Source organism: Chromobacterium alkanivorans (genome assembly GCF_016937655.1).
Classification (GTDB): domain Bacteria; phylum Pseudomonadota; class Gammaproteobacteria; order Burkholderiales; family Chromobacteriaceae; genus Chromobacterium; species Chromobacterium alkanivorans.
On the sequence record NZ_JAFHKL010000012.1, the window covers coordinates 1 to 113,734 of the forward strand.

Genomic DNA, 113,734 nt, shown 5'->3' on the forward strand with positions numbered 1-113,734 from the left:
GAGGCGAACTATACGTCACGACCCCACACCCGTCAACACCTTTTGCGACAAAAACCTCAACAAAAGCGGGCCAGGCCGGGCAAGCCATTGATGCGGCAGAGGATATCCGGACGGGGTATTTGCCCGCACCCGCTACCCGCCCCGCGAAACCATGAAAAACGGGCCGGCGAAACGCCGGCCCGCAGCGGGATGCGCGCAAATCTTCTAGTTTTTCACGCTCTCCGCCGGCTTTAGATAAGGCAGGAAGGCGTTGACCACTTCCGGATCGTCCGGCTTGGTGCGCGTGCCTATGCTGACGACCTTGCTCGCCCCCGGCAGGATCAGATACTTGTGGAAGTTCCATACCGGCGCGTCGTCGGTGGCCTTGATCAAGGCCTTGAAGAACGGTTGTGCGTCAGCGCCGCGCACATGCCCTTTTCCCGCCATAGGGAAAGTCACCCCGTAATTGGCCTCGCAGAACGCGCCGATCTCTTTATCGCTGTCCAGTTCCTGAAAGAAGTCGTTGCTGGGGAAGCCGACCACCATCAGACCGCGTTGTCCGTAAGTCTGGTACAACGATTGCAGTTGCTTGAACTGCGGCGTGAAGCCGCAATGGCTGGCGGTGTTGACCACCAGCAGCGGTCGATCCGCGTATTGACATAGATTGATCTGACCGCCCATCAAGCCCGGCACGGTGTAGTTCAACAAAGCCGGGCAGGCCGCCATCGCCGCCTGGCCGCAAAAAATCAGCATTGCGCCCCATCGTTTCATTCGCCTCTCCTCCGCTGCGCCGTCTATTGATGCCAGACAAAATGATAAGGCAACGCTCAAAGCATTGCCTTATCTATTGTCTCGACCGCCATGCGTCGGCGTCTGCTGTCATTCCTGCTGGCTGGCGATGTCGGCGCGCACCTTGTCCATGTCCAGTTCACGCAGGCCCTGGATCAGTTGCTCGAACTGAGCCGCCATCATCGCGCCGGCCTGGTTGAACACCATGATGCCGTCCTTGATGGCGATCAAGGTGGGAATGGAACGGATATTGAAGTGGGCGGCCAGGTCGCGCTCGTCTTCGGTGTTGATCTTGCCGAACACGATGTCGGCGTGCTTTTCCGACGCGGCTTCGAACGTGGGGCCGAACATCTTGCACGGGCCGCACCACGGTGCCCAGAAATCGAGGATGACCAAGCCTTCCTCTTTCATATGGGTGTTGAAGTTGTCGGCGTTGAGGTTGAGGTAAGCCATGTGGATGTCTTTCGCTGTCTGAAGCGCCCGCCAACGGCGGGCTGTTGCAGCAAAGATAGGTACGCGGCCACGGCATTGCAAGACTGTCGCCTGGTTGAATTTATCAATCCAGGCGATAGCCGCCGTCGCCGCGAGGCTTAGCCGATGAAGGGCAGCGCGAGGTAGAGCTTGATCACAATGGCGTTGACGATGTCGATGAAGAAGGCGCCGACCATGGGCACGACCAGGAAGGCCAGATGCGAGGGGCCGAAGCGTTCGGTCACCGCCTGCATATTGGCGATGGCGGTGGGCGTGGCGCCCAGGCCGAAGCCGCAGTGGCCGGCGGCCAGCACCGCCGCGTCGTAATTGCGCCCCATCACCCGGAAGGTGATGAAGATCGCGTACATCGCCATCGCCGCGGTCTGGGCCAGCAGCAGCACGAAGATGGGCAGCGCCAGCGCGGCCAGGTCCCACAAGCGCAAGGACATCAAAGCCAGCGCCAGGAACAGCGACAGGCTGACGTTGCCCAGCACCGACACTTCGCGCTCGAAGATTTGATACCAGCCCAAGGCCGCCAAACCGTTGCTGATCAGCACGCCGACGAACAGCACGCAGACGAAGGTGGGCAGCTCCAGCGGCGTGCCTTTGAGCAGGCCGCCGAGGAAGGTGCCGCCCAGCAGGCAGACGGCGATCAGCGCCAGCGTCTCGATGAAGGAGTGCGGCGTGATCAGACGCTGGGCGTCCGGCTGTTCAAAGGCCAGCGGCGGATCGTCGGCGTTGTGCTCGGCGCCGGGAGTCTTGACTTTCTTGACCAGGAAGCGCGCCACCGGGCCGCCGATCAGGCCGCCCAGCACCAGGCCGAAGGTGGCGCAAGCCAGCGCCAGTTCCGACGCCGAGGCCAGGCCGTATTTGGAGGCGAAGGTGCCGCCCCAGGCGGCGCCGGTGCCGTGGCCGCCGGACAAGGTGATGGAGCCCGCCAGCAGGCCCATCAGCGGATCCAGGCCCAGCAGGCTGGCCAGGGCGATGCCCAAGGTGTTCTGCACCAGCAGCAGGCCGACTACCACCGCCAGGAAGACGCCGACGGTCTTGCCGCCCTGGCGCAGGCTTTTCAAATTGGCGTTGAGGCCGATGGAGGCGAAGAAGGCCAGCATCAGCGGGGTTTGCAGCGAGGCGTCGAAGCGGACTTCGCTGCCGGTGATTTGGCGGAACAGCAGCAGCAAGGCGGCGATCAGCAGGCCGCCGACCACCGGCTCGGGGATGTTGTAGGTGCGCAGCGCGCCGACATGCGCCACCAGTTTGCGCCCGAGCAGCAAAACCAGCGACGCGGCCACCAGGGTGCCGTAGAAATCGAGTTGGATCATCGAGTCTCCTATTGTTTGATGAGCGAAGGCGCGCTTGATTCAGACTAGCAGCTGTCGGAATGTTGTCGCGCCATGCAATACGATAGGAAACCCGGCGATAAAGTTCGGCCTCTAATTAACCGAAGCCTTATATAGAAGACGCAGACCGCTAGCCGCGGCGGATCTGCCAACACTGATGGATGGCGCGGTTGCGGAAGTCTTCCGGCACCGATTGCGCGCTGATGTCGCGGATCTGGTAATCGTCGGCCAGTCTCTCGTCCAGCGTGAAGCTGCGCAGATTATTGGAGAAGTACAGGGTGCCGCCCGGCGCCAGCAACGCCATCGCGTAGTCGATCAGCCAGACGTGGTCGCGCTGCACGTCCAGGATGTCGCGCATCTTCTTGGAGTTGGAGAAGGTGGGCGGGTCCATCACGATCAGGTCGAACTGCTTGCCCGCGTCCACCGCCTCTTCCAGATACTGGAACACGTCGGCGCGCACCAGCTGGTGCTTGCCGAGATCCAGACCGTTCAGCTCGAAATTGCGGCGCGACCAGTCCTGATAGGTATTGGACATGTCCACGGTCTCGGAGCTGATCGCGCCGCCGCAGGCGGCGTAGACGGTGAAGCTGCCGGTGTAGGCGAACAGATTGAGGAAGCGCTTGCCGGCCGCCTCCTCCCGCACCCGCTTGCGGGTGTTGCGGTGATCGAGGAACAGGCCGGTGTCCAGATAGGCGTCCAGATTGACGATGAAGCGCTGGCCGAACTCGTTGATGACGAAGTCGTCGCCCGACTGCCCCGCTTTCTCGTACTGGCTGACGCCCTTCTGCCGGCGACGGTTCTTCAGCGTCACCGCGGCGGGGGCGACGCCGGTCACAGCGCACAGGCTGTCCACCACCGCGTTGATCCAGTCGCGGTAGGCGTCGTCCTCCATCTCCCAACCGGTGTCGTACTCCTGCAGATGGACGCGCTCGCCGTACATGTCCACCGCGAACGGGAACTGCGGCACGTCCTTGTCGTAAACGCGCCAGGCGTCCAGGCCTTGGCGACGCGCCCATTTGGCTTGGTGCTTGAAATTCTTGGCCAGGCGATTGGCGAATGGGCTGACGTCCAGCATGAGTCCTCGATATTGGCGATAGGCAAAACACAAAACAAACGCGCCGCTGACTGCAGGCGGCGCGCGAACGGATGTCCAATTCTATTACAGCCGCGGCTATTCGGACGAATACATCTCGATCAGCTTGCGGTAGACCGGCTCCGGCAGGTATTGGCGGATCACGCTTTCCCAGCCGCGCGGCCCCACCAGGCCCTTGACCATCGTCGACGACACTTCGGCGTATTCGCGCGGCGGCAGCAGGAAGATAGTGGTGATGTCCGGATGCAGATCGGAATTGATGTAGCGCATGGTGCGCTCGTATTCGTAATCGCTGGCGGTGCGGATGCCGCGGATGATGTAGTTGGCGCCTATGCTTTGCGCGTAGTTGACCAGAAACTGGTTCTCGAACACATCCACCCGCAGCTTGCTGAAGCCGCCGGTGACGTCGCGCAGCAAAGCCACTCGTTCTTCGACACTGAAGGTACAGTGTTTTTCCGGGTTCACTCCGACCGCTACGATCAATTCGTCAAACAGTTCCACCGCTTCGCGAATCATCCATAGGTGACCGTTGGTCACCGGGTCGAAGCTGCCCGCGTACACGGCTCGCTTCAATTCTCGTTTTCCTTTGACTGTGTGTGCCATGGCGAATGTATCGTGGTCGTTGGGGGCGGGTAAAGCAATTTTTGTGCATTGCGCAAAATGTTTCGCTTCCACCTGGACTATCCGCGGCAGAATCTGTCCATTTCACTCATTATCGGCAATGCGCCGCCAAAAAAAAGCGGGCCGCGCATGGCGGCCCCGCTGACGATAGAACAATACGCGCTCAGACGTTGATGTCTTCGGCGCGATGGCAGGCGATCATGCGCTGGTCCAGCTCGCGCAACTCAGGCACCTCCTCCGCGCACCGCTGGTTCGCGTGCGGGCAGCGCTTGTGGAAGGCGCAGCCGGACGGCGGCTTCAAGGGGCTGGGCAATTCGCCCTCGATCTTGATCTTGATGCGGCGCTGCTCCGGATGGATGGACGGCGTCGCCGACAACAAGGCCTGGGTGTAAGGGTGCAGCGGCCGCTCGTAGACGCGGTTCTTTTCCCCCACTTCCACCGCCCGCCCCAGATACATCACCATCAGATCGTCGGCCACATGCTCGACCACCGACAGATTATGGGAGATGAACACATAGGCGGTCTTGAACTCGTCCTGCAAATCCATGAACAGATTGAGCACCTGCGCCTGAATCGACACGTCCAGCGCCGAGGTGGGCTCGTCCGCCACCACGATCTTGGGGTTCAGCATCATTGCGCGGGCGATGGCGATGCGCTGACGCTGTCCGCCGGAGAACATGTGCGGATAGCGGAAGAAGTGTTCCGGCCGCAGGCCGACCCGCTGCATCATGCCGCGCACCTTGTCTTCGCGCTCCTTGGAGCTCAGCGAGGTATTGATCTGCAGGGGCTCGGCCAGCTGGCTGCCGATTTTCTGACGCGGGTTCAGCGAGGCATAGGGGTTCTGGAACACCATCTGCACCTTGGTGCGCATCGCTTTCAATTCGGCCTTGCCGGCCTGGGCCGCGTCCTGGCCGTCCAGCAGCAGCGAGCCGGAGGTCGGCGCTTCGATCAGCGTCAGCTGCCGCGCCAGCGTGCTCTTGCCGCAGCCGGACTCGCCCACCACCGCCAGCGTCTTGCCGGCCTGCAGTTCGAAAGAGACGCCGTTGAGCGCCTTGACCTGCGCCGAGGGCTTGAGGAAGCCCTGCGACACGTCGTAGTAGCGGGTCAGATCCCGCGCTTGCAATACGGTGCTCATTTCGCCTCCTTGTCCAGCAACGGGTAGTGGCAGCGCACGGCGCCGCCCTCCACCGGGGTCAGGCCCGGACGCTGGGTCCGGCAGTTGTCCTTGACATAGGGACAACGCGGCGACAACAGGCAGCCGCTGGGGCGGTCGTACTGCCCCGGCACGATGCCGGGCAAGGTGTTCAGGCGATGCGCGCCTTTGCTGTGTTCCGGAATCGACGACAACAGCGCTTCGGTGTACGGATGGGTCGGATGGTTGAACACTCCGGGCACCGCGCCCATTTCCGCCACCTGGCCGGCGTACATCACCGCCAGCCGGTGCGCCACCTCGGCCACCACCGCCAGATCGTGGGTGATCATGATCAGCGCCATGTTCTGGCTTTTCTGCAGGCTGACCAGCAGTTCCATGATCTGGGCCTGTATGGTCACGTCCAGAGCCGTGGTCGGCTCGTCGGCGATCAGGAGCTTGGGGCTACAGGCGATGGCCATCGCGATCACCACGCGCTGGCTCATGCCGCCGGACAGCTGGTGCGGGTAGGCGTTCAGTCTCGAGGCCGGCGCCGGGATCTCCACCAGTTCCATCAATTCCAGCGCGCGCCGCTTCAGCGCCGCTCCGCGCAGGCCCTGATGCAGCTTCAGCACTTCCATGATCTGGTAGCCGACGGTGTAGCTGGGGTTCAGCGAGGTCATCGGGTCCTGGAAGATCATCGCGATGTCCTTGCCGACGATCTTGCGGCGTTCGCGCGCGGAGATGGTCAGCAGGTTCTTGCCGTCGAAGCTCAGTTCGTCGGCCACGATGCGGCCCTGGCCTTCCAGCAGCCCCATCATCGCCATCATGGTCACCGACTTGCCGGAACCGGATTCGCCGACGATGCCGACGATCTCGCCCTGATTCACCGTCAGGTCCAGCCCTTCCACCGCGCGGAAGGGATTCTTTTCCGAACCGAACTCCACCGAGAGGTTCTTGATTTGCAGCAAACTCATTTCCATCCCCTCACGCCGCGCGCTTCAGTTTCGGGTCCAGCGCGTCGCGCAGGCCGTCGCCCATCAAATTGATGGCGAGCACCGACAACAAAATGGTCAGGCCGGGCAGCGTCACCACCCACCAGGCGCTTTCAATGTAATCGCGGGCCGAGGCCAGCATGGTGCCCCACTCCGGGGTCGGCGGCTGCACGCCCAGGCCGAGAAAGCCCAGCGCGGCGATTTCCAGGATGGCCGAGGAGAAGCTCATCGTCGCGTGCACGATCAGCGGCGCCATGCAGTTGGGCAGCACGGTGACGAACATCAGCCGCGGCAGGCCGGCGCCGGCCACGCGCGAGGCGGTGACGTAGTCGCGGTTCAGTTCGGTCATCGCCGACGCGCGGGTCAGCCGCACGTAGGCGGGCAAGGACACGGTGGCGATGGCGATCATCGCGTTGACCAGGCCGGGCCCGAGGATGGCCATGATGGCCACCGCCAACAGCAGCGAGGGCAAGGCCATCATGATGTCCATCAGCCGCATGATCGCGCCGCCGAGCGCCTTGGGAAAGAAGGCGGCCAACAGGCCGAGCACCACGCCCGGCAGCAAGGCCATCAGCACCGAGCACAGGCCGATGAACAAGGACAGCCGCGCGCCGTGGATCAAGCGAGACAGGATGTCGCGGCCCAGTTCGTCGGTGCCGAACAGGAACTGCATCGAACCGCCGTCCACCCAGGCCGGCGGGGTCAGCAGATGGTCGCGGTATTGCTCGATCGGGCTATAGGGCGCCACCAGCGGCGCCAGCAGCGCACAGGAGGTGACGATCAGCATGAAGATCAGGCCGGCCACCGCGCCCTTGTTGTGGGAAAAGCCCTGCCAGAATTCCTTCAGCGGCGAGGGATAGGTCAGCGCCAGGTCCGGGCCGGCGTTGACTTGCGTAGTCTGAGTCATAAGTCCACCTACTGGCTGTTACTTGGCGTGACGGATGCGCGGATTGGCGATGCCGTACAGGATGTCGACGATGAAGTTGGTGACGATCACCAGCGTCGCCACCATCAGGATGCCGTTCTGCACCACCGGATAGTCGCGGCGGCTGATGGCGTCGATCAGCCATTTGCCTATGCCCGGCCAGGAGAAGATGGTTTCGGTCAGCACCGCGCCGCCCATCAGCGTGCCCACTTGCAGGCCGATCACGGTCAGCACCGGGATCAGCGCGTTGCGCAGGGTGTGGATGAAGATCACCCGCACCGGCGACAAGCCCTTGGCGCGCGCGGTGCGCACATAGTCCTCGCGCAGCACTTCCAGCATCGACGAGCGCGTCATCCGCGCGATCACCGCCAGCGGAATGGTGCCCAGCACGATGGCCGGCAGGATCAGATGCATCAGCGCGTTCTTGAAGGCGCCGGCGTTCACTTCCGGATCGGCGGCTTCCGCCATCCAGGAATCGATCAGCATGAAGCCGGTGTGCGGCGCGATGTCGAAGGTCAGATCGACGCGGCCGGACACCGGGGTCCAGCCCAGCTTGACCGAGAAGAACATGATCAGGATCAGGCCCCACCAGAAGATGGGCATGGAGAAACCGGTCAGCGAAATGCCCATCACGCCGTGATCGAACAGCGAGCCGCGCTTGATGGCGGCGATGACGCCGGCCAGCAGGCCCAGCACGGTGGCGAAGATCAAGGCGGAAACCGCCAGCTCCAGCGTGGCGGGGAACAGGGTCTTGAACTCGGTCCAGACCCCGGTCTTGGTAACCAGGGACTCGCCCAGGTCGCCGTGGAGCAGATTGAGCACGTAGTCGAAGTACTGAGCGTACAACGGCTTGTCCAGACCCAGGCGATGCAAGGCTTCGGCGTGCATTTGCGGATCAAGCGCGCGCTCGCCCACCATCACTTCCACCGGGTCGCCCGGAATCATGCGGATCAGGCCGAAGGTCAGCAGCGTGATGCCGAAGAAGGTTGGCACCAATAAGCCCAACCTTCGCAGAATAAAGGAAAACATGAGAACTTCTCCCTTGCGCCGGCCCCGCTGGGCGACTGGGCGCAATACTCAACTAGAGACCCAGAGCGACGACGCCTTGCATGGCAAACGGCGAGCGACGGCTCTAATGCGTTTTGGGGAGACGTTACCGGAATAGAACGGAGAAGAAGCTAGGAAAACAGCAAGAAGAGCGCCGGAGCGATGGCATGCAACTGAACCACCCACCCACATCAGCTGCGCCACCGCTACGGCAAGTGCAAGATAGCACCCCTCGCCGCAGACAAGCTTGACCCAGGTCAAGCCGGACGCACAGCCTCTCCACGCTGTGACTGACTACCCTCTGAAAACCACCCAGTAGACGTTCCGCCGCCATTGGGCCCGCCGCCTCTGCGTGCGGCTGGAAACCCAAGGCTTAGAGTAGCCGACAAAACCCCGCGCCGCGTCCTGGGCGAGTCCGCGCCGGCGGCGATCGCGCGGCGAGGAAACCCGTCCGTACCCGGGATTTCGTCAGCTCTTTTTAGTCAAAGCCCCGGGAGCCAGACCCCCGGTGCCGATTTGTTTTTATTGGATTCAGGCTTACTTGACGCTGACGCCGTAGAAGGAGTTCAGGCCGAAGGGGCTGACCTTGAAGCCCTGCACCGATTTCAGCATCGGCTGATTGACGGTGGAGTGGGCGATGGTGGTCATCGGCACTTGCTGTTTGACGATCTCCTGAGCCTTCATATAGAGCTTGGTGCGCTCGGCCACGTTGGCGGTGCGCTTGCCCTTCTGGATCAGGTCTTCGAACGGCTTGTAGCACCACTTGGAGAAGTTGTTGCCGTTCATCGCGTCGCAACCGAACAGCACGCCCAGCCAGTTGTCCGGGTCGCCGTTGTCGCCGGTCCAGCCGATCAGCATGGAGTCATGCTCGCCGGCCTTGGCGCGCTTGATGTACTCGCCCCACTCGTAGGAGGTGATCTTGGCCTTGACGCCGATCTTGGCCCAGTCGGACTGCACCATTTCCGCCATCAGTTTGGCGTTGGGGTTGTACGGACGCTGCACCGGCATCGCCCACAGGCTCAGTTCGAAGCCGTTGGGATAGCCGGCCTTGGCCAGCAAGGCCTTGGCCTTGGCCGCGTCGTAAGGCGCGTCTTTCAGGCTCTTGTTGTACGACCACTGGGTCGGCGGCATCGGGTTGGTGGCCGGCTGGCCGGCGCCCTGGTACACCGCGTCGATGATGGCTTTCTTGTTGATCGCCATGTCCAGCGCCTGACGCACTTCCAACTTCTCCAGCGGCTTGTGCTTGACGTTGTAGGCCAGGTAGCCCAGGTTGAAGCCCGGCTGCGCGGTCACCGACAGCTTGGGATCGGCCTTCATCGCGGCCAGGTCGGTCGGACGCGGGTTGACGGTGATCTGGCACTCGCCGGCCTTCAGCTTCTGATAGCGCACCGAGGCGTCGGTGGTGATGGCGAACACCAGGTTGTCCACTTTCGGGCCGTCGGCCTTGTTCCAGTATTCCTTGTTGGCGGCGAAGCGGATCTGCGCGTCTTTCTGATAGCGCTTGAAGATGAACGGGCCGGTGCCCACCGGCTGCTGATTGATCAGCTGCGGCTTGCCGGCCTTGAGCAGCTTGTCCGCGTACTCGGCAGACTGCACCGAGGCGAAGCTCATCGCCAGGTTCTGCAAGAAGGCCGCGTCCAGGCTCTTCAAGGTGAACTTGACGGTGTTGGCGTCGATCTTCTCCACCTTGACGATATTGGTGTCCAGGCCCATGTCGGTGAAGTACGGGAACTCGGTCGGATACGCCTTGCGGAACGGGTGGTTCTTGTCGACCATGCGGCTGAAGGTGAACACCACGTCGTCGGCGTTGAATTCGCGGGTCGGCTTGAAGTAGTCGGTGGTCTGGAACTTCACGCCCTTGCGCAGGTGGAAGGTGTAGCTCAGGCCGTCGGCGGCCACGTCCCACTTCTCAGCCAACGCCGGCACCACCTTGGTGCCGCCGCGCTGGAATTGCACCAGGCGGTTGAATACGGTTTCGGCGGAAGCGTCGAAATCGGTGCCGGTGGTGTATTGGCCGGGGTCGAAGCCGGCCGGGCTGCCTTCAGAGCAGTACACCAGGGTGCCGGCGGCCTGGGCGGCCATCGCGGTCCCGGCGATCAGGCCGGCTGCCAGCAGCGCTTTCTTGACAGTTTGCATCTTATTTCCTTTCCCTTGTACAGACTCATCGGTCTTTCTTGTCAGCGGGATCCAAGCCCGCCATGGGGGGATACATTATGCAGAGAGGACGCTTTTGACAAGCGTCCTCTGCTTTTTTCTGCCAAGGGCCCTTCGCGCTAGGACTATTTTTTCCGGCTTATCAGATTTTCCTCAGCACAACGCTGCCCACCGAATAGCCCGCGCCGAAAGATGAAATGACGCCAACATCCCCGCTACGCAAGTCATCGGAATGCAGATGGAATGCAATCACGGACCCGGCGGAACTGGTGTTGGCGTAACGGTCCAGAATCACCGGCGCCTCCTGGTCGCCGGCCTCGCGGCCCAACACGCGCCGGGAGATCAGCTGGTTCATCGCCAGATTGGCCTGGTGCAGCCAGAAGCGCGCCACTTCGGCCGGCGCGATGCCCAGGCTCTCCAGATGCGCGGCGATGTGATCGCCCACCATCGGGCAGACTTCCTTGAACACCTTGCGGCCCTGCTGCACGAAGAGCTTGTCCGCCTGGCCGATTCCCGCCTCGTCGCAACGATTGAGAAAACCGAAGTTGTTGCGGATATTGTTGGAGAACACCGTGGCCAGCTTGCTGCCCAGCACCTCGTAGCGCTGCGCCGAGCTCGCCGCCTCGGCCCGCTCCAGCACCACCGCGGTGCAGGCGTCGCCAAAGATGAAGTGGCTGTCGCGGTCGCGGAAATTCAGGTGGGCGGAACAGATTTCCGGGTTCACCATCAGCACCGCGCGCGCCTGGCCGCAGGCGACGGCGTTGACCGCGGTCTGAATGCCGAAGGTGGCGGACGAGCAAGCCACGTTCATGTCGAAGGCGTAGCCCTGGATGCCCAAGGCCTGCTGCACCTCGATGGACACCGCCGGATACGGGCGCTGCATATTGGAGCAGGCGACGATGACCATATCGATGTCCGCCGCGCTGCGGCCGGCGCGTTCCAGCGCCTGGCGCGCGGCGGACACCGCCATTTCGGCCTGAATCGACAGCTCGTCGTTGCCGCGTTCCGGCAAGCGCGGCGCCATCCTGGCCGGATCCAGCACTCCGCTCTTGTCCATCAGGAAACGCTGCTTGATGCCGGAAGCCTTTTCGATGAACTCGGAACTGGACTCGGCCAGCGGCTCCATCTCTCCGGCGGCGATCCGGTCCGCGTGCTGCTGATTGTGAGCGTGTACAAAGGCATTGAAAGCCGCGACCAGTTCCTGGTTGCTGACCGCGTGCGGCGGCGTGAACAAGCCGGTTCCGCTAATGACGACCTTGTGCATGAATTGTCCTTTTAGCCCCCCGTGACCCGGGTAAGTGTAGATTTTTGTTGCGGCGACGACAGTCCTCGCTGCGCCGCCAGGGCGGAAATGCCCGCCCCGTCTCGGCCCGTCCGCGGACGATCCTTATCCGTCGCCGGATTCTACACCAAGCCCTTCATCTGAAAGTAATAAAACCGCAAACGCCGCCCTGGCGCGGCCCGCGGCCCTCCCCGCCCCCGACGCCGCGCGCGCGGACGCTCTTGCCGCGGGGCCGGCGCCGTCGGCAAAACTACCCCTACGCTTAAAAACCGAGTAAAATGATCGGCTTTGCGCAGCCGCATCCTCTTGCCTCCGCCGATAATAGTTGACTAAAACAGTCGGATATTAGGTATAATCGTCTGCATCAGGAATTCATCCTCCTCCAAATACCCACTCTTGGAGACCAGAGACATGCGTTTAACCACCAAAGGCCGTTTTGCCGTCACCGCGATGCTGGATCTGGCGTTGCGCGAGAGCGGCGGCCCGGTCACGCTGGCCGGCATCAGCGAGCGCCAAGGCATCTCGCTCTCCTACCTGGAACAACTCTTCGGCAAGCTGCGGCGCGCCGAACTGGTGGACAGCGTGCGCGGCCCCGGCGGCGGCTACACCCTGGCCAAGGCCCCGATAGACATTTCCGTGGCGGACATCATCACCGCCGTGGACGAACCGGTGGACGCCACCCAGTGCGGCGGCCGCGAGAACTGTCGCGGCAATCAGCGCTGCATGACCCACGATTTGTGGACCAATCTGAACGTCACCATTTTCGACTACCTGTCCAAGGTCAGCCTCGCCAGTCTGGTTGAGCAGCAAAAGACCAAGGAAAACACTGTATTGCAGGATAAGCGCGAATGCAGCGTGGTTCACGCTTCTGCCGCCTCCGGCGCCCTGTGAGGCGCGGACCCATCTTCTGTGGAGAATATAAATGAGCCAGCTCAAGCTTCCGATCTACCTCGACTACTCGGCCACCACGCCGGTAGACCCGCGCGTTGCCGACAAGATGATTCCCTATCTTTACGAAAAGTTCGGCAACCCGGCTTCGCGCAGCCACAGCTTCGGCTGGGACGCGGAGGAAGCGGTGGAGAACGCGCGCGCTGAAGTGGCCAAGCTGATCAACGCCGACTCCAAGGAAATCGTCTGGACCTCCGGCGCCACCGAGTCCGACAACCTGGCGATCAAGGGCGCCGCCCACTTCTACAAGAGCAAGGGCAAGCACCTGATCACGGTCAAGACCGAACACAAGGCGGTGCTGGACACCATGCGCGAGCTGGAGCGCCAGGGCTTCGAAGTGACCTATCTGGGCGTGAAGGACGATGGCCTGCTGGACATCGAAGAATTCAAGGCCGCCATTCGTCCGGACACCATCGTCGCCTCGGTGATGTTCGTCAACAACGAAATCGGCGTGATTCAGGACATCGAGCAGCTGGGCGAGATCTGCCGCGCCAACGGCGTGATCTTCCACGTCGACGCCACCCAGGCCCCGGGCAAAGTGGTCATCGACATGGAAAAGCAGAAAGTGGACCTGCTCAGCCTGTCCGCTCACAAGGTGTACGGCCCCAAGGGCATCGGCGCGCTGTACGTGCGTCGCAAGCCGCGCGTGCGCCTGGAAGCGCAGATGCACGGCGGCGGCCATGAGCGCGGCTTCCGCTCCGGCACCCTGGCCACCCACCAGATCGTCGGCATGGGCGAAGCCTTCCGCATCGCCCGCGAAGAGATGGACAGCGAGCGCGAGCGCATCCGCATGCTGCGCGACCGGCTGTGGAACGGCATCAAGAACATGGAAGAGGTCTACATCAACGGCGACATCGACCAACGCGTGCCGCACAACCTCAACGTCAGCTTCAACTTCGTCGAAGGCGAAAGCCTGATCATGGCGATCAAGGAGCTGGCCGTGTCCAGCGGCTCGGCTTGTACCTCGGCCTCGCTGGAACCGTCCTACGTGCTGCGCGCGCTGGGCCGCAACGACGAAATGGCCCACAGCTCGATCCGCTTCACGCTGGGCCGCTTCACCACCGAGGAGGAAATCGACTTCGCGGTGAATCTGCTAAACCAAAAGATCGGCAAGCTGCGCGAACTGTCTCCGTTGTGGGAAATGTTCAAGGACGGCGTGGATCTGAATTCGGTTCAATGGGCCGCCCACTAAGGGCGACAGCAATATCCAGCGCCGAGCCGGCCCGACCGGCGCGGCGCTGAAGGAGACAATCATGGCATACAGCGACAAGGTAATGGATCACTACGAAAACCCGCGCAACGTGGGCTCTTTCGAAAAAGGCGACGACAGCGTGGGCACCGGCATGGTGGGCGCGCCGGCCTGTGGCGATGTGATGAAGCTGCAAATCAAGGTGGGCGAGGACGGCGTGATTCAGGACGCCAAGTTCAAGACTTACGGCTGCGGCTCCGCCATCGCCTCCTCCTCCCTGGTGACCGAATGGGTCAAGGGCAAATCGCTGGACGAAGCGCTGGAAATCAAGAACACCGCCATCGCCGAAGAACTGGCCTTGCCGCCGGTGAAAATCCACTGCTCCATCCTGGCCGAAGACGCGATCAAGGCCGCGGTCAACGACTACAAGCAAAAGCACGGCAAATAATCAGCGGGGACATATCATGGCTATCACCCTTTCCGAACGCGCCGCGGCTCACGTCAGCGCCTTCATCGCCAAGCGCGGCAAGGGCTTGGGCATTCGTCTGGGCGTCAGAACCTCCGGCTGCTCCGGCATGGCCTACAAGCTGGAGTTCGTCGACGTGGCCAGCGACGAGGACGTGACCTTTGAAAGCCATGGCGTCACCGTGTTCACCGATGCCAAAAGCCTGGCCTACATCGACGGCACCGAACTGGATTACGCCAAGGAAGGCTTGAACGAGGGGTTTCAGTTCAACAACCCCAACGTCAAGAACGAGTGCGGCTGCGGCGAAAGCTTCAACGTCTGACCCCGGCAGGCGGGCGCGCCCCGGCGCCGCCCGCCCGTCGTCCAACTGTACGCTAGGTTTTCCGGCCCCGTCCCTATGAGCACCGATTTCAGCCAAGACTTCTTCTCCCTGTTCAATCTGCCGCGCCGCTTCGCCATCGACGGCCAAGCGCTGGAGCACGCCTGGCGCACCGCCGCGGCCCAGGTCCATCCCGACCGCTACGCCAGCAGCTCCGACGCCGAAAAACGCAGCGCGCTGATGCAGGCCACCCGGGTCAACGAAGCCTATCAAACGCTGAAGTCGCCGCTGAACCGCGCCCGCTACCTGCTGACGCTCGCCGGCGTCGACACCCAGGAAGACACCAACACCCAGATGCCGGCCGCCTTCCTGATGGCGCAGATGGAATGGCGCGAGAGCATAGAAGACGCCCGCGCCGACCGCGAACTCGACCGCCTGGAGGCGCTGTCGCGCCAGCTGCGGGACGAGAGCCGCGCGCATCAAGCGGAGTTGGAACAGGCGCTGGATCAGCGCGCCGACTTGGACGCCGCCGCGCTTCTGGTGCGAAAATTGCGGTTTTTGGAAAAACTGGACCAGGAAATCGGCGATGCCATCGAGGCTTTGCTCGACTGAGCCCTCGGCCGCCGGCCCTTCCCCGTCGTGGGGACCGCGCCCCGGCCCCGCCCTCCGTGTCCGCTTCCGCCGCAGCAGGCGGCTTACCTCGAACTGATTTGAACTGAATATGGCCTTACTGCAAATCGCCGAACCCGGCCTTTCCGCCGCCCCTCACCAACACCGCTTGGCGATCGGCATCGATCTAGGCACCACCAACTCGCTGGTGGCCTCGGTGCGCAGCGGCTCCGCCGCCGTGCTCAAGGACGAGCACGGCCGCAGCCTGCTGCCCTCGGTGGTGCGCTACGCCGACGAAGGCGACGTCAGCGTCGGCTACGAAGCCCAGAAAGAGCAGAACAAGGACCCGCACAACACCATCGTCTCGGTGAAGCGCTTCATGGGCCGCGGTCTGGCGGATCTGCCTGACGTACGCAATCTGCCTTACCGCTTCGTCGACGCGCCCGGCATGCTGCAGCTGGTGACCCGCGGCGGCATCAAGAGCCCGGTGGAAATCTCCGCCGACATTCTGCGCACCCTGAAGCTGCGCGCCGAAACCAGCCTGGGCGGAGAACTGACCGGCGCGGTGATCACGGTGCCGGCCTATTTCGACGACGCCCAGCGCCAGGCCACCAAGGACGCCGCGCGCCTGGCCGGCCTGAACGTGCTGCGCCTGCTGAACGAACCCACCGCCGCCGCCATCGCCTATGGCCTGGACAACGGCAGCGAAGGCATATACGTCGTATACGACCTGGGCGGCGGCACCTTCGACGTTTCCATTCTCAAACTCAGCCGCGGCGTGTTCGAAGTGCTGGCCACCAGCGGCGACTCCGCGCTGGGCGGCGACGACTTCGACCACCGCGTCTACTGCTGGATGCTGGAGCAGGCCGGCCTGTCAGGGCTTGGCGCCCAGGACACCCGGCTGCTGCTGACCCGCGCCCGCGAAGCCAAGGAAGCGCTGACCGAGCACGCGGAGACCCAGATCACCACGCTGCTGTCCGACGGCCAGGCCCTGAATTTGACGCTGGATCAGGACACCTTCCGCGGCATCACCAAGAACCTGGTGGACAAGACCCTGCTGCCGGTGCGCAAGGCGCTGCGCGACGCCGGCATCTCGGCGGACGAGGTCAAGGGCGTGGTGATGGTGGGCGGCGCCACCCGCATGCCGCAGGTGCAAAAAGCTGTCGGCGACTTCTTCCGCCAGGAGCCGCTGACCAATCTGGACCCGGACAAGGTCGTCGCCTTGGGCGCGGCCATCCAGGCCAATGTGCTGGCCGGCAACAAGGGCGACGACGAGTGGCTGCTGCTGGACGTGATCCCGCTGTCGCTGGGCATCGAAACCATGGGCGGCCTGACCGAGAAGATCATTCCGCGCAACAGCACCATCCCGGTGGCGCGCGCCCAGGACTTCACCACCTTCAAGGACGGCCAGACCGCAATGTCCATCCACGTGCTGCAGGGCGAGCGCGAACTGGTGGCCGATTGCCGCTCGCTGGCCAAGTTCACCTTGAGCGGCATTCCGCCCATGGTGGCCGGCGCGGCGCGCATCCGCATCACCTTTCAGGTGGACGCCGACGGCCTGCTGGAAGTCTCCGCCCGCGAACAGACCAGCGGCGTGGAGGCGCGCATCGAGGTCAAGCCCTCCTACGGCCTCAGCGACGAGGAAATCAGCCGCATGCTGACCGAGTCGATGACCCACGTGCATGAAGACATCGAGGCGCGCAAGCTGCGCGAAGCCGTCGTCGACGCCACCAGCCTCAGCGAAGCCTGTCGCGTCGCGCTCGCCAGCGACGGCGACCTGCTGGACGCCGACGAGCGCGCCGCGGTGGACGAGGCGCTGGCCGCCGTGGACGCGGCCATCGCCGCGGCCCAGGTGGCCCGCGAGGTCAACGAGGCCACCGGCCGCCTCAACCGCGCCACCGAAGAATTCGCCTCGCGCCGCATGGACCGCAATATCCGGCGCGCGCTCAAAGGCCACAACATTTCCGATTTGTAAGGATCCGCCAATGCCGCGAATCATCGTACTGCCCCACGCCGACCTCTGCCCGGAAGGCGTGGTCATCGACAACGCCGAACCGGGCCAGAACATCTGCCAGGTGTTGCTGGATCACGACATCGAGATCGAGCACGCCTGCGAGATGTCCTGTGCCTGCACAACCTGCCATTGCATCGTCCGCGAAGGCGGCGACTCCCTGAACGAGGCCGACGAGCTGGAGGAAGACCTGCTGGACAAGGCCTGGGGGCTGGAAGCCCAGTCCCGGCTGTCCTGCCAGGCGATTGTCGCCGATGAGGATTTGGTGATAGACATCCCTCGGTACACGATCAACCACGCCCGCGAACACCACTGAGTTTCTCTTAATCAAGCGCGCCGCCTTTGTCGCCGTCGCCTTGCCGTGCTATAGCACTGTCTGCGGCTAGGCTTCGCGGCGCCGCCGCTCGATAAGAGAAATCAAGCTCAAAGAAACAACAAATCAGGCTCAGGGAGAAACACAAGATGAAATGGACCGACGTGCTGGACATCGCCATCGAACTGGCGGAAACCCACCCGGAAATCGACCCCAAGACCGTGCGCTTCGTTGATCTGCACAACTGGGTGGTCGAGCTGCCGGGTTTCGACGACGACCACAGCCGCGGCGGCGAACGCGTGCTGGAGGCGATCCAGCAAGCCTGGATCGACGAGCTGGAGTAAGCCTCCCGCTCCCCTGTTTCGGCAAGGCCGCGTCCCCTGACGCGGCCTTTTTGCCGCCCGACACCAAAAACCCGCGGCCGCCGCATAGGAAAAACCGGGACGATGGCGGTATCATCGGACAAAGGCTGCGACAGCCCGCCGGCAGCCTCCTCTTTCGAAACGGAGCTCCCTGATGTTTACCCTCATCATCGGCAATAAAAACTACTCCTCCTGGTCCCTGCGCCCTTGGCTGGTGCTGAAAATGCTGGACGAGCCGTTTGAAGAGCAGCAGATCGATCTCTACCTGTCCGACACCAAGGCCCGCATCCTGGCCGCCAACCCGGCCGGCAAGGTGCCGGTGCTGATAGACCGCAAGCTGCGGATCTGGGATTCGCTGGCGATCTGCGAATACCTGGCCGAGTGCTTCCCCGCCGCCAAGCTGTGGCCGGACGACGCCGGACTGCGCGCCGTCGCCCGCTCCATCGTCGCCGAGATCCACTCCGGCTTCTCCGCGCTGCGCGAACACCTGGCGATGAATCTGACGCTGCGCCACATCAATTACCAGAGCACGCCGGCGGTGGAGTTCGACATCGCCCGCATCATCTCGCTGTGGGAAGAGCATTTGCCGCGCCACCAGGCGGACGGCGAGTTCATCTTCGGCGGCTTCAGCATCGCCGACGCCTTCTTCGCGCCCATCGCCACCCGCTTCCACACTTACAACGTCAAATTGCCGGAACAGTCGCAGGCTTACGTCGACCGTCTGCTGGCTTTGCCGGCGATGCGGGAGTGGTACGGCGCCGCCCAGGCGGAAGGTCAGCGCGTCTAATAGCGTCCGATGTCGCAATTAGAGTGGAAGGACGCGCCATAACTCATTAGAATGGCGCGTTTTTTTATCATTTTTACGCGTAGAAGGATAGTTTCATGACCACCCCGTTCATCATCGGCGTTGCAGGCGGCAGCGGCAGCGGTAAAACCACGGTGACCAATCAAGTGCTGGAAACCATTGGCTCCGAGATGGCGGCAGTGATCATTCAAGACTATTACTACCGCGATCAGAGCCATCTGACCTTCGAACAACGGCTGGCCACCAACTACGACCACCCGCAAGCCTTCGACTGGCCGCTGCTGATCGAACACATCGACGATCTGCGCAACGGCCGCGCCATCGAAATGCCGGTCTACGACTTCGCCAACCACACCCGCGCCGAGGAAACCATCACCGTGCAGCCGGCGCCGGTCATCGTCATCGAAGGCCTGTTCCCGCTGTACGACGCCGCGCTGCGCGACATGATGTCCTTGAAGATCTTCGTCGACACCGATTCCGACGTGCGCTTCATCCGCCGCCTCAAGCGCGACATCACCGAGCGCGGCCGCACCACCGACAGCGTGATCGAGCAATACCTGACCACGGTACGGCCGATGCACAACCAGTTCATCGAGCCGACCAAGCGCTTCGCCGACGTGATCCTGCCGCACGGCGCCAATGATCCGGCGGTGGACATCATCACCACCAAGGTGGCCAGCCTGATGGTGCACAACTGATTTACCCGGCGGCGTCCGCGCCGCCGTTTTCCGCCCGCTGTCGGCAGCGGGCTTCACGCACAGGAGCATTCCATGCACACGATCAAACCGCGCAATCCGCACGCTTGCGCGCCCATCATGAAAAAGGGCGGGGCCCACGGACGAAGCCGCTCCGGACAGCGCCAGGCCGGACGCCAGGCCATGCTGGCCGAACTGGATCTGGATTGGGATCTGGATTGGAACGAAGCGGACGCCTATCCGCCGCGGCCGCAAGCCGCTGCCGACGACGAGCCGGCGGTTTTTGGCGACGTTAACAACAAAGAGCCGCGCAATGCGCGGCTCTTTGTTGTTAACGGGGCCCTGCCGGCGGCTAGGCGCCGGATTTCAGCTGCAGCAAATCCCAACGGTTGCCGTACAAATCCTCGAACACCACCACGCTGCCGTATTCCTCCTCGCGCGGCTGCTCGCTGAAGCTGACCCCCGCCGCCGCCATGCGGCGGTAATCGCGCCAGAAATCGTCGGTATGCAGGAAGAAGCCGACGCGGCCGCCGGTTTGCGCGCCCACCGCCGCCTGCTGCCGCGCATTGCTCGCCTTGGCCAGCAGCAACGCGCACTCGCTCGCCCCCGGCGGCGCCACGCGCACCCAGCGCTTGCCCTCGCCCTGATGCTCATCCTCCAGCAGGACAAAGCCCAGCTTGTCCACATACCAGGCGATGGCCTCGTCGTAATCCGCCACCACCAGAGCGACCGAACCCAAAAACTGCTTCATATCACGCTCCAAACCAAAACGGCGTCCCAAAGGACGCCGTGATGCGCTTAACCGCTAAAACCCTCTGGCGGCGCTTATTTGCCGAGATGCGGCGCCAGCGTGTGCAACAGCTGCGCCAGCACTTTCGGATTGGCGGCGACGATGTCGCCGGACTCCAGCCAGCCCTGCTCGCCGGACAGATCGGTGACGATGCCGCCCGCTTCCTGCACGATCAGGCTGCCCGCGGCGATGTCCCAGGGCTTGAGGTTCAGCTCCCAGAAGCCTTCCACGCGGCCGCAGGCCACATTGCACAGGTCCAGCGAGGCCGCGCCTTCGCGGCGCACGCCGGCGGTCTTGGCCAGCACGTCCTTGAGCATGCCCAGGTATTGGTCGATATAGCTTTGGTCGGACACCGGGAAGCCGGTGGCAATTACGCACTCATTCATCATGAAGCGTTTGGACACGCGGATGCGGCGATCGTTGAGGAAGGCGCCGACGCCGCGCGAGGCGGTGAACAGATCGTTGCGGTTGGGGTCGAAGACCACGGCTTGCTGCACCTGGCCCTTGTGCGCCAGCGCGATGGAGATCGCGTACTGCGGGTGGCCGTGCAGGAAGTTGGTAGTGCCGTCGATGGGATCGATGATCCACTCGTATTCCGACGAACCGATGCCTTTCGCGCCGGACTCTTCTGCTAGAATCGCGTGCTTGGGATAAGCTTCCAGAATGGAAGCGATGATGGACTCTTCCGCGGCGCGGTCCACTTCGGTCACGAAGTCATTGTGTTTCTTGCGCTCTACGCGCACCGCGTCGAGATTCAGCGACGCGCGCTGGATGACACTGCCGGCGCGGCGAGCGGCTTTCACCGCGACATTGAGCATCGGATGCATTGACGGCCTCTACACTTTCAACCATGACAGACGTCCGCCACATGACGCGACGCCTGCTAGTAACAATCTGGGTTAAGGAACAAGAAAAACCCGGCGCAATCGGGCAAGGCGGCATGCCTGCCCATCCGGCAAGCGCTGGCCTTGCGCGCAAAACGGCGCGCGGGCTTTTCGATAAGCCGGCTATTTTAATGTGAAACTGCTGATGAATAAACCCCAAGTACCTGATTTTCTGAAAAACATTCGCGTGGTGTTGGCTCGCCCCAACCATCCGGGCAATATCGGCTCCGCCGCCAGGGCGATGAAGACCATGGGCCTGAGCCGCTTGTATCTGGTTGAACCCAAAGTGTTTCCCAGCGACGAAGCCAATACGCTGGCCTCCGGCGCGGTGGATCTCCTGGAGCAGGCCACCGTGGTGTCCAGCCTGGCCGAGGCGCTGCAAGACGTCACCATCGCCTGCGCGCTGACCAGCCGCCGCCGCGAACTGACCACCCCCTTGTCCACCCCGCGCCAGACCACGCCGGAACTGGTCGCCCGCGCCCAGGCCGGCGAACAGGTGGCCCTGGTGTTCGGCAACGAGACCTTCGGCCTGTCCATCGAAGAAGTCGAGCAGTGCAACCGCCTGGTCACCATCCCCGGCAACCCGGACTACTTCTCGCTGAACCTGGCGATGGCGGTGCAGGTGATGACCTACGAGCTGTTCAGCCACACCGGTGTGGACGTCGACTACCTGCGCGCCGACAGCGACGCGGCGGCGCTGGGCGAGGTGGAGGGCTTCTGCGGCCACCTGGAACAGACCATGGACAAGATAGGCTACTTCCGCCGCCGCAACAGCGAGCGCATGATGCGCCGGATGCGCACCCTGTTCAACCGCGCCGGCCTGCTGCGCGAGGAGATCGACATTCTGCGCGGCTTCCTCAAACAGGTGCAGCGCGCCGCCGACGGCGAAGTCCGCCGCGACGCGCCCGAGCGGGATGGCGAATAAGCCGCCGTTCCCCCTGCCCTACGCGCACCCGGCGGTGCGCGATCTGGCTTTTCTGCTCTCCGCGCCCTCCCCTTGGCTCAGCGGCGCCGACATCCCGCCGCAACGGTTGCTGGGGGCCGACGGCCCGGCGCTGCTGCAAGCGCTGGACGCCGATCCCGCCGAGCTGCAGCACTGGCTGGCGCGCCAGCCCACCCGCCGCCTGGGTCATTACGCCGAGCGACTGCTGTCGTTCTGGTTCCGCCTGGCGCCGCACATCGAACTGGTCGCCAGCAATCTGCCGGTGCGCGACGCGGACGGCCGCACCGTGGGCGAGTTCGACTTCCTGCTGCGCCTGGACGGCCAGCCGCTGCATCTGGAAGCCGCCAGCAAGTTCTACCTGCAACTGGGCCGCAGCGCCGACACCCTGACCGGCCCCAGCCTGCGCGACGCCTGGGCGCTGAAAGCCCGCAAGCTGCAGACCCAGCTGCGCCTGTCCCGCCACCCGGCGGCGCAAGCGATGCTGCCGGCGGGCTTCGACGGCTGCGCGGTCGGCGCCCGACTCAGCGGCTGGCTGTTCCACGCCCGGGACACCTCGCCGCAAGCGCCGCCCGGCGCCCGGCCGCTGTACGGGCAATACTGGCCGCTGCGCGGCGACTGGCCGGCGCTGAACGCGGACTCGCGCTGGGCCTGGCTGCCCCGGCTCAGCTGGCTGGCGCCGGCGCGGCTTGGCTTCGAACAGACCCACACCGCGGCGGCATTGCGCGCGCAGCTGGAACAGGCCGCGGCGCCGCAATTGCTGGCCGAACTGCAAGCCGGCGCCGACGGCTGCTGGCATGAAGTGGCGCGCGGCTTCGCCGTGCCGCCCGGCTGGCCGCAGGAAGCGCCCCTGTCGCGGCTATTGCAGCAAATCGCCGGCAGCCCGAGCCCATGAAAAAAGGCAGGCCCATGGCCTGCCTTTAGCAATACGGCGCTGCGCGCTCAATGCCCGTTGGCGTGGGCGCAGCCGGAAATCAGCGCCTTCAACTCGTCCACCATCACCAGCTGGATGTGCTTGTGATCGACGGTGATCCAGCCTTGCTGCTGGAACTTGGACAGCGTGCGGCTGACGGTTTCCAGTTTCAGGCCCAGGAAGCTGCCGATTTCCTCGCGGCTCATGCGCAGGATGAAATCGTTGGCGGCGAAGCCGCGAGTGGACAGACGCTGCGACAGATTCAGCAGGAAGGCGGCCAGCCGTTCTTCCGCCTTCATGTTGCCCAATAGCAACATTACATTCTGATCGCGAACGATCTCGCGGCTCATCAACCGGTAAAAATGGTGCTGCAGGGTGGGAATTTCGCGGCCGAGGCTCTCCATGCGGCTGAACGGCAGTTCGCACACCTCGCTGTCCTCCAGCGCGATGGCGTCGCAACCGTGCACATTGGCGGAAATGCCGTCCAGGCCCATCAGTTCGCCGGACATGTGGAAGCCGGTGACCTGCTCGCGGCCGTCCTGGCTGGCGACGCTGGTCTTGAAGAAGCCGGTGCGCACCGCGAACAGCGAGCGGAAGCCCTCGCCGCTGCGGAACAGATACTCGCCGCGCTTCAGACGGCGGCTTTGGCGGATCACCGCGTCGAGCTGGGTCAGCTCCTCGCGGTTGAGCCCCACAGGCAGACAGAGTTCCTTCAGGCTGCAGTTGGAGCAGGAGACCTTCAGGTTATGCAAAGAGATATGGTTCTGATCGGACATGGCATGTTTAGTACAAGCTTGCGACGAAGCTTGACCCTTATCAAAGCGAAATTCGCAGGATTTCCGCAAATTTACCAGTCCACCAGAGGTTTTGCCATCCAAATACGACATGAAGACCACCCACCCATTTTCTCCTGCCCATTTTGAATTCGACCGCGCTCTGATCGAGCGCCTCGACGGGACAGGTCCTAGATATACGTCATACCCGACAGCGGATCGCTTTACGCCGGGTTTTGCCGAAAGAGACTACATCCACTGGCTACGGCAGCGCAGCATCGGCGCCAACCGGAAACCTTTATCATTGTACGCTCATATACCATTTTGCAACACTATCTGCTACTACTGCGGTTGCAACAAAATCATCACCAAGGACAGCGGCAAAGCCGATTTGTACCTGGACTACCTGGAAAAGGAAGTCCGGATGGTCGCCTCCTGTCTAGGCCGCCGCGAGCAAGTGATACAGCTGCATTTCGGCGGCGGCACGCCGACTTTCCTGTCCGACGCGCAACTGGAACGATTGATGACCTTGCTCAAGACTCATTTCGAGTTCTTGAAGGAGGGGGAGTATTCCATAGAAATAGACCCGCGCAAAGTCAGCGCGGAGACAATCTTCAAACTGGCCGCGCTCGGCTTCAACCGCATCAGCGTCGGCATCCAGGATTTCGAACCGGAGGTGCAGCGGGCGGTGAATCGGGTGCAGTCCGAGGAGGAAACGCTGGAGGTGATCCAGGCCGCGCGCGACGCCGGCTTCAAGTCCGTCAGCGTCGATCTGATCTACGGCCTGCCCTTGCAGACTCGCGAATCGGTGCGCCGCACGCTGGACAAGGTGATCGCCATCGGACCGGACCGGCTGGCCTTGTACAACTACGCCCATCTGCCCACCGTGTTCATGCCGCAACGCCGCATCAACGAGGCGGAGCTGCCGTCGCCGGAAACCAAGCTGGACATCCTGCAGGACTCGGTGCAGCGCCTGGCCGACGCCGGCTACGTGTTCATCGGCATGGACCACTTCGCCAAGCCTGACGACGAACTGGCCGCCGCCTTGCGCCAGGGCAGGCTGCAACGCAACTTCCAGGGCTACTCCACCCATGCCGACTGCGACATGATAGGCCTGGGCGTGTCCTCCATCGGCAAGGTCGGCCCCTGTTACAGCCAAAGCGCCAAGGACCTGGACGGCTACTACGCGGCGCTGGACAGCGGCCACCTGCCGGTGCTGCGCGGGCTGACGCTGGACAACGACGACATCCTGCGCCGCAGCATCATCCAGGGCCTGATGTGCCGCTTCTCGCTGTCGGTGGAAGCGCTGGAAGAGATTCACGGCATCAACTTCGCCGAATATTTCGCCGAGGAGCTGCCGCAGATTCGCGAGTTCCAGCAACTGGGCCTGCTGTCCTTCGACGGCGACTTCATCATGGTGGAGCCGAGAGGACGCTTCCTGATCCGCAATATCGCGATGATCTTCGATAAGCACCTGCGCGAGCGCCGCACCCAGGCGCGCTACTCCAAGACCATTTGAGCCCGCCCCGCAGCAAAACAGCCCGCGTCTGGACGCGGGCTGTTTGTTGTCGGTGCCGGACCTCGGCTTACCAGATGTCTTTTTCCACCTTGGCCGCCAGTTCCGGGTAATCCGCCACCTTGAACACCGGCGTGGACTCGCCCCGCTTCAGCTGACGCTCGTAGTCTTTCAGCACGATGAAGAAGTAACGCGACAGCAGCACGATGGCCACCAGATTGATCAAGGCCATCAGGCCCATGGCGAAGTCGGCCATGTCCCACACCAGCGGCAGGCTGGCCACCGCGCCGAACATCACCATCGCCAGCACGATCAGGCGGAAGGCCAGCAAGATTCCCTTGTTGCTGCGGATGAATTCGACGTTGCCCTCGGCGTAAGCGTAATTGCCGATGATGGTGGAAAAGGCGAACAAGAACATCGCCACCGCCAGGAAGGACGCGCCGATCGGGCCGAACTGCGATTCGATCGCCTTCTGCGTCAGCGCCACGCCGCTCAAGCCTTGGTCGTACACGCCGGACAACAGAATGATGGCGGCGGTGGCGGTGCAGATCACCATGGTGTCGATGAAGACGCCGAACATCTGGATCGCGCCCTGGCTCGCCGGGTGGCGCGAAGTCGCCGTCGCCGCCGCGTTGGGGGCGGAACCCATGCCGGCCTCGTTGGAGAACAGGCCGCGCTTGATGCCCAGCATCATCGCCTGGCTCACCGCGTAGCCGGCGAAGCCGCCCGCCGCCTGCTCCAGGCCGAAGGCGCTCTTGACGATCAGCACGATCAGACCCGGCAGCTCGGCCGCATGCGCCGCCAACACGTAGAAGGTCATCAGCAGATAGATGGCAGCCATCACCGGCACCAGCCACTCGGCCACCCGCGCCACCGAGCGCACGCCGCCGAAAATGATGGGCGCGGTCATCGCCACCAGGGCGATGCCCACCATATAGCGGTTCCAGCCCCAGGCGCCCTCGGTGGCCGCCACGATGGAGTTGGCCTGCACCGCGTTGAACACCAGGCCGAAGGCCAGGATCAGGCACAGTGCGAAGATCACGCCCAGCCAGCGTTGCCCCAGGCCCTTCTGGATGTAATAGGCCGGACCGCCGCGGAAGGTGTCGTCATGGTGATTGGTCTTGAACAGCTGCGCCAGCGTCGATTCGGCGAAGGCGCTGGCCATGCCCAGCATCGCGGTCAGCCACATCCAGAACACCGCGCCGGGACCGCCGGCGGCGATGGCGATGGCCACGCCGGCGATATTGCCGGTGCCCACCCGGCTGGCCAGGCCGGTGGCGAAGGCCTGGAACGGCGAGATGTCGTCCTTGCTGCGATGGCCGCCGCGGCCGCCCATCATTTCGCGCCAGCCGCGCGCGAACAGCCGCAGTTGCAGCAGGCCGGAACGCAGCGAGAAATACAAGCCGACGGCCAACAACAGGCCGATCAGCACCTTGCCCCAAATCACATCATTGGCGGCATTGATAAACGAATGAAGCAAGTCCATGGATCCTCTATAAAGCTCTGAGCGTGGCAATCTGGAAATGGGCGACGCGCGCCGGAAGGATTTCAGACTGGGAGGTTGACTTCGCCGCGGTCTTGGCGCCGGGCTTCTAGCTTGCGGCCTTGGCGAAACAGCACCCCGCGGCCGTCTGGCCGCCTGATTCAGGACACTGCTTCGTCAGACTGTTTCGATGCAAAACCCGGCGAATTTAGCAAAATAGAGTGATTGCTGGCAATGCCGAAAGGTTTTGGGCCAAGCCGCGCCCGCCGGCTTTTCGCCGCCCCGGCCAACGCCTTTGTCATTGATTCAAGCCGTAGCTTCGCCTATTTATCCAAGCACAAAACAATCAAAAGTCATTTTTGATGACCCAAGCATTATTGCCGGTTGCCCAGCTTAGCCAGACAAGGCAAAGCTCATACTCTCGCCCGCGAGGAACTGATACGCGACCCCGATGACAAGTCATCGCATTTCATGCGGCAATCGCAGCCCGTGAAAATTGCCTATTCTGGAACTGGCGACGCGGACGTCCACATTGCGGGCGTCGCCGCCACAGTCAGGAGCGAGATCATGACAACACCCGTGGTAAGGCTGATGCAGCGCTTGAGCTACCCCAGCCGCTTTGCGCTGATCGGCACGGTCTTTGCCGTCGCCTTACTGTATATGGTGTACGGTCTGTATCGAACCAATCAGGACAATATCGATTTTTCGCAAAAAGAAAGAGTCGGGGTGTCCTATATCCAGCCGCTGCACCATTTGCTGGGCGCGCTGGAGCAGGCGCAGGACCTGGCCGTGCGCGCGGCTCAGGGCGAGGCCGCCGCCAAGGCGGCGCTGCCCGCCGCCCAGGCGCAGCTGGAACAAGGCTGGAACCGGCTGCAAAGCGCGCACGAACAATACGGCGCCGTCCTGCAGACCGACGAAGCCTGGAAAACCGCCAGCGCCGCGCGAGGCACGCTGTCGCGGATCGGCGCGGCCCCGCCGCCGCAAGTGATCGCCAGCTTCGACAGCACGGCGGACAAGCTCAACGCCCTGCTCGGTGCCGCCAGCGACAACTCCAACCTGACGCTGGACCCGGACATCGACAGCTATTACCTGATGGACGCCGCCACCGCCAAACTGCCCTCGCTCAGCAACTACATCGGCGAGGCGCTGGCCTGGGCCGCCAAATCGGAAGCCGGCCAGGCGCTGACGCCGGCGGAGCGCGACCGCCTGGTGGAATTGCGCCCGCTGATCAACGGCGCGCTGGACGGTTTGAACAGCGATCTGGCCAAAGCGCTGGCCTACAACCCGGCCTTGAAAAACGAGCTGAACGCCGAAACCCAGGCGCTGGCCGCCTTTCATCAAAGCCAGGCCGCGTCCATCGACAAGGCCATCGCCGGGCAAACCGGCGCCGCCGTGGCCCTGGGTGGGATGGCGGCGAAAAACGCCGAAATCGGCGCCCGCTTCAGCGATGTGACGCTGAAAAACCTGGAGGCGCTGTTGCAGGCCCGCATCGAACGGATGCAGGCCCAGCGCAATTTCTACATCGGCATCGGTCTGGCCGCGATGCTGTTGGCCAGCTTCCTGTTCCACCAGCTCTATCTGTCCATCACGCTGCAATTGGGCGGCGAGCCCTTCTACGTGCAAAGCGTGGTCGAGCAACTGGCCGCCGGCCAGCTGGGCACCCGTATCCAGCTGCGCGAACAGGACAACAGCAGCCTGCTGGCCTCCATCGGCCAGATGCGCGACCAATTGCGCGACACCGTGACCCAGTTGCTGGACACCTCGCGCGAAGTCAACGCGGCCGCGGACCAGATGGCGCAAAGCGCCCAGAACGTGTCCCACAGCAGCACCCGGCAAACTCAGGCGGCGGCCAGCATGGCGGCGGCGATCGAAGAGCTGAGCACCAGCCTGATGGTCAGCGCCGAGCAATCTGAACAAGCCAATCAACTGTCGCGCGCCGCGGTCAGCCAGTCCAGCGAGGGCAACGCCATCATCCACGACGCCAGCGCCAGCATGGACAGCATCGTGCGCGACGTGTCCTCGGCCTCGGAAACCATAGGCGCGCTGGGCCAGCAATCGGAGTCCATCGCCAGCATCGTCGACGTGATCCGCGATGTCGCCGATCAAACCAATCTGCTGGCGCTGAACGCCGCCATCGAGGCCGCGCGCGCCGGCGAACAGGGCCGAGGTTTCGCCGTGGTGGCCGACGAAGTGCGCAAGCTGGCGGAGCGCACCGCGCAATCCACCACCGAGATCAGCACCATCGTCTCCGACATCCAACGCACCTCGCAGCAGGCCATCGCCAATATGCAGACCGGCATGAGCGCCATCATGCAAGGCCAGGAAAACACCCGCAACGCCGGCGCCAGCATCGCCTCCATCCGCCAATGCGTGGACCAGGTGCTGGACAGCATCCATCAAATCACCCAGGGGCTGAAGGAGCAGAGCAGCGCCAGCCAGTCGCTGGCGCAGAACGTGGAGAGCGTGGCGCGGATGTCGGAAACCAACGCCAGCGCCGTAGAAGCCAGCGCCCAGACCGCCGGCGAACTGCAGTCGGTGTCGCAGCGGCTGGGCCAGCTCGCCGGCCGCTTCAGCGTCTAGACCGTCATGCCGCGCCTGCCGGCAAAGCTGATCGCGGCGCTGGTCTCGGCGCCCGCCGCGGCAAGCGGGCTGACGATTCTGGTCAGCCCTCAGCCGCCCATCATCGAAGTCTCCGCCGATCAACAACACGTCTCCGGCGCGGCCATCGACCTGATGCGTGCGCTGTCCCAGCGCGCCGGCCTGCCGTTCAAGTTCGCGCCCTACCCCTCCGCCCGCGCCGTGCTGCTGGTCCAGCAGACTCCGGACACCTGCTTGACCGCAGCCCGCTTTCCGGAACGCGAGGCGCTGTTCCGCTGGAGCGAGCCGGTCATCCGCCTGCGGCTGGTGCTGTTGGCGCGCCAAGACGAAGCCCGCGACTTCGGCGGCGTGGAACAGGCCCGGCAATTCCACATCGGCGCCGTGCGCGGCACCGCCGTGGCCAGCCGGCTGAAGCAGCAAGGCTGGACGCTGGACGAAAGCGCGGACGCGGAGACCAATCTGCGCAAGCTGCAACTGGGCCGCATCGACTTGCTGGCCACACTGGACGTGGGCATACAGAGCCTGGCCGACAAAATGAAAATGGCGACGCCGCGCGTCGCCCTGGTGGTGAATGAGACCGACATCTATTTCGCCTGCCACCCGCAGTTGAGCGACGACGCGATGCGGCGGCTGAACCGCGCCATCCTGGCGATGAAGGCGGACGGCAGCCTAAAGGCCTTCAATCTGAAATAGGCCGCAGCAGGTCCAGGCGGTCGGTGCAAACGCTGTCCACGCCCCAGGCCAGCAGCCGCTCGGCGTCGGCCGGCCGGTTCACCGTGTAGCACAGCAATTGAAAGCCCGCCCGCTTGACGCTGGCTGCCAAGGCCGCGTCCAGGCTCTGGTAGTCGCAATGCAGCGCGGCGCAGTCCAAGTCGCGCAAGCTCGCCAGCCAGTCCGCCGGCACCCGCTCCACCAGCCAGGCGCGCGGCAGCTGCGGCGCGGCCTCGCGCGCGGCGCGCAGCGCCTCGGCGGAAAAGGAGGACAGCAAGGGCTGCAACGCGGCGCCGGCCCACAGCCGCGCGGCTTCCGCCGCCACCGCCGCGCCGGTTTCCGCCTCTCGTCCCGGGCAGGGCTTGATCTCGATGTTCAAGGCGATGCCGTGCGCGAGACAGCAGGCGGCGACATTGTCCAGCGTCGGCATCGGCTCGCCGGCAAAAGCCGCGCCTTTCCAGCCGCCGGCGTCCAGCCGCGCCAATTGCGCCATGCTCATCGCCGCCGCCGCACCGCGGCCGTTGCTGGTGCGCTCCACGGTGTCGTCGTGCAATAGAAAACAGACATTGTCCGCCGACAGCTTCACATCGCATTCGGCGCCGCGATAGCCGTAGCGCAGGCCTTCGCGAAAGCCGGCCAAGGTATTTTCCGGCGCCAGGGCGCCGCCGCCGCGATGGGCGATGAAGCGGGGATAAGGCCAGGCCGGAGCGGAACCGGAGTCGGACATAGGGCTTCCTTGAACTTGCCGCATGGACAAAAGGCGCTATTGTCGCCGCGGCGGATTGCAGGCGGATGACGCGCTCCCAGTATGGCAAAAGCCGCCTCTGCACAGCAAAGGCGGCTTCATTCAAACGCAAGGCCCGATACAGGCTTATTGGTAAGTCAGCGCATTGGCCTTGCCGTGGAACACCCGGTAGACAAAGGCGGTGTACAGCAGAATCACCGGCAACACCACCGCCGCGCCCCAGAAGATCACCCACAGGGCCGCTGTGTCGCTGGCCGCCTGCCAAATGTTCAGCCGGCCGATCACCACCTCCGGGAACACGCTATAAGTCAGGCCCCAGAACGACAGCAGCACGATGCCGACGGTGCAGGCGAACGGCGCCCAGCACCAATTATCGTTGCCGGCGGCCTGGCGCACCGCCAGCCGCGGCAGGATCACCCACAAGGTGGCGAACAGCACGATGCAGCCCAGCGGCAGCGGCAGCAGCAACAAGAACTCCGGCAAGGCGAACCACTTGGCGGCGATATGGCTGCTGGCCAGCGGCGTGGCCGCCGACACCAGCAGCACCGACAGGCCGGCGCCGGCCAGGCTGCGCCGCGCCCAGGCCACCGCCTTGGCTTGCAAGGCGCCGCTGGTCTTCATGATCAGCCAGCCGGCGCCCAGCAGCGTGTAGGCCGCCGCCAGACCGATGCCGGCCAGCAGGGCGAAGCCCCAGGCCAGCCAGCCTTCGGCGAAGCCGGTCAGATAGCGGCCCAGCATCACGCCCTGAGTCAGCGCCGCCAGCAAGGAGCCACAGGCGAAGGCGACATTCCACCACGGTTTGTGCGGCTCGCGCGCCTTGACGCGGAAGTCGAAGGCCACGCCGCGCACGATCAGGCCGGCCAGCATCAGCGCCACCGGCAGGTAAAGCTCGCCCAGGATGATGCCGTGCGCCAGCGGGAAACCCACCAGCAACAGGCCCACGCCCAGCACCAGCCAGGTTTCGTTGGCGTCCCAGAACGGGCCGATGGACGCGATCATCATGTCCTTCTCGTCGTCCTCGGCGAAGGGCAGCAGCAAGCCCACGCCCAGATCGTAGCCGTCCAGCACCACGTAAATCAGCATGGCCAGGGCCATCAGGCCGGCGAACACCACCGGCAACCAGTACACAGCGCCACTCATGCCAGTTTCTCCTCAAGATGCGCGGCCTCGCCGCCGGACTGGCCGGCCGCCTTGCCGGCCATGTAGAACAAGACCGACACATAGGCAGTCAGCAACACCAGGTACAGGCCCAGGTACATCGCCAGCGTGGACGCCACCATGCCCCCGGTCGCCGGGCCCGCCGCCTGCGCCGTGGTCAGCACGCCCTCCACCAGCCACGGCTGGCGGCCGATCTCGGTCACGTACCAGCCGGCCAGCGTCGCCACCCAACCGGCGAAGGTCATGCCCACCAGCGCCCGCAACATCAGCGGCGCCAGCTGGCCGCGGCGACGCAGTTGCCAACAGGCCAGCCAGGACACCAGCAGCATCAGCGCGCCGACGCCGGCCATCACGCGGAAGCTCCAGAACACCTTGCCCACCGGCGGATGCTGGGCGAACTCGTTGAGGCCGCGAATCTCGCCGTTCGGATCATGGGTGATGATCAGGCTGGCCAGTTTGGGAATGCCCACCGCCATATCGTTCTGGCGGGTTTCCGCGTTGGGCAGCGCGAACAACAGCAGCGGCGCGCCCTTCTCGGTATGCCAGACGCCCTCGATCGCCGCCAGCTTGGCCGGCTGATGCTTGAAGGTGTTCAAGCCGTGCATGTCGCCCACCAGGATCTGCAGCGGAATCAGCAGCGCCGCGGTGATCACGCCGGTTTTCAAGGCCATCTTGGCGCCGTCGCTGCGGTCGCCCTTCAGCCGGCGGTAAGCCGACAGGCCGGCCACCAGAAAGGCCGTGGTCAGGCCGGAGGCGATCAGCATATGGGTCAGCCGGTACGGCAGCGAAGGGTTGAAAATCACCTCCAGCCAGCTGGTCACCACCGCCTTGCCGTCCACCATCTTGAAGCCGGCCGGGGTCTGCATCCAGGAATTAAGGGCCAGGATCCAGAACGCCGACACCGTGTTGCCGAAGGCGACCAGGAAGGTGGCCCAGGTATGCACCCGCTCCGACACCCTGGAACGGCCGAACAGCATCACGCCGAGGAAGGTGGCCTCCAGGAAGAAGGCGGTCAGGATCTCATAGGCCAGCAAGGGGCCGGCGATATTGCCCACCGTCTGCATATAACCGGGCCAGTTGGTGCCGAACTGGAAGCTCATGGTCACGCCGCTGACCACGCCCAGGGCGAAGGACAGCGCGAAAATCTTCACCCAGAAGCCATAGGCGTCCATCCAGCCCTGCTGGCCGGTCTTGAGATAGCGCAGCTTGAAGAACAGCAGCACCCAGCCCATCGCGATATTGATGGTGGGAAACAAGATGTGAAAGGAAATATTGGCGCCGAACTGAATGCGCGCCAATACCAGCGGGTCAAAGTCCATAGCTACTCCCTGTCGCCGTCGCGACTGGTCAGTTTCGAAAGCGAGTGGGTGAACTGCAGGATCTTCTGCACCTGCGAGCCCAATTTCATCAAGCGCTGCAAGGTCTCCACATCCATGTGCTGGATGTCGGAGAACCAGGTGGTCACCAGTTCGATCAACTGGTGCATCTCTTTCATCCGCTGCTGCGCGTGGCGTTCGGCGTCGCTGGCCGGGGTCTCCATGATGGCGCCGCGCAACATGGTCAGCGTCGGCTCCACCTCGCGCTTTTTGCGCTCTTCGGCCAGCGTTTTAAAGATGGCCCAGACATCGTCGGGCGTGGAGAAATATTCGCGGCGGTCGCCGGGAAAGTGCTGCAGCCTGACCAGGCGCCAGGACTCAAGCTCCTTCAGGCCCATGCTGACGTTGGAGCGCGAAAAGCTCAGGCTCTCGGCGATTTCATCCGCGTTCAGCGGCTTCTCCGAGACATAGAGCAGCGCGTAGATCTGCCCAACGGTGCGATTGATGCCCCAGCGGCTGCCCATTTCACCGAAATGCAGCACGAAGGACTGGACGAGTGGCGATAAATTCATGACGTTCTCAATTTTCAGGAATTTCTGAAACTTTGATATAAATCATAAATTCGCAATGAAACCAAGTCAATCACAACCATCGTTGAGCGGCCCGCTTGACAAAGCAGCCAGCCATGCGAATCGCATTTTCACAAGCTGAGCCGGCGCGGCTGACGCCGCTGGCGGGCTGCGCTAAAATAGCGCCGACTCTCCAAAGCCCCGCCGCGCGCGGGGCCGAAACATTAATCAGGGATGCCCTGGCGCCCGCGCGGCCTTGATGCGCGGGCGGCGGCCACGGCATCCTGTTGTCCATTAGAAAACATAAGAGCCCATAGCCGATGAGCACGCCACAGCACACCCCGATGATGCAGCAATACCTAGCCATCAAACGCGAACACGCCGACAAGCTGGTGTTCTATCGCATGGGGGACTTCTACGAACTGTTCTATGAGGACGCGGAGAAGGCTGCGCGCTTGCTCGACATCACCCTGACCACCCGCGGCGCCAGCGGCGGCAACCCGATCAAGATGGCCGGCGTGCCCTATCACGCCGCCGAAGGCTATCTGGCGCGACTGGTCAAGATGGGCGAATCCGTCGCCATCGCCGAGCAGATCGGCGACCCGGCCTTGTCCAAAGGCCCGGTGGAACGCAAGGTGGTGCGCATCGTCACCCCCGGCACCCTGACCGACGCCGCGTTGCTGGACGACAAGCGCGACAATCTGGTGATGGCGGTCAATATGGTCAAGGGCGTGCTGGGCCTGGCCTGGCTGTCGCTCGCCAGCGGCGAATTCAAAGTGCTGCAGACCCGGGTCGATGACCTGCACAGCGAACTGGAACGCTTGAAGCCGGCCGAACTGGTGATTCCGGACGACACCGGCCTCAATGTGTTCGAAACCGTGGCCACGCCCAAGAAAAAGCTGCCGCCGTGGCAGTTCGACATCGAGTCGGCGCAGATGACGCTGACCCGGCACTTCGGCACCCGCGACCTGGCCGGCTTCGGCGCCGACACCCTGCCGGTGGCGGTGGGCGCCGCCGGCGCGCTGCTGGAATACGTCAAGACCACCCAGAGCGTGAACCCGGCCCACATCGCCAACCTGGCGGTGGAGGACGCCGGCGAGCTGATCCGCATGGACGGCGCCACCCGCCGCAACCTGGAACTGACCGAAACCATACGCGGCGAGCCGTCGCCGACGCTGGCCTCGCTGCTGGACGGCTGCGCCACCAGCATGGGCAGCCGCCTGCTGCGCCATTGGCTGCACCACCCCATCCGCAGCCACGGCAAGCTGGCGCGCCGGCTGGAGGCGGTGCGCGCCCTGCTGCCGGCCTACGACGACGCCCACGCCCAGCTGCGCGAAGTGGCGGACATCGAACGCATCACCGCCCGCATCGCGCTGCGCAGCGCCCGCCCGCGCGACCTGGCCGCGCTGCGCGATTCGCTGAAGGCGCTGACCGGGGTCAAGCGGCTGGCCGCCGGCCTGGACGCGGAGCTGCTGGGCGAACTGGCGCGTCTGCTGCCGGACGATTCCCCGGTGGAAACCATGCTCAGCCAGGCCATCCTGCCCGAGCCCTCCACCTTCCTGCGCGACGGCGGCGTGATCAACCACGGCCTCAACGCCACGCTGGACGAGCTGCGCGCGATCCAGACCGACTGCGGCGCCTTCCTGCTGGCGCTGGAAGCCCGCGAGAAGGAGCGCACCGGCATCCCCACGCTGAAAGTGGAGTTCAACCGCGTGCACGGCTTCTACATCGAAGTCACCAAGGCCCAGGGCGACAAGGTGCCGGACGACTACCGCCGCCGCCAGACGCTGAAGAACGCCGAGCGCTACATCACGCCGGAACTGAAGGAATTCGAAGACAAGGCGCTGTCGGCGCAGGACCGCGCGCTGGCGCTGGAGAAGCAGCTGTACGAAGACCTGCTGGACCAACTGGCCCCGCACATTCCCGACCTGAAGCTGATCGCCCAGGCGGTGGCCGGGCTGGACGTGCTGTCCGCCTTCGCCGAGCGCGCCGGCGTCAACAACTACGTGGAGCCGGAATTCGTCGCGGAACCACGACTGGAAATCATCGAAGGCCGCCACCCGGTGGTGGAGGCGGAAGTGGAACGCTTCATCGCCAATGACACCAAGCTGTCCGACACCCGCAAACTGCTGCTGATCACCGGCCCGAACATGGGCGGTAAATCCACCTATATGCGTCAGAACGCCTTGATCACGCTGATGGCTCACGTAGGCAGCTTCGTGCCGGCCCAGCGCGCGGTGATCGGTCCGATAGACCGCATTTTCACCCGCATCGGCGCCTCCGACGACCTGGCCGGCGGCCGCTCCACCTTCATGGTGGAAATGACCGAGACCGCCAACATCCTCAACAACGCCAGCGAACACTCGCTGGTGCTGATGGACGAAGTGGGCCGCGGCACCTCCACCTTCGACGGCCTGGCGCTGGCCTGGGCCATCGCCAAGGCGCTGATAGAGAAAAGCCGCGCCTACACGCTGTTCGCCACCCATTATTTCGAGCTGACCAGCCTGGAAAGCGAGTACCCCAGCGTCGCCAACGTGCATCTGTCCGCGGTGGAGCACAAGGACCGCATCGTGTTCCTGCACCATGTGGAGGAAGGCCCGGCCAGCCAGAGCTACGGCTTGGCGGTGGCCCAGCTGGCCGGCGTGCCCGGCAAAGTGATCCGCGAGGCGCGCCGCTATCTGACCGAGCTGGAGAACCACTCAGCCAGCCGCGTGCAGCCAGACCTATTTATCAGTTTACCCGCGATGGCAACCGTGGAACCGGAGCCGAATCCGGCGGTCGAACGCCTTCTGGAGGTCGATCTAGACGATCTCTCGCCACGGGAAGCCCAGGCTCTGCTCTATGAATTAAAGAAACTGGCCAAATGACCAGGCCAGACCCGGGGACGTTTCCTATATTACTAGAAGGTAACATCCGAGACAGGAGCAACAACAATGTCGCTTGAAAACACTGCCACCGCCCCGGGCCTGGTCACGCTGTTCAGTCAGGTCACGGACGATGGAAGCATTGCCCTTTCCTCCATCCGCGAGCGGGCCAACCTCGAATTGTCCAGCTTCGCCGAACTGGCGAGCCAACAATTGCAACAACTGGACATCAGCATGCCGCCTGCGATCAGCCTGATCAGCACGCCGGCCTGCCAGCTGGACTTGGAAAACAACCACCCGCATGCCGAGGAAATCCGGGCCTGGTTGCAGGGCAATGACAACATCACCCGAAAATTCAAGGAAGTGGAAGTGCTGTACGAGATCGTGCGCGCCGCGGAAAGCATAGGCGAGACCTTCCCGGAAAGCTCGACCTTCCACATCGGCTTAACCAGCGCCGGGCCCATCGCCTACTTCGAGGACAGCCACCGCGCCTAAACACCGGCCCGGCCAACCGGGCCGCGTTCGACACCCAGGACGGGGAAGCCAAGGCTTCCCCGTTTTTCTTGCCTTACTCCCCCCGCGGCAAGACCGCCAGCTCCCGCCGGTAAAAGCGCGGATAGCCGTTGATGAAGCGCATCTCCTCCGGATAGGGATAGAAATCCTCGAGATGGCCGGCTCGGATGCGACGCTGGCGCAGCTGCCAGAACTCGGGGCTCAGCAAATCGCGGTGATGGCGCAGGAACACCTGCCTGATCTCGGCGTCGCCCAGCAGAAAAGTGCCGAACTCCTCGGGAAACACATCGTTGCGCGCCACCGGATACCAGACCTCGCCCGACATCTCCATTTCCGGATTCGGCGCTTCCGGTATCCGGCGGAACTGGCAGTCGCTCAGATACTCGATTTCGTCGTAGTCGTAGAAAATCACCCGGCCGTAGCGCGTCACGCCGAAGTTCTTGAACAGCATGTCGCCGGGGAAGATGTTCGCCGCCGCCAGCTCCTTGATCGCCAGCCCGTAATCGCGGACCACCCGCGCCTTCTCCGCCGGATCGCAGCTCGTCAAGTAAAGGTTGAGCGGCTTCAAGCGCCGCTCGATGTACAGGTGCTTGATCACCACCTGCTGCTCGCCCTCCTCCATCATCGACGGCGCCTGCGCGCGCAGCTCCCGCAGCAACTCCTCGGTGAAGCGCGCCTTGGGAAAGGCCACATTGGAGAACTCCAACGTATCCGCCAGCCGCCCCACCCGGTCGTGGCGCTTCACCAGCTGATACTTGGCCTTCACCGTGGCCCGGTCCACCTCCTTGGGCCCGCCGAACACGTCCTTGATCAGCTTGAACACATAGGGATAGGACGGCAGCGTGAACACCAGCATCACCAGGCCGCGGATGCCGGGCGCGATGACGAAGCTGTCGTTGGAATGCTTGAGATGCTGGATGAAGTCGCGGTAAAAGGTGTTCTTGCCCTGCTTCTGCAGCCCCAGCATGGTGTAGAGCTCGGCCTTGGTCTTGCCCGGCAGCATGCCGCGCAGGAACTGCACATAGCCGGACGGCACTTCCATGTCCACCAGGAAGTAAGCGCGGCTGAAGGAGAACAGCACGCCGATGCGCCAGGGCTCCAGCAGCAAGGTGTCCAGATAGAGCCCGCCCAGCTCGTCGTGCAGCACCGGCACGGCGAAGGGATAATGCGCGCCCCCGTTGATCACCCTGCCGAACACATAAGCGGTCTTGTTGCGGTAAAACGGCGACGACAACACCTGGATCTGGCAATTGGCCTCCGGCTGCGGCCAGCGCCCTTCCAGAAAGGCTTCCGCCTGGCGCAGCAGCAGGACCACGTCCCGGCGCAGCCGGGTGAACGGCCGCCGCCAGCCGAAGTCCTCGACGATGCGCAGCAGCGCCTGCCGCAGACCGTCGCGCGCCGGGTAGTAGCTGCGGTAGGACGGCGGGTCGGACTCGATGTACTCGGTGGAGATCGCCGGGCGGATGAAGATGAAGTCGTTGTTGAAGTAGTCGCGGTGCAGGATGCGGGTGAACACCGAGTTGAAGAAGGTCTCCGCGCACTCCGGCTGCTTGTGGTTGGCCAGCAGGCCGATGAAGTAAAGCTTGGCCTGCTGCCAGATTTCGTCGTCCAGCAGATCGGCGTGGAACTCGCCGTGCAGCCGCGCCACCGTCTCCGCCACCCGCTCGTCGTAGAACTGGATGCGATCGCGCACCGCCTTTTGCACTCCCTGCCAGTCACCGGACTCGAACAAGTCCTTGGCGCCGCGATTGCACTCGCGGAACAGGCGGTAATGCTTGTCGAAGCCGTCCACCAGCGCCTGCGCGATATCGCGCGCCACCGGGTTGTAGTACTCGGGAATCTGCATGCGCTCGCCCTCTGGAGTCGCCAACGGCCGCGCCCGGACGCCGGCTCAGGGTTTGCGCGGGCCTCCGCGCCGGAAACCGCCGGCGCCGCGCGGCTGCGCGCCGGGCTTGGCGATGCGCTGAGCATGCGGCACCCGCGGCAAATCCGCAAGGTCCACCTCCAGCTCGCGCATCTCCCCCGGCTGCAGGCCGTCCAGCGTCCACGGCCCTATCGCCGCCCGCACCAGGCGCAGCGTCGGCAGGCCCACCTTGGCGGTCATCCGCCGCACCTGGCGGTTCTTGCCTTCGCTGATGACGATCTCCAGCCAGCCGTCCGGCACCGTCTTGCGGAAACGCACCGGCGGCGTGCGCTCCCACAGCGCCGGCGCGTCGATGCGCCTCGCCTGCGCCGGCTGGGTGGTGAAATCGCCCAGATCGACGCCGCGGCGCAGTTGCTCCAGCTGCTCCTCGCGGATCTGGCCCTCCACCTGCACCCAATAGGTCTTGGGCAACTTCCAGCGCGGATTGGCGATGCGGTGCTGCAATTCGCCGTCTCCGGTCAAGAGCAGCAGGCCTTCGCTGTCGGTGTCCAGCCGGCCCGCCGGGTACACGCCCGGCAAGGGCACGCAGGACTTGAGCGTCGGATGCTTGGGATGCTCGGAAAACTGGCAGATGACGCCATAGGGCTTGTTGAGCAGGATGAGTCGGGACATGGCGTGAAAACGGCGAGGTAAAGAATGAAGCGAATGATACAAGAGCCGGCCGCCGCGCGCCGCAAGTTTGCCGACGAAGACGCTCCGAACGCGGCCTATAATTCGCATTCGAACCGCCGCCGCGCAGTTATCAAGCATAAAAGTTCAAATGCGCAGCGAGCCAAGCGCGCGCGGAGAGGTATAATTCGCTTTTGAAAATTGCCCGAGAGTCTCCGGATCGCGTTCAGGCCGCGTCGCCTGAGCCGCCATCCGCCTTTCCAAGGTCTTTCCATGCGCCGGCAGCGCCCTGCGCAACCGTTCTGTCGTCACAAGATAAAAGGAGATAGAGTAATGCCTTCGGAACAGCCCAAAATCATATACACCCTGACCGATGAAGCGCCGGCGCTGGCCACCAGCGCCTTCCTGCCGGTCGTGCAAGCCTTCGCCGGCTCCGCCGGCATTGAAATCGCCACCGCCGACATTTCGCTGGCGGCGCGCGTACTGGCCGAATTCCCCGACTATCTGGCCGACGAACAGAAAGTGCCGAACACCCTGGCCGAGCTGGGCAAGCTGACCCAGCACCCCGACACCAACATCATCAAGCTGCCCAATATCAGCGCCTCCGTGGCCCAGCTGATCGCCTGCGTCAAGGAATTGCAGGCCAAGGGCTATTCGCTGCCGGACTATCCGGAAAACCCGGCCTCCGACGCCGACAAGGCGATCAAGGACCGCTACGCCAAGTGTCTGGGCTCGGCGGTGAACCCGGTGCTGCGCGAAGGCAACTCCGACCGCCGCGCGCCGCTGGCTGTGAAGAACTACGCCAAGAAGCACCCGCACTCGATGGGCGAATGGAAGCAATGGTCGCAGACCCACGTCTCCCACATGCACCACGGCGACTTCTACCACGGCGAAAAGTCGATGACGCTGGACAAGGCGCGCGACGTAAAAATGGAGCTGACCACCAAGAGCGGCCAGACCATCGTGCTCAAGCCCAAGGTCGCGCTGCAGGCCGGCGAGATCATCGACTCCATGTTCATGAGCAAGAAGGCGCTGTGCGAGTTCTACGAACGTGAAATGGAAGACTGCCGCGAATCCGGCATTCTGTTCTCCCTGCACGTCAAAGCCACCATGATGAAGGTGTCCCACCCCATCGTGTTCGGCCACTGCGTCAAGATCTACTACAAGGAAGCCTTCGAGAAGCACGGCAAGCTGTTCGAGGAACTGGGCGTCAACGTCAACAACGGCATGGCCACCCTGTACGAGAAGATCGAAACCCTGCCGGCCTCCAAGCGCGAAGAAATCATCCGCGACCTGCACGCCTGCCAGGAGCACCGTCCGCGCCTGGCGATGGTGGATTCGGCCAAGGGCATCACCAACTTCCACTCGCCCAACGACGTGATCGTCGACGCCTCGATGCCGGCGATGATCCGCGCCGGCGGCAAGATGTGGGGCGCCGACGGCAAGCCTTACGACGCCAAGGCGGTGATGCCGGAATCCACCTTCGCCCGCATTTACCAGGAGATGATCAACTTCTGCAAATGGCACGGCAACTTCGATCCCAAGACCATGGGCACCGTGCCCAACGTCGGCCTGATGGCGCAGAAGGCGGAAGAGTACGGCTCCCACGACAAGACTTATGAAATCCAGGAAGACGGCGTCGCCAACATCGTCGACCTCGCCAGCGGCGAAGTGCTGCTGTCGCAGAACGTCGAGCAAGGCGACATCTGGCGCATGTGTCAGGTGAAGGACGCGCCTATCCGCGACTGGGTCAAGCTGGCCGTCACCCGCGCCCGCAACTCCGGCATGCCGGCGGTGTTCTGGCTGGACCCGTACCGCCCGCACGAAAACGAGCTGATCAAGAAGGTGCACGCCTACCTGAAGGATTACGACACCAGCGGCCTGGAAATCCACATCATGTCCCAGGTGCGCGCGATGCGTTACACCCTGGAACGCGTGGCCCGCGGCCTGGACACCATCTCGGTGACCGGCAACATCCTGCGCGACTATCTGACCGACCTGTTCCCCATCATGGAGCTGGGCACCTCGGCCAAGATGCTGTCCATCGTGCCGCTGATGGCCGGCGGCGGCATGTACGAGACCGGCGCCGGCGGCTCCGCGCCCAAGCACGTGCAACAGCTGCTGGAAGAAAACCATCTGCGTTGGGACAGCCTGGGCGAGTTCCTGGCGCTGGCGGTGTCCTTGGAAGAGCTGGGCATCAAGACCGGCAACGCCAAGGCCAAGATTCTGGCCAAGACGCTGGACCTGGCCACCGGCAAGCTGCTGGACGAGGACAAGTCCCCGTCGCGCCGCACCGGTGAACTGGACAACCGCGGCAGCCAGTTCTACCTGTCCATGTACTGGGCTCAGGCGCTGGCCGCCCAGTCCGACGACAAGGAGCTGCAGGCCCGCTTCGCGCCTATCGCCCAGAACCTGGCCGGCAACGAGCAGAAGATTCTGGCCGAGCTGAAAGCGGTGCAGGGCAAGGCGGCCGACATCGGCGGCTACTACCATCCGGACGCCGCCAAGTGCGGCGCGGTGATGCGCCCGAGCGCCAGCTTCAACGCCGCGCTGGCGGCAGTGCTCGGCTAAGTCTCTCCCCCGGCGGGAACTTCCCGCCCGACAAAACGCCAAGACAGATGTCTTGGCGTTTTTTTTGCGCTGTGCCGGCTGCGCCGGCGGCAAGCTTTTCATGACCGTTTCATTGATAATCGAAACACAGGCTTGTCCGGCCGCGCGCCGCGCGCGCCACCCTCAGGAGAGAAAGCATGAGCGTCACCCATATCAAGGTTCCGGCAGACGGCGAGAAGATCATCCCCGGCCGGCCGACGCCCGATCATCCTATCATCCCCTTCATCGAAGGCGACGGCATAGGCGTGGACATCACCCCGGTGATGATCAAGGTGATAGACGCCGCGGTGGCCAAGGCCTACGGCGGCCGGAAGAAGATTCACTGGATGGAAGTGTACGCCGGCGAAAAATCCACCCGGCTCTACGGCCCGGACGAATGGCTGCCCAAGGAAACCTTCGACGCGCTGAAAACCTATTCGGTATCGATCAAGGGCCCGATGACCACCCCGGTGGGCGGCGGCATCCGTTCGCTGAACGTGGCGCTGCGCCAGGAACTGGACCTGTACCAATGCGTGCGGCCGGTGCGCTACTTCAAGGGCGTGCCCTCGCCGCTGAAGCAGCCGGAGCTGACCGATATGGTGATCTTCCGCGAGAACACCGAGGACATCTACGCCGGCATCGAGTGGCAGGCGGGCAGCGAGGCCGCCAAGAAGGTGATCGCCTTCCTGCAGGACGAAATGGGCGTGAAGAAGATCCGCTTCCCCGAGTCTTCCGGCATCGGCGTCAAGCCGGTGTCCAAGGACGGCACCGAACGCCTGGTGCGCGCCGCCATCCGCTACGCGATAGACAACGACCGCAAGAGCGTGACCATCGTGCACAAGGGCAACATCATGAAGTACACCGAGGGCGGCTTCCGCGACTGGGCCTACGCGCTGGCCAAGGACGAGTTCGGCGCGACGCCTGTCGACGGCGGCCCGTGGTGCGCGTTCAAGAACCCGAAGACCGGCCGCGACATCGTGGTCAAGGACGCCATCGCCGACGCCTTCCTGCAGCAGATCCTGCTGCGCCCGGCCGAATACGACGTGGTGGCCACGCTGAACCTGAACGGCGACTACATCTCCGACGCGCTGGCCGCGCAGGTGGGCGGCATCGGCATCGCGCCCGGCGCCAACATCTCGGACCAATACGCGGTGTTCGAAGCCACCCACGGCACCGCGCCCAAGTACGCCGGCCAGGACAAGGTCAATCCCGGTTCGCTGATCCTGTCCGCCGAGATGATGCTGCGCCACCTGGGCTGGAAGGAGGCCGCCGATCTGGTGATCAAGGCGATGGAAGCAGCGATCGCCGACAAGCAGGTGACCTACGACTTCGCCCGCCTGATGGACGGCGCCGTCGAAGTCGGCTGCTCCGCCTTCGGCGACGCGATGATCGCGCGCATGTAAAAGAGCGTGCAGATAATCAAAAAGCCCGCGTTGCCGCGGGCTTTTTGATTGGGGGAAGCACGTCTCAGCGCCGCAGATAATCGACGAAGGCGTAAGCCAGGCCTTCCGCGCTGACGTGGGCCTCGCGGCTGTCCTCGCGCCAGAGTTCGGCGGACACCTCGGGGAAATGGGCATCGCCCGGATACGCGCCGGCGATCTCGGTCAGGCGCAGGCAGTCGGCGCTGGCGATCGCCTGGCGGTACAGCTCGGCGCCGCCGATCAGACACACTTCCTCCACCGCGCCGGCCAGGGCCAGCGCCTGCTCCAGCGAATGCGCGGCCTCCGCGCCGTCGGCGCTCCAGTCCGCCTGGCGCGTCACCACGATGTTGCGGCGGCCCGGCAAGGGCCGGCCGATGGAGTCCCAGGTCTTGCGGCCCATGATCACCGGCTTGCCCAGAGTCACCGCCTTGAAGTGCTTGAGGTCCTCCGGCAAATGCCAGGGCAGGCGGTTGTCTATGCCTATCACCCGCTCGGCCGCCATCGCCGCCACCAGGGTCAAGCGCGGCTTCCCGGCCGCCGTCATACCGCCACCGCCGCTTTGATGTGCGGGTGCGGGTCGTAGCCATCCAGCTCGAAATCCTCGAACTTGAAGCCGAAGATGTCCTTGACCTGCGGATTGATCTTCAGCGTCGGCAGGGCGCGCGGCTCGCGCGACAGCTGCAGCGCGGTCTGTTCCAGATGATTGCTGTACAGATGGGCGTCGCCCAGGGTGTGCACGAACTCGCCCGCCTGCAAGCCGCACACCTGCGCCATCATCATGGTCAGCAAGGCGTAGCTGGCGATATTGAAGGGCACGCCCAAGAAGATGTCGGCGGAACGCTGGTACAGCTGGCAGGACAGCTTGCCGTCGGCCACGTAGAACTGGAACAGGCTGTGGCAGGGAGGCAGCGCCATCTCGTCCACCAGCGCCGGGTTCCAGGCCGACACGATCAGGCGGCGCGAATCCGGATTGTTCTTGATCATCGCCACCACATTGGCGATCTGGTCGATATGGCGGCCGTCCGGCGCCGGCCAGCTGCGCCACTGATAGCCGTAGACCGGGCCCAGATCGCCGTTTTCGTCGGCCCACTCGTCCCAGATCGACACGCCGTTTTCCTTCAGATAACGGATATTGGTGTCGCCGGACAGGAACCACAGCAATTCATGGATGATGGAACGCAGATGGCACTTCTTGGTGGTGATCAGCGGAAAGCCCTGTTGCAGGTCGAAACGCATCTGGTGGCCGAATACCGAACGGGTGCCGGTGCCGGTGCGGTCGGACTTGTCGTGGCCATGTTCCAGCACATGGCGCATCAGGTCGAGATACTGTCGCATTGTGTTCATTCCATCGTTGACGCCGGCCATTGTACCCGACTTGAAGCCCGCCTCGGACTCGACTTGAAGCCGCCTCGGAAAAGCTGGCCCGGCCTCGCCGCTTCGGCTACCATTCTCTTTAAAATCAAGACAGAAGCATGAAACACCGGACATGGCTGAAGATTCCGACCTAGAACGCACCGAACCCGCCACCGCGAAACGGCTGGGCCTCGCCCGAGAAGACGGCAATATCCCGCGCTCGCGCGAGCTGACCACCTTCGCCATCACCATGGCCGGCGTGGCGCTGCTGATGGCCCAGGGCGGCCACATCGCCACCAATCTGGCGCAGACCATGCGCGTACTGCTGACCTTCGACCAGACCACGGTGCACAGTGTGGAGCCGGCGCTGAACCGCTTCAAGGAAACCATTTTCAACGCGCTGTGGAGCCTGGCGCCGCTCCTGGCCGGACTGGCGCTGGTGGCGCTGTTCGTGCCCATGCTGGTGGGCGGCTGGAACCTCACCTTCAAGGCGGTCGAGCCCAAATTCAGCAAGCTCAACCCGCTGCCCGGCGTCAAGCGCATGTTCTCGGTCAACGCCGCCACCGAAGCGCTGAAGGCCATTCTCAAGAGCGTGCTGATCGGCGGCATCGCCACCTGGTTCATCTGGCGCGAGCGCGCCGAGATCATCGGCCTGATCGCCATGCCCCTGCCCGCCGGCATCGCCAAGATGACCGACATGATCATCACCACCTTCTTCGTGGTGACCTCGGCGATGATTCTGCTGGTGGCGATAGACGTGCCCTTCCAGCTGTGGAGCTACCACAAGAAGCTGCGCATGACCAAGGAAGAGGTCAAGCAGGAATACAAGGAGGCCGAGGGCTCGCCCGAGGTCAAAGGCCGCATCCGCCAGATGCAGCGCGAAGCCGCGCGCAAGCGCATGATGCAGGAGATTCCCAGCGCCAACGTCATCGTCACCAACCCTACCCACTACGCGGTGGCGATCAAGTACGACGACGGCATGCGCGCGCCGCAAGTGGTGGCCAAGGGCTCGCTGAAGCTGGCGGAAAAAATCATAGACACCGGCAAGGAGCACCGCGTCATCGTGATGCGCTCTCCCAGCTTCGCCCGCGCGCTGTACTTCCACGCCGAGATGGGAGAGGACATTCCGGCCAAGCTCTACGCCGCCGCCGCCCAGGTGCTGGCCTATGTGTTCCAGCTCAAGAGCTATCAGGACAACGGCGGCCTGGCGCCGGTGTTCCCGGATCAACTGGAGGTGCCCGCCGAGCTTGACCCGCAAAGCAAACGCCAGCAAGATGCGACGCCACCATAATGACAAGGTCGACGAAACGATTCGACCGGCTTGAGCCATAAATCCAGCATGGACTCCATACTAGACATACTGAAGCGCTTCAAAGTCACCCAGCTGGCCGGCCCCGTGCTCATCATCCTGATCCTGGCGATGATGGTGCTGCCGCTGCCGCCGGTGCTGCTGGACATCTTCTTCACCTTCAACATCGCCGTCTCGGTGATCGTGTTGCTGGTGGGGATCAATGTGCGCAAGCCGCTGGACTTCTCCGCCTTCCCCACCGTGCTGCTGGTCACCACCCTGCTGCGGCTGTCGCTGAACGTCGCCTCCAGCCGGGTGATTCTGCTGGAGGGCCACTCCGGCCCGGACGCCGCCGGCAAGGTAATCGAATCCTTCGCCCACTTCCTGATCGGCGACAACGTCGCCATCGGCATCGTGGTGTTCATAATCATCACCATCATCAACTTCGTGGTGATCACCAAGGGCGCCGGCCGCATCGCCGAAGTGAGCGCCCGCTTCACCCTGGACGCGATGCCCGGCAAGCAGATGGCGATCGACGCCGACCTCAACGCCGGCCTGATCGGCGAGGACGAGGCCAGGCTGCGCCGCGTCACCATCGCCGAGGAAGCCAACTTCTTCGGCGCGATGGACGGTGCCTCCAAGTTCGTGCGCGGCGACGCCATGGCCGGCATCCTGATCATCGTCATCAACATCGTCGGCGGCCTGATCGTCGGCATGGTCCAGCACGATCTGGACGCCGGCGTCGCCGCCAAGACCTATACCCTGCTGACAATCGGCGACGGCCTGGTGGCGCAGATCCCGGCGCTGATCATCTCCACCGCAGCCGGCATCGTGGTGTCGCGCGTGGGCACCGACAAGGACATGTCCGAGCAACTCATCGGCCAGATGTTCACCAAGCCGCAGGTGCTGTACATCACCGCCGCGGTGATCGGCATGGTCGGTCTGATCCCCAATATGCCTCACTTCTCCTTCCTGCTGATCGCCGGCAGCCTGGGCCTGCTGGGCCGGATGATGGAGAAGCGCCAGAAGGCCGAGGCGCAGCAGGCCGAGCAGCAGCAACAGGCGGCGCCGCCGCCGGAGCACACCACGGCCGAAGTCAGCTGGAACGACGTGCAGCACGTGGACCAACTGGGCATGGAAGTGGGCTATCGGCTGATTCCGCTGGTGGACCGCAGCCAGGACGGCGAACTGTTGCGCCGCATCCGCGGCATCCGCAAAAAGATCGCGCAGGAGCTGGGCTTCCTGGTGCCGCCGGTCCACATCCGCGACAACCTGGAAATCAAGCCCAACGCCTACCGCATCCTGCTCAAGGGCGTGGAACTGGGCACCGGCGAAGCCTTCATCGGCCAATATCTGGCCATCAACCCGGGCCGGGTCAACGGCGAGCTGGCCGGCACCCCCACCACCGACCCGGCCTTCGGCCTGCCGGCGATCTGGATAGACGCCGGCAAGCGCGAAGAGGCGCAGAGCCTGGGCTACACCGTGGTAGACGCCAGCACCGTGGTGGCCACCCACATCTCCAATCTGCTGCAGACCCACGCGGCGGAACTGCTGGGCCGCGAGGAAGTGCAGGCCTTGATCGATCACCAGGCCAAGGAATCGCCCAAGCTGATCGAAGACCTGGTGCCCAAGGTGGTGCCGATAGGCACGCTGCAAAAAGTGCTGCAGCAATTGCTGACCGAAGGCATCCACATCCGCGATTTCCGCACCATACTGGAAACGCTGGCCGATCACGTGGCCACCACCCAGGACATCGACGAGCTGACCAATATCGTGCGCACCGCGCTGTCCCGCGTCATCGTTCAGCAATTATTCCCAGGCGAGCAAGAATTACCCTTGATGACCCTGGAGCCGACATTGGAAAATGTGCTGATGCAGGCGGTGCAGTCCAAGACCGGCGGCGGCCTGGAACCGGGCCTGGCGGAAAATCTGCTGGCCAGCGCCGCCCAGGAAACCGAACAAGTGGAAATTCAAGGGTACAATCCGGTACTCTTGACCGCGCCGGGGCTGCGGCCCTTGCTGGCGCGCTTCCTGCGCCGCGCGTTGCCGCAGCTGCGTGTTATTTCTCATAATGAGATACCGGACAATAAATCAATTCGTATAATTGCTGTAATTGGGGGAAGCAAGGGCTAATCGAACATGGTGGTGAAAAAGTTTTTCGGCAAAACCACGCGTGACGCGCTCAGACAAGTTCGAGAAGAACTGGGCGCGGACGCCCTGATTTTGTCCAACCGCCCCACCATGGGCGGAGGGGTGGAAATCATGGCGGTGGCCGACGCCGACGTCGCCAACCTCGCCACCAATCTGGCCACCTCCTCCAGCAAGCACCCGCCACGCAACGCGCCGCCGGTGGTCAACCGCGCGCCGTCGCCGCTGCCCACGCCGGCCGGAGCGGCGGTCAACCGCGCCATCGCCCGCACTTACGCGATGCCGGTGGAGCCGCTGGACAGCCCGCCTCCGCCGCGCATCGAAGCCCCGCAGCCGCGCCAGCGCATCGAGCCGGCCTTCGCGCCGGAGCCGCAGGCCGCGCCGCGGCCGGTCCAGCCGTCCTATCCGCCGCCGCAATACGCGCAAGCCGCGCCCCAGCCCGCCGCCGCGCCGCGCGCGCAAGCGCCGGCGCCAAGCGCCCCGCCGCCGCGCCCCGCCGCGCCTCCGGTCGTGAACAACGGCGAAGAGCCCGAGGTGATGGCGCAGGAGCTGAAGCAGATCGGCGACGAGATCAAGCTGCTGCGCAGCCTGCTGCAAAGCCAGCTGGCCAGCTTCGCCTGGTCCGACATGGAGGGCAAGGCGCCCAATCGCCTCGAACTGTTCAAGCACCTGCTGGCGATGGGCTTCTCCGCCCACCTGATCCGCCAGCTGATCGAAAAGATGCCGGCCCAGTACGAGGCCGACGTCGCGGTCAAATGGGCGCGTTCGGCGCTGATGCACAATCTGAAGTGCGCGGACTCCGACAAGGAAATCATGGACCGCGGCGGCATTTACGCGCTGGTCGGCCCCACCGGCGTCGGCAAGACCACCACCGTGGCCAAGCTGGCCGCCCGCGCCACCATGCGCTTCGGCGCCCAGCACGTGGCGCTGATCACCACCGACAGCTACCGGATCGGCGCCCAGGACCAGTTGCGCATCTACGGCAAGATTCTCGGCATCCCGGTGTTCTCCATCCAGAACGAGGGCGATCTGCAGCTGACGCTGGCCGATCTGTCCAACCGCCACATCGTCTTCATCGACACCGTGGGCATGGGCCAGCGCGACGCCCGGGTGCTGGCGCAGATAGAAATGTTCCGCACCGCCGGCCGGCCGATTGAACGGCTGTTGCTGCTGGCCTCCAACGCCGACGGCCAGACGCTGGAAGACGTGGTGCGCCGCTACCGCGGCGACGGCCTGACCGGCTGCGTGCTGTCCAAGATAGACGAATCGGTGGCGATGGGCCCCAGCCTGGACGTGATCATCCGCAACCGGCTGCGCCTGTTCTACATCACCAACGGCCAGCGCGTGCCGGAAGACCTGCACGCCGCCCACGCCGGCTTCCTGGTGGACCGCGCGATGCGCTCGCAGCAACAGCACTCCCCCTTCACCCTTCAGGCCGACGAACTGCCCATCATGAACGCGGCCCAGGCCGGATGGTTGTAAGCGCGATGCAGGATCAAGCCGCCAGCCTCCGCCTGCTCAGCGCCCGGTCCGCGCGCGCGCCCAGCTTCGCCTTCATCGGTTCCGCCAGTTCCGGCGCCAGCACCCTCGCCACCGAACTGGCGCTGGGCCTGGCCTACGCCGGCCAGCGGCCGCTGCTGGTGGACTGCACGCTGGGCCAGGTGCAATCGCGCCGGCTGGGCGTGCCCACCACCGCCACGCTGGAAAGCCAGGTCATCACCCTGGGCGGGCTGGACGAGATGATGGTGAGCTCGCGCCAGGGCATTCAGCTGATCAATCTCTACGCGCGCCCGGAAGAGCGCGCGCTGTTCTCCGCCCAGCTGTGGCTGCGGCTGGGCAGCGAATTCGCCGCGCTGGAGCGCGACGCCTCGGTGCTGCTGGTGGACGCCCCCAGCCCCGCCCACGACCCGGTGCCTGCCAGCGTGGCCGACAATTTGGTATTAGTGCTCACGCCGGCGGCGGAGTCGCTGACGACGGCCTACGCTAATATCAAGAGGTTGTCCGGCAGCTACGGCCGCCAGCGCTTCAATGTGCTGATCAACCGCGCGCGCCACCTGGAGGAAGCGCGCGAGCTGTTCACCCGGCTGTCCGCCGCCACCGGCGAATTCCTGTCGGTGTCGCTGCGCTGGGTGGGCTTCGTGCCGATGGACAACGCGGTGCGCCGCAGCCAGACGCTGCGCCGGCCGCTGATGGAGGCGTTTCCGGACAGCGAGGCCGCGATGGCCTTCTCGCAGCTGGCCGCGGTGCTGCCGCAGTGGGATACCCAGGAAACGCCGCGCAGCGGCACCGGATTCATGGATTTGTTGATTGCCGCCTCGCGCGATTGGGCCGAGGCGGATGGAGTCAAACCGCTATGACCTTGCCGTCCGTACGCCGCACCGGCTACGCCGCCGCCTCGCCTCCCGTCGAGATCGACGTGGAGGCCTACGCGCCGCTGGTCAAGAAGCTGGCCGGCATGATGATCGCCCGGCTGCCGGCCTCGGTCGAAATCGACGACCTGATCCAGGTCGGCGTCATCGGCCTGATCGAGGCCGCGCGCCAGTTCGACCCGGCCCAGGGCGTGATGTTCGAAACCTTCGCCAGCCAGCGGGTGCGCGGCGCGATGCTGGACGAGCTGCGCCGCGAGGACTGGATGCCGCGCCAGGCGCGCCGTCACTCGCGCCAGATCGAGGACGCGGTGCGCCAGCTGGAGCACCAGTTGGGCCGCGCGCCGCTGGAATCGGAAATCGCCGCGCAGATGGGCCTGGAACTGGAACAGTATCAGGACATGCTAGGCGATTGCCGCGGCATGACCTTGCTGCATTTCGAGGACTTTTCCAACGACGACGGCGACGCGCTGCCCGACGCGGTGGCCAATGTCGCCGACGAGGACTCGCCGGACCCGCTCGCGGCGCTGGCCGACGGCGGCTTCCGCCAGGCGCTGATAGACGGCATCAAGCTGTTGCCGGAGCGCGACCAGCTGGTGATGTCCCTGTATTACGAGCAGGAATTGAATCTGAAGGAAATCGGCGCGGTGCTGGGCGTCTCCGAATCGAGAGTCAGCCAGCTGCACAGCCAGGCCATCGCCCGGCTGCGCGCGCGCATCAAGGACTGGCTCTGAGCCGCCGCGCCCTGACGCGGCATAACATTAAAAACCGGAACTTCGCGTGGATAAGATAAGCATTGTAGCCATTCTGATGGGCCTGACCGCCATTATCGCGGGACAGGCGCTGGAAGGCGGCAACATCGGCTCCCTGATGCAGCTGACCGCCTTCATGATCGTCATCGGCGGCACCGTCAGCGCGGTGATGCTGCAAAGCACGCCCAAGCAATTCGCCGCCGGCGTGCGCATGCTGAAATGGATTTTCCAGCCGCCGGTGCTGGACCACGACAAGATGATCCGCGAGATCATCAACTGGAGCCAGACCGCGCGCAAGGGCGGCCTGCTGGCGCTGGAAGGCTACATCAATCTGCAGAAGGACCCCTTCATCAAGAAAGCGCTGCAAATGCTGGTGGACGGCGCGGAGCCTGACACCCTGCGTTCGGTGATGGATGTGGAGATCTCCATGTTCGAGCACGCGCGCAAACAGGCGGCGCGGATCTGGGAGTCCGCCGGCGGCTACGCGCCGACCATGGGCATTCTGGGCGCGGTGCTGGGCCTGATCCACGTGATGGAAAACCTGTCCGACCCGTCCAAGCTGGGCGCCGGCATCGCCGTCGCCTTCGTCGCCACCGTTTACGGCGTCGGCTCCGCCAACCTGCTGTTCCTGCCCATCGCCAACAAGCTCAAGCACCTGATCGCCTCGGAAGTCGCCTTGAAAGAGCTGGTGGTGGAAGGCCTGGTCTCCATCGCCAACGGCGAAAACCCGCGCATCATCGAAAGCCGGCTCAAGGGCTTCCTGGCGATGCACGAATAATGAGCGCGCGCTCTGCGCGCTCTTCACCGCCGCACGCCAAGCCGGCGTCGCCCTCCTCTTCTTCCCCCGCGTCGCCGTTTTTTGAAAGACGGGCCCATCCTTTTCCGCTGCAATGACCGGCGTCGGACTTGCTGCGGCCTGAACGGAAAACGACAGAACCGCCCGCCCATCGGTGCCGCCCCGCGAGCAAGCCCGCCGCCATCCCCAATCCAGCTTGGAAGCACAGATGAAAATATCGAGCCCGATATCCATCCAATCGATCTACTCGCAATTGCGGCAGCACCAGGCCCAACATCCCGACAAGTCGCAAGAGCCGAGCTTCGGTCTGAGCAAGAACGGCGCCCTGGTGGTGTACAACAGCCGGCTGCACGGCTTGCTGCACCCGAACCAGACCAAACGCGCCAAAGCTTTCGTCCGGCACCTCTGCCAGGATCCGACCGCGCAAGCCAATCTTCGCGGCGCCAGGAAAGCGCTGATCAGCCAAAGCCATGTGGTGCACGACCGCGCCCAATACGGCGACCCCACGGCGAATTTCAGGCTGGACGCCCGACAGAACAAAATCGTCACCACCTCCTCCCCGCAGGAGAAGCTCTTGTTCGAGCGGGATAAAGCGCAAGTCTTGTCCGGCAGCGTGGCGCCGCTGATCGGCAAGGGCGTGCTCGCCTCCGCAGCCGGCGTCCAGACGGCCGCCCCGGCCGGCGTCGTCGACTGCATTCGCTACGACCGCGACGGCGAGAAAAAGGGCGGCGACGCCGTCTCCGCCGACTTCATCAAGTTCTACCACGGCGATCAGGCCAAGGCGGAAGAGCTGATTCCCGGCACGCCGATCGGCAACCATTACAATAAATTCCAGTTTGGCGACGCGCTGCGGCTGATCGAAATCGGCAACGGCCTGCAAGGCACGGTGGGGATGAAATTCGACACCGGCAAGATGCAGGACGGCGATTGCTGCCTGTTCAGCGCCGGCGCGCTCTCCGGCTGCACCATGGTCTACGCGCTGAAAGGAGGGATGCTTTACGCCTATCACGCCGGAACCGTCAAAAACGGCGACGATGAGTGGGAAACGGCAAGCGACGGGGCGCGCTCCATCGTCGATGCCCATCGCCAACTCAGCGGCGAAAAAACCGCGCTAGACAGCCCGGTCGGCAATAACCGCGAGCTGGCCGCCTTTCTTCGCGAGCATTTCGATCACGCGATGATGGTCTACAGCGGCAAGGGGACAACGCCGGATCTAGCGGACAGCGGCCATGTGCGCCATTTTGACTACAACAAGACGCCGCTGCGGCAAGAGCTGGCCAGCGTCGGCAACGCGCTGGCGCTGCTCAAGAAGACCGGCGACAGCCTGAGCATTGAATTTCTCGGCGACAGCATGCGGATCAATCACAACTGCGGCGTGCATTCGCAGGATTCCGCCATTTACGCGGTCGACATTAGCCCGCTTTGAACCCGCACCCGATCGATACGCGCCGCCGCTACTGGAAAAACTGCTGCAGATAATCGACGAAGGCCCTGACCTTGCCCGGCACGTGCCGCCGCGCCGGGTAGACCGCGGACAGGTCCAGGCAGTGCCAGTCGTAATCGCCGAGCAGCGGCACCAGGGTGCCCTCGGCCAAGCCCTGCTCCACCAGGAAACGCGGCTGCAGAATCACCCCCATGCCGTGGACGGCGGCGTCGGTCAGGATGTCGCCGTTGTTGGCGCGCAGCATGCCCTTGACCTTGACCCGGCCGCTGCTGCCGTCCGGCGCGGTGAAATCCCACAGATTGGGCTGGGCGGTCAGCGCGTACAACAGGCATTGATGCTCGGCCAGCTCCGCCGGCGTCGCCGGCGTGCCGCAGCGTTGCAGATAGCTGGGCGCGGCGACGACCAGGTCGCGGATCCGCGCCAGCCGGCGCGCCACCAGGGACGAGTCCGACAGATTCGACACCCGCAGTCCCAGGTCGAAGCCCTCTTCCACCAGGTCCACCCGCCTGTCGTTCAGGTTCAGTTCCACTTCGATCTGCGGATACTGCTGGTGAAAACCGGCCACCACGCGCCCCAGGTAGCGCATGCCGAAGGACACCGGCGCCGACACCCGCAAACGCCCCACCGGGCTGCTGGCGCCGTGCGATAAGCGGGCGTCCAGATCGTCAAGCTCGGCCAGCAGGCCGCCGGCCTGGCCCAGATAGGTCTCCCCCGCCTCGGTCAAGGACAAACGCCGCGTGGTGCGGTGCATCAGCCGCACCCCCAGCCGCCCTTCCAGGCTGGACACCAGCTTGGTCACCATCGCCCGCGACAGCTCCAGCCGCTCGGCGGCGGCGGCGAAACTGCCCAGTTCCGCCACACAGACGAAGGCGCGGATTTCCGAAAAGCGGTCCATGATCATTTCCTATTGGTAAACAATATTTTTATTAATAGCGGATTTATTGAGTTTTCTCTACATGGTCAAATGCACTCCATCGCAAACTTGATTGGAACCCACACCATGAACCGCTTCCAGAACCCTGCCCTCGGCACCCTGATCCTGCGTCTGTCGCTGGGCCTAATGTATCTGTCCCATGGCCTGCTCAAGCTGCTGGTGTTCACCCCGGCCGGCACCGCCGGTTACTTCGCCAGCCTGGGCCTGCCCGGCTTCGTCGGCTACCTGGCCATCCTGGCCGAAGTCGGCGGCGGCCTGCTGCTGCTGTCCGGCTTCTTCGCCCGCTGGGTGGCGCTGGCGCTGACCCCGCTGCTACTCGGCACCATCGTGCTGGTGCACGGCGCCCACGGCTGGATGTTCGCCAACGAAGGCGGCGGCTGGGAGTACCCGGCCTTCCTGATCGCCGGCTCGCTGGCCCTGTTCTTCCTCGGCGACAACAAGCGCCAGGCCTGACACGGCGGCGTCTCCCGCCCGCCCAAGACGGCGGCCCTCCGACGGGCCGCCGTTTTCCATTTATCGCACAACAAAAATGCAACAGCCGGCCGGCTGTCGCGCGCGCCGCCAAGGCCTCCGCTTTGGCGCGCAAAATCAATCCCCGCCGCGGCCGCCCCGCTCCCTTCCCCGCCGCCGACGCGCGTACTAGTGCAAATACGTGAATTCCTACTTGCGCAATTTCTTGATTGCCATCAAGCTGCACCGTTATTTCGATGTAGTTAAACTACAATATTGGCATCATATCGCCAGTTGGACAGTAAGCGTCTGTACTGTTGCGGCGCCATGAATGTCACAGCGCCATCGAATCAAGACAGGCCTATCCGTACGGTGTACCCTATCCGGCACGCCACGCGGAACCGCTCATGAAGAAGCAGGCCGACGCTCGTAATAAAACAACTGATAAATTCCCGATCTGAGGAGTTACATATGAGCACACCCTTGCCAAGACTGAAGATCCTCGCCCCCCTCTCCGGGTGGCTGGTCGCCCTGGACACCGTCCCGGATCCGGTGTTCGCCGGCAAGATGGTGGGAGACGGCATCTCGCTGGACCCCACTTCCTGCAGTCTGCTCGCGCCGGTCTCCGGCGTCGTCAGCAACCTCCATTCCGCGCACCACGCGCTCACCATCACCTCGCCCGAAGGCGTGGAAGTGATGGTGCACATCGGCATCGACACCGTCATGCTCAAAGGCCAGGGCTTCCAGCCGCTGGTGGAACAAGGACAACGCGTCAGCGCCGGCCAGGCGCTGATCGACTTCAATCTGGATTTGGTGGCGCGCAACGCGCAGAGCCTGCTGACCCAGATCATCATCACCAACGGCGACCAGACCGTCAGCGCCATGCACCAAGCCAGCGGCCTGGCCGAGGCCGGCAAGACCGCGGTGCTGGAGCTGGAACTGGCCGGCGCGGCCGCCGCCGCGGCGCCGGCCGCCGGCGGCGCCAAGCTGCTGTCGCCGGACATTGAAATCACCAACCCGGCCGGCCTGCACGCCCGCCCGGCCGCGGTGTTCGCCAGCAAGGCGAAAAGCTTCCAGGCCGACATCCACCTGCTGCTGGGCGAACAGTCCGCCAACGCCAAGTCCGTGGTCGGCGTGATGGGGCTGTCCACCCGCAACGGCGACAAGGTGCGCATCGAAGCCGCCGGCGCGGACGCCGAACAGGCGCTGGCCGAGCTGACCCAGCTGCTGCTGGACCGTTGCGGCGAGGCCGAGGACGAAGCGCCGGCCGCGCCGGCGCCCATCGCCGCCGTCGCCCAGCAACAGGAAAGCGCCGAGCTGCTGGTCGGCGTCGGCGCCTCTCCCGGCCTGGCCATCGGCCGCGTCTATCATCACCGGCTGCAGGAGTTCGACGTGCCGGAATTCGGCCAGGGCGCCAGCCTGGAGCAACAGCACTTCGCCCGCGCCACCGAAGAAGCCGCCCAGCAGATCGACGCGGTCAAGAGCCAGCTGACCGACGCCGCCAAGCAGGCCATCCTGTCCATGCACCAGGAACTGCTGCAAGACCCGGACCTGCTGGCGCAAACCTACGCCGGCCTGGCCGACGGCAAGTCCGCCGCCTGGTCCTGGCGCGCCGCCTTCAGCTCCTACTCCGCGCGCCTGGAAGCGCAAGACAACGCGCTGCTGCGCGAACGCGCCAACGACATCCGCGACGTGGGCCGCCGCGTGCTGGCGCTGCTGGCCGGCGTCAAGCAGGCCAGCCTGGACGTGCCGGCCGGCTCCATCCTGATCGCGGAAGACCTGACCCCGTCCGACACCGCCGCGCTGGACCCCAAAAAAGTGCTGGGCTTCTGTACCCGCACCGGCGGCGCCACCAGCCATGTGGCCATCCTGGCGCGTTCGCTGGGCATCCCGGCGATCTGCGGCATCTCCCAGGCCGCGCTGGCTCTGCCCGACAGCGAACAGGTCATCATCGACGGCGGTCGCGGCACGCTGCGCATCGCGCCTAACGCCGAACAACTGGCCAGCGCCGAGGCGGAAATCGCCCAGATCGCGGAGCGCCGCGCCGCCGAGGCGGCGATGTCGCAGCGCGAAGCGCGCACCAGCGACGGCGTCCGCATCGAAGTGGTGGCCAATATCCGCAACGCCGCCGACGCGCGCGAAGCGGTGGCCAAGGGCGCCGAAGGCGTGGGCCTGCTGCGTTCGGAGTTCCTGTTCGACAACCGCGACACTCCGCCCAGCGAGCAGGAACAGGCGGAGGAATACTGCGCGGTGGCCCGCGCGCTCGGCGCGGAACGACCGCTGGTGGTGCGCACGCTGGACGTGGGCGGCGACAAGCCGCTGTCCTATCTGCCGCTGCCCAAGGAGGACAACCCCTTCCTCGGCCTGCGCGGCATCCGCGTCAGCCTGGAGCGTCCGGACCTGCTGCGCACCCAGTTGCGCGCCATCCTGCAGGCCGCGCCGCTGACCCGCCTGCACATCATGTTCCCGATGGTGGCCTCGCTGGACGAGCTGCGCGCCGCCAAGGCCGTCCTGGCCGAAGAGCAAGCCGCCAGCGGCCGGCAAGACGTCAAGGTGGGCATCATGGTGGAAGTGCCGTCCGCCGCCGTCATGGCCGCGCGCTTCGCGCCGGAAGTGGACTTCTTCTCCATCGGCACCAACGACCTGACCCAGTACGTGCTGGCGATGGACCGCGGCCACCCGCAGCTGGCCAAGCAGGCCGACGCGCTGCACCCTGCGGTGCTGGCGATGATAGCGATGACCTGCGACGGCGCGCGCGCCCACGGCAAATGGGTGGGCATCTGCGGCGGCCTGGCCTCAGACGAGCGCGCCGCGCCGCTGCTGGTGGGCATGGGCGTCACCGAGCTGTCGGTCAGCACCCCGGCGCTGGCCGCGGTCAAGGCCACGCTGTCGCGCTGGAGCGCGGAGGAGTGCCGGACCCTGGCGCAACAGGCGCTGGCCCTGTCCACGGCGAGCGAAGTCCGCGAACACCTGAACGCGCAAGCCAGATAAACGCAAGAGAATCTCCGGCCATCCGGAGCGATGTGGGGCGGCGAGCGCGCCGCCCGCTATTTCCTACGCTGTTGAGCAAGGAATGAACCACCATGTTTAGTCAATCATTCGCATTTCTGCAAAAGATCGGCAAGGCGCTGATGCTGCCGGTAGCCGTGCTGCCGGTGGCCGGCCTGCTGCTGGGCATAGGCGCCACCGATTTCCACACCCAGAACACCGTCGCGCTGGCCATCCTGTCGCTGATGAAAAACTCCGGCGACGTGATCTTCGGCAATCTGCCGCTGATCTTCGCCGTCGGCGTGGCGCTGGGCTTCACCGAAAACGACGGCGTGGCGGCGATCGCCGCCGTGATCGGCCATCTGGTCACCACCGTCACCCTGGGGGTGATGGCCGGCCTGATGGGAGTCAAGCCCGACACCATCATGGGCCTGCCGTCGATACAGACCGGCGTGTTCGGCGGCATTCTCGCCGGCGGCCTGGCGGCCTATATGTTCAACCGCTTCTACCGGATCAAGCTGCCCGAATACCTGGGCTTCTTCGCCGGCAAGCGCTTCGTGCCCATCATCACCGCCATCAGCGCCATCGCGCTGGGCGTGGCGCTATCCTTCATCTGGCCGCCGATAGGCAACGGCATCAAGAGTTTCTCGCAGTGGGCCGCGGTCAGCGACCCGCGCACCGCCGCCACCGTCTACGGCCTCGTCGAACGGCTGCTGCTGCCCTTCGGCCTGCACCACATCTGGAACGTGCCCTTCTTCTTTGAAATCGGCGCCTTCCCCGACGCGGTCAGCGGCAAGATGATCCATGGCGACATCAACCGCTTCTTCGCCGGCGACCCCACCGCGGGCATCCTGTCCGGCGCCTTCCTGTTCAAGATGTTCGGCCTGCCGGCCGCGGCCATCGCCATCTGGCATTCGGCCAAGCCGGAGAACCGCGTCAAAGTGGGCGGCATCATGATTTCCGCCGCGCTGACCTCCTTCCTGACCGGCATTACCGAACCGATTGAATTCTCCTTCCTGTTCGTGGCGCCGGTGCTCTACCTCCTCCATGCCTGCCTGGCGGCGTCGGCGCAATTCATCGCCAACACCCTGGACATGCACATGGGCTTCACCTTCTCCCAGGGCGGCATCGACTTCCTGATGTTCAACCTGATCGGCGACAAGGCCAAGCACGCCTGGTACGTGTTCATCCTCGGCCCGATCTACGCGGCCATCTACTATGGGGTGTTCCGCTTCGTCATCGCCAAGTTCAACCTGAAGACTCCGGGCCGCGAAGACGAGAGCGCCGACGCCGGCGCGGCGGTCAGCGAGGACGCGCGCGCGCGCGAACTGGTGCTGGCCTTTGGCGGCCGCTCCAACATCAGCAGCCTGGACGCCTGCATCACCCGGCTGCGCATCGCGGTGCGCGAGCCGGCCAAGGTCAACCAGGCCAAGCTCAAGAGCATGGGCGCCTCCGGCGTGGTGGTGGTAGGCAACGGCATCCAGGCCATCTTCGGCCCGCAGTCGGAAAACCTGAAAACCGATATGGAAATCTATCTGCGCGGCGCCGGCGCGGACGCCGAAATCGACGCCCCGGCCAGCGCGCCGGCTCCGACGGCTCCCGCCGCGGCGCCGACGCCCGCCGCCGATCAGAACCAGGCCGCGGCGTTGCGCCAGGCGCTGGGCGGCGCGGCCAATCTGGCCAAGGTGGAAGCCATCGCCCATACCCGCTTGCGCGTGGAGCTGAAACAGGGCGCGCTGTTCAATCAGGACGCCGCTCACGCGGCCGGCGTGGCGGCGATGCAGGAAGTGGCTCCCGGCGTCTGGCACCTGATCGTCGGCGACCGGGCCGCCGGCCTGGCGCAGGCGCTGCAAAGCTGAGCCGACTCAAAACCATGCAAAAACGCCAGCGAGAGCGCTGGCGTTTTTTATTGGGATTCCGTCTAGGCTACAAGGCGAACAACTCGCGCAGATGACGCGCCACGCCGGCCTCGCGATTGCTGCCTATGCGCGGCACATCCGGCAATTGCTCGGCCAGCCGCGCCTGGGCGTTGCCCATCATCCGCGGGTGGCCGGCAGTGCGCAGCAGCTCGATATCGTTCTGACCATCGCCGAAAGCCAGGCAATGCGCCTTGTCCAGGCCCAGATCCGCCAACACCAGCTCCAGCGCGTGGCCCTTGGACACCCCGGGCGCCATCACTTCCAGGCAGTCGTCGGCCGAGAAGGTGATGTACAGCTCGTCGCCGAAAGCCTGGTGCAGCTTGCGCTCCACTTCCAGCAGATACGCGTGCTCGCCGATGTAGAGCACCTTGCCGACGCCCGCGCCGCTGTGTCCGGCCAGGTCGGCCAGTTGATAGCGCAGGCCGGAATCGGCGTGGAAATTGAGCAGGTACTGGCAGGGCTGATCGATCAGCCAGGCGTCGTCCAGATAGAAGTTCAGCACGGTGCCGGCGGCGAACTCCGGCTGCGCCAGCCGGCGCACCAGGACGGGATCGATATCCTGGCGATGCACCAGCTTGTCGTCGGGATCATGCACCCGCGCGCCGTTGGAGGTGATCAGGTGGGCGCGGATGCCCAGCGCCTGACGAATGCCCTGCACGTCCAGATAATGGCGGCCGGTGGCGATGGCGAACCGCACGCCGCGCGCCTGCAAGGCCTGCAAGGTGCTGGCGGTGAAATCGTCCACCGCGTGATTGGGGTCCAGCAAGGTGCCATCCAGATCGGATGCGATGAAGTGATACACCATCAAACTCCCGCGACAACAGAAGCGCACATTATACGCGCGGCCGGCGGCGCTGCCCATCAATGCGAGCGGACGCTTTCTGCTCCGAACCGGGATCAGTTGGGCGCGGCCTCGCCGCCAAACTGCTCATAGGCCTGCAAGGCCTCCGCCGCCGTCATCAAGGACGGGCCGCCGCCCATATAGATAGCCACCTGCAACATCTCCATGAATTCGGCGCGGCTGCAACCCAGTTCCACCAAGGCCTTGGCGTGAAAGGCCAGACAGCCATGGCAACGGTTGGCGATGCCTATCGCCAGCGCGATCAGCTCCTTGGTCCGGTTCGACAAGGCGCCGTCGGCGTGCGCGGCGCGGCTCATCTGGCCGAAGCCCTTCATGGTTTCCGGGATTTCCTTGCGCAGCTTGCTCAACTCCGCGCCCAGTTCCGCGCTTAGATCGGGGTAATGCTGGCTCATGACTGGTCTCCTCGACATAACAATATATATTATATTTAATCATATATTGAAAGATAAAAGCAAGCCGCACGGCGGACCCCAGGCCAAACCCCAAGCTCTGCGGGCGGACCGCATGGCCGGCCTGCCCGCAGCGCCAAGAGCCTGTTCAAAGTCTCGCGAGCAAGGGCGAGACAAGGCGAAAACTAGCGGAAAAGCGGAATGTACACGTGGTACATGAGCATTTCGAAGCGGGTTTCAACGTCGTATCGCCGCAGCGCAGCAGATCGTAAACAGGTTCTAAGCCTCCCCTCTTCCCGGCAAGGCCAGCAAACGCTCCTTGCGCGTCTTGCGCATGCCCACCAGGCTGACGACTATCCACAGCACTTGCGCCAGCAAGGACGCCAGATTGAAGGCATAGCACAGCGAGATCAACAGCAGCATCGCGCCCATCAGATTGAAGCCGCTGTAGCTGTAGTCGCTCAGGTCCACCAGCCTCCATTGCAGCAGGCTGTAGGCCAATAGATAGAAAAACACGCCGATCAGCCCTATCCAGTCATACCACATCATGACGCCCCTCCTTGAGGAGTCCCGCCCTATTGGACGCGGCGCGGCACATCCTCGTCCCACTCCCGCCGCAGCAGCAACTGCTCCCCCTCCCAGGCGCTTTGCCGCGCCTGGATGCGAAACCGGCCGGCGTCCGCCGTCAGCGTCAACTCGCTGTCCACTCTGACCCACCAATCGCCGCGACCCGCGCTATAGCTCCACTTCACCGCGCCGCTGGCCGACAAGGGCCGATCGGGCAGAATGCGGTAGATTTCCTCGCAGCTTTGCGCCACTTCCAAGCCGTGGTCGTCAAAACGATAGTGGCCGAAATCGTCGCGGATCACGGTGCGCACCTCCCCGCTCATCGCGTCCTCGATGATTTCTCGGCTGTTGGCGGGAGGACGCAAATAACTCAAGGCCAGCGGCGGCGCGGCTTCCGGCGCGGCAAACGGTTGCGCCGCCTCGGTGCTCAGGTCATGCACCGGCAGGCTGAGCTCGGCGCTAGCCAAGTCCAAGCTCAGCCGGGCATGATCGGCCGCCGGCCAGATCAGCGGGAAGTAGGCGCTGGAAACGCTCAGCCGCAGCCGATGGCCCGCCGGCAGACAGTAGCCGCAATCGTCCAGTTGCAGCCGAATCTCCATCCACTCGCCCGGCGTCACCGCCTGCGGCTGTTGATAGCCGTCGCGCAAGGCCAGATTCAACACCCCGTAACTGATGCGGGTCGCCGCCCCGTCCGGCGCCACGTCGTTGAGCCGCACCGCCAGTTGACCGCTGGGACTATCGCACTTCAAACGCAGCTGCAGCAGCGGCGCGCCCAACAGCGGCAGCTCCCGCTCCAACGCCCGGCTGTCGAACACCAGCGAACCGGCGTCGTCGCGGCGCTGATCCAGCGGAAACTCCGGCCCCAGCCAGATCACGCAATATTCGCCGCAGGCGGCGCCGGTGCTCAGCGGCGAGCGGATGCCAAGCTCGCCGGCATCGGAAGCCCCCGGCCGCAATTCCCCGGCGGCGCCCAGCCCCCATTGCTGCAGGCGGACATGCGGGCTGGGCCAGGCCGGGTCGCGCAGCCAGACACCCGGACGCTCGGCATAGCTGGCTTGCGGCGGCGCCGCGTCTTGCAGATACAGCGTCACCGGGTCTTCGGCCATGATGCCGGTGTCGACATCCTTCAACCAGTAGTCCCACCAGCGCAGCGCTTCCTGCAAAAAACCGATCGCCGGATCCGGCACCGCGAAGTGCGGATACTTGTGGGCCCACGGGCCGATCAGCGCTTTTTTCGGACAGCTCAATTGCTGCATCATCCGGCCGACGGCGTTGTGGTAGGCGTCGCCCCAGCCGCCCACCGCGTAGACGGCGGCCTTGATGGCGCCGTAATCGGCGCAGATGGAGCCATGCCGCCAATAGTCATCGTCGGTCTGGTGGCTCAGCCAGGTCTTGAGCAGCAGCGGCATCCGCTCCAGCCTTTGCAGCCAGCGTTCGCGCCAGGCCTCGCCCACCAGCAGCGGATCGGGCGCGGCGGCGCAGTAACTGAGCATGGTGCCGGCCCAGCCCAGGTTCTCCAGCAATAAAGCGCCGCCCTTGTAATGGATGTCGTCGGCGTAGCGATGATCGGTGGAGCATAAGGTGATGACGGCCTTCAAGGCCTCCGGCTGGCGGGCGGCCACTTGCAGGCTGTTGAAGCCGCCCCAGGAAATGCCCATCATGCCGACCTTGCCGCTGCACCAGGGCTGCGCGGCGATCCAGGCGATCACTTCCAAGGCGTCGTCCTGCTCCTGCCGCAAGTACTCATCGACGAACTCGCCGTCGGATTCGCCGCAGCCGCGCATATCCACCCGCAGGCAGGCGTAGCCGTGGCCGGCGAAATACGGGTGGGTCAGCTGATCGCGCACCGCGGTGCCGTCGCGTTTTCTATAAGGCAGGTATTCCAGAATCGCCGGCACCGGCCTGGCTTCGGCGTCCCGCGGCAGCCACATCCGCGCCGCCAGTCGGCAGCCGTCGGCTAGCGTGATGGTGAAGTGCTCCACTTCCCGAATGGCGTGCGGAAACTGAGTAATGGTTTTCATGACTGAGACTCCTTGGCGACCGCGGACGCCTCGCTAGCGGACAAACGCTCCAGCTTGCCGGAATTCACCAGCGCGATGAGCGACAGCATGCAGCCCATGACGATGAGCAAGGCCGGCAGGCCACCGAGATTGGACATCATTTTTACGCCGTCGACGCCGCCGGCGTAGCTGGTCATCACCCAGGACACCAGGCCGATCACGCCACCCCACACGATCTTCATGCTCTTGCCGGCTTTCTCGGCGCTGTCGGCGTAAAAGCCGGAGGTGCACAAATTGCTGATGGCGTCGGTATTGCTGTCCGCCGCGGTGACGTAGTTGAGAAATGCGATGAACACCACCGCGGCCACCATGATTTCGCTCATCGGCAGCTGACGGATGATGGTGTACAGCACATTCTCCACGCCCTGCTGCTCCAGCACGTTTTTGAGCAGGCCGGCCTGGCCCAGGTCTATGGAGAGGGCGGTGCCGCTGAAAATCATGATCCACAGCGCGGTAAAGCCGGCCGGCAGCAGCAAATTCATCACAATCACTTCGCGCACGGTGTAGCCGCGGGAGATCTTGCCCAGAAACATGGCGCTGATCGGCGCCCAGGCAAACCATACCGCCCAGTAGAAGATGGTCCAGGAGCCGGCCCAGCCGTCCTGGCTGGCGGCGCCGGTGGACAGGCTTAGCCGGAAGAACTGGTTCAGATAGTTGCCGAACGATTCCAGGCCAAACGCCAGGATGAAGGTGGTGGGCCCAAAGATCAGCAAAAAGCCGGCCAACGCCAGCAAGATCCAGGTATTGATGCTGGACAACCAGGTCAGCCCGCGCTGCAGGCCGCTGAGCGCGGAGCAGACAAAGGTCACCACAATGGCGGCGATGACCAGCCCGAGGCTGAACGGACTGGCGGGCAGCGGCAGATATTGATTGATGCCGCCCACCAGCGCCAGCGCGCCGGTGCCCAGGCTGGAAGCCATGCCGGCCACCAAGGCGTACAAGGCCAGCGCGTCTATCAAGTGCCCGCTGCGGCCGCCCACCCGGCGCCCCAGCAAGGGCTGCAACATGCTGCCCACCGAGAACGGCAGCTTAAGGTTGTAAAACACCAGGCCGAACAACAGCGCCGGCACGGTGTAAATCGCGTAAGGGGTAAACGTCCAGTGCAGAAACATCGCCGACATGGCGAAACTGGCGGCCTCCGCGCTGCCGGCGCTCAGGCCATACGCCGCCGGCGGGTAGTACAGGTGGTAAATCGGCTCGGCCGAGGTCCAGAACAGCACCCCCACCGCCATGGTGGTCATCAAGGTGACGGCGAACCAGCGCTTGCGGCCCAGCAGCGGTTGAGCGGCCTCGCCTCCAATGCGCAGCTTGCCTATCGGCGAGAAATAGACCCAGCCACAGGTCAGCAGCAAGCTGAAGCTGGCCAGACTGAACAACCAGGAAAAGTGGCCGAGTATCCATTTGTTGGCGCCGCTGGCCAGGTGGAGAAAAGCGGGCAGGTCGAGATAGCTGAGCAGCAAGGCCGCCAGCAGCAGTAAGAAAGTGGGCCAGAACACCAGCGGCTTGATGCGATGATGGCGATGCATGGTTGGTCTCCTCTATGGAGCCTGCCGCCGCTGTCGCCCCGGGGGCTGCCGATCTAAAGCCGGCGCGGCTTGCTGACAGGCCGGGGCTTCTGCCCTGGCCTGGCCAGTGTCGGCGATACATCCCGCCCGGGACAAACGATAGTTTTAGATAGATCTATGTTGCGCGCTCATCAATCCGCCCGCGCCAGCCGCACACCGCGGGGACGCCCGCCGCCCCCTGCCGCCGTCATCGCGCCACCACCAGCGAGGCCAGCCAGTCGGCGAACAGCCGGGTCGCCGGTTTGAGTTGCCGCCGCTCCGGCCGCAGCAGATAAAAAGCGCCGCTCATCATCACCTTGGCGTCCGCCGCCATCACCAGCGCGCCGCTGGCCAGATAGCTGTCGATCAGATGCGCCCAGGCCAACGCCACCCCCTGCCCGGCCAGCGCGGCCTGCACCGCCAAGTGGTGATTGGTCACGCTCAACTGCCTGGCCGCCGGCCGCCAGGCGATGCCTTGGGCTGCAAACCATTGCGGCCAGTTGAACCAGTCCCGCAGGCCGCCATCCATGGTGATCAGCGTCTCGTCCAACAAGGCCGTCGCCGACGCCGGCCCGGCCGGCAAGTAAGCCGGGCTGCAGACCGCGTACATCTGTTCATCGAACAAGGCCACCGCATTGGCCGTCCTGGGGGGCTGGCGGAAATAGTAAACGCCGAGATCGAATTCGCCCGCCTGCAATTCCTGGACATCATCGTTGGCCAGGATGCGGATGGAGAGATCCGGCTGCGCTTGGCGAAAGGCGGACAGATGGGGCATCAGCCATAAGGAGGCGATCGCGGTGGAACAGGCCACCGTGACCTGCTTGTCTTGCTGCCAATGCATCAGGCTGGCGGTGGCCGCGACCAATTGCTCCAAGGCGGCGCGGACCTCGTCCAGATACTGCGCGCCGGCCGGGGTCAGCTCCACCTTGCGGGTGCCGCGCTGCAGCAGCTTGCAGCCCAGGTAGTCCTCCAGCAGCAGCAACTGGCGGCTGACCGCGCCTTGCGACAGATTCAGCTCCGCGGCGGCCAGGGTAAAGCTGGAGAGCCGGGCCACGGCTTCGAAGGCGATCAGGGTATACAGGGGAGGCAGCGGTTTCATCGCCGCATTATGACATGCGCCCGGCCAGAACCAGGTCCGGGGCGAACTGCCGCCGCCGCAATGCGAAAAGCCGAACTCGAGGAGTTCGGCTTTTCAGGTATCTGGTGGCCAGTCGCGGAATCGAACCACGGACACGCGGATTTTCAATCCGCTGCTCTACCAACTGAGCTAACTGGCCGACGGGTGCTGAAGCAAGGCGGTGATGGTGGCCAGTCGCGGAATCGAACCACGGACACGCGGATTTTCAATCCGCTGCTCTACCAACTGAGCTAACTGGCCATCACTGCTGCGCTGTCGCGCCGTCAGAGCCACGCATTTAATCAGAGGACGAATTCAGAGTCAAGGAATAATTGCAAAAAAACGAGAGGCCGCCGCGCTGGAAAAACAAGCGGGCCGGTCGCTCCAAACGACCGGCCCGCCGGATCAAAGACTTAGATCAGATCGCGTCCGGCTGGCGGGACGGGTGCGCGTCCGCGAAAGCCGGCAGTTGCTCCAGCGCGTCCGCAACGCGGGCGATGTTCGGATAGGCCGTCAGGTCCACGCCGAAACGGCGGGCGCTGAACACCTGCGGCAGCAGGCAGACATCGGCCAGCGTCGGCTGCTCGCCCGCCGCGTAGCGGCTCGGCGATTCGGCCAGCACTTGCTCCAGCGCGTCGAAGCCGGTGCGGATCCAGTGCCGTATCCACTCCGCCTTGCCCTCCTCGTCCTTGCCGTACTCGGTCTGCAGATACTTGCCGACCCGGGTGTTCTGCAAGGGGTGGATGTCGGCGGCGATGGCCAGCGCCAGCGCGCGTACCCGCGCCCGCGCCGCCGCGCCGGCCGGCAGCAGCCGCGGCGTATCCGGATAGGCTTCGTCCAGGTACTCGCAGATGGCCAGCGACTGCGCGATCTTGACCCCGCCGTCGTCCAGCAGCGGCACCAGGCCTTGCGGGTTGATCGCCAGGTAGTCGGGACTGCGCTGCTCGCCCTTGAGCAGATTGACCGGCTGGTAACGGTAATCCAGCCCCTTGAGATTCAGCGCGATGCGCACCCGGTAGGCGGCGCTGGAGCGGAAATAACCGTACAGCACGCGCTCAGTCATGCTTCACCACGGTCTGTTCGATGGCGCCGAAGACGCTGGCGCCGGCGGCGTCCTTCATCTCGATGCGCACGCGGTCGCCCACTTTCATGAACGGAGTCGTCGGCGCGCCGCTCTCTATGGTCTCTATCATCCTTTGCTCCGCCAGGCAGCAGGAACCGACGCTGCGGTCGTGATTGGACACGGTGCCGGAGCCGATGATGGAGCCGGCGGCCAGTTCGCGGGTCTTGGCCACGTGCGCCACCAGCTGCGGGAAGCTGAACTGCATTTCCACGCCGGCGTTGGGATGGCCGTAAGGCGCGCCGTTGTACTCCACCAGCAGCGGCAGATGCGCCTTGCCGTCGCGCCAGGCCGCGCCCAGCTCGTCCGGAGTCACCGCCACCGGCGAGAAGGCGGTGGCCGGCTTGCTCTGGAAGAAGCCGAAGCCCTTGGCCAGCTCGTTGGGAATCAGATTGCGCAGGCTGACGTCGTTGACCAGCATCAGCAGGCGGATCCGGCCGGCGCAGGCGGCGGCGTCGGCGCCCAGCGGCACGTCGCCGGTGATCACCGCCACCTCGCCTTCGAAGTCCAGCCCCCAGGCCTCGTCGCGCAGCGGTATCGGCGCCAGCGGCGGCAGGAAGGCGTCGGAGCCGCCCTGGTACATCAGCGGATCATGATAAAAGCTGGCCGGCACTTCCGCGCCGCGCGCCTTGCGCACCAGTTCCACGTGGTTCAGGTAAGCGCTGCCGTCCGCCCATTGATAGGCGCGCGGCAACGGGCTGTGGCAGCGTTGCGGCTCGAAGGCAAAGGCGCCCGGCACCTCGCCGGCGTTGAGCGCGACGTAGACCTCCTGCAGCCGCGGCGCCAGCGCGTCCCAGCCGTCCAGCGCCTGTTGCAGGCTGGCGGCGATCTGCGGCACCGCCACCGCGCGGGACAGGTCGCGGCTGACGACCAACAACTGGCCGTCGCGGGTTTGATTCTGATAAGTGGCGAGTTTCATCTTCTATTCTTTCTGCAGCTGGGCAGCTGAAATTCCAGTGATACGGTATGACATGAAAGCTTCGTTTGAGGAGCATTTCGTCGCGAGCGGGCTGAGGTCGAAACGAGAAGCGCAGCGGTACAACTGGTACCGCGAGCATCACAGTTTCGAGATCAGCCTGCGCAGTAGAAATGAACTCAAACAATCAGGGCTTGGGTTTCCAGCTGTCCACATACTGGGCCCACTCCACCTCCGGCATCTGCGGCCCCTGCTCCAGCGCGTCGCGCGCGTCTATCATCACCGCCACTTCGTCGGTAAAGGTCTTGGGATTCGTCATCGCCTTGGCGAAGGCCTTGGGATGCGGCCCGTGAGTGAAGCCCGCCGGGTGGAAGGTCAGCATGCCGGGCTTGATGTTGTCGCGGCTGAAGAAGTCGCCGGCGTGGTAGAAGATCACTTCGTCGTAATCGTCGTTGTTGTGATAGAACGGGACCTTCAAAGCGCCGGGATCGGACTCTATCGGCCGCGGCACGAAGGTGCAGATCACGAAGCCGTCGGCGACGAAGGTGGTGTGCGCCGACGGCGGCAAGTGGTAGCGATGGCTCATCAGCGGCCGGATGTCGCGCCAGTTGATGCGGGCGACGGAATGGTTGCCGTGCCAGCCTATCGCGTCCAGCGGATTGAACGGGTAGGTCACGGTGGACAGCGCGCCGCGACGCTTGATCACCACCTGCCACTCGTCCTCGGTCTGCTGCGCGCGGAAGGCGTCGTCGATGGCCGGCACGTCCAGCATCGCCTCGTCGAAGATGGCGTGCGGCCCGACCAGGCCCTTGTCCGGCAATTGATAAGCGCCGTTGCTGGCTTCGATCAGCAGCATGGTGGTGGGCGCGGCCGGCTCGATGCGCCAGCTGGTGGAGCGCGGCATCAGGATGTAGTCGCCGTCGCGATAGCTCAGATGGCCGTAATCGCAGAACAACTCGCCGCTGCCGGCGTGGATGAACAGCATGTCGTCGCCGTCGCCGTTGCGGAACAGCTGGGTCATCGGCTGATCCACGCTCCAGATGCGCAGCTTGCACTGGGCGTTGTGCAGCACCAGCGGCGCCGCCCAGGGCGCGGCGACGTTCTTGGGCAGCTCGTTCAGGTCAAAGGCGCGCGGACGCAGCGGGCCCTCCCAGGCGCTCCAGCCGGTGGGCGGATGCTTGTGGTGCAGATGAGTGGCGGGACCGAAAAAACCGCTGCGCCCCACTTCGCGCTCGTAGATGGCCGCATCCGGGAAATCGGCGTGGGCCTGGCGCGAGACGGTGCCTTCGCGATGGGGGTACTGAATCCATTTACGCATGATGTGTCCTTCACTCCCGCCGCCCGGGCGGCGGGATGGCATCGATGAAGCGCGGGCTTGAGCGGCGGCGCGGCGCGTTTCGCTTCCGCTGCCGCAACGCCTTGTTTCGCCTCAGCCCGCGAGATCGCGAACCGCTTCTTTAGATCACGCCGCGGCGGATCTGGTCCTCTTCGATCGACTCGAACAGGGCGCGGAAGTTGCCCTCGCCGAAGCCCTCGTTGCCCTTGCGCTGAATGATCTCGAAGAAGATCGGGCCGATCACGGTTTCGGTGAAGATCTGCAGCAGGATGCCGGCGCCGTCCACCGGCGCGCCGTCCACCAGGATATGGTTCTTGTGCAGGCGCGCCAGGTCCTCGCCGTGCCCGGGCACGCGCACGTCCACCTTTTCATAATAGGTGTCCGGGGTGTCGAGGAAGCGGGTGCCGGCGGCTTTCAGCGTTTCCACGGTCTGGTAAATGTCGCGAGTGGTCAGCGCGATGTGCTGGATGCCTTCGCCGTGGTATTCGCGCAGGAATTCCTCGATCTGGCTCTTGTCGTCGGAGGATTCGTTGATCGGGATGCGGATCTTGCCGCAGGGGCTGGTCATCGCCTGGGACACCAGGCCGGTGAGCTTGCCCTCGATGTCGAAATAACGGATTTCGCGGAAGTTGGCGATATCAGTGTAGAAACCCGCCCACTTGGCCATATTGCCGCGGAACACATTGTGAGTCAGGTGATCGATCTCGTACAGGCCCACGCCTTGCGGATGCTGGTCGACGCCGTCCAGCGGCAGGAAGTCCACGTCGTAGATGCTGTGCTCCGGGCCGTAGCGGTCGACGAAATACAGCGCCGAGCCGCCGATCCCCTCCACCGCCGGAATATTCAGCTCCATGAAGCCGATCGGGCGCTCGTATTTCTTGGCGCCGTGGGCCAGCGCGTATTCATAGGCCTTGGCCGCGTCCTTGACGCGCCACGCCATCGCACAAGCCGACGGACCGTGCTCGCGGCCGAAGGCGTTGGCGGGCTGCGACGACTCGCCGTTCAGAATGAAATTGATGTCGCCCTGGCGGAACAGACTGACGTTCTTGCTGCGGTGGCGCGCCACTTCGCTGAAGCCCAGGGACAGGAACAGGGCCTTGAGCTTGGCGATGCCTTCGGCGTTGGGCGCGGTGTATTCGACAAATTCAAAGCCGTCGGTGGCCAGGGGGTTTTTCAGCATGGTTTCCATTTTCATCTGTTTCTCCTGTTGTAGATGAGTGTGCGCCGGTTTGCGGCGAGCGGAAGTCGAGCGCCGCTCTGAACTGGCGACTTGGTCTTGTGGTCCGCGCAACAAGCTTGTTTATTCACAATTAACAGTAGCTTTTGATGGCATGTCTTGTGATAGTCTTGTCATGACATGTTGTAAAAAGCCCTGCGCAACGCATTTGGCTTCGCGTGGAAAAGTCGGAAGGGAAAAGACTGATGGGGAGAAAGGCGCTTGCCGCGCGCTGGTTTAGCCTGCCGTGACGAGCGGCAAGCTTCTCCTCAAAATGTGAATCTTATCTCCGCCGTCTTATTCACTCGACAAACCCCGGTGCTTTTTTAGCGCCGTGTGTAGAATGCGTTTTTAGGCTTTTTATTCTATGGAAACTACGGGGCAATTTTCTTGCTAAATACCAAGAAACCAGTAATAACTAAGTATAAAACACTAATATTTTGCCTCTTTTAGGAGAAAACATGCCAAGTCTTACATTAGATAAGACAGACTTGCGTATTCTGGCCGAACTACAACATGACGGCCGCTTAACCAATGTGGAATTAGCAGAACGGGTGGCCCTGTCTCCATCCCCTTGCCTGCGCCGTCTGAAGCAGCTGGAGGAGTCCGGCGTGATCCGCCAATACGTGGCGCTGCTGGACCCGGCCCGCATCGGCCTGGGCCTGCAGGCCTGGGTCAGGGTCACGCTGGAAAAGCGCGGCAACGCGCATTTGCAAAGCTTCATCGAAGCGGTGCAAAGCTGGCAGGAAGTCATCAACTGCTTTGCGATGACCGGCGAGATGGACTATCTGCTGCAAGTGTATTTCGAGGACATGGAGCACTTTTCGCGCTTCGTGATGGACGAGCTGTTGCAGCACCCCGGTGTCGCCGACGTGAAGTCCAGCTTCGTGCTCAAGGAGATCAAGCGGACGACTTCACTGCCGCTCGGCCAACTGCGTGGCCTTTAAGGCGGAGCGGCCTTGCGCCGCGTGCGGATTTGAAACAGAACGGCCCGGAACTCCGGGCCGTTTTGCATGGGAAAGCGTACCGACTCACAAACCCAGCCGTTGCCAGATGGTGGACACCAGCCCGGCCTGGTTCAGCGTGTAGAAGTGCAGGCCCGGCGCGCCGTGCTGCAGCAGCCGATCGCACAGCTCGGTCACCACGTCCAGGCCCAACGCGCGGATGGAGGCGCTGTCGTCGTAATAAGCCTGCATGCGCTGGCGCAGCCAGCGCGGCACTTCCGCGCCGCACATGTCGGAAAAACGACACAGTTGCCCGAAATTGGAAATCGGCATGACGCCCGGAACGATGGGAATATTCACGCCGCGCGCCTGCGCTTCGTCGATGAAGCGGAAATAGGCGTCGGCGTTGAAGAAATACTGGGTCATCGCCGAATTGGCGCCGGCGTTGACCTTGCGCACGAAGTTGTTGATGTCGTCCTCGGCCGAGCGCGCCTGCGGGTGGAATTCCGGATAGGCGGCCACCTCGATGTGGAAATGGTCGCCGTGCTCGGCGCGGATGAACTCCACCAGCTCGTTGGCGTAACGGAACTCGCCGGCCGCCACCATGCCGGACGGAATGTCGCCGCGCAGCGCGACGATGTGGCGGATGCCGTTGTTGCGGTATTCCTTGAGGATGGCGCCGATGTTCTCGCGGGTGGAGCCGATGCAGGACAGGTGCGGCGCGGCGGCGTGGCCTTCGCTGCGGATTTCCAGCACCGTCGCCAGCGTGCCGTCGCGGGTGGTGCCGCCGGCGCCGAAGGTGACGGAAAAGAACTGCGGCTTGAACTGGGCCAATTGCTGGCGCGTGGTGCGCAGCTTGGCGATGCCTTCCGGGGTCTTGGGCGGAAAGAATTCGAAACTGAAGGTTCGGCTCTGTGCTGTCATGGTCTCTCTGCATCTCCCTGCGGGAGACTCCTTTGTTTTTTAGAGCGGCTAAGCAACCCCTGACGCTGCGTTGCGCCGACTTGCCGTACTCAAGTACTGCCTGCGTCGGCGCGCCTTGCCTCAGACGTGAAACTGAGTTTGTTAGCCGCTCTTATTAGAATGATCGCGATCCGCAGCAGCGGACAAAAAAAAAACGGACAGCACCATTCTAATAGCCCTGTCCGCTTTTTTATCGTTATAAAAATCAATAACGATAGTGATCCGGCTTATAAGGGCCTTGCTTGGGCACGCTGATGTAGGCGGCCTGTTCGTCGGACAGCTCGGTCAGCCGGGCGCCGATGCGGCCCAGGTGCAAGCGCGCCACCTTCTCGTCCAGATGCTTGGGCAACACATACACCTGTTTGCCGTATTGCAGGCCGTTGGCGAAGATTTCCACCTGCGCCAGCACCTGGTTGGTGAAGGAGTTGGACATCACGAAGCTGGGGTGGCCGGTGGCGCAACCCAGATTGACCAGCCGGCCTTCGGCCAGCAGGATCACCCGTTTGCCGTCCGGGAAGATGATGTGGTCCACCTGCGGCTTGATATTGTCCCACTGGTACTGGCGCAGGCTGGCGACTTCGATCTCGCTGTCGAAATGGCCGATATTGCAGACGATGGCGTTGTTGCGCATCTTCTTCATGTGCTCGTGGGTGATCACGCCGACGTTGCCGGTGGCGGTGACGAAGATGTCGGCCTGGTCGGCCACTTCGTCCATGCGCACCACGCGGTAGCCCTCCATCGCCGCCTGCAGCGCGCAGATCGGATCCACCTCGGTCACCCACACCGTGGCGCCCAGGCCGCGCAGGCTCTGCGCGCAACCCTTGCCCACGTCGCCGTAGCCCAGCACCACCGCCACCTTGCCGGCCACCATCACGTCGGTGGCGCGCTTGATGCCATCCACCAGCGATTCGCGGCAGCCGTAGAGGTTGTCGAACTTGGACTTGGTCACCGAATCGTTGACGTTGAAGGCCGGGAACGGCAGCCGCCCTTCCTTCTCCAGCTGATACAGGCGGTGCACGCCGGTGGTGGTTTCCTCGGTCACGCCCTTGATGTGCTGGAGGCGCTTGGAATACCACTGCGGGTCTTTTTCCAGATAACGGGCAATGGCGGCGAACAGCGCGGTCTCCTCCTCGTTGGACGGATGGCTGATCGCGCCGCGGTCGCTTTCCGCCTTGCTGCCCAGCATCAGCAGCAAGGTGGCGTCGCCGCCGTCGTCCAGAATCATATTGGCCGGCTCCTGCTCCGGCCATTCGAAGATCTTGTGGCTGAACTCCCAGTACTCGTCCAGGCTCTCGCCCTTGAAGGCGAACACCGGGATGCCGGCCGCGGCGATGGCGGCGGCGGCGTGATCCTGGGTGGAGAAGATGTTGCAAGAGGCCCAGCGCACTTCCGCGCCCAGCGCCACCAGGGTCTCGATCAAGACCCCGGTCTGTATCGTCATGTGCAGGCTGCCGGCGATGCGCGCGCCGCGCAGGGGCTGGCTGTGTCGGTGCTCGTCGCGCAGGGCCATCAGGCCCGGCATCTCGGTTTCGGCAATCGCCAGTTCCTTGCGGCCCCAGTCGGCCAGATTGATATCGGCAACATGAAAATCAGTGAAATCAGCCATCGCGAGCATTCCTTGGTTCACGCGGCCGGCCAGGATGCGGCTCACCCGCTCCCGTGCCCGGCACGGTTTTGATCAGGTGAGCGCCGTTGAAGCGGGAGCGGCCCGAGCCTGGGGATGGATCATCCTCGCAGCGCCCCTCGGGCCGACCGGACGCCGGTGGCGTGGACACGCGGACGGCGACGTTTCGATTATACCTATGCCGCTCGGAAAAGGTAGGAGTCCGCATGCCAAGAAGATACACTACCGGCTTGCCGATTCATCGCCGCCCCATGACTTTCGACTTCACCCCGCTGGCCGCCCTGTCCGGGATCGCCGCGCTGATTTCCACCGCCATCGCCGCCATCGCCTGGTATCGCCGCCAGTTTCCCGGCGTGCGCTGGCTGGCGCTGCTGATGAGCTCGGTGGCGTTCTGGTCCGCCGGCGCGATGTGCGAGCTGGCCGCCGCCAGCCTGTCGGCCAAGATCGCCTGGTCCAAGCTGGAATACCTGGGCACCTTGAGCACCCCGGTGCTGTTCCTGCTGCTGGCGCTGGACTACAACCGCATCCAGCTGAGCCGGCGCTGGCTAGCCGCGCTGTTCGCGCTGCCGCTGCTCTGCTTCGTCCTGGCGCTCAGCAACGAGAGCCACCACCTGGTGTGGACCGGCTACCGGCCCAGCCCCTCCGGCTACAATCTGCTGATCTACGGTCACGGCCCGGCGTTCTGGATCGGCGTCGCCGGCTACTCCTATCTGATGATGCTGATCGGCTCGCTGATGCTGATCCGCGCACTGCATTACTACCCGGCCCACTTCCGCGGCCAGTCCATCGTGCTGATGGCCAGCGCCTGCGCGCCCTGGCTGGGCAACGTCCTCTACCTGAGCGGCGCCATGCCCTTGCAGGGCCTGGACCCGACGCCGCTGGCCTTCGCCGTCACCGGCCTGGTGTTCGCGCTGGACCTGCTCTATCTGCGCCTGCTCTATCTGGTGCCGGTGGCGCGCGCGCGCTCCTTCGAGGCCATGGGCGACGGGGTGCTGGTGATAGACGACGAGCTGCGCATCCTGGACCTCAACCCGGCCGCCGCGCGGCTGCTGGGCCGGCCCGGCCGCCAGCTGCTGGGTCAGCCCTTGCCGGCGGACTGGCCGCGGGAACCTATCCTGAGCGGCCGGGAGCAATCCTTGGAGCTGTCCTTGCAAGACGGCGCGCGCATCCTGGACCTGCGCGTGTATCCTATCGCCCAACATCCTCAACCCCACTCCAGCCGCATGCTGGTGGCGCGCGACATCACCGAGCGGCGCCGGGCCGAAGAAGCGCTGCGCGGCGCCAACCAGACCCTGGCCTTGCGCATCGCCGAAATCGAAGCGCTGCAGGCGGCGCTGCGCGAGCAGGCCTTGCGCGACCCGCTGACCGGCCTGTACAACCGCCGTTATCTGGACGACGCCTTCGCCCGCGAACTGAGCCGCGCCCGCCGCGACGGCGCGCCGCTCAGCATCGCGCTGATCGATCTGGACGACTTCAAACGCATCAATGACAGCTTCGGCCATTACTTCGGCGACGAGGTCTTGCGCCGCCTGTCCGCGTTGCTGGCCGAAGACGGCCGCGGCGGCGACATCCTCTGCCGGCTGGGCGGCGAGGAATTCCTGGTGCTGATGCCCGGCGCGGACGGCGAGCAGGCCCTGCGCCGCGCCGAGGGCTGGCGCTCAGCCTTCCAGCGGCTGCCGCACGGCGCCGGCGACGACAGTTTCTGCGCCACCTTTTCCTGCGGCCTGGCCGCCTTCCCGCTGCACGCGGACAACCCGGCCGCGCTGTACCAGGCCGCGGACCGGGCCCTGTACGCGGTCAAGGCCGGCGGCAAAAACGCCTGCCGGCTGAGCGCGGCTCTTTAATCAGGACAAAAAAAACGCCTGTCCGCGGACAGGCGTTTCTCGGCGCGAAGCCTAACGCGATTTACAGACCGGCGTCGGCGCGCAGCGCTTCCACCTTGTCGGTGCGCTCCCAGCTGAATTCCGGCTCTTCCCGGCCGAAATGGCCGTAAGCGGCGGTCTTGCTGTAGATCGGACGCAGCAGGTCCAGCATCTGGATGATGCCTTTCGGACGCAGGTCGAAATGCTTCTTCACCAGTTCGACAATCTTCTCGTTCGGAATCGAGTTGGTGCCGAAGGTGTCCACCGCGATCGAGGTCGGCTCGGCCACGCCGATGGCGTAGGAAACCTGGATCTGGCACTGGCGCGCCAGGCCGGCGGCGACGATGTTCTTCGCCACGTAGCGGCCGGCGTAGGCGGCGGAACGGTCCACCTTGGACGGGTCCTTGCCGGAGAAAGCGCCGCCGCCGTGCGGCGCCGCGCCGCCGTAGGTGTCGACGATGATCTTGCGGCCGGTCAGGCCGCAATCGCCCATCGGGCCGCCAATGACGAAACGGCCGGTCGGGTTGATCAGGAACTTGGTTTCCGGCGTGATCATCTCCGGCGGCAGCACCGGCTTGATGATGTCCTCGATCACCGCCTCGGTCAGCGTCTTGTGATCGATGTCCGGGGTGTGCTGGGTGGACAGCACCACGGTGTCGATGCGCTTGGGCAGGCCGGTGGCGCCGTCGTAGACGCAAGTGATCTGGCTCTTGGCGTCCGGACGCAGCCACGGCAGACGGCCGTCCTTGCGCAGTTCGGCCTGACGCTGCACCAGACGGTGCGCGTAGTAGATCGGGAACGGCATCAGCGTCGGGGTTTCATCGCAGGCATAGCCGAACATCAGGCCCTGGTCGCCGGCGCCCTGGTTCAGGTCCAGACCTTCGCCTTCGTTGACGCCCTGGGCGATGTCCTGCGACTGCTTGTCGTAGCAAGCCATGACCGCGCAACCGCGGAAATCGAAGCCCAGCGCGGAGTCGTCGTAACCGATGCGCTTGATGGTTTCGCGGGCGATCTTGATGTAATCGATATTGGCGCTGGTGGTGATTTCGCCGGCCAACACCACCAGGCCGGTGTTCACCAGGGTCTCGGCGGCGACGCGCGCGTGCTTGTCCTCGCGCAGGATGGCGTCGAGGATGGCGTCGGAGATCTGATCGGCGACTTTGTCCGGGTGTCCTTCCGACACCGACTCAGATGTAAACAGATATTCGCTCATTTATTATTCGTTCCCGAAAAATGCAAAACCTTGTGATGATAAAATAGGTCGCTTTAAGACCAAGACTGAGCTTCATATGTCTAAGCTAGTCCATTTATTGCTGTCTTTCCTGGCGCACCTGCCTTTATCCTGGCTACAAGGCCTAGGTGCCGTTCTTGGACGACTGACTTATCATGCGTCCCCCCGCTACAGAGCACGGCTCCGGGAGAACCTAAGTTCTAGTAAAATCTGCCGAAATTATCAGCTTTTACCGCGTTTAGTCAAACAAAGCGCCGCGGAAACCGGCAAGGGCGCGCTGGAACTGGCCATCGCCTGGTGCCGGGAGCCGGACGACATCGCCGCCATGGTCAAATCCTGCTCCGGCTGGGAACACGTCGAGGCGGCGCTGGCCAAGGGCCACGGCATCGTCTTCGTCACCCCTCATCTGGGCAGCTACGACATCGCCGGCCGCTACATCAGCTCGCGGCTGCCGTTTCCGCTGACCGCGATGTACCGTCCGCCCAAGCTGGCCTGGCTGGAACCGGTGATGCAGGCCGGCCGCGCGCGCGGCAAGGGTAAGACCGCGCCGGCCACCGGCGCCGGCGTGCGCGTGCTGATGAAGGCGCTGAAATCCGGCGAGGCCACCATCATCCTGCCGGACCAGGTGCCCGGCAACGGCGAAGGCGTGTGGGCGCCGTTCTTCGAGCGCCCGGCCTACACCATGACCCTGGTGCCGCGGCTGGCGCAGATCAGCGGCGTGGAGACGCTGTTCTTCGTCGGCGAGCGTCTGCCGGGCGGCCAGGGCTTCCGCGTGCACATCGAACCGCCGGCGCAAGCCTTCAGCGGCGACAAGGAGCAGGACGCCGCCCAGCTAAACGCCCAGGTGGAAGCGCTGATCCGCCGCTTCCCCAGCCAATACCTGTGGAGCTATAACCGCTATAAATGTCCGCCCGGCGTCAGCCGGCCGGACGCGCAATAACAGGGGACCTCGGAAAACCCTCGCCAGCACAGCGAGGTTTTCGAGCATTCCCACGAGGAAATTTATGAAATTCGCTTTTGCCCTGCTCTGGCTCATCCGCCTGCTGCCGATGTGGGCGATCGGCCTGCTGGCCCGCGGCCTGGGCAATATCGCCTACTGTCTGGCCCACGGCCGCCGCCGCGTCGGCATGATCAATCTGCGGCTGTGCTTTCCCGAGATGCCGGTGGCGGAGCGCCGCCGGCTGATCCGCCGCAATTTCCAGCACATGATACGCATGGTGCTGGAGTACGGCGTGGTCTGGTGGAGTTCGGCCGCCCGCATCGACAAGCTGGTGGAGATCAAGAACCTGCACTACGTCACCGCGCTGCGCGAACGCGGCGAAGACGTGATCCTGTTCTACCCCCACTTCGTCGGCTTCGAAATGTGCGTGTATTCGCTGAATCAGCATATCCCGCTGGTCAGCGTCTACTCCCATCAGAAGAACGAAGCGCTGGACCGCCAGATTTATCAGGGACGCCAGCGCTACGACAACGCCTACATCGTGTCGCGCCAGGAAGGCCTGCGCCCCATCATCAAGGCGATGCGCAAGGACCACGCGCCCTTCCTCTACCTGCCGGATCAGGACTTCGGCGTCCGCGACTCGGTGTTCGTCGACTTCTTCGGCGTCAAGACCGCCACCATCACCGGCCTGTCTCGCATCAGCAAGCTGGCGCGCGCCAAGGTGGTGCCCGCCATCGCCCGCCGCGTCGGCGACCGCTTCGAGCTGGAGTTTTACCCGCCTTGGGACGACTACCCCAGCGAGGACGTGGAAGCCGACACCCGCCGCATGAACGCCTTCCTGGAGCAGCGTGTCCGCGAAATCCCGGACCAGTACTTCTGGCTGCACAAGCGCTTCAAGAGCCGGCCGCAAGGCGAGGCGCGCTTCTACTAAGTCCACAAGCCTCACGCTATCAGGGGCGCCGCACAGCGGCGCCCTTCTCCGTCAGACCTCGGCGAACGCGTCCATCAGCAAGAAAGTGCCCGCCTGCCGCTGACGGCTGTCTATCTGCGGCACCAGCCGCTGGAAATGCTCGGTGGCGCAATGACGGTCCAGGGCCGCCCGGTCCGGCCAGGTTTCGATGAAGACGAAATGGCCGGGGTCTTTCTGGTCGATGAACAGCTCGTAGCTGATGCAGTCCGGCTCTTGCCGCGTCTTCGCCACCAATTCGCGATACAGCGGCATCACCTCGGCCACCCGGTCCGGCTGAATGAAGTCCTGAGCGATCACTTTCAACATTCCATTCCCCCTTCTCTGCATTTCGCGGCTTGGCGCGCGCCGCCGCTCTCCCCAAAAAAACAGCGCGGACGGGGAAACCCCGTCCGCGCCGCGTATTGCGTCCGCCCGGCTCGCGCTAGGCCCGTCGCCGCCAGAAGTAGCGATAGACGTAGCCCGGAAACGCGAACACCAGGAACAGCGACACAGTGGTCACGTAGAACTGCCAGTTCTGCGGCTGCACCGGCATCAGCCGGCTTTCCAGCAGATAGGCGAAGCCGCCCACCAGCAAGTACAGCGCCATCAGTTCCAGAAAGCGCCAGCCAAAATGCTTGTTGGCCACTTTCCACACCCCGCCCACTTTCTGGGTCAGGAACGGCAGGTTCGCCGCCGCCAGGGCAACGATCAGCAAAGCGATGACGCTGGATTGCATGGCGGACTGGCCTTAAATCACGGTGAGCGATTGACGCACGACTTGCAGGCACAGCTCCATCGCGCGTTCCGGCAGCAGGCCGATGAAGAGCAGTGCCAGCGCGTTCAGCGACAGCACCAGCTTCATGTCGCCGCGCACCACGATGTCGCTGCGGTCTTCGGCGTCGTCGAAATACATCGCCTTCACTACGCGCAGGTAGTAGAACGCGCCGATCACCGACATCAGCACCGCGAAGATGGCCAGCTTGATCATGCCGATGTCGACGATGGCCTTGATCACCGCGAACTTGGCGTAGAAGCCCACCAGCGGCGGGATGCCGGCCATGGAGAACATGGTCAGCAGCATCAGCAGCGCGTACCAGCTGTTGCGGCTGTTCAGGCCCTTCAGATCATCAACCTTCTCGCACTCGAAACCGGCGCGCGACAGCGCCAGCAGCATGCCGAAGCTGACCAGGGACATCAGCACATAGCTCAGCGCGTAGAACAGCGCGGCCGAGTAGCCGACCTTGGTGCCGGCCAGTACGCCCAAGAGCAGGAAGCCCATGTGCGAGATCGTCGAGTAGGCCAGCATCCGCTTGATATTGGTCTGCACGATGGCGGTGATGTTGCCGATGGCCATCGACAGCGCGGCCACGATCACCAGCATCTGCTGCCAGTCCGCCACCAGCGCGTCCAGGCCCTGGGCCAGGATGCGCAGCGTGAACACGAAGGCGGCCAGCTTGGGCGCCGCGCCCACCATCAGCGTCACCGAAGTCGGCGCGCCATGGTAAACGTCCGGCACCCACATGTGGAACGGCACCGCGCCCAGCTTGAAGGACAGGCCGGCCACGATGAAGACCAGGCCGAAGACCAGCAGCACGTCGTTGGCCTTGTGCGCGGCGATGGACTTGGCCACCGTGGCCAGTTCCAGCGAGCCGGTGGCGCCGTAAACCATGGAAATGCCGTAGAGCAGCAGGCCGGAAGCCAGCGCGCCCAGCACGAAGTACTTCATCGCCGCCTCGGTGGCCTGCACCGAGTCGCGCTGCAGCGCGATCAGCGAGTACAGCGCCAGCGACAGCAGTTCCAGGCCCATATACAGGGTCAGGAAGTGCGAGGCGGACACCATCAGGTTCATGCCCAAGAGCGCGAACAGCGCCAGCGAGAAATACTCGCCCTTGAACAGCTGACGGTCGGCGGTGTACTGCCGGCTGTAGATCAGCACGATGGCGGTGACCGCGTACATGGCCAGCTTGACCACGCCGCCCATCGGATCGGCGACGAACATGCCGGAGAAGGTGACCACCGGCTGCGCGGTGAAAGTCATCACCTGCGCCACCGCCGCGCCCAACAGGCTCAGCAGGGTCAGGCCCAGGGTGATGCCGCGCTTTTCATCCGAAACGAACAGGTCCGCCATCAGCACGAACAGGATCGCGCCGGCGAGGAACATCTCCGGAATTGCCGGTATCAGGTTGAGATCAGCCCAATTCATTGTTTCCATTCCTTCCGCGCTTACAGCTTGCTCTGCGAGACATGCAGGATCAGGTCATTGACCGACAGGTGCATTTTCTCGACGAAGGCTTGCGGATACAGGCCCATGCCCAGCACCGCGATGGCCAGGATGGCCAGCACCAGGAATTCGCGCTTGTTGACGTCGGACAGCTCGGCCACATGGCTGTTGCCCACATCGCCGAAGATCACGCGCTTGTACATCCACAAGGTATAGGCCGCGCCGAAGATCAGCGTGGTGGCGGCCAGCGCCGCGTACCAGAAGTTCACCTGCACCGCGCCCATGATCACCATGAACTCGCCGACGAAGCCGGAAGTGGCCGGTAGACCGGAGTTGGCCATCGCGAACAGCATCATGAAGGCGGCGAAGATAGGCATCTTGTTGGCCACGCCGCCGTAGTCGGCGATGTTGCGGCTGTGCACGCGGTCGTACATCACGCCGATGCAGAAGAACATCGCGGCGGACACGAAGCCGTGGGACACCATCTGCACCAGCGCGCCCTCAACCGCCCACTGGTTCAGTTCGGAACCGGTGAACAGGAACAGGCCCAGGGTGACGAAGCCCATGTGCGAGATGGAGGAGTAAGCCACCAGCTTCTTCATGTCGGACTGCACCAGCGCCACCAGGCCGATGTAGACCACCGCCACCAGCGACAGCGCCACCATCACGCCGGACAGCTCGCGCGCGGCGTCCGGCAAGATGGGCAGCACGAACCGCAGGAAGCCGTAGGCGCCGATCTTCAGCGTGATCGCGGCCAGCACCATGGAGCCGCCGGTCGGCGCTTCCACGTGGGCGTCCGGCAGCCAGGTGTGCACCGGCCACATCGGCACCTTCACCGCGAAGGACAGGAAGAAGGCGACGAACAGCAAGATCTGCACCGTCAGCGGGATCTTGGCGATGTCGTGGAAAGCCTGGATGTCGAAGGACTTGCCGGCCTGGAAGTACAGGTAGATCAAGGCCACCAGCATCAGCAGCGAGCCGAGCAGGGTGTAGAGGAAGAACTTGATCGACGCGTACACGCGACGCGGGCCGCCCCAGACGCCGATGATCAGATACATCGGAATCAGCATGCCTTCGAAGAAGACGTAGAACAGGATGGCGTCCAGCGCGGCGAAGGCGCCGTTGATCAGGCCGGACATGATCAGGAAGGCGGCCATGTACTGCGACACGCGCTTCTGGATCACTTCCCAGCCCGCCACCACCACCAGCAGGGTGGTGAAGCTGTTGAGCACCACGAACAGCATCGAGATGCCGTCCACGCCCAGGTGGTAGTTGATGCCGAGGGATTCGATCCACGGCTTCATCTCGACGAACTGCATGCCGCCGCTGAGGTTGTTGAACTCGGTGAACAGCGGCAGCGACAGCAGGAAGCCCGCCAACGCGCCCGCCGCGGCCAGCCAGCGCGCCAGCGTGGCCCGCTGGTCGCCCCCCGTAGCCAGCACCAGCAACCCGGCCGCGATAGGGGTCCAGATCACCAGAGACAATAGATTTGTGAACATAGTCAAACCCAAGTTGTTATTCCAATCCCGGAGCCCGGGCTCAACGCCAGATCAGCGGAAAGAACCACATCGTCATCAAGGCCAGCACCCCGATGATCATCGCGGTGGCGTAGCTGTAGATGAAGCCGGTCTGCGCGCGGCGGATGAAGCCGGAGAAGGTCGCCACCAGTTTGGCGGTGCCGTTCACCAGCAAGCCGTCGATCAACAGCATGTCGCCCACCTTCCAGAACAAGGTGCCCAGAGCGCGCGAGCCCTTGGCGAACACGGCGAAGTAGATCTCGTCCAGGTAGTACTTGTTCTCCAGGATCTTGTTCACCAGGCCGAACTTCTGCTTGATGGCGGCCGGAATCTGCGGCGCCTTCATGTAGAAGAACCAGGCGGTCGCCACGCCGGCCACCGCCAGCCACAGCGGCAGGGTGCTCAGCGAATGCACGCCCATGGCGGCCGCGCCGTGGAACTCGCGGGCGATCTCTTCCATCGCCGGGTGCAGTTCATTGTTGACGGTGATCACGCCTTTGAAGAAGTCGCCGTACAGCAGCGGCTCGATCGCGAAGTAACCGACCAGCACCGACGGAATCGCCAGCAGCACCAGCGGCAGGGTCACCACCCACGGGGACTCGTGCGGCTTGTCGTTCGGGCCCAGGCCGTGGTGATGGTCGTGGGACACCTCTTCTTCATCGCTGTCGCCGTGGTGTTCGTGATGCGAGCCATGGTTCTCCATCCAGCGCTCCTTGCCGTGGAAGACCAGGAAGTACATGCGGAAGGAGTAGAAGGCGGTGACGAACACGCCGGCGATCACCGCGAAGTAGGCGAAACCGGACGCGGACAGATTGGACGCGTGCACCGCCTCGATGATGGAATCCTTGGAGTAGAAGCCGGAGAAGAACGGCGTGCCGATCAAGGCCAGCGAACCCAAGAGCGAAGTCAGCCAGGTGATGGGCATGTACTTGCGCAGGCCGCCCATATTGCGCATGTCCTGATCATGGTGCATGCCGATGATCACCGAACCCGCCGCCAGGAACAGCAGCGCCTTGAAGAAGGCGTGGGTCATCACGTGGAACATCGCCACAGAGTAGGCCGAGGCGCCCAGCGCCACGGTCATATAGCCCAGCTGCGACAGCGTGGAGTAGGCCACCACGCGCTTGATGTCGTTCTGGACGATGCCGAGGAAGCCCATGAACAGCGCGGTGATGGAACCGGCGACCATGATCACGTTCAGCGCGGTGTCGGACAGCTCGAACAGCGGGCTCATCCGCGACACCATGAAGATGCCGGCGGTCACCATGGTGGCCGCGTGGATCAGCGCCGAGATCGGGGTCGGGCCTTCCATCGAATCCGGCAGCCACACGTGCAGCGGGAACTGCGCCGATTTGCCCATCGCGCCGATGAACAGCAGGATGCAGGTCACGCTCAGCAGCGACCACTCGGTACCCGGAATCAGGCTGATGGTCTTGTTGGCCAGCGCCGGAGCGGCGGCGAACACGTCGCTGTAGTTCAGCGAGCCGCCGAAGTAGGCCAGCACCAGGCCGATGCCCAGCAGGAAGCCGAAGTCGCCGACGCGGTTGACCAGGAAGGCCTTCAGGTTGGCGTAGATCGCGGTCGGACGCTTGAACCAGAAGCCGATCAGCAGATAGGACACCAGGCCCACCGCTTCCCAACCGAAGAACAGCTGGATGAAGTTGTTGCTCATCACCAGCATCAGCATCGAGAAGGTAAACAGCGAGATATAGCTGAAGAAACGCTGATAGCCCGGGTCTTCCTGCATGTAGCCTATGGTGTAAATGTGCACCATCAGCGACACGCTGGTGACCACCACCAGCATCATCGCGGTCAGCGAATCCACCAGGAAGCCCACCGAGAACTCGTAGCCTCCCACTGTCAGCCAGGTGTAAACCGGACCGTTGAACACTTCAGCCTGCCCGGTCAGGAAGGCGTGAAGCACCTTGAGCGACAGCGCGGCGGACAGCGCCACGCCGGCTATCGTCACGACGTGCGAAGCGCGCCGGCCGATGGCCCATCCAAATAGGCCTGCAATGATGGAACCCGCCAGCGGGGCGAGTGCAATCAGCAGGTATAAGCTCTTCATATCCATGCTTGTGTGCTTTGTGTAGGTTCCGGTTTGCCTTAGCCTTTGAGGCTGCCCAAGTCTTCAACGTTGATGGTGCGCAGATTGCGGAACAGCACCACCAGGATGGCGAGGCCGATCGCGGCTTCGGCCGCGGCCACCGTCAGGATGAAGAATACGAAGATCTGGCCCGCCGTATCCGACAGGTAATGCGAGAACGCGATGAAATTGAAGTTCACCGCGAGCAGCATCAGCTCGATGGCCATCAGCAGCACGATCAGATTTTTCCGGTTCAGGAAAACGCCCAGCACGCCGATGGCAAACAGGATTGCGGCCAGCACCAGGAAGTGAGTCAGTGTCAGCACATTTCCTCCCTTATGTTGTTTGGCCGTCAGGCCTGTTGCTTACCGGATTCGGCCTCGGAGGCCTCCTCCACCGTGGATTCTTCGGCAGGCTGTTCGGCCTGCATCTTCACCAGTCGCACGCGATCATTGCGCTTGACCTTGACTTGCAGCGCCGGATCGATCGCCTTGGTGTCCTTGCGGCTGCGCATGGTCAGGCCGATGGCGGCCACCATGGCCAGCAGCAGCACCACCGCCGCCACTTCGAAGGGCAGCAGATAAGTGGTGTACAACTGGCGGCCCAGCACTTTGACGTTGCTGAAGTCGGCGGCCAGCGGCGCGGCGGCCTGGTAGGCATCCAGCCTGGCGCTCGGGCTGGCCAGAATCATCGCCATTTCAAACACCATGATGATGCCGACGGCGGCGGCGACCGGAAGATTCTTCCAGAAGCCCTCGCGCAGTTTCTCGATGTTGATGTCCAGCATCATCACCACGAACAGGAACAACACCATCACCGCGCCCACATACACCACCACCAGGGTGATGGCCAGGAACTCGGCTTCCATCAGCAGCCACAGGCCGGCGCTGTTGAAGAAGGCCAGCACCAGGAACAAGGCCGCGTGAATCGGGTTCTTGGCCGTCACCACGCGGATGCCCGCGAACACCAGGATGGCGGACAGAACATAGAAGACAAACATTGTGAAGTTCATGACCCCCCCTTAGCGATACTTGGCGTCGGCCGCCTTGTTGGCGGCGATCTCGGCTTCGTACTTGTCGCCGATCGCCAACAACATCGGCTTGGTGTAGTACAGATCGCCACGTTTTTCGCCGTGGTATTCGAAGATGTGGGTTTCCACGATGGCGTCCACCGGACAGGCTTCCTCGCAGAAGCCGCAGAAGATGCACTTGGTCAGATCGATGTCGTAGCGCGTGGTGCGACGGGTGCCGTCGTCGCGCTGTTCGGACTCGATGCTGATCGCCATCGCCGGACACACCGCCTCGCACAGTTTGCAGGCGATGCAGCGCTCTTCGCCGTTGGCGTAGCGGCGCTGAGCGTGCAGGCCGCGGAAGCGCGGCGAGATCGGCGTCTTCTCTTCGGGGAACTGGACCGTGATCTTGCGGGCGAAGAAGTAGCGGCCAGTGACCATCAGGCCCTTGACCAGCTCCACCAGCAGGAAGGTCTTGAAAAAGTTTCGGATCGAATTCATCTTTTCACCTATCCCCGTCTCAGTGCCACAAGGACAGCGGGGTCATCATCCAGACGCCCACCACCAGGATCCACACCAGGGTCACCGGGATGAACACCTTCCAGCCCAGACGCATGATCTGGTCGTAGCGATAACGCGGGAAGGTGGCGCGGAACCACAGGAAGCAGAACAGCACCATCGCCACCTTGAGCGCCAGCCAGAAGAAGCCGCCCGCGCCCAGAATGCCCCAGGACGCCGGGAACGGCGACAGCCAGCCGCCGAGGAACAGCAGCGCGGTCAGCGCGGCGACCAGGATCATGTTGGCGTATTCGGCCAGGAAGAAGATGGCGAAGGCCATGCCCGAGTACTCGACGTGGAAGCCGGCGACGATCTCGGATTCGCCCTCGGCCACGTCGAACGGCGCGCGGTTGGTTTCGGCCACGCCGGAAATCAGGTAGACCACGAACAGCGGGAACAGCGGCAGCCAGTTCCACGACAGCACGGAACCGCCGGCCATGCCCTGCCCTTGCTGCTGGACGATCTCCACCAGGTTCAGGCTGCTGGACACCATCAGCACGCCGATCAGCGCGAAGCCCATCGCCAGTTCGTAGGACACGATCTGGGCGGCGGAACGCATGGCGCCGAGGAAGGAGTACTTCGAGTTGCCCGCCCAGCCGGCGATGATCACGCCGTAAACGCCCATCGAGGTCAAGGCCAGGATGTAGAGCAGCGAGGCGTTGACGTTGGCCAGCACCAGCTTGTCGGTGAACGGAATCACCGCCCAGGCCGCCAGCGCCGGAGCGATGGACAGCACCGGCGCCAGCAGGAACAGGCCCTTGCTGGAGTTGGTGGGCAGGATGATTTCCTTCATCAGCAGCTTGACCGCGTCGGCGATCGGCTGCAGCAGGCCCAGCGGGCCCACCCGGTTGGGGCCGATGCGGATCTGCATGAAGCCGATGACCTTGCGCTCGGCATAGGTCAGGTAGGCGACGCACAGCAGCATCGGCAATACGATGGCGATGATCTTCAACAGGGTCCAGACCACGAGCCCCGCGTCAGTGCCAAGAATACCTTGCAAGAACTCCATGCTTTACCCCTGGGTGATCTCGATAGCGTCGAACATGCCGCCCAGCGCCAGCGTGGCCGCGTGGGCGGTGGCGATGCGGACCGCGTCCTGCGGCAGGCTGTCGTCGGCGACGATGCGCACGCGCGCCTGGCCGGAACCCTGGCTCAGCAATGCGGTGCTGTCGGCGGCGATGCCCAGCTTCTGCAACAGGGCGCCGTGGGCGGAGGCCACCGGCTCGGCCGCGTCGCGGGTCTGCTGCAGCGACTCGGCGCGGCGGCAGACGGCGTCGGCCTGGTACAGCGGCACTTCGCCGATGCGGCTCAGCCCTGCGGCCGCGGCGGCGGCGACGTTCAGCTGGCTCAGCGCGTTGTTCAGACGCGCGGCGATGTCGCCCTTGGCCAGCAGTTCGGCGCGCACTTCCTCGGCGCTGTTGAAGTCGAAGCCGGACAGATTCAGCATATTGCCCAACACGCGCAGCACTTTCCAGGCCGGACGGGCTTCGCCCAGCGGACGCACCACGCCGTTGAACGGCTGCAGCTTGCCTTCCATATTGACGAAGGAGCCGGCGGTCTCGGAGAACGGCGCGATCGGCAGCAGCACGTCGGCGTAATCCAGCAGACCCTGGCCCTTGAACGCGCTCAGCGCGATCACGGTGGCCGCCTGCTTCATCGCGGCGACCGCGGCTTGCGGGTTGTAGCTGTCGAACTCCACTTCGGTGTTCAGCAGCACGTAAGCCTTCTTGGGCTGCGCGATCATCGCGGCGGCGTTGGCGCCCGCGCCTTGCGGCAGCGCGCCCACCAGTTCCGCGCCCGCGCTGTTGGCGGCTTCGGACAACACGCCGAAGCTCGCGCCGCTCAGGCGCGCGATTTCCTGCGCCACGGCCAGCAGCTGGCTGAACGCCGGATGGTGTTGCGCCACGTTGCCCAGCACCACGGCGGCGGTTTCCGCGCCGCTCAGGCTTTCGGCGATGCGGCGCGCCTCGGCGGACACTTGCACCGCGGACAGATCGACGGCGGTTTCGCCGCCCTTGATCTCGGCCACGGCCTTCAGCACCTGGGCGAAGCCGTTGACCAGCGCCAGCGGCGACACGATCAGCTTGGCGTTGACCTTGATCAGCAGGTCGTCGTCGGCGACGTGGATAATGTTAAGCTCGCTGCCCTTCTTGGCCGCGGTGCGCAGGCGCGAGGTCAGCAGCGGCTGTTCCTTGCGCAGCGTGGAGCCCACCACCAGCACCGATTTGGCCGCGGCCAGATCGGAAATGCTGGAGCCCAGCCATTCCGCGCCCTGCTTGGCCGCGTCGGCGGCGAAGTCGCTGCGGCGCAGGCGGTAATCAATGCTTTCCACGCCGAAGGCGCGCGCCAGCTTCTGGGCCAGATGCAGTTCTTCGGTGGTGGAGTGCGGGCTGGTCAGGAAGCCGATGGCGTCCTTGCCGTGATCGGCGGACACGCCGTTCAGGCCCTTCACCACGTAGTTCAACGCGGTTTCCCAGTCGGTCTCGTGCCACTTGCCGTCGAACTTGATCATCGGCTGCTTCAGACGCTCGGCCGAGTTCAGGCCTTCGTAGGAGAAGCGATCGCGGTCGGCGATCCAGCACTCGTTGATGGCTTCGTTTTCCAGCGGCAGCACGCGCATCACTTCATTGCTCTTGACCTGAACGATCAGGTTGGAGCCCAGGCCGTCGTGCGGGCTGACCGATTTGCGGCGCGACAACTCCCAGGCGCGGGTGCTGTAGCGGAACGGCTTGGAGGTCAGCGCGCCCACCGGGCACAGGTCGATGACGTTGCCGGAGATTTCCGAGTCCACGGTCTTGCCGAGGAAGGGCAGAATCTCGGAGAACTCGCCGCGATGGGCCATGCCGATTTCCTGGAAGCCGCCGACTTCCTCGGTGAAGCGCACGCAACGGGTACAGTGAATGCAGCGCGACATTTCTTCCGCGGAAACCAGCGGACCCATGTCCTTGCCCACCACCACGCGCTTTTCCTCCTGATAGCGCGAGGAGGAATTGCCGTAGCCCACGGCCAAGTCCTGCAGCTGGCATTCGCCGCCCTGATCGCAGATCGGGCAATCCAGCGGATGGTTGATCAGCAGGAACTCCATCACGCCGGCCTGGGCCTTCTTGGCCATGTCGGAGTGGGTATGGACCTTCATGCCGTCGGTCACCGGGGTGGCGCAAGCCGGCAGCGGCTTGGGCGCCTTTTCCACTTCCACCAGGCACATGCGGCAGTTGGCCGCGATGGACAGCTTCTTGTGGTAGCAGAAGTGCGGAATGTACGTGCCCACCGAGTGGGCCGCTTCCATGACGGTGCTGCCCTGCGGGACCGTCAGTTTTTTTCCGTCGATTTCGATTTCAAGCATCGCTCAACACCATTTGTGGTCCACCAAGGTCTTTCCGTGTTCGATCGCGTACTCGAACTCGTGACGGAAATGCTTGGTGAAACTGCGAACCGGGAACACGGCGGCGTCGGCCAGCGCACAGATGGTGCGGCCCGCCATATTGTTGCCCACGGAGTCCAGAAGCTCCAGATCGCCCGGACGGCCCTGGCCGTTGGCGATGCGATGGATCACGCGGTACAGCCAGCCGGTGCCTTCGCGGCACGGCGTGCACTGGCCGCAGGATTCTTCGTGGTAGAAGTAGGCCAGACGCTCCAGCGCCTTGATCATGCACACGTCTTCGTTCATCACGATGACGGCGCCGGAACCCAGCATCGAGCCGGCTTTGGCGATGCTGTCATAGTCCATCGTGCATTGCATCATGACGTCGGCGGGCAGGATGGGCGCGGAAGAGCCGCCCGGGATCACCGCCTTGAGCTTCTTGCCGTCGCGCATGCCGCCGGCCATTTCCAGCAGCTCGGAGAACGGGGTGCCCAGCGGAATCTCGTAGTTGCCCGGACGGTTGACGTGGCCGGATACCGAGAACAGCTTGGTGCCGCCGTTGTTCGGCTTGCCCTTTTCCAGGAAAGGCTGCGCGCCGTCGCGGATGATGAAGGGCACCGAGGCGAACGATTCGGTGTTGTTGATGGTGGTCGGCTTGCCGTACAGGCCGAAGCTGGCCGGGAACGGCGGCTTGAAGCGCGGCTGGCCCTTCTTGCCTTCCAGCGATTCCAGCAGCGCGGTTTCCTCGCCGCAGATGTAGGCGCCGTAGCCGTGATGGGCGAACAGGTCGAAGTTGAAGCCGGAGCCCAGGATGTTCTCGCCCAGCAGGCCCGCCTTGCGCGCTTCGTCCAGCGCTTCTTCGAAACGCTCGTATTCGGCGAAGATTTCGCCGTGGATGTAGTTGTAGCCGGCCTTGGTGCCCATCGCGTAGCCGGCGATGATCATGCCTTCGATCAGCGAATGCGGATTGAAGCGCAGGATGTCGCGGTCCTTGAAGGTGCCCGGCTCGCCCTCGTCGGTGTTGCAGACGACGTATTTGTCGCCCGGGAAGGAGCGGGGCATGAAGCTCCACTTCAGACCGGTGGGGAAGCCCGCGCCGCCGCGGCCGCGCAGGCCGGAGTTCTTCACTTCGGCGATCACGTCTTCCTGGGCCATCTTGCTGTCCAGGATGCGGCGCAGCGCCTGGTAGCCGCCGCGCGCCTCATAGGCGCTCAGCTGCCAGCAATTGGGATCGGAAGTGTCGACGCCATCGAAAATCACGCCATTGACGAAGATTGCCATTATTTCAGCTCCGCCAGTTTCTTATCGATTGCTTCGGGCGTCATGAAGCTGCACATCTTGTGGTTGTTGACCAGCAAGACCGGCGCGTCGCCGCAGGCGCCCATGCACTCCCCTTCCAGCAAGGTGAACTTGCCGTCGGCGCTGGTTTCGCCGATGGCGATGCCCAGCTTCCGGGAGATGTACTCGGCGGCGTTGACGCCGCCGGACAAGGCACAGGGCAGGTTGGTGCAGACAGTGATCTTGTACTGCCCAACCGGCTTCATGTCGTACATATTGTAAAAGGTGGCGACTTCGTAAGCGGCTACCGGCGGGATCTGCAGGTAGTTGGCGACGAATTCGATCACCTCGGTGTTCAGGCAACGCTCCTCCGGAGCGGAGCCCGCTTCGCGACGTTCAGTCAGCGCGATGCGCAAGGCGCCCATCACCGCGGACCGTTTCTGGTCGGCGGGATATTTGGCGACTTCGCAATCGATTTTGGCTAGCGATTCAGCGGACAGCATCAGCGGTCAATCTCCCCAAACACGATATCCTGCGTACCGATGATGGCCACCACGTCGGCGATCATATGGCCCTTGGCCATCTCGTCCAGCGCCGCCAGGTGGGCATAGCCGGGCGCGCGGATCTTCAGACGGTACGGCTTGTTGGCGCCGTCGGACACCAGGTAGACGCCGAACTCGCCTTTCGGGTGTTCGGTGCCCACATAGGCCTCGCCCTCCGGCACGTGCATGCCCTCGGTAAACAGTTTGAAGTGGTGGATCAGGTCTTCCATATTGGCCTTCATGCCTTCGCGCGAAGGCGGCGCCACTTTATGGTTGTCGGTGATCACCGGGCCCGGGTTCTTGCGCAGCCATTCCACGCACTGGCGGATGATGCGGTTGGACTGGCGCATCTCTTCGACGCGCACCAGGTAGCGGTCGTAGCAATCGCCGTTGACGCCCACCGGGATGTCGAAGTCCAGCTTGGAATACACGTCGTAGGGCTGCTTCTTGCGCAAGTCCCAGGCAATGCCGGAGCCGCGCAGCATCGGGCCGGTCAAACCCAGGTTCAGCGCGCGCTCGGGCGTCACCACGCCGATGCCGACGGTGCGCTGTTTCCAGATGCGGTTGTCGGTCAGCAGAGTCTCGTACTCGTCGACATAGCCGGGGAAGCGCTGGGTGAAGTCGTCGATGAAGTCCAGCAGCGAGCCCTGGCGGCCTTCGTTGCGGCGAGCCAGTTCGCGGGCGTTCTTGATCTTGGAGACGGTGTACTGCGGCATGCTGTCCGGCAGGTCGCGATACACGCCGCCGGGACGGAAGTAAGCCGCGTGCAGACGCGCGCCCGACACCGCCTCATAGCAGTCCATCAGGTCTTCGCGTTCGCGGAAGGCGTACAGGAACACGGTCATCGCGCCGATGTCGAGACCGTGCGCGCCTATCCACAGCAGGTGGTTCAGCAGACGGGTGATCTCGGCGAACATCACGCGGATGTATTGCGCGCGTTCGGGCACTTCGATGCCCAGCAGCTTCTCGATGGACAGGCAGTAAGCGTGCTCGTTGCACATCATGGACACGTAGTCGAGACGGTCCATGTAAGGCAGAGACTGGATGAAGGTCTTGCTCTCGGCCAGCTTCTCGGTGCCGCGGTGCAGCAGGCCGATGTGCGGGTCGGCGCGCTGGACGACTTCGCCGTCCAGTTCCAGCACCAGGCGCAGCACGCCGTGCGCGGCCGGGTGTTGCGGGCCGAAGTTGAGGGTGTAGTTACGGATTTCAGCCACCGTAGTTCTCCTCGCGGATGATGCGCGGCGTGATTTCGCGCGGCTCGATGGTCACCGGCTGATAGATCACGCGCTGTTGGGTCGGGTCGTAACGCATTTCCACGTGACCGGACAGCGGGAAGTCCTTGCGGAACGGATGGCCGACGAAGCCGTAGTCGGTCAGGATGCGGCGCAGGTCGGGGTGGCCGTCGAAAACGATGCCGAACAGGTCGAACGCCTCGCGCTCGAACCAGTTGGCGCCGCTCCAGACGCCGACGACCGAAGCGACCACCGGGAAGGCGTCGTCTTCGGCGAACACGCGCAGGCGGACGCGCTGATTGTGCTTGACCGACAACAGATGGTAGACAACGGCGAAGCGCGGACCGTCCCATACCTCGTCGCGGTATGCGCTGTAGTCCACGCCGCACAAATCGATGCATTGCTCAAAAGACAGGTCGGCGTGGTCGCGCAGCGTGGTCGCCACGGCGATCAGATCCGCCGCCTTGCATACAATGGTCAGCTCTTCCAGAGCCAGCGTGCTTTGCACGAGCTTGTCGCCCAGCGCCTGCTGCACAGCCGACCCTAACGCTTCCATTTTCTTGGAGGCCATAAGTTTCTACCTTAGCGGGCGATGGTGTTGGTGCGTTTGATCTTGTTCTGCAGCTGAATGATGCCGTACAGCAAGGCCTCTGCAGTTGGCGGACAGCCGGGCACGTAGACGTCGACCGGCACGATGCGGTCGCAGCCGCGCACGACTGAATAGGAATAATGATAATAGCCGCCGCCGTTGGCACAGGACCCCATCGAAATCACCCAGCGCGGTTCGGCCATCTGGTCGTAAACCTTGCGCAGGGCCGGGGCCATCTTGTTGCACAGCGTGCCGGCCACGATCATCAGATCGGACTGGCGCGGGCTGGGACGGAACACGATGCCGAAACGGTCAAGGTCGTAGCGCGCCGCGCCGGCGTGCATCATCTCGACCGCGCAACAGGCCAGACCAAAGGTCATCGGCCACAGCGAACCGGTTCGGGTGTAATTGATGAGCTTGTCAGCCGTCGTGGTGACAAACCCCTTCTCCAGAATACCCTCTACTCCCATTCCAGAGCTCCTTTTTTCCACATGTAGACGAAGCCCAGGGTCAGAATGCCCAGGAACTCCACCATGACGCCCAGACCATATCCACCCAACTCCTTCAGCACCACCGCCCACGGAAGCAGGAAGGCCACTTCCAGATCGAACAGGATGAAAAGAATGGCTATCAGATAATAGCGGACGTCAAACTTCATGCGAGCGTCTTCGAAAGCCTCGAAGCCGCACTCATACGGAGACAGTTTCTCAGGATCGGGACGATTGGGAGCCAGCAGTTTGCCCAATAGAATTGGGCCTACGCCGACCAACAGTCCGACCATGACAAACAGCAGAATGGGAAAGTAATTTTGCAGCATTTCCCGTACACCCCCACGAAATAAAGGGGGTCACCCCCCTTTGGCTCCAAATAAAACAGGCCACCGGAGTCCCGGTGGCCTGTTTTTGAATGGTGGTGCCGACAGTGAGACTCGAACTCACACAGCTTTCGCCACTACCCCCTCAAGATAGCGTGTCTACCAATTTCACCATGTCGGCACAGCAAGCTTTAATTGTTACTCCGGTATTTTTGATGTCGTACCCGAAGCTTTATCGCTAGGCACACCGGCCGGGATTTGCGGTGCAACCTGTTCAACCTTGGTTCCCATTACGCCCAAATCGCTTTTTCCGCCCCCAGACAGAAAAACCAGAGCAAGGGAAGTCGAGAAGAACACGGCCGCTGCGACAGCGGTTGTCCTACTCAAGAAATTCGCAGAACCAGACGCGCCGAACAAGCTACCGGAAGACCCGCTGCCGAAAGCCGCCCCCATGTCCGCGCCTTTGCCGTGCTGCATCAAAACCAGCACGATAATAGTCCCTGCAGACAGGAGATTTACGATCCAAATAAGCGTCTTAATTAGTTCCATACTATATCAATCTTCCTGCGGCTTGGCAAATTGCCCTGAATGAACCGGCGTCCAGAGATGCCCCTCCAACAAGGGCTCCGTCGACATTTTCAGTCGCCAGAATCGCTTCGGCATTCTCTGCCTTGACACTGCCGCCGTAGAGGACGCGAATATTATCGGAGGCCTTGACGTTTTGCAAGCACCAATTTTTGATCGCGCCGTGGATTTCGGCGATTTGCGCCAGGGTCGCCACCTTGCCGGTGCCGATCGCCCAAACCGGTTCATAAGCCACAACGTATTCACCATGGTCTATCTCGGACAGAAGCGCAAGCTGATCGCGGATCACCTCCTGCTGACGGCCGGCTTCGCGCTCTTCCAGCGTTTCGCCGACGCACAGCACCGGCACCAGGCCGGCGGCGATGGCGTTGCGCATCTTCTTCAATAGAGCGGCGTTGCTCTCGCCGAAGTACTGGCGGCGCTCGGAGTGGCCCACCAGGGCGTAGCCGCAGCCGATGTCGGCCAGCATCGCGGCGCAGGTCTCGCCGGTGAAGGCTCCGTCCTGATCGAAGGCGCTGACGTCCTGCGCGCACAGCCGCAGCGGCTGGCCGCGCAGTTGTTCGCCCAGCGCGGCCAGATAGACCGCCGGCGCGGCCACGCCGACCCAGTCGCGGTTGCTCGCCTCGTCCGCCAGCAGCGCCCGCAGCAGCGCCTGCGCGCTGTCGGCGCGGGTATTCATCTTCCAGTTGCCAATCACCAGCTTGCCGGCCATGTCCGTCTCCTGCGATCTTGAATATCGGCCGATTATATCCGCAGCCGCCTGCTTGGCTCAAACCGGCATCCGGCTGACATTGATTGTCCGCAAACGAAGCCGTTTCCACGACTTGTAATATTCCTGAAAAATTTCAGCCTTAGCATGCGCCCATCACCACGCACCTCATCCATTCTCAGGAGTAGGCATGAAACAGTCTGTTCGTCTGGCCGCATCGTTTGTACTGGGTTCCGTCTGCCTGTCCGGCGCGGCCGTGGCCGCCGACATCACCGGCGCGGGCGCCACCTTCCCGTACCCGCTGTACGCCAAATGGGCCGCCGCCTACAAGGCCGGCACCAACAACAATCTGAACTACCAGTCCATCGGCTCCGGCGGCGGCATCAAGCAGATCCAGTCCAAGACCGTGGACTTCGGCGCCTCCGACATGCCGCTGAAGCCGGAAGAGCTGGAAAAATCCGGCCTGACCCAATTCCCCACCGTGATCGGCGGCGTGGTGCCGGTGTTGAACGTGCCCGGCATCGCCCCGGGGCAGGTGAAGTTCACCGGCCCGCTGCTGGCCGACATTTACATGGGCAAGGTGGCCAAGTGGAACGATCCGGCCATCGCCAAGCTGAACCCCGGCGTCAAGCTGCCGGACCTGCGCATCTCCGTGGTGCGTCGCTCCGACGGCTCCGGCACCACCTTCATCTTCACCAACTATCTGTCCAAGGTGTCCGCGGACTGGGCCAAGGAAGTGGGCTCCAATACCGCGGTCAGCTGGAAAGGCAACCCGGTGGGCGGCAAGGGCAATGAAGGCGTGGCCAACTACGTGACCCGCATCAAGGGCGCGATCGGCTACGTGGAATACGCCTACGCCAAGCAGAACAAACTGGCCTTCGGCCTGATGCAGAACCAGGCCGGCAGCTTCGTCAAGCCGGACGAGTCCAGCTTCAAGGCCGCCGCCGCCAACGCCGACTGGAAAAAAGCGCCGGGCTTCTACCTGCTGCTGACCAACCAGCCGGGCAAGGACAGCTGGCCTATCGCCGGCGCCACCTTCATCCTGATGCACAAGAAACAGGACAAGCCGGCGCAGGGCGCCGAGGTGCTGAAGTTCTTCGACTGGGCTTACAAGAACGGCGACAAGACCGCGCTGGATCTGGACTACATCCCGATGCCGGACGCGATCAAGGGCGTGATCCGCGCCAACTGGAAGCAGATTGCCGACAACGGCGGCAAGCCGGTGTGGAACTGAGCCGCATACAATGCACGCAAGCGGCCGGGGATGCCCTCCCCGGCTTTTTGTCTGATAAATGAGCATGCATATGCAAAAGTTGAGCAATCCGCAGCAAATCAAAACCCAGCTGCTGCTGGACAATCTGTTCCGCTGGGTCACCCGTTTTTTCGCCTTCCTGGTGCTGTCGCTGCTGGTGGGCATTCTGATTTCGCTGTTGATCGGCGCGCTGCCGAGCATTCACGCCTTCGGCTTCAAGTTTCTGGTCACCAGCGACTGGGACCCGGTCAATGAAAAGTTCGGCGCGCTGGTGCCCATCTTCGGCACCCTGGCCACCTCTTTCATCGCCCTGCTGATCGGCGTGCCGGTCAGCTTCGGCATCGCCCTGTTCCTGACCGAGCTGTGCCCCACCTGGCTGAAGCGGCCGCTGGGCATCGCGGTGGAACTGCTGGCCGGCATTCCGTCCATCATCTACGGCATGTGGGGCCTGTTCGTGTTCGCGCCCATCTTCGCCGACCACGTGCAGCCGCTGCTGATCGACACCCTGGGCGAGGTGCCGCTGCTGGGCGTGCTGTTCCAGGGCGCGCCGATGGGCATAGGCATTTTCACCGCCGGCCTGATCCTGGCCATCATGATCATCCCCTTCATCGCCTCGGTGATGCGCGACGTGTTCGAGGTGGTGCCGGTGATGCTGAAGGAGTCCGCCTACGGCCTGGGCTCCACCACCTGGGAAGTGGTGCGCTACGTGGTGCTGCCCTATACCAAGACCGGCGTGGTCGGCGGCATCATGCTCGGCCTGGGCCGCGCGCTGGGCGAGACCATGGCGGTGACCTTCGTCATCGGCAACTCCACCCGCTTCGCCGCCGGCCTGTTCGAGCCGGGCAATTCCATCGCCTCCTCGCTGGCCAATGAGTTCGCCGAGGCCAACGGCGAGCTGTATCTCTCCTCCCTGATTCAACTGGGCCTGATTCTGTTCTTCATCACCTTCGTGGTGCTGGCGTGTTCTAAACTGCTGTTGCTGCGCCTGAAGAAACAGGAAGGTCGTCCTTCCTGAGCATGAGAGACGCTAACCGCATGAGCCAAACTGTTATGAATTCCGCCCTGCGCCCGCCCCAGTCCGCCCTCGCCGCCAAAGCCGACAGCAGCGTCTACCGCCGCCGCCGGCTGGTGAACCGCGTCAATATGGGCGCCTCGATGTTCACCATGGCCTTCGGCCTGTTCTGGCTGTTCTGGATTCTGACCACCCTGTTGCAGCACGGCCTGTCCGGGCTCAACTGGGAGGTGTTCACCTCCAGCACCCCGCCGCCGGGCAGCAGCGGCGGCCTGGCCAACGCCATTTACGGCAGCCTGATGATGACCGGCTTCGGCACCTTGTTCGGCACGCCGATAGGCATCCTGGCCGGCATCTATCTGGCCGAGTTCGGCCAGCGCGGCTGGCTGGCGCCAGCCACCCGCTTCATCAACGACATCCTGCTGTCCGCGCCGTCCATCGTCATCGGCCTGTTCATCTACGAGGTCTACGTGGTGTCGGTCGGCCATTTCTCCGGCTGGGCCGGTTCCTTCGCGCTGGCCATCCTGGTGATCCCGGTGGTGGTGCGCACCACCGAAAACATGCTGCGCCTGGTGCCGGGCAGCCTGCGCGAAGCCGCGTCGGCGCTGGGCGCGCCGCAGTGGAAGGTCACCCTGCACGTCACCCTGCGCTCGGCCAAGGCCGGCGTGCTGACCGGCATCCTGCTGGCGGTGGCGCGCATATCCGGCGAAACCGCGCCGCTGCTGTTCACCGCGCTGAACAATCAGTTCTTCAACAGCAATATGAACCAGCCGATGGCCAACCTGCCCATCGTGATCTTCCAGTTCGCGATGAGCCCGTACGAGGACTGGCACAAGCTGGCCTGGGCCGGCTCCCTCTTGATCACCTTCAGCGTGCTGACGCTGAACATCGTTGCCCGCTGGATGGGCAGCCAAAAAAACCAATCGCATTAAGGCTTGCAGACCATGGCTGAAATCCACTCCAAGCTTCAGGTCAAGAATCTGAACTTCTTTTACGGCAATTTCCACGCGCTGAAGAACATCCAGCTGGAAATCGCCTCGCGCAAGGTCACCGCCTTCATCGGCCCGTCCGGCTGCGGCAAATCCACGCTGCTGCGCACCTTCAACCGCATGTACGAGCTCTACCCCGGCCTGCGCGCCGAAGGCGACATCCTGCTGGACGGCCACAACGTCCTGGGCCGCGACGTGGACGTCAATCTGCTGCGCGCCAAGGTGGGCATGGTGTTCCAGAAGCCCACCCCGTTCCCGATGTCGATCTACGACAACATCACCTTCGGCGTGAAGCTGTACGAAAAGCTGTCCAAGGGCGAGATGGAGGACCGGGTGGAATGGGCGCTGCGCAAGGCCGCGCTGTGGGACGAGGTCAAGGACAAGCTCAAGCAGTCCGGCAACTCGCTGTCCGGCGGCCAGCAGCAGCGGCTGTGCATCGCGCGCGCGGTGGCCTCCAAGCCGGAAGTGCTGCTGCTGGACGAGCCCACTTCGGCGCTGGACCCGATTTCCACCGCCCACATCGAAGAGCTGATCCATGAGCTCAAAGAGGACTACACCATCGCCATCGTCACCCACAATATGCAGCAGGCGGCGCGGGTGTCGGACTACACCGCCTATATGTATCTGGGCGAACTGATCGAGTTCGGCGACACCGACTCCATCTTCACCACGCCGCAGAAGAAGGCCACCGAGGACTACATCACCGGCAAGTTCGGCTGATTCCGCCCCGCTTTGCAGACCGCCGTCATGACCGTTTCCGGCATGACGGCTTTTGGCGTTCGCGGGCGCGGAAAAGCGCATGACGGCGGCAAAAAACCGCCTAAATCGGCCGGTCTCCGCAAGCGGTCTGTCAAGGCGATTCCACGCGGTTTTCCGGCAAATGCGACACCATTTATTTTTTTTTTATAAGTACTTGACGGCATTGGCCTTGGACACAACAATCCCGCCTTTACGATACTGCGTGCACATTTCACCATGTTGGACCTGTTTTCCGGGCTAGAGACCCACGTCGCCATCACCCTGGTGCTTTCCCTGGGCTTCGTGCTCGCCTTTGAGTTCATCAACGGCTTTCATGACACCGCCAACGCGGTGGCTACCGTTATCTATACCCAGTCGATGAAACCGCGCCTCGCGGTGTTCTATTCCGGCATTTTCAACTTCCTCGGCGTGATCACCGGCGGCCTCGCCGTCGCCTACGCCATCGTGCACCTGCTGCCGGTGGACCTGCTGATCTCGATCAACACCACCCGCGGCATGGCCATGGTGTTCGCGCTGCTGACCGCCGCCATCGCCTGGAACCTGGGCACCTGGTACTTCGGTCTGCCCGCCTCCAGCAGCCACACGCTGATCGGCGCCATCTTGGGCGTGGGCGTGGCCAACAGCCTGATCCACGGCACCTCGCTGTCCCACGGCATCAACTGGAGCAAGGCCATCGACGTCGGCGCCTCGCTGCTGGCCTCGCCGCTGGTGGGCGCGCTGCTCGCCGCGCTGATCGTCGTCCTGCTGCGGCGCTACCGGCCGCACAGCAATGTGCACAAGACCCCTTATCAGCGCCAGCAGGTGGAAGGCCGCAAGCATCCGCCGTTCTGGACCCGCTTCATGCTGATCGTGTCTTCCATGGGCGTCAGCTTCGCCCACGGCTCCAACGACGGCCAGAAAGGCGTCGGCCTGATCATGCTGGTGCTGATCGGCATCGTGCCGGCCAAATTCGTGCTGGACCTGGACAGCACGCCTTACCAGCTGGACCGCACCCGCGACGCCGCCATTCACCTGCAGAAGTTCTACGAGCGTCATCAAGTCGAACTGAGCAAGATCATCGTGCCGTCCAAGGGCACCAGCCAGTACGAATGCCATCCGCTGGAAACCGGCGACACCGTCAAGCGTCTGCTGGCCACCATGGGCGACGGCGGCGACTACCACGCGCTGAGCTCGGAACAACGCTGGAACGTGCGCACCGAGCTGCTGTGCCTGGACGACGCCGCCAAGAAGGCCTCCGCGCTGCCCAAGCTGTCCGCCGACGACAAGCAGATGCTGCAGAACCTGCGCAAGGATCTGACCACCACCACCGAATACGCGCCCACCTGGGTGATCGTCGCCGTGGCGCTGTCGCTGGGCATCGGCACCATGGTCGGCTGGCGCCGCGTGGTGAAGACCGTGGGCGAAGGCATAGGCAAGAAAGACATGACTTACGCCCAGGGCGTGTCGGCGCAGATGACCGCCGCCATCTCCATCGGCCTCGCCAGCCAGTTCGGCTTCCCGGTGTCCACCACCCAGGTGCTGTCCAGCGCCGTGGCCGGCACCATGGTGGCCGACAAGGCCGGCTTGCAGATGTCCACCATCCGCTCGATCGCGCTGGCCTGGCTGTTCACGTTGCCGGTGTCGATGTTGCTGGCGGGCGGCTTGTACTACATCGCCTCGCTCTGGTTGTAACAACAATCTGCCCAGCCTCTTCAAGGCTGCCGGAAAAGCCAAAGCCACCGCATCGCGGTGGCTTTTTCTTTTGGCATTTTCCGGCGGAAAATTTTCGATTGACCTGGGTCAAGCTTTGAGCCGGGATTGCTTGTGCCAATATTTTATAAATTGCTAATATTTGCTCGCTTCATCATGGTTTCTCCTTTGTTGTTTGCAGCAATCCCTTTGCGCCTCAGCCCCCCAGCCGAGGCGCTTTTTTTTGCCCTGTCCAAAAGTTCTCAAGCCTTGAGAAACTGCTCCCGCCCCGCCAGCCAACGATCCAGATGAGCGTCCACCGCCTGCGGGTGGCGCTCCAGCAGCAAGGGCGCCAGCTCGCGCGCCGCCTCCAGCAACTCCAGGTCTTCCTCCAGATTGGCGAAGCGCAGCATCGGCAGGCCGCTTTGGCGCGCGCCCAGCAATTCTCCAGGGCCGCGGATCAGCAAATCCTGGCGCGCGATCTCGAAACCATCAACATTCTCGTATATCACTTTCAAGCGCGCCTTGGCCAAGTCCGATAGCGGGTTGTCGAACATCAGCACGCAGACGCTTTTGGCGCTGCCGCGCCCCACCCGGCCGCGCAGCTGATGCAGCTGGGCCAGACCCATGCGTTCGGCGTGCTCGATCACCATCAGGCTGGCATTGGGCACGTCCACGCCCACCTCGATCACCGTGGTGGCCACCAACACCTGCAATTCATTGCGGGCGAAGGCCGCCATCACCGCCGCCTTCTCGTCCGCCTTCATCCGGCCGTGCACCAGGCCCACGCCCAGTTGCGGCAAATCGGCGGTCAGTTGCTGATGGGTGTCCACCGCGGTCTGCAATTGCAGGGTTTCCGATTCTTCGATCAGCGGGCACACCCAGTAGGCCTGCCGTCCGTCGGCGCAGGTCTTGGCCACGTGGGCGACGATCTCCTCGCGGCGCGCGCTGTTGATCAGCTTGGTGACGATGGGCGTGCGCCCCGGCGGCAGTTCGTCTATCACCGACACGTCGAGGTCGGCGTAGAAGCTCATCGCCAGCGTGCGCGGAATCGGCGTCGCCGACATCATCAGCTGATGCGGCTCGCCGCCCTTCTCCTTCAGCGCCAGCCGCTGGCCGACGCCGAAGCGGTGCTGCTCGTCGACGATGACCAGGCCCAGCCGTTCGAAGGCCACCTCGTCCTGGAACAGGGCGTGGGTGCCCACCGCCAGCCGCGTCTCGCCGCTGGCGATGGCGGCCATCGCCTCCTGCTTCTGCTTCTTGCGCAGGCTGCCAGTCAGCCAGCGTACCGGAACCCCCAAGGGCTCCAGCCAGGCGGACAGCTTGAGAAAGTGTTGTTCGGCCAGGATCTCGGTCGGCGCCATCAAGGCCACCTGGTAGCCGGACTCGATCGCGGTCAAGGCCGCCTGCGCCGCGACGATGGTCTTGCCGCTGCCGACGTCGCCTTGCAGCAGCCGGTGCATAGGGTGCGGCTGGGTCAGATCGGCGCGGACTTCCGCCAGCGCGCGCTGCTGCGCGCCGGTCAACTCGAACGGAAGGCGCTCGGCCAGCGCCCGGCTCAAGGCGCCGTCGCCGCGCAAGGGCGGCGCGTGGCCCAGCCGCCGCGCGCGATAAGCCAGCCGCATCGACAGCTGCTGCGCCAGCAATTCGTCGAACTTGAGCCGCTGCCAGGCCGGCAGGCCCGGATCGGCCAGCTGGCCGGCGCTGTAGTCCGGCGTGGGCAGGTGCAGCAGGCGGATCGCCTCGGCGAACGGCGTCAGCCGCAGCGGCGCCGCCAGTTCTTCCGGCAGCGTCTCGCCCAAGGGCTGGCTGTTCAGTTCGGCGTGGATCAGCTTGCGCAACGCCGGCTGGGTCAGGCCGTTGACCGTGGGATAGACCGGGGTCAGGCTGTCCGCCAGCGGCGCGCCGTCGCCCACTTCGCGGATTTTGGGGTGCACCATCTCGTCGCCGGCGAAGCCGCGGCGGATTTCGCCCAGCGCGCGCACGCGGTTGCCGGTGGTGAACTGCTTGACCTGGTTGGGGTAGAAATGAATGAAGCGCAGCACCAGGCTGCCGCTGGCGTCCTCGATGCGCGCCACCAGCTGGCGGCGCGGCCGGAACTGGATTTCATGGGCGATCACCTCGCCCTCCACCAGCACCGCCTGGCCGTACGGCGCGTCGGCGATGGCGTACAGATGGGTCTCGTCCTCATAGCGCAGCGGCAGATGCAGGACCAGGTCGAAACGGCGGCGTATGCCCAGCTTTTCCAGCTTCTTGGCCAGCGCCGGCGCCACGGCCGGCGGCTGATTGGCGGGGTCGATTAGGGAGCTCATCAGCAGCGATTGTACCCAATAAAGAAAAAGGCGGAAGCTGTTCGCGCTTCCGCCTTGCTCATTCTCGCCGCGTCTCGGCTGCGCCGCTTACTGGCGCTCCCACACCTGGGAGCGGAAGAAGGGGCCGATGTAGCCGCGCACGCGCAGCTTCTTGCCGTCTTCGACCAGCTTGGCGCCGGAGGTGTAGATCTTGCCGGACTTGGGATCCAGGATCTTGCCGTTGCCCCATTCGGCGCCGTCCTTCTTCAGGCCCCACAGGATCTGCATGCCGTTGACCGGCTTGCCTTTGCGCTCGCCGTCGCATTTGTCGCACACGGCTTCCGGATTGGCGAACAGCTTGATGATCTTGCCGTTCAGCTCCCCGCTGGCGCTTTCGGTGATCTGCACCAGGGCCTTGGCCTGCTTGGTTTCGTCGTCTATCGTTTTCCAGACGCCGGCGGCGCTGTCGGCCAGCGCCATGTGGCTGAACAGGCCCAACACGGACGCCAGGCAGGCGGCTTTGGCGAATTTGCTCATCTTGATTTCCTCGCGAGTCGGACCGCGAGGCCGCGCCGCGAACGGGCGGCCGCAGCGGCCTTGTAATTATCTGAACGCCGCCCCGGAACCGCCGGCGCGCCGAAAAGAAACGTTGGTTTGGAGCAGCGGCTCTAGGATGCCAACAGCCAATGCCGTCGTCAAGAATGGAAACGAAGGACGATGCAACTCACAGCGAGATCTCGCCGCGTCCTATCCGCAACACCCGCCCGCCCACCAGAATCTCGCCTGCGGCGTCCACTTGCAGATGCAGCACATTGGGCCGCGCCAGCGCCGCGCCCTGCTCCACCCGCCACTGCAAGGGTCCCAGGCCGTTGAGCGCGCACCAGCCGCCCAGATTGGCGCAGGCCGATCCGGTGCCAGGGTCTTCCAGCACCGCGCCCTGTTGCTCGAAAAACAGCCGCACGGTGGCGACGCCGCCGTCCTCGTGCCACAGATAGGCGACGCTGCGCCCCGGCCGCAAGGTGGCGTCGCGCAGCAGCAAGGCGTGCACCGGCCGGGCGCGCAACACCGCGCCGGCGCTGGCGGCGCGGATCAGCAGTTGCTCGCTGCCGGTGTCCACCCAGACCGGCTCCAGCGCGATGTCTTCCTCGTCCAGCCCCAGCATCGCCGCCGCCTGGCCGCGGCTGATACCGGCGGCGCGGGCGCTCGGCGGATTCGCCCGCAAGGTGTAAACGCCGTCGCTGTGGCTGATGGGAATCAGGCCGGCCTTGGTGCGCAGCTGGAAGCGGGCGTCCAGCTCGCCGCGCCAGTGCAGCACCGCCGCCGCGCCCAGAGTGGGATGGCCGGCGAAGGGCAATTCCTGGCCGGGGGTGAAGATGCGCAGCCGCGCAGCCGCCTCCCCGTCCGGAAACAGGAATACGGTTTCCGACAGATTCATCTGTCTGGCCAACAGCTGCATCACGCGCTCGTCCAGCCCGCTGGCGTCGGTGAACACCGCCAGCGGATTGCCGCCGAAGCGCTCCTCGGCGAACACATTGACCAATTCGAACGAATACCCGCTCATGCCCCCTCCTGGAATTGATGACACGCCGCCGCGGCCAGTTTCTCTTCGACACCGGCCAGACGCTCGGCCAGGGATCTCCTGGCCGGCGTGGCGGCCAAGGACTGCCGCAAGCGCCGCTGTTGAAGCTCCAGACCATGACAGCGGCGGCGCGCTTTGTCCAGTTCCCGCGCCTGCGCTTGCTCGGCGCGGCGACGCTGCGCCTGGCGCCGCCTGTCCTCAGTCGCCTCGTCGGCGGCCCGCCGCCAGCTGCGGGCCTGAGATTCGGCCACACCGCGGCGCTGGCGCTCGTCCTGTTCCACCACATTCAGCGGCGGCGGCCGGAACGCTTCCGCCGCACCACCGTCGGCGCAGGCCCGGTCGCTGTAGACCAGCCCGCCTTCCGCGTTCCGGCATTTGTAAACCTGGGCCCAGGCCAGGCCCGGCAGCAATAGCAATAACGCGATCCGGGTTCTCATGCGGCCTCCGCGGCGAAGATGAACGACCCGGATAGTTAACATGAAAAAAGGCGGCCTGGGCCGCCTTGTGGTCTGACATTTGGAGCAGCAGGGCTGCTCAGAACCTAGTTTACGATCTCGCGAGCAAAGGCGAGACAAGGCGAAAACAAGCGAAAAAGCGGAATGTACAGGTGGTACATGAGCATTTTGAGTTTGTTTTCAACGCGGTATCGCCGACGCGCAGCAGGTCGTAAACAGGTTCTTAGAGCACCAGAACCGCTTCCGCCTCCACCAACACGCCCTTGGGCAGGCTGGCCACGCCCACGGCGGCGCGCGCCGGGAAGGGCTGGCTGAAGTACTGGCCCATGATTTCGTTGAAGGTGGCGAAGTTGGACAGGTCGGTCAGATAGGCGTTGAGCTTGACGATCTGGTCCAGGCTGCCGCCGGCGGCTTCGCACACCGCCTTCATGTTCTTGAACACCTGATGGGTTTCAGCGGCGAAACCGCCGTCCACCACGGACATGGTGGCCGGGTCCAGCGGGATCTGGCCGGACAGGTAAACGGTGTTGCCGGCTTTCACGGCTTGCGAGTAGGCGCCGATCGCGGCCGGGGCCAGATCGGTGTGGATGATTTCCTTAGCCATTATTCATCTCCTTCTTTCAGGAACAGGGTTAATAAATCATTGAGGAAGCGCTGGCCCTTGAGCGTGGGCCGCAACATCGCGGCGTCGCGCGCTATCAGACCTTGCGCCTCGGCTTGCGTCAACGCGGATTGTATGCCGGACAGCGGCAGACCGGTGCGTTCCTGGAACAGGCGCAGTTCGAAGCCTTCGGTCAGCCGCAGCAGGTTCATCATGAATTCGAAGGGCAGTTCGTCGCGCGTCACCTTGCGGCTGCTTTGCAAGGGCGCGCCGTCGGCCACCGCCTTCAGATAGGCGGCCGGCTGCTTGTGGCGCATCTGGCGGACGATGCCGGCATGGCTGCTGATCTTGCCGTGGGCGCCGGCGCCGATGCCGATATAGTCGCCGAACTGCCAGTAATTGAGATTGTGCCGCGCGCGGCGGCCCGGCAGCGCGAAGGCCGAGGTCTCGTAGTGCTCGAAACCGGCGGCGGCAAGCCGGGCTTCGATCGCCTCCTGCATGTCGGCTGACACTTCGTCGTCCGGCAGATTGCGCGGCGTCTCCACGGCGAACAGGGTGTTGGGTTCTATCGTCAGATGATAGGCGGACAGATGGGTGACCCCGTAGGACAAGGCGGTGTCCAGATCGGCCAGCGCCTCGTCCAGGGTCTGCCCCGGCAGCGCGTACATCAGGTCCAGATTGACGTTGTCGAAGTGGCTGAGCGCGATGTCGATGGCGCGGCGCGCCTCTTCGCCGTCGTGAATGCGGCCCAACGCCTGCAGATGCGCCGGCTTGAAGCTCTGGATGCCGATGGACAGGCGGTTGATGCCGGCCTCGCGGTAGCCGCGGAAGCGCTCGGCCTCGAAGGTGCCGGGGTTGGCCTCCATGGTGATTTCCGCGTCCGGCTGCAGCCGCATGCGCGCGCGCACGCCGGCCAGCAACGCGTCCATCGCCTGCGGCGAAAACAGGCTGGGCGTGCCGCCGCCCATGAAGATGCTGCTCAGCGGACGGCCCCAGACTTCGGGCAGGCTGAACTCCAGATCGCGCAGCAAGGCGTCGACATAGGCCATCTCGTCGAAGCCGTTCTTGGGCTCGTGCGAGTTGAAGTCGCAATACGGGCATTTGCGCACGCACCACGGGAAGTGGATGTACAGCGACAGCGGCGGCAGCTCTTTCAAGCCGACTTGCCCGCCCCGCCCAAGCGCGGACAGCGAAATCTTGGTCACCTGCACGTCGCGGCTCCTTGTGGCTCCTGCCGCGCGCCGAACGGACGCAAGGGCTTCATGCCAGCGCGCGCAGCTTGGCCAGCAGCGCCTGCAGCGCCTGGCCGCGGTGGCTGACGCGGTTCTTCTCCGCCGCGTCCAGCTCGGCCACGCTACAGCCGTGCTGCGGCAGCCAGAAATGCGGGTCGTAGCCGAAGCCGCCGGCGCCGGCCGCCTCGTCGCGCACCTCGCCGAACCACATGCCGTCCGCCACCAGCGGCTGCGGATCATCGGCGTGGCGCACCAAGACCAGCACGCAGTAATACCAGGCGCGGCGATTGGCCTCGCCCTGCAGCGCGGCCACCAGCTTGGCGTTGTTGGCGGCGTCGGACTTGGGTTCGCCGGCGTAGCGGGCCGAATACACGCCCGGCGCGCCGGACAGCGCTTCGACGCAGATGCCGGAATCGTCGGCCAACGCCGGCAGGCCGGTCATGCGGCTGGCGTGACGCGCTTTTTCCAGCGCGTTTTCCAGGAAGGTGTGGTGCGGCTCCGGGCATTCCGGCACCTGCAACTCCACCTGAGGAATCACTTGTATGCCCAGCGGCGCCAGCAGCGAGGAGAATTCCTTCAGCTTGCCGGCGTTGTTGCTGGCCATCACTAATTTATCGAACATGAGAACTCCATCGAATGCGACGCAGCCCCGACGACGCCGGGGCTGCGGACATAAGTATAAGAACTTATTCAAAGTCTCGCGAGCAAGAGCGAGACAAGGCGAAAACAGCTGAGAAAGCGGAATGTACAAGTAGGTACATGAGCATTTCGAAGCTGTACTCACCGTGCCACCTCTCACGACGCGCGGCAGACTTTGCTCAAATGCTAAGAGCCTGTTCAAAGTCTAGCGAGCTAGAGCGAGACAAGGCGAAAACGGCTGAGAAAGCGGAATGTACACGTGGTACATGAGCATTTCGAAGCCGTTTTCAACGCCGTATCGCCGACGCGCAGCAGACTTTGCTCAAAACAAGCTTAACGGCTGACCTTCACTTCCGTCCACATCCGCGCCAGCGAGCGCCGCTCCGCCGGCTTCAGTTCGCGCAACACCGTCCATTTTTTCACGGTGTCCGGTGTCGGATCTATCACCGGATGGGCCTTCAGATCCGCGCGGAAAAAGGGCGCGGCGGTCTTGACCGGATTGGTGGCGCCGTTGAGATTGGTCAATTGGGCGGCGTTCTTGCCGTCCAGCATGAAATTGATGAACTGATGCGCCAGGTCCGGACGCTTGGCGCTGGCCAGCACCGCCATGGTGTCCACGCCCAGCTCATTGCCTTCCTTCTGCGCCACGTTGGCGACGCGGAAGCGGCGCTTGGCCTGGCGCGCGTCCTCGGCGGCCTGGAAGAACTCGGTGGAATAGCCCAGCGACACCCAGATATTGCCCACCGCCAGCTCTTTCAGATAACTGGCGTTGGAGAAGGTGGCCCAGTAGGGCTTGGCCTGCTTGATCACCGCCTGCGCCGCGCGGTAGTCGGCCTGACTGGCGGTGTTGGGGTTCTTGCCCAGATAGAACAAGGCGGCGGCGAACACCTCGCGCGAGCTGTCCAGCACCGTGACCTTGCCCTTGATCTTCTGCAGCACCTTGGGATCGAAGATCACCGACCAGCTGTGCGGGTCTATGCCCAGTTTCTGCAGGCGCTCCGCGTTGTAGCCCACCGAGGTCAGCGACAGCACCGTGGGCACGGTGTAGCGGTTGCCCGGATCGTAGCTCTGGGACAGATAGGCCGGGTCGACATTCTTCAGATTCGGCAGTTTGGCGTGGTCCAGCGGCTGCAGCAGCTTCTGCTTGCTCATCGCCTCGATCACGAAGCTGGACGGAAACACCATGTCGTAGCCCTTGGCCCCGGCCGCCAGCTTGGCCAGCATTTCCTCGTTGTCGCCATAGTAGTTCTGCACCACGCGGCAATCACAGCTTTTCTCGAACTGGCGGAGGATGGCGTCCGACAGCGAGCCGCTCCAGTTATAGATGTGCAAGACGTCCTTGGGGCCGGCCCAGACGGCGGACGACAGGACGGAGGACAATAGGACAAGCTTCAGCGGTTTCAATTCGGGTTCACCTCCAGACGGCCATGACCAGCATGGCGAACAGAAAAGGCGGCAAGCCGCCATGGCGGGCTTCCCTTTGGGAAGTCCCGCGACTGAGAAGCTGTTCAAAGTCCGCCTAGCGTCGAGAAGCCTTGCGTTCAGAACGCCCATGCGCCTTTGGCGCATTGCGCTTCTTCAGCGGTTTCCGTCTTGTCTCGCGCTAGCCGGCGAGACTTTGAACAGGCTCTTAAATACGGCGGCGTCGGCCCTGCCTCGGCGAGAACAGCGCTCTCGCCTTGCTACAGCAGACTCCGGCGCCGCGAATCCGTTCCTGGCCGCGGCGGCCAGGCGGTTTATTCCGCGCGGCGGGCGGTGCCCAGCGTCGCTTCCAGCGCCTGTTGCAACAGGCGCTCGTCGGCGCCGTCCAGCAGTTTGGCGTCGGACAACATGCGCCGCCAGTTGCGCGCGCCGGGAATCCCCTGGAACAGGCCCAGGATGTGGCGGGCGATATTGCGCGTCTTGTGGCCCTCGCTCAGCCGCGCCGCCACATAGGGCATCATCGCGGCCACCACCTGCTCGCGCTCCGGCGCGGCGGCGGCGCCGTAGTAGCGCTGATCCCAATCCGCCATCAGCCAGGGGTTGTGGTAAGCCTCGCGCCCCACCATCACGCCGTCGACGTGGCGCAGATGCTCGTCGATCTCGGCCTGGCTCTTGACGCCGCCGTTGATCAGGATCTCCAGATCCGGACGCTCCCGCTTCAGCCGGTAGACGTAATCGTATTTCAAGGGCGGGATTTCGCGGTTTTCCTTGGGGCTCAGGCCCTTGAGGATGGCGTTGCGCGCGTGCACGATGAAGGTGCGGCAGCCGGCGTCCGCCACCTGGCCGACGAAGTCGCTCAGATAATCGTAATGCTCGATGCGGTCGATGCCGATGCGGTGTTTGACCGTCACGTCGATGGACACCGCGTCGCGCATCGCCTTGACGCAGTCGGCCACCAGTTGCGGCTCGGCCATCAGACAGGCGCCGAAAGCGCCCTTCTGCACCCGCTCCGACGGACAGCCCACGTTCAGATTGACCTCGTCGTAGCCCCATTCCGCCGCCAGCCTGGCGCAACGCGCCAGTTCCGCCGGCTCGCTGCCGCCCAGTTGCAAGGCCAGCGGGTGCTCCGCTTCGTCGAAACGCAGATGGCGCTCGACGTCGCCGTGCAGCAGCGCGCCGGTGGTGACCATCTCGGTGTACAGCCAGGCCTGCCGGGTGATCTGGCGCGCGAAATAGCGGTAGTGGCGGTCGGTCCAGTCCAGCATCGGCGCCACCGACAGCCGGCGCGCCGGCAGCCCGCCGCCGCTCTCCTTAGCCATAGAATGCTTCACCCCGCCGTCCTGCATCGTATCCATATCCACCCGAAACCAAATCGTCGCCCAGCGCCGGCGGCAAACCGGCCCGCAAGCGCGCTAAGCGTTTGAAAAAAGGCATGAATTATCCTCCCGCAGCCGAGCAAGGGTCAAGTATTTAGACAAAAACGCCGAGCAATCAAGGGGATGCGGCGCTTGCGGCGCGGCGATTCGCCGCCGCAGGCAACTTTTTCAGAAATTGAATTTCATAAGCTTTAGCCTCGGCGGCCTCTGCTTCGCCCCGAACGCTCCCTGGCAGGGGCGTCCGGCGCGGCTACTCAATTCCAACTAAAACAATTCACAAATGAATATATTCACAAAAAGAGAACCCAGCCCCCGCTGCTGTCCGCGGGTCCGGCCCTAGCGCCGGACCCACGTCAAAAGCGGCAAGGCGGGCCTGCCCGTCATTCCGGATGTTTCCACTTCACCACAAGGTTGAGCCATGTCCAAACCCCACTTCCCGCGCCTGCCGGCGCTGATTCTGTTGCCGGCGCTGCTAAGCGGCTGCCTGGAGCAGCCCAGCGTCGAACAGCAAGCCGCGCGCATCGTCGAACAAATGAGCACCCGCGAGAAAATCGGCCAGAAAATCATGATGGCCTTCCGCTACTGGTGCCCTGACGATCAACCCGCCTGCACCGCCGGCATGACCGAACTGCCGGACGCGGCCAGCCGCGCGCTGCGCGACAACGCCATAGGCGGGGTGATCCTGTTCGCCAATAATCTGAGCGATTTGCAGCAAACCCGTCGCCTGTCCGAGCAGATCCGTCGGGCGCGGCCGCAGAACAGTCCGATCGGCCTGCTGATCGGCTCGGATCAGGAGGGCGGCAACGTCTTCCGCCTGCCGCGCCCGCTGGCCACCAGCTTTCCCGGCAATATGGCCTTGGGCGCCGCCTATCAGGCGACGCGGGACAGCGGCCTGGCCCGCGACTCCGGCCGGGTGCTGGCCGCCGAAATCCGCGCCGTCGGCTTCAACGTCAACTTCGCGCCGGACGTGGACGTCAACAGCAACCCGCTCAACCCGGTGATCAATGTCCGCGCCTACGGCGACGACCCGGCCACCATCAGCCTGCTGGGACAGGCCGCCACTCAAGGCATGCGCGAACAAGGGGTGATCGGCTCCTTCAAGCACTTCCCCGGCCACGGCGACACCGCCACCGACTCCCACTACGGCCTGCCGGTGGTCAATAAGTCGCGCGCCGACGCCTACGCCATCGACCTGGCGCCCTACCGTCAGGCCATCGCCTCCGGCCAGGCGCCGGAGATGATCATGACCGCCCACATCCAGTATCCGGCGCTGGACAGCAGCCTGATCACCGCCCGCAACGGCGAACGCATGATCGCGCCGGCGACGATGTCGCGCAAAATCCAGCACGATCTGCTGCGCGGCGAGATGCGCTACCAGGGCGTCACCGTCACCGACGCGCTGGACATGAAGGGCATCAGCGATTTCTTCGAGCAGGCCGACGCGGTGATCAAGGTGTTCCAGGCCGACGTCGACATCGCGCTGATGCCCACCGAGTTCCGAACCGCCGCTCAGGCCGGCCGGCTGCGCCAGCTGATAGACCAGGTGGCCGCCGCGGTGGCGGACGGCCGGATCAACCGCGCCGAGCTGGACCGCTCGGCGCGGCGCATCGTGGCGATGAAGCTGCGCAACGAGGTCACCCCTGCCGGCGAGGCCAAGCCGCTGCCGGAACTGAGCACCATAGGCGGCGCGGAGCACCGCGCGGTGGAGGACAAGATCACCCGGCAATCCATCACCCTGTTGCGCAATCAGGGCGCGGCGCTGCCGCTGCGCTCGCCCAGCCAGCGCATCTTCATCCTGACGCCCTGGGGCGAACAGGCCGAGGCGATGCGCCGCCGCTTCGATGAGAAGGGCTATCGCCAAGTCAGCGGCGCCAAGCTGAGCGCCACGTCGTGGGACGCGCAGAAGCAGGCGATCGATCAGGCCGACGTGGTCGTCATCGGCACCCTGGCCACCGGCGTCAGCCCGGTGGAGCGCAACGGCGATCCCAACGCGCCGGCCTTCGCGCTGCGATTGAAGCGCAG

At 64.0% G+C, this 113,734-nt stretch carries 104 protein-coding genes, 3 tRNA genes and 1 riboswitch (1 of these 108 cut by a window edge); of the genes, 40 read left to right on the forward strand and 67 right to left on the reverse strand.

The genetic code is table 11. From position 1 onward, the window contains the following. Positions 1-204: 204 nt before the first annotated feature. The 11 genes from JW897_RS19130 to JW897_RS19180 form a co-directional block, all read right to left on the reverse strand. On the reverse strand, positions 205-750 hold the full coding sequence (locus tag JW897_RS19130) for a glutathione peroxidase (protein ID WP_205467301.1): 546 nt from the start codon (positions 748-750) through the stop codon (positions 205-207). Positions 751-858: 108 nt separating this feature from the next. Beyond that, the gene (gene trxA / locus JW897_RS19135; protein WP_048413470.1) at positions 859-1,221 is read right to left on the reverse strand and encodes a thioredoxin; all 363 of its coding nucleotides are present in this window, start codon (positions 1,219-1,221) and stop codon (positions 859-861) included. A gap of 137 nt (positions 1,222-1,358) precedes the next feature. Continuing rightward, a complete protein-coding gene (gltS, locus tag JW897_RS19140) occupies positions 1,359-2,561 on the reverse strand; it encodes a sodium/glutamate symporter (protein ID WP_048413469.1) in 1,203 nt (400 codons plus the stop codon). A gap of 148 nt (positions 2,562-2,709) precedes the next feature. Continuing rightward, entirely contained in the window at positions 2,710-3,654 is a 945-nt protein-coding gene (locus JW897_RS19145; RefSeq protein ID WP_205467302.1) for a class I SAM-dependent methyltransferase, read from the reverse strand. 96 nt (positions 3,655-3,750) lie between these two features. After that, a complete protein-coding gene (gene coaD / locus JW897_RS19150; protein ID WP_048413467.1) occupies positions 3,751-4,275 on the reverse strand; it encodes a pantetheine-phosphate adenylyltransferase in 525 nt (174 codons plus the stop codon). Positions 4,276-4,456: 181 nt separating this feature from the next. Beyond that, positions 4,457-5,428 (reverse strand): peptide ABC transporter ATP-binding protein, encoded by a 972-nt coding sequence (locus JW897_RS19155; RefSeq protein ID WP_205467303.1) that lies wholly within the window; start codon positions 5,426-5,428, stop codon positions 4,457-4,459. After that, complete coding sequence (locus tag JW897_RS19160; RefSeq protein WP_048413475.1) at positions 5,425-6,399, reverse strand: ABC transporter ATP-binding protein; 975 nt, start codon at positions 6,397-6,399, stop codon at positions 5,425-5,427. Before JW897_RS19160 ends, JW897_RS19155 begins: the two co-directional genes overlap by 4 nt. Positions 6,400-6,409: 10 nt before the next feature. Beyond that, positions 6,410-7,324 carry an ABC transporter permease subunit gene (locus JW897_RS19165; protein WP_048413465.1) on the reverse strand — a complete coding sequence of 305 codons (915 nt, stop codon included), beginning with the start codon at positions 7,322-7,324 and terminating at the stop codon, positions 6,410-6,412. Between the two features lie 18 nt (positions 7,325-7,342). After that, the gene (locus JW897_RS19170) at positions 7,343-8,371 is read right to left on the reverse strand and encodes an ABC transporter permease subunit (protein ID WP_048413464.1); all 1,029 of its coding nucleotides are present in this window, start codon (positions 8,369-8,371) and stop codon (positions 7,343-7,345) included. Positions 8,372-8,926: 555 nt separating this feature from the next. Further along, positions 8,927-10,525: an ABC transporter substrate-binding protein gene (locus JW897_RS19175; RefSeq protein ID WP_048413463.1), complete on the reverse strand. Its 1,599-nt coding sequence runs from the start codon at positions 10,523-10,525 to the stop codon at positions 8,927-8,929. A 160-nt stretch (positions 10,526-10,685) separates the two neighbouring features. Continuing rightward, positions 10,686-11,807: a beta-ketoacyl-ACP synthase III gene (locus JW897_RS19180; RefSeq protein ID WP_048413462.1), complete on the reverse strand. Its 1,122-nt coding sequence runs from the start codon at positions 11,805-11,807 to the stop codon at positions 10,686-10,688. A 429-nt stretch (positions 11,808-12,236) separates the two neighbouring features. Between JW897_RS19180 and iscR the strand changes: the two genes are divergently transcribed. From iscR to udk, 10 genes are all read left to right on the forward strand, one after another. Continuing rightward, the gene (gene iscR, locus JW897_RS19185) at positions 12,237-12,716 is read left to right on the forward strand and encodes a Fe-S cluster assembly transcriptional regulator IscR (protein WP_019102781.1); all 480 of its coding nucleotides are present in this window, start codon (positions 12,237-12,239) and stop codon (positions 12,714-12,716) included. 31 nt (positions 12,717-12,747) lie between these two features. Further along, positions 12,748-13,965, forward strand: coding sequence for an IscS subfamily cysteine desulfurase (locus JW897_RS19190; protein ID WP_019102782.1), 1,218 nt, complete (start codon positions 12,748-12,750; stop codon positions 13,963-13,965). Positions 13,966-14,026: 61 nt separating this feature from the next. Continuing rightward, complete coding sequence (iscU, locus tag JW897_RS19195) at positions 14,027-14,410, forward strand: Fe-S cluster assembly scaffold IscU (protein ID WP_048413461.1); 384 nt, start codon at positions 14,027-14,029, stop codon at positions 14,408-14,410. Positions 14,411-14,426: 16 nt separating this feature from the next. After that, positions 14,427-14,750 carry an iron-sulfur cluster assembly protein IscA gene (gene iscA, locus JW897_RS19200; RefSeq protein WP_048413460.1) on the forward strand — a complete coding sequence of 108 codons (324 nt, stop codon included), beginning with the start codon at positions 14,427-14,429 and terminating at the stop codon, positions 14,748-14,750. Between the two features lie 75 nt (positions 14,751-14,825). Continuing rightward, the gene (hscB, locus tag JW897_RS19205; protein WP_048413459.1) at positions 14,826-15,359 is read left to right on the forward strand and encodes a Fe-S protein assembly co-chaperone HscB; all 534 of its coding nucleotides are present in this window, start codon (positions 14,826-14,828) and stop codon (positions 15,357-15,359) included. A 109-nt stretch (positions 15,360-15,468) separates the two neighbouring features. Then, complete coding sequence (hscA, locus tag JW897_RS19210; RefSeq protein WP_048413458.1) at positions 15,469-17,331, forward strand: Fe-S protein assembly chaperone HscA; 1,863 nt, start codon at positions 15,469-15,471, stop codon at positions 17,329-17,331. Between the two features lie 10 nt (positions 17,332-17,341). Next, complete coding sequence (gene fdx / locus JW897_RS19215; protein ID WP_048413457.1) at positions 17,342-17,683, forward strand: ISC system 2Fe-2S type ferredoxin; 342 nt, start codon at positions 17,342-17,344, stop codon at positions 17,681-17,683. A 146-nt stretch (positions 17,684-17,829) separates the two neighbouring features. After that, complete coding sequence (gene iscX, locus JW897_RS19220) at positions 17,830-18,024, forward strand: Fe-S cluster assembly protein IscX (RefSeq protein WP_048413456.1); 195 nt, start codon at positions 17,830-17,832, stop codon at positions 18,022-18,024. A gap of 172 nt (positions 18,025-18,196) precedes the next feature. Further along, complete coding sequence (locus JW897_RS19225; RefSeq protein WP_048413455.1) at positions 18,197-18,829, forward strand: glutathione S-transferase family protein; 633 nt, start codon at positions 18,197-18,199, stop codon at positions 18,827-18,829. A gap of 95 nt (positions 18,830-18,924) precedes the next feature. Then, positions 18,925-19,545, forward strand: a complete 621-nt coding sequence (gene udk, locus JW897_RS19230; protein ID WP_048413454.1) for a uridine kinase — start codon at positions 18,925-18,927, stop codon at positions 19,543-19,545. A gap of 349 nt (positions 19,546-19,894) precedes the next feature. On the opposite strand, the gene JW897_RS19235 is transcribed toward udk, so the two are convergent. Further along, the gene (locus JW897_RS19235) at positions 19,895-20,293 is read right to left on the reverse strand and encodes a VOC family protein (RefSeq protein WP_205467304.1); all 399 of its coding nucleotides are present in this window, start codon (positions 20,291-20,293) and stop codon (positions 19,895-19,897) included. Between the two features lie 74 nt (positions 20,294-20,367). Beyond that, positions 20,368-21,159 carry an inositol monophosphatase family protein gene (locus JW897_RS19240; protein ID WP_043590817.1) on the reverse strand — a complete coding sequence of 264 codons (792 nt, stop codon included), beginning with the start codon at positions 21,157-21,159 and terminating at the stop codon, positions 20,368-20,370. A 202-nt stretch (positions 21,160-21,361) separates the two neighbouring features. Here JW897_RS19240 and JW897_RS19245 point away from each other — a divergent pair, with 202 nt between their 5' ends. Both JW897_RS19245 and JW897_RS19250 read left to right on the forward strand, forming a co-directional pair. Next, a complete protein-coding gene (locus JW897_RS19245; RefSeq protein ID WP_043590815.1) occupies positions 21,362-22,141 on the forward strand; it encodes an RNA methyltransferase in 780 nt (259 codons plus the stop codon). Next, positions 22,131-23,051 (forward strand): DUF1853 family protein, encoded by a 921-nt coding sequence (locus JW897_RS19250; protein ID WP_043590813.1) that lies wholly within the window; start codon positions 22,131-22,133, stop codon positions 23,049-23,051. The genes JW897_RS19245 and JW897_RS19250 overlap by 11 nt, the downstream gene beginning before the upstream one ends. Positions 23,052-23,098: 47 nt before the next feature. Here the strand turns inward: JW897_RS19250 and fnr are convergent, their stop codons facing one another. Beyond that, complete coding sequence (gene fnr, locus JW897_RS19255; RefSeq protein WP_043590811.1) at positions 23,099-23,845, reverse strand: fumarate/nitrate reduction transcriptional regulator Fnr; 747 nt, start codon at positions 23,843-23,845, stop codon at positions 23,099-23,101. Positions 23,846-23,954: 109 nt separating this feature from the next. On the opposite strand from fnr, the gene hemN reads away from it, so the two are divergent. Next, entirely contained in the window at positions 23,955-25,361 is a 1,407-nt protein-coding gene (hemN, locus tag JW897_RS19260; RefSeq protein WP_205467305.1) for an oxygen-independent coproporphyrinogen III oxidase, read from the forward strand. Positions 25,362-25,428: 67 nt separating this feature from the next. On the opposite strand, the gene JW897_RS19265 is transcribed toward hemN, so the two are convergent. After that, positions 25,429-26,844: an alanine/glycine:cation symporter family protein gene (locus JW897_RS19265; protein ID WP_205467306.1), complete on the reverse strand. Its 1,416-nt coding sequence runs from the start codon at positions 26,842-26,844 to the stop codon at positions 25,429-25,431. A 564-nt stretch (positions 26,845-27,408) separates the two neighbouring features. On the opposite strand from JW897_RS19265, the gene JW897_RS19270 reads away from it, so the two are divergent. After that, positions 27,409-29,421 carry a methyl-accepting chemotaxis protein gene (locus tag JW897_RS19270; protein WP_205467307.1) on the forward strand — a complete coding sequence of 671 codons (2,013 nt, stop codon included), beginning with the start codon at positions 27,409-27,411 and terminating at the stop codon, positions 29,419-29,421. Between the two features lie 6 nt (positions 29,422-29,427). Then, on the forward strand, positions 29,428-30,132 hold the full coding sequence (locus JW897_RS19275; protein WP_205467308.1) for a substrate-binding periplasmic protein: 705 nt from the start codon (positions 29,428-29,430) through the stop codon (positions 30,130-30,132). Here JW897_RS19275 and ugpQ read toward each other — a convergent pair. The 4 genes from ugpQ to JW897_RS19295 all read right to left on the reverse strand — a co-directional run bounded on the left by ugpQ (position 30,119) and on the right by JW897_RS19295 (position 33,941). Next, positions 30,119-30,877 carry a glycerophosphodiester phosphodiesterase gene (ugpQ, locus tag JW897_RS19280; RefSeq protein ID WP_205467309.1) on the reverse strand — a complete coding sequence of 253 codons (759 nt, stop codon included), beginning with the start codon at positions 30,875-30,877 and terminating at the stop codon, positions 30,119-30,121. The two genes, JW897_RS19275 and ugpQ, sit on opposite strands and share 14 nt — an antisense overlap. A 144-nt stretch (positions 30,878-31,021) precedes the next feature. After that, complete coding sequence (locus JW897_RS19285) at positions 31,022-32,035, reverse strand: cytochrome d ubiquinol oxidase subunit II (protein WP_019100876.1); 1,014 nt, start codon at positions 32,033-32,035, stop codon at positions 31,022-31,024. After that, complete coding sequence (locus JW897_RS19290; protein WP_048413444.1) at positions 32,032-33,372, reverse strand: cytochrome ubiquinol oxidase subunit I; 1,341 nt, start codon at positions 33,370-33,372, stop codon at positions 32,032-32,034. Before JW897_RS19290 ends, JW897_RS19285 begins: the two co-directional genes overlap by 4 nt. Before the next feature lie 2 nt (positions 33,373-33,374). Next, complete coding sequence (locus tag JW897_RS19295) at positions 33,375-33,941, reverse strand: GbsR/MarR family transcriptional regulator (protein WP_205467310.1); 567 nt, start codon at positions 33,939-33,941, stop codon at positions 33,375-33,377. Positions 33,942-34,258: 317 nt separating this feature from the next. On the opposite strand from JW897_RS19295, the gene mutS reads away from it, so the two are divergent. After that, entirely contained in the window at positions 34,259-36,805 is a 2,547-nt protein-coding gene (gene mutS / locus JW897_RS19300; RefSeq protein ID WP_205467311.1) for a DNA mismatch repair protein MutS, read from the forward strand. Between the two features lie 66 nt (positions 36,806-36,871). Further along, positions 36,872-37,297 carry a hypothetical protein gene (locus tag JW897_RS19305; RefSeq protein ID WP_048413441.1) on the forward strand — a complete coding sequence of 142 codons (426 nt, stop codon included), beginning with the start codon at positions 36,872-36,874 and terminating at the stop codon, positions 37,295-37,297. Between the two features lie 73 nt (positions 37,298-37,370). Here JW897_RS19305 and aceK read toward each other — a convergent pair whose 3' ends face one another. Together aceK and JW897_RS19315 are read right to left on the reverse strand one after the other, a co-directional pair. Continuing rightward, positions 37,371-39,161, reverse strand: coding sequence for a bifunctional isocitrate dehydrogenase kinase/phosphatase (gene aceK / locus JW897_RS19310; protein WP_048413440.1), 1,791 nt, complete (start codon positions 39,159-39,161; stop codon positions 37,371-37,373). A 45-nt stretch (positions 39,162-39,206) separates the two neighbouring features. Continuing rightward, the gene (locus JW897_RS19315; protein ID WP_205467312.1) at positions 39,207-39,851 is read right to left on the reverse strand and encodes a pseudouridine synthase; all 645 of its coding nucleotides are present in this window, start codon (positions 39,849-39,851) and stop codon (positions 39,207-39,209) included. Between the two features lie 330 nt (positions 39,852-40,181). Between JW897_RS19315 and JW897_RS19320 the strand changes: the two genes are divergently transcribed. Beyond that, positions 40,182-42,419, forward strand: a complete 2,238-nt coding sequence (locus tag JW897_RS19320) for an NADP-dependent isocitrate dehydrogenase (RefSeq protein ID WP_205467313.1) — start codon at positions 40,182-40,184, stop codon at positions 42,417-42,419. A 176-nt stretch (positions 42,420-42,595) separates the two neighbouring features. Beyond that, on the forward strand, positions 42,596-43,840 hold the full coding sequence (gene icd / locus JW897_RS19325; RefSeq protein ID WP_205467314.1) for an NADP-dependent isocitrate dehydrogenase: 1,245 nt from the start codon (positions 42,596-42,598) through the stop codon (positions 43,838-43,840). 64 nt (positions 43,841-43,904) lie between these two features. On the opposite strand, the gene JW897_RS19330 is transcribed toward icd, so the two are convergent. Both JW897_RS19330 and JW897_RS19335 read right to left on the reverse strand, forming a co-directional pair. After that, on the reverse strand, positions 43,905-44,402 hold the full coding sequence (locus tag JW897_RS19330; RefSeq protein WP_205467315.1) for a dihydrofolate reductase: 498 nt from the start codon (positions 44,400-44,402) through the stop codon (positions 43,905-43,907). Further along, entirely contained in the window at positions 44,399-45,193 is a 795-nt protein-coding gene (locus JW897_RS19335; protein WP_205467316.1) for a thymidylate synthase, read from the reverse strand. The genes JW897_RS19330 and JW897_RS19335 overlap by 4 nt, the downstream gene beginning before the upstream one ends. Positions 45,194-45,344: 151 nt before the next feature. On the opposite strand from JW897_RS19335, the gene flhB reads away from it, so the two are divergent. From flhB to JW897_RS19370, 7 genes are all read left to right on the forward strand, one after another. Then, positions 45,345-46,502 carry a flagellar biosynthesis protein FlhB gene (gene flhB, locus JW897_RS19340; RefSeq protein ID WP_048413434.1) on the forward strand — a complete coding sequence of 386 codons (1,158 nt, stop codon included), beginning with the start codon at positions 45,345-45,347 and terminating at the stop codon, positions 46,500-46,502. Between the two features lie 48 nt (positions 46,503-46,550). Next, positions 46,551-48,632, forward strand: a complete 2,082-nt coding sequence (flhA, locus tag JW897_RS19345; RefSeq protein ID WP_048413433.1) for a flagellar biosynthesis protein FlhA — start codon at positions 46,551-46,553, stop codon at positions 48,630-48,632. 6 nt (positions 48,633-48,638) lie between these two features. Continuing rightward, positions 48,639-50,129: a flagellar biosynthesis GTPase FlhF gene (gene flhF / locus JW897_RS19350; RefSeq protein WP_205467317.1), complete on the forward strand. Its 1,491-nt coding sequence runs from the start codon at positions 48,639-48,641 to the stop codon at positions 50,127-50,129. Between the two features lie 5 nt (positions 50,130-50,134). Continuing rightward, positions 50,135-51,004 (forward strand): MinD/ParA family ATP-binding protein, encoded by an 870-nt coding sequence (locus JW897_RS19355; RefSeq protein ID WP_205467318.1) that lies wholly within the window; start codon positions 50,135-50,137, stop codon positions 51,002-51,004. Beyond that, positions 51,001-51,747, forward strand: a complete 747-nt coding sequence (locus tag JW897_RS19360) for an RNA polymerase sigma factor FliA (protein WP_048413430.1) — start codon at positions 51,001-51,003, stop codon at positions 51,745-51,747. The genes JW897_RS19355 and JW897_RS19360 overlap by 4 nt, the downstream gene beginning before the upstream one ends. A 46-nt stretch (positions 51,748-51,793) precedes the next feature. After that, positions 51,794-52,543, forward strand: coding sequence for a flagellar motor protein (locus tag JW897_RS19365; RefSeq protein WP_039756256.1), 750 nt, complete (start codon positions 51,794-51,796; stop codon positions 52,541-52,543). 226 nt (positions 52,544-52,769) lie between these two features. Further along, the gene (locus tag JW897_RS19370) at positions 52,770-53,987 is read left to right on the forward strand and encodes a cytotoxic necrotizing factor Rho-activating domain-containing protein (protein WP_205467319.1); all 1,218 of its coding nucleotides are present in this window, start codon (positions 52,770-52,772) and stop codon (positions 53,985-53,987) included. 28 nt (positions 53,988-54,015) lie between these two features. Here the strand turns inward: JW897_RS19370 and JW897_RS19375 are convergent, their stop codons facing one another. Beyond that, positions 54,016-54,900 carry a LysR family transcriptional regulator gene (locus JW897_RS19375; RefSeq protein ID WP_048413428.1) on the reverse strand — a complete coding sequence of 295 codons (885 nt, stop codon included), beginning with the start codon at positions 54,898-54,900 and terminating at the stop codon, positions 54,016-54,018. A 105-nt stretch (positions 54,901-55,005) separates the two neighbouring features. Here JW897_RS19375 and JW897_RS19380 point away from each other — a divergent pair, with 105 nt between their 5' ends. From JW897_RS19380 to ptsG, 3 genes are all read left to right on the forward strand, one after another. Continuing rightward, positions 55,006-55,392, forward strand: a complete 387-nt coding sequence (locus JW897_RS19380; RefSeq protein WP_019103721.1) for a DoxX family protein — start codon at positions 55,006-55,008, stop codon at positions 55,390-55,392. Between the two features lie 468 nt (positions 55,393-55,860). After that, complete coding sequence (ptsP, locus tag JW897_RS19385; RefSeq protein ID WP_205467320.1) at positions 55,861-58,380, forward strand: phosphoenolpyruvate--protein phosphotransferase; 2,520 nt, start codon at positions 55,861-55,863, stop codon at positions 58,378-58,380. 92 nt (positions 58,381-58,472) lie between these two features. Next, complete coding sequence (gene ptsG, locus JW897_RS19390) at positions 58,473-60,236, forward strand: PTS glucose transporter subunit IIBC (RefSeq protein ID WP_205467321.1); 1,764 nt, start codon at positions 58,473-58,475, stop codon at positions 60,234-60,236. Between the two features lie 67 nt (positions 60,237-60,303). Here ptsG and JW897_RS19395 read toward each other — a convergent pair whose 3' ends face one another. From JW897_RS19395 to hppD, 12 genes are all read right to left on the reverse strand, one after another. Next, positions 60,304-61,101 (reverse strand): Cof-type HAD-IIB family hydrolase, encoded by a 798-nt coding sequence (locus JW897_RS19395; RefSeq protein ID WP_197082993.1) that lies wholly within the window; start codon positions 61,099-61,101, stop codon positions 60,304-60,306. 92 nt (positions 61,102-61,193) lie between these two features. Beyond that, entirely contained in the window at positions 61,194-61,550 is a 357-nt protein-coding gene (locus JW897_RS19400) for a carboxymuconolactone decarboxylase family protein (protein WP_048413425.1), read from the reverse strand. Positions 61,551-61,826: 276 nt separating this feature from the next. Further along, positions 61,827-62,096, reverse strand: a complete 270-nt coding sequence (locus JW897_RS19405; RefSeq protein WP_205467322.1) for a CBU_0592 family membrane protein — start codon at positions 62,094-62,096, stop codon at positions 61,827-61,829. 26 nt (positions 62,097-62,122) lie between these two features. Beyond that, a complete protein-coding gene (locus tag JW897_RS19410; RefSeq protein ID WP_205467323.1) occupies positions 62,123-64,135 on the reverse strand; it encodes a CocE/NonD family hydrolase in 2,013 nt (670 codons plus the stop codon). Further along, positions 64,132-65,700, reverse strand: coding sequence for a BCCT family transporter (locus JW897_RS19415; RefSeq protein WP_048413422.1), 1,569 nt, complete (start codon positions 65,698-65,700; stop codon positions 64,132-64,134). The genes JW897_RS19410 and JW897_RS19415 overlap by 4 nt, the downstream gene beginning before the upstream one ends. 226 nt (positions 65,701-65,926) lie before the next feature. Continuing rightward, the gene (locus JW897_RS19420; RefSeq protein WP_205467324.1) at positions 65,927-66,817 is read right to left on the reverse strand and encodes a LysR substrate-binding domain-containing protein; all 891 of its coding nucleotides are present in this window, start codon (positions 66,815-66,817) and stop codon (positions 65,927-65,929) included. Positions 66,818-66,919: 102 nt separating this feature from the next. Further along, a tRNA-Phe gene (locus tag JW897_RS19425) sits at positions 66,920-66,995 on the reverse strand. A 25-nt stretch (positions 66,996-67,020) separates the two neighbouring features. Then, positions 67,021-67,096: transfer RNA gene (locus JW897_RS19430), tRNA-Phe, on the reverse strand. A 157-nt stretch (positions 67,097-67,253) separates the two neighbouring features. Continuing rightward, positions 67,254-67,898, reverse strand: coding sequence for a maleylacetoacetate isomerase (maiA, locus tag JW897_RS19435; RefSeq protein WP_205467325.1), 645 nt, complete (start codon positions 67,896-67,898; stop codon positions 67,254-67,256). Further along, positions 67,891-68,874 carry a fumarylacetoacetate hydrolase family protein gene (locus JW897_RS19440; RefSeq protein ID WP_205467326.1) on the reverse strand — a complete coding sequence of 328 codons (984 nt, stop codon included), beginning with the start codon at positions 68,872-68,874 and terminating at the stop codon, positions 67,891-67,893. The genes maiA and JW897_RS19440 overlap by 8 nt, the downstream gene beginning before the upstream one ends. 184 nt (positions 68,875-69,058) lie before the next feature. Continuing rightward, positions 69,059-70,189 carry a homogentisate 1,2-dioxygenase gene (locus JW897_RS19445; RefSeq protein WP_048413418.1) on the reverse strand — a complete coding sequence of 377 codons (1,131 nt, stop codon included), beginning with the start codon at positions 70,187-70,189 and terminating at the stop codon, positions 69,059-69,061. A gap of 139 nt (positions 70,190-70,328) precedes the next feature. Then, a complete protein-coding gene (gene hppD, locus JW897_RS19450) occupies positions 70,329-71,402 on the reverse strand; it encodes a 4-hydroxyphenylpyruvate dioxygenase (protein WP_048413417.1) in 1,074 nt (357 codons plus the stop codon). A gap of 482 nt (positions 71,403-71,884) precedes the next feature. On the opposite strand from hppD, the gene JW897_RS19455 reads away from it, so the two are divergent. After that, a complete protein-coding gene (locus JW897_RS19455) occupies positions 71,885-72,370 on the forward strand; it encodes an Lrp/AsnC family transcriptional regulator (RefSeq protein ID WP_039756263.1) in 486 nt (161 codons plus the stop codon). 84 nt (positions 72,371-72,454) lie between these two features. Here JW897_RS19455 and metF read toward each other — a convergent pair whose 3' ends face one another. Together metF and ahcY are read right to left on the reverse strand one after the other, a co-directional pair. Next, the gene (gene metF / locus JW897_RS19460; RefSeq protein WP_205467327.1) at positions 72,455-73,291 is read right to left on the reverse strand and encodes a methylenetetrahydrofolate reductase [NAD(P)H]; all 837 of its coding nucleotides are present in this window, start codon (positions 73,289-73,291) and stop codon (positions 72,455-72,457) included. Positions 73,292-73,535: 244 nt separating this feature from the next. After that, positions 73,536-74,945 (reverse strand): adenosylhomocysteinase, encoded by a 1,410-nt coding sequence (gene ahcY / locus JW897_RS19465; RefSeq protein WP_205467328.1) that lies wholly within the window; start codon positions 74,943-74,945, stop codon positions 73,536-73,538. Positions 74,946-75,007: 62 nt separating this feature from the next. After that, positions 75,008-75,081: riboswitch (S-adenosyl-L-homocysteine riboswitch) on the reverse strand. 79 nt (positions 75,082-75,160) lie between these two features. Between ahcY and JW897_RS19470 the strand changes: the two genes are divergently transcribed. After that, the gene (locus JW897_RS19470; RefSeq protein ID WP_082158812.1) at positions 75,161-76,798 is read left to right on the forward strand and encodes a histidine kinase N-terminal 7TM domain-containing diguanylate cyclase; all 1,638 of its coding nucleotides are present in this window, start codon (positions 75,161-75,163) and stop codon (positions 76,796-76,798) included. Between the two features lie 61 nt (positions 76,799-76,859). On the opposite strand, the gene metK is transcribed toward JW897_RS19470, so the two are convergent. Further along, on the reverse strand, positions 76,860-78,029 hold the full coding sequence (gene metK, locus JW897_RS19475; protein ID WP_048413414.1) for a methionine adenosyltransferase: 1,170 nt from the start codon (positions 78,027-78,029) through the stop codon (positions 76,860-76,862). A 76-nt stretch (positions 78,030-78,105) separates the two neighbouring features. On the opposite strand from metK, the gene JW897_RS19480 reads away from it, so the two are divergent. Both JW897_RS19480 and JW897_RS19485 read left to right on the forward strand, forming a co-directional pair. Next, positions 78,106-78,987 carry a lysophospholipid acyltransferase family protein gene (locus JW897_RS19480; protein ID WP_048413413.1) on the forward strand — a complete coding sequence of 294 codons (882 nt, stop codon included), beginning with the start codon at positions 78,106-78,108 and terminating at the stop codon, positions 78,985-78,987. 64 nt (positions 78,988-79,051) lie between these two features. Next, complete coding sequence (locus JW897_RS19485; protein WP_205467329.1) at positions 79,052-79,918, forward strand: lipid A biosynthesis lauroyl acyltransferase; 867 nt, start codon at positions 79,052-79,054, stop codon at positions 79,916-79,918. Between the two features lie 51 nt (positions 79,919-79,969). Here the strand turns inward: JW897_RS19485 and JW897_RS19490 are convergent, their stop codons facing one another. From JW897_RS19490 to tpiA, 19 genes are all read right to left on the reverse strand, one after another. After that, positions 79,970-80,263 (reverse strand): putative quinol monooxygenase, encoded by a 294-nt coding sequence (locus JW897_RS19490; RefSeq protein WP_205467330.1) that lies wholly within the window; start codon positions 80,261-80,263, stop codon positions 79,970-79,972. A 115-nt stretch (positions 80,264-80,378) separates the two neighbouring features. Then, the gene (locus tag JW897_RS19495; RefSeq protein ID WP_048413410.1) at positions 80,379-80,672 is read right to left on the reverse strand and encodes a DUF2818 family protein; all 294 of its coding nucleotides are present in this window, start codon (positions 80,670-80,672) and stop codon (positions 80,379-80,381) included. 12 nt (positions 80,673-80,684) lie between these two features. After that, positions 80,685-82,139 carry an NADH-quinone oxidoreductase subunit NuoN gene (gene nuoN, locus JW897_RS19500; RefSeq protein ID WP_048413409.1) on the reverse strand — a complete coding sequence of 485 codons (1,455 nt, stop codon included), beginning with the start codon at positions 82,137-82,139 and terminating at the stop codon, positions 80,685-80,687. A 20-nt stretch (positions 82,140-82,159) separates the two neighbouring features. Next, positions 82,160-83,656: an NADH-quinone oxidoreductase subunit M gene (locus JW897_RS19505; protein WP_048413408.1), complete on the reverse strand. Its 1,497-nt coding sequence runs from the start codon at positions 83,654-83,656 to the stop codon at positions 82,160-82,162. Between the two features lie 40 nt (positions 83,657-83,696). After that, positions 83,697-85,748, reverse strand: a complete 2,052-nt coding sequence (nuoL, locus tag JW897_RS19510; protein ID WP_048413407.1) for an NADH-quinone oxidoreductase subunit L — start codon at positions 85,746-85,748, stop codon at positions 83,697-83,699. A 32-nt stretch (positions 85,749-85,780) separates the two neighbouring features. Continuing rightward, positions 85,781-86,086, reverse strand: coding sequence for an NADH-quinone oxidoreductase subunit NuoK (nuoK, locus tag JW897_RS19515; protein WP_019102195.1), 306 nt, complete (start codon positions 86,084-86,086; stop codon positions 85,781-85,783). A 26-nt stretch (positions 86,087-86,112) separates the two neighbouring features. Beyond that, on the reverse strand, positions 86,113-86,772 hold the full coding sequence (locus JW897_RS19520; protein WP_039755352.1) for an NADH-quinone oxidoreductase subunit J: 660 nt from the start codon (positions 86,770-86,772) through the stop codon (positions 86,113-86,115). A gap of 9 nt (positions 86,773-86,781) precedes the next feature. Beyond that, a complete protein-coding gene (gene nuoI, locus JW897_RS19525) occupies positions 86,782-87,261 on the reverse strand; it encodes an NADH-quinone oxidoreductase subunit NuoI (RefSeq protein ID WP_196783887.1) in 480 nt (159 codons plus the stop codon). 28 nt (positions 87,262-87,289) lie between these two features. Further along, positions 87,290-88,336, reverse strand: a complete 1,047-nt coding sequence (gene nuoH, locus JW897_RS19530; protein WP_048413406.1) for an NADH-quinone oxidoreductase subunit NuoH — start codon at positions 88,334-88,336, stop codon at positions 87,290-87,292. Between the two features lie 3 nt (positions 88,337-88,339). Next, positions 88,340-90,670 carry an NADH-quinone oxidoreductase subunit NuoG gene (gene nuoG, locus JW897_RS19535; RefSeq protein WP_205467331.1) on the reverse strand — a complete coding sequence of 777 codons (2,331 nt, stop codon included), beginning with the start codon at positions 90,668-90,670 and terminating at the stop codon, positions 88,340-88,342. Between the two features lie 3 nt (positions 90,671-90,673). Then, on the reverse strand, positions 90,674-91,969 hold the full coding sequence (gene nuoF, locus JW897_RS19540) for an NADH-quinone oxidoreductase subunit NuoF (RefSeq protein ID WP_205467332.1): 1,296 nt from the start codon (positions 91,967-91,969) through the stop codon (positions 90,674-90,676). Further along, on the reverse strand, positions 91,969-92,469 hold the full coding sequence (gene nuoE, locus JW897_RS19545) for an NADH-quinone oxidoreductase subunit NuoE (RefSeq protein WP_205467333.1): 501 nt from the start codon (positions 92,467-92,469) through the stop codon (positions 91,969-91,971). Before nuoE ends, nuoF begins: the two co-directional genes overlap by 1 nt. After that, complete coding sequence (locus tag JW897_RS19550; protein WP_048413402.1) at positions 92,469-93,722, reverse strand: NADH-quinone oxidoreductase subunit D; 1,254 nt, start codon at positions 93,720-93,722, stop codon at positions 92,469-92,471. The genes nuoE and JW897_RS19550 overlap by 1 nt, the downstream gene beginning before the upstream one ends. After that, complete coding sequence (locus JW897_RS19555) at positions 93,715-94,311, reverse strand: NADH-quinone oxidoreductase subunit C (RefSeq protein ID WP_048413401.1); 597 nt, start codon at positions 94,309-94,311, stop codon at positions 93,715-93,717. Before JW897_RS19555 ends, JW897_RS19550 begins: the two co-directional genes overlap by 8 nt. An 11-nt stretch (positions 94,312-94,322) precedes the next feature. Beyond that, a complete protein-coding gene (locus tag JW897_RS19560) occupies positions 94,323-94,799 on the reverse strand; it encodes a NuoB/complex I 20 kDa subunit family protein (RefSeq protein WP_019103471.1) in 477 nt (158 codons plus the stop codon). Next, positions 94,790-95,146 carry an NADH-quinone oxidoreductase subunit A gene (locus JW897_RS19565; protein ID WP_205467334.1) on the reverse strand — a complete coding sequence of 119 codons (357 nt, stop codon included), beginning with the start codon at positions 95,144-95,146 and terminating at the stop codon, positions 94,790-94,792. Before JW897_RS19565 ends, JW897_RS19560 begins: the two co-directional genes overlap by 10 nt. Positions 95,147-95,239: 93 nt before the next feature. Next, positions 95,240-95,324 (reverse strand) — tRNA-Leu (locus JW897_RS19570). A 17-nt stretch (positions 95,325-95,341) separates the two neighbouring features. Further along, a complete protein-coding gene (gene secG, locus JW897_RS19575) occupies positions 95,342-95,692 on the reverse strand; it encodes a preprotein translocase subunit SecG (protein WP_048413399.1) in 351 nt (116 codons plus the stop codon). Position 95,693: 1 nt separating this feature from the next. Continuing rightward, complete coding sequence (gene tpiA, locus JW897_RS19580; protein WP_205467335.1) at positions 95,694-96,440, reverse strand: triose-phosphate isomerase; 747 nt, start codon at positions 96,438-96,440, stop codon at positions 95,694-95,696. 187 nt (positions 96,441-96,627) lie between these two features. Between tpiA and pstS the strand changes: the two genes are divergently transcribed. The 6 genes from pstS to JW897_RS19610 all read left to right on the forward strand — a co-directional run bounded on the left by pstS (position 96,628) and on the right by JW897_RS19610 (position 102,120). Continuing rightward, positions 96,628-97,671 carry a phosphate ABC transporter substrate-binding protein PstS gene (gene pstS, locus JW897_RS19585; protein WP_048413398.1) on the forward strand — a complete coding sequence of 348 codons (1,044 nt, stop codon included), beginning with the start codon at positions 96,628-96,630 and terminating at the stop codon, positions 97,669-97,671. A gap of 70 nt (positions 97,672-97,741) precedes the next feature. Beyond that, a complete protein-coding gene (gene pstC, locus JW897_RS19590) occupies positions 97,742-98,704 on the forward strand; it encodes a phosphate ABC transporter permease subunit PstC (protein ID WP_205467336.1) in 963 nt (320 codons plus the stop codon). A gap of 35 nt (positions 98,705-98,739) precedes the next feature. Beyond that, the gene (gene pstA / locus JW897_RS19595) at positions 98,740-99,633 is read left to right on the forward strand and encodes a phosphate ABC transporter permease PstA (protein WP_231589225.1); all 894 of its coding nucleotides are present in this window, start codon (positions 98,740-98,742) and stop codon (positions 99,631-99,633) included. 12 nt (positions 99,634-99,645) lie between these two features. Next, positions 99,646-100,410 carry a phosphate ABC transporter ATP-binding protein PstB gene (gene pstB / locus JW897_RS19600; protein WP_043590752.1) on the forward strand — a complete coding sequence of 255 codons (765 nt, stop codon included), beginning with the start codon at positions 99,646-99,648 and terminating at the stop codon, positions 100,408-100,410. Between the two features lie 27 nt (positions 100,411-100,437). Then, on the forward strand, positions 100,438-100,599 hold the full coding sequence (locus JW897_RS19605) for a hypothetical protein (protein WP_156187790.1): 162 nt from the start codon (positions 100,438-100,440) through the stop codon (positions 100,597-100,599). A gap of 66 nt (positions 100,600-100,665) precedes the next feature. Then, on the forward strand, positions 100,666-102,120 hold the full coding sequence (locus JW897_RS19610; protein WP_048413395.1) for an inorganic phosphate transporter: 1,455 nt from the start codon (positions 100,666-100,668) through the stop codon (positions 102,118-102,120). Positions 102,121-102,380: 260 nt separating this feature from the next. Here the strand turns inward: JW897_RS19610 and recG are convergent, their stop codons facing one another. The 9 genes from recG to dusA form a co-directional block, all read right to left on the reverse strand. After that, positions 102,381-104,429: an ATP-dependent DNA helicase RecG gene (gene recG, locus JW897_RS19615; RefSeq protein ID WP_205467337.1), complete on the reverse strand. Its 2,049-nt coding sequence runs from the start codon at positions 104,427-104,429 to the stop codon at positions 102,381-102,383. Between the two features lie 87 nt (positions 104,430-104,516). Continuing rightward, positions 104,517-104,945, reverse strand: coding sequence for a DUF2147 domain-containing protein (locus JW897_RS19620; protein WP_205467338.1), 429 nt, complete (start codon positions 104,943-104,945; stop codon positions 104,517-104,519). A 187-nt stretch (positions 104,946-105,132) separates the two neighbouring features. Then, positions 105,133-105,969, reverse strand: a complete 837-nt coding sequence (locus JW897_RS19625) for a PhzF family phenazine biosynthesis protein (RefSeq protein ID WP_205467339.1) — start codon at positions 105,967-105,969, stop codon at positions 105,133-105,135. Next, positions 105,966-106,424, reverse strand: a complete 459-nt coding sequence (locus tag JW897_RS19630; RefSeq protein WP_205467340.1) for a DUF4124 domain-containing protein — start codon at positions 106,422-106,424, stop codon at positions 105,966-105,968. The genes JW897_RS19625 and JW897_RS19630 overlap by 4 nt, the downstream gene beginning before the upstream one ends. Positions 106,425-106,665: 241 nt before the next feature. Then, complete coding sequence (locus tag JW897_RS19635) at positions 106,666-107,046, reverse strand: RidA family protein (RefSeq protein ID WP_205467341.1); 381 nt, start codon at positions 107,044-107,046, stop codon at positions 106,666-106,668. After that, positions 107,046-108,254, reverse strand: coding sequence for a radical SAM family heme chaperone HemW (gene hemW / locus JW897_RS19640; protein WP_205467342.1), 1,209 nt, complete (start codon positions 108,252-108,254; stop codon positions 107,046-107,048). The genes JW897_RS19635 and hemW overlap by 1 nt, the downstream gene beginning before the upstream one ends. Positions 108,255-108,303: 49 nt before the next feature. Beyond that, entirely contained in the window at positions 108,304-108,897 is a 594-nt protein-coding gene (gene rdgB, locus JW897_RS19645) for an RdgB/HAM1 family non-canonical purine NTP pyrophosphatase (RefSeq protein WP_205467343.1), read from the reverse strand. 350 nt (positions 108,898-109,247) lie between these two features. Further along, entirely contained in the window at positions 109,248-110,294 is a 1,047-nt protein-coding gene (locus tag JW897_RS19650) for an ABC transporter substrate-binding protein (protein WP_240352302.1), read from the reverse strand. A gap of 356 nt (positions 110,295-110,650) precedes the next feature. Then, the gene (gene dusA / locus JW897_RS19655; protein WP_205467345.1) at positions 110,651-111,655 is read right to left on the reverse strand and encodes a tRNA dihydrouridine(20/20a) synthase DusA; all 1,005 of its coding nucleotides are present in this window, start codon (positions 111,653-111,655) and stop codon (positions 110,651-110,653) included. A gap of 475 nt (positions 111,656-112,130) precedes the next feature. On the opposite strand from dusA, the gene JW897_RS19660 reads away from it, so the two are divergent. Continuing rightward, positions 112,131-113,734: the 5' portion of a glycoside hydrolase family 3 protein gene (locus tag JW897_RS19660; RefSeq protein ID WP_205467346.1), read on the forward strand. It continues 424 nt past the right edge of the window; only the first 1,604 of its 2,028 coding nucleotides appear in the window; the start codon lies at positions 112,131-112,133; the stop codon falls past the right edge of the window.

Bases quoted from the DNA above. Each gene is read 5' to 3' on its own strand.
- hscB (WP_048413459.1), top strand. From the start codon at position 14,826: ATGAGCACCGATTTCAGCCAAGACTTCTTCTCCCTGTTCAATCTGCCG.
- iscU (WP_048413461.1), top strand. From the start codon at position 14,027: ATGGCATACAGCGACAAGGTAATGGATCACTACGAAAACCCGCGCAAC.
- pstB (WP_043590752.1), top strand. From the start codon at position 99,646: ATGGCTGAAATCCACTCCAAGCTTCAGGTCAAGAATCTGAACTTCTTT.
- ahcY (WP_205467328.1), bottom strand. From the start codon at position 74,945: ATGCTCGCGATGGCTGATTTCACTGATTTTCATGTTGCCGATATCAAT.
- fdx (WP_048413457.1), top strand. From the start codon at position 17,342: ATGCCGCGAATCATCGTACTGCCCCACGCCGACCTCTGCCCGGAAGGC.
- JW897_RS19565 (WP_205467334.1), bottom strand. From the start codon at position 95,146: ATGCTGCAAAATTACTTTCCCATTCTGCTGTTTGTCATGGTCGGACTG.
- JW897_RS19155 (WP_205467303.1), bottom strand. From the start codon at position 5,428: ATGAGCACCGTATTGCAAGCGCGGGATCTGACCCGCTACTACGACGTG.
- JW897_RS19250 (WP_043590813.1), top strand. From the start codon at position 22,131: ATGGCGAATAAGCCGCCGTTCCCCCTGCCCTACGCGCACCCGGCGGTG.
- JW897_RS19315 (WP_205467312.1), bottom strand. From the start codon at position 39,851: ATGTCCCGACTCATCCTGCTCAACAAGCCCTATGGCGTCATCTGCCAG.
- JW897_RS19375 (WP_048413428.1), bottom strand. From the start codon at position 54,900: ATGGACCGCTTTTCGGAAATCCGCGCCTTCGTCTGTGTGGCGGAACTG.
- iscR (WP_019102781.1), top strand. From the start codon at position 12,237: ATGCGTTTAACCACCAAAGGCCGTTTTGCCGTCACCGCGATGCTGGAT.
- pstS (WP_048413398.1), top strand. From the start codon at position 96,628: ATGAAACAGTCTGTTCGTCTGGCCGCATCGTTTGTACTGGGTTCCGTC.
- nuoG (WP_205467331.1), bottom strand. From the start codon at position 90,670: ATGCTTGAAATCGAAATCGACGGAAAAAAACTGACGGTCCCGCAGGGC.
- maiA (WP_205467325.1), bottom strand. From the start codon at position 67,898: ATGACTGAGCGCGTGCTGTACGGTTATTTCCGCTCCAGCGCCGCCTAC.
- JW897_RS19145 (WP_205467302.1), bottom strand. From the start codon at position 3,654: ATGCTGGACGTCAGCCCATTCGCCAATCGCCTGGCCAAGAATTTCAAG.
- JW897_RS19400 (WP_048413425.1), bottom strand. From the start codon at position 61,550: ATGAGCCAGCATTACCCCGATCTAAGCGCGGAACTGGGCGCGGAGTTG.
- nuoE (WP_205467333.1), bottom strand. From the start codon at position 92,469: ATGCTGTCCGCTGAATCGCTAGCCAAAATCGATTGCGAAGTCGCCAAA.
- nuoF (WP_205467332.1), bottom strand. From the start codon at position 91,969: ATGGCAATCTTCGTCAATGGCGTGATTTTCGATGGCGTCGACACTTCC.
- JW897_RS19245 (WP_043590815.1), top strand. From the start codon at position 21,362: ATGAATAAACCCCAAGTACCTGATTTTCTGAAAAACATTCGCGTGGTG.
- JW897_RS19290 (WP_048413444.1), bottom strand. From the start codon at position 33,372: ATGGACTTTGACCCGCTGGTATTGGCGCGCATTCAGTTCGGCGCCAAT.
- JW897_RS19175 (WP_048413463.1), bottom strand. From the start codon at position 10,525: ATGCAAACTGTCAAGAAAGCGCTGCTGGCAGCCGGCCTGATCGCCGGG.
- JW897_RS19360 (WP_048413430.1), top strand. From the start codon at position 51,001: ATGACCTTGCCGTCCGTACGCCGCACCGGCTACGCCGCCGCCTCGCCT.
- flhB (WP_048413434.1), top strand. From the start codon at position 45,345: ATGGCTGAAGATTCCGACCTAGAACGCACCGAACCCGCCACCGCGAAA.
- flhA (WP_048413433.1), top strand. From the start codon at position 46,551: ATGGACTCCATACTAGACATACTGAAGCGCTTCAAAGTCACCCAGCTG.
- JW897_RS19415 (WP_048413422.1), bottom strand. From the start codon at position 65,700: ATGCATCGCCATCATCGCATCAAGCCGCTGGTGTTCTGGCCCACTTTC.
- JW897_RS19165 (WP_048413465.1), bottom strand. From the start codon at position 7,324: ATGACTCAGACTACGCAAGTCAACGCCGGCCCGGACCTGGCGCTGACC.
- JW897_RS19285 (WP_019100876.1), bottom strand. From the start codon at position 32,035: ATGAGTGGCGCTGTGTACTGGTTGCCGGTGGTGTTCGCCGGCCTGATG.
- JW897_RS19355 (WP_205467318.1), top strand. From the start codon at position 50,135: ATGCAGGATCAAGCCGCCAGCCTCCGCCTGCTCAGCGCCCGGTCCGCG.
- JW897_RS19555 (WP_048413401.1), bottom strand. From the start codon at position 94,311: ATGGCCTCCAAGAAAATGGAAGCGTTAGGGTCGGCTGTGCAGCAGGCG.
- fnr (WP_043590811.1), bottom strand. From the start codon at position 23,845: ATGTCCGATCAGAACCATATCTCTTTGCATAACCTGAAGGTCTCCTGC.
- JW897_RS19485 (WP_205467329.1), top strand. From the start codon at position 79,052: ATGAAATTCGCTTTTGCCCTGCTCTGGCTCATCCGCCTGCTGCCGATG.
- JW897_RS19445 (WP_048413418.1), bottom strand. From the start codon at position 70,189: ATGCGTAAATGGATTCAGTACCCCCATCGCGAAGGCACCGTCTCGCGC.
- JW897_RS19610 (WP_048413395.1), top strand. From the start codon at position 100,666: ATGTTGGACCTGTTTTCCGGGCTAGAGACCCACGTCGCCATCACCCTG.
- JW897_RS19560 (WP_019103471.1), bottom strand. From the start codon at position 94,799: ATGGGAGTAGAGGGTATTCTGGAGAAGGGGTTTGTCACCACGACGGCT.
- JW897_RS19270 (WP_205467307.1), top strand. From the start codon at position 27,409: ATGACAACACCCGTGGTAAGGCTGATGCAGCGCTTGAGCTACCCCAGC.
- JW897_RS19405 (WP_205467322.1), bottom strand. From the start codon at position 62,096: ATGATGTGGTATGACTGGATAGGGCTGATCGGCGTGTTTTTCTATCTA.
- metF (WP_205467327.1), bottom strand. From the start codon at position 73,291: ATGACAGCACAGAGCCGAACCTTCAGTTTCGAATTCTTTCCGCCCAAG.
- JW897_RS19180 (WP_048413462.1), bottom strand. From the start codon at position 11,807: ATGCACAAGGTCGTCATTAGCGGAACCGGCTTGTTCACGCCGCCGCAC.
- JW897_RS19455 (WP_039756263.1), top strand. From the start codon at position 71,885: ATGCCAAGTCTTACATTAGATAAGACAGACTTGCGTATTCTGGCCGAA.
- dusA (WP_205467345.1), bottom strand. From the start codon at position 111,655: ATGGCTAAGGAGAGCGGCGGCGGGCTGCCGGCGCGCCGGCTGTCGGTG.
- JW897_RS19335 (WP_205467316.1), bottom strand. From the start codon at position 45,193: ATGCGACAGTATCTCGACCTGATGCGCCATGTGCTGGAACATGGCCAC.
- JW897_RS19190 (WP_019102782.1), top strand. From the start codon at position 12,748: ATGAGCCAGCTCAAGCTTCCGATCTACCTCGACTACTCGGCCACCACG.
- pstC (WP_205467336.1), top strand. From the start codon at position 97,742: ATGCAAAAGTTGAGCAATCCGCAGCAAATCAAAACCCAGCTGCTGCTG.
- JW897_RS19330 (WP_205467315.1), bottom strand. From the start codon at position 44,402: ATGACGGCGGCCGGGAAGCCGCGCTTGACCCTGGTGGCGGCGATGGCG.
- JW897_RS19490 (WP_205467330.1), bottom strand. From the start codon at position 80,263: ATGTTGAAAGTGATCGCTCAGGACTTCATTCAGCCGGACCGGGTGGCC.
- JW897_RS19420 (WP_205467324.1), bottom strand. From the start codon at position 66,817: ATGAAACCGCTGCCTCCCCTGTATACCCTGATCGCCTTCGAAGCCGTG.
- ugpQ (WP_205467309.1), bottom strand. From the start codon at position 30,877: ATGTCCGACTCCGGTTCCGCTCCGGCCTGGCCTTATCCCCGCTTCATC.
- JW897_RS19495 (WP_048413410.1), bottom strand. From the start codon at position 80,672: ATGCAATCCAGCGTCATCGCTTTGCTGATCGTTGCCCTGGCGGCGGCG.
- JW897_RS19620 (WP_205467338.1), bottom strand. From the start codon at position 104,945: ATGAGCAAATTCGCCAAAGCCGCCTGCCTGGCGTCCGTGTTGGGCCTG.
- metK (WP_048413414.1), bottom strand. From the start codon at position 78,029: ATGAGCGAATATCTGTTTACATCTGAGTCGGTGTCGGAAGGACACCCG.
- JW897_RS19630 (WP_205467340.1), bottom strand. From the start codon at position 106,424: ATGAGAACCCGGATCGCGTTATTGCTATTGCTGCCGGGCCTGGCCTGG.
- gltS (WP_048413469.1), bottom strand. From the start codon at position 2,561: ATGATCCAACTCGATTTCTACGGCACCCTGGTGGCCGCGTCGCTGGTT.
- JW897_RS19235 (WP_205467304.1), bottom strand. From the start codon at position 20,293: ATGAAGCAGTTTTTGGGTTCGGTCGCTCTGGTGGTGGCGGATTACGAC.
- JW897_RS19470 (WP_082158812.1), top strand. From the start codon at position 75,161: ATGCCAAGAAGATACACTACCGGCTTGCCGATTCATCGCCGCCCCATG.
- iscX (WP_048413456.1), top strand. From the start codon at position 17,830: ATGAAATGGACCGACGTGCTGGACATCGCCATCGAACTGGCGGAAACC.
- nuoN (WP_048413409.1), bottom strand. From the start codon at position 82,139: ATGAATTGGGCTGATCTCAACCTGATACCGGCAATTCCGGAGATGTTC.
- ptsP (WP_205467320.1), top strand. From the start codon at position 55,861: ATGAGCACACCCTTGCCAAGACTGAAGATCCTCGCCCCCCTCTCCGGG.
- JW897_RS19605 (WP_156187790.1), top strand. From the start codon at position 100,438: ATGACCGTTTCCGGCATGACGGCTTTTGGCGTTCGCGGGCGCGGAAAA.
- JW897_RS19295 (WP_205467310.1), bottom strand. From the start codon at position 33,941: ATGAATTTATCGCCACTCGTCCAGTCCTTCGTGCTGCATTTCGGTGAA.
- aceK (WP_048413440.1), bottom strand. From the start codon at position 39,161: ATGCAGATTCCCGAGTACTACAACCCGGTGGCGCGCGATATCGCGCAG.
- nuoH (WP_048413406.1), bottom strand. From the start codon at position 88,336: ATGGAGTTCTTGCAAGGTATTCTTGGCACTGACGCGGGGCTCGTGGTC.
- tpiA (WP_205467335.1), bottom strand. From the start codon at position 96,440: ATGGCCGGCAAGCTGGTGATTGGCAACTGGAAGATGAATACCCGCGCC.
- iscA (WP_048413460.1), top strand. From the start codon at position 14,427: ATGGCTATCACCCTTTCCGAACGCGCCGCGGCTCACGTCAGCGCCTTC.
- hscA (WP_048413458.1), top strand. From the start codon at position 15,469: ATGGCCTTACTGCAAATCGCCGAACCCGGCCTTTCCGCCGCCCCTCAC.
- trxA (WP_048413470.1), bottom strand. From the start codon at position 1,221: ATGGCTTACCTCAACCTCAACGCCGACAACTTCAACACCCATATGAAA.
- JW897_RS19410 (WP_205467323.1), bottom strand. From the start codon at position 64,135: ATGAAAACCATTACTCAGTTTCCGCACGCCATTCGGGAAGTGGAGCAC.
- JW897_RS19240 (WP_043590817.1), bottom strand. From the start codon at position 21,159: ATGCATCCGATGCTCAATGTCGCGGTGAAAGCCGCTCGCCGCGCCGGC.
- flhF (WP_205467317.1), top strand. From the start codon at position 48,639: ATGGTGGTGAAAAAGTTTTTCGGCAAAACCACGCGTGACGCGCTCAGA.
- nuoL (WP_048413407.1), bottom strand. From the start codon at position 85,748: ATGGATATGAAGAGCTTATACCTGCTGATTGCACTCGCCCCGCTGGCG.
- JW897_RS19440 (WP_205467326.1), bottom strand. From the start codon at position 68,874: ATGAAACTCGCCACTTATCAGAATCAAACCCGCGACGGCCAGTTGTTG.
- hemN (WP_205467305.1), top strand. From the start codon at position 23,955: ATGAAGACCACCCACCCATTTTCTCCTGCCCATTTTGAATTCGACCGC.
- JW897_RS19275 (WP_205467308.1), top strand. From the start codon at position 29,428: ATGCCGCGCCTGCCGGCAAAGCTGATCGCGGCGCTGGTCTCGGCGCCC.
- JW897_RS19370 (WP_205467319.1), top strand. From the start codon at position 52,770: ATGAAAATATCGAGCCCGATATCCATCCAATCGATCTACTCGCAATTG.
- JW897_RS19320 (WP_205467313.1), top strand. From the start codon at position 40,182: ATGCCTTCGGAACAGCCCAAAATCATATACACCCTGACCGATGAAGCG.
- rdgB (WP_205467343.1), bottom strand. From the start codon at position 108,897: ATGTTCGATAAATTAGTGATGGCCAGCAACAACGCCGGCAAGCTGAAG.
- JW897_RS19305 (WP_048413441.1), top strand. From the start codon at position 36,872: ATGTCGCTTGAAAACACTGCCACCGCCCCGGGCCTGGTCACGCTGTTC.
- JW897_RS19395 (WP_197082993.1), bottom strand. From the start codon at position 61,101: ATGGTGTATCACTTCATCGCATCCGATCTGGATGGCACCTTGCTGGAC.
- ptsG (WP_205467321.1), top strand. From the start codon at position 58,473: ATGTTTAGTCAATCATTCGCATTTCTGCAAAAGATCGGCAAGGCGCTG.
- hppD (WP_048413417.1), bottom strand. From the start codon at position 71,402: ATGAAAATGGAAACCATGCTGAAAAACCCCCTGGCCACCGACGGCTTT.
- JW897_RS19380 (WP_019103721.1), top strand. From the start codon at position 55,006: ATGAACCGCTTCCAGAACCCTGCCCTCGGCACCCTGATCCTGCGTCTG.
- recG (WP_205467337.1), bottom strand. From the start codon at position 104,429: ATGAGCTCCCTAATCGACCCCGCCAATCAGCCGCCGGCCGTGGCGCCG.
- JW897_RS19225 (WP_048413455.1), top strand. From the start codon at position 18,197: ATGTTTACCCTCATCATCGGCAATAAAAACTACTCCTCCTGGTCCCTG.
- pstA (WP_231589225.1), top strand. From the start codon at position 98,740: ATGAATTCCGCCCTGCGCCCGCCCCAGTCCGCCCTCGCCGCCAAAGCC.
- JW897_RS19170 (WP_048413464.1), bottom strand. From the start codon at position 8,371: ATGTTTTCCTTTATTCTGCGAAGGTTGGGCTTATTGGTGCCAACCTTC.
- coaD (WP_048413467.1), bottom strand. From the start codon at position 4,275: ATGGCACACACAGTCAAAGGAAAACGAGAATTGAAGCGAGCCGTGTAC.
- JW897_RS19130 (WP_205467301.1), bottom strand. From the start codon at position 750: ATGAAACGATGGGGCGCAATGCTGATTTTTTGCGGCCAGGCGGCGATG.
- udk (WP_048413454.1), top strand. From the start codon at position 18,925: ATGACCACCCCGTTCATCATCGGCGTTGCAGGCGGCAGCGGCAGCGGT.
- JW897_RS19480 (WP_048413413.1), top strand. From the start codon at position 78,106: ATGTCTAAGCTAGTCCATTTATTGCTGTCTTTCCTGGCGCACCTGCCT.
- JW897_RS19265 (WP_205467306.1), bottom strand. From the start codon at position 26,844: ATGGACTTGCTTCATTCGTTTATCAATGCCGCCAATGATGTGATTTGG.
- JW897_RS19520 (WP_039755352.1), bottom strand. From the start codon at position 86,772: ATGAACTTCACAATGTTTGTCTTCTATGTTCTGTCCGCCATCCTGGTG.
- JW897_RS19635 (WP_205467341.1), bottom strand. From the start codon at position 107,046: ATGGCTAAGGAAATCATCCACACCGATCTGGCCCCGGCCGCGATCGGC.
- secG (WP_048413399.1), bottom strand. From the start codon at position 95,692: ATGGAACTAATTAAGACGCTTATTTGGATCGTAAATCTCCTGTCTGCA.
- JW897_RS19160 (WP_048413475.1), bottom strand. From the start codon at position 6,399: ATGAGTTTGCTGCAAATCAAGAACCTCTCGGTGGAGTTCGGTTCGGAA.
- JW897_RS19625 (WP_205467339.1), bottom strand. From the start codon at position 105,969: ATGAGCGGGTATTCGTTCGAATTGGTCAATGTGTTCGCCGAGGAGCGC.
- JW897_RS19505 (WP_048413408.1), bottom strand. From the start codon at position 83,656: ATGTTCACAAATCTATTGTCTCTGGTGATCTGGACCCCTATCGCGGCC.
- mutS (WP_205467311.1), top strand. From the start codon at position 34,259: ATGAGCACGCCACAGCACACCCCGATGATGCAGCAATACCTAGCCATC.
- icd (WP_205467314.1), top strand. From the start codon at position 42,596: ATGAGCGTCACCCATATCAAGGTTCCGGCAGACGGCGAGAAGATCATC.